The sequence below is a fragment of the Martinezella sp. CNPSo 3732 genome (assembly GCF_057784515.1).
The window spans coordinates 57,672-150,909 of record NZ_JBXSOO010000015.1; the positions used below are offsets into that span (position 1 = coordinate 57,672).

Here is a 93,238-nt window from a genome sequence, read left to right on the forward strand (position 1 = left end):
GATCATGCCAATAATCATCCGGCGCCAGATTGAGAAAAGCAGGATCGAAGCCGGAGAATGCCGCTTCGAAACCAGCCCATTTCGAATCGATGACGTTGCGCACGAAACCCGCATAGAAGATGTAGCGCGTCATCTCCGACAAGATCCGATCATCGGGCAGAGCACGCAGTGCCTCATGGTTCGGCGCCTTGGGCATCAGCGCCTTCAACCCGTCGACGCCGCCCTTGCGCTTCTCGGCGCGCTCCTTGATTTCGGCAAAGCTTCCCATCACCCTCTCCCGTCGGCCACGCTGTGCGAGAAGTCTTTTATGATCTCATCGCTCAGTGCAAGTAATCTCCGCACAATGATTTGCTGTGAAAAACACGACGTCCAAAGTTACGACTCGAAAGTTGATCACGCCGGCATTCGAATTGATTTTCCGACGATTGAAACAGTTCCAAACTGCTCCAGATATCGCTTGAAATTAACTTGAGATTTCGCACACCGTGACGTTAATTTCGGCGGCGTCGGATCGGAGCCTCCTGCCATGAATAAGAAAGACTGGAATTATCCCATCATGGTCATCTGCAAACGCACCGGAAAAGTCTATACGGTCGCGAACACGAAAGAAGCGCTGGACATGCTGCTGAATGCATGGCCTGTCGCAGAGGGCAAGGCTTTCATGATGGCTCTGCAGGTCTGTGCCGATGTCGAAAGGGGACAGGGACAGCCGCTGGAGGCCCGCAATAGCTTTGTCGCTGCGGCATCGGAGGCTGGCGTCCCCCTCGAGATGCCGGTGGTTCAGTAGGATTGCTGCCCTGTTTCGAGACCTGCTGCACGCCGTTTCGCAAGGCTTGATTGCCGTAAAGTCGTGCAGGCTGCCCACACTGTTTAGTGCCGCCCCGCTCTCACAGAATGGCGCGGACGGATTTTCCGGAAATTGCGAAACTTTTTGCCGTGGCAGGAGTTTCAGTCGCAATGTCGGAGCATCATCGAAATGAAAATGATATTTAGTGCCGGCGCAAGCCGGTGGCTTGAGCCTGTATATCTGCGCATCGGCCATGGCATGCCGGAAGTAATCCGAAGCCCGAAGGAAGCCCACAATCACCTCCTTTTCCGCTGGCCAACCATCAGAGGCGAAAAATACGATTCGGCCAGAAGCCTCTGCCTCGAAGCCGAGACCGACCCGTTTCTGTGCGAATACGCCAGAAAAGTGTTCATCGAGGCCTGCGTCGAAGCCAGCGTACTCGACTAGATAGCGATACTAAAATCCTTGGAATCGGAACGCTTCTTGCTGGGTTACCGAAGCATGAACGTTTCGGAGGTAATGCGTTTTGAAACGAAACACTTTACGACCATTTCCAGCTGTCACGCTTGTCATGGGAGAGAACGGCGGAACCCGCCGCGTCAATTCGGTACATCAGGTTGCAGAGCTGCTGCTGGAACATTGGCCGGTGGCAAATGGCGAAGACTATGTCGCAGCGGTACGGATCTGCCTCGAAGCGATGCTTGGCGCCGTCCCTGCCGAAGCCGTGAGAGAGGCCTTGATCAAGGCTGCCCGAGAAGCAGGCATATCCGTAATGCAATGAAATTCCCCTCCCTTCCCGCCACAGGTGGGATCTCTCTGACATTATTCACTTTTTATGAACGAGTGCCGGCGATCTTGCCAACAGAGGCAGGCGATTCGCTCCTGCCGATGACGGAGAGAATATGTCGCTTCTACCATTCCCTGCCGACAGGCGTACCAGTGATGTCAGGCGGTGTGCCACAGCCCTTCAGCAGCTACAAGGCGAGGCGGCAAACCGCTTCTGGCGTTCGGAAATGGCAATCTTTGCCAACGCCTTGCGCGAACAGGGAGTGGAAGACGACGAAATCTCGCGGCAAGCTGGCCTCTTCATGCATGCGGTCCAGATGGAACTGCAGCTTGCCTATGCCGAAGGGGAACTGAACGCCTCGGCCTGACGGCGTTAGAACCCTCCGGTTCTCCTTGAATCGCGAGAACGCTCCATCCCTTTTTTGCAGTTCCGGACGAAAAGCCGCTACGCAGTTTTCTTAGGATTGTTTATTTCGGCAATCTGCAAAATGCGATGGATTTATCGCCGCTGGTCGGTGACTTGATCTGCACGGTCCATTCTCCCCCGGGAAAATGGAGCCCCTTCGACGAAGCCACGCCCGTGATCTGTGCGCAGGCCTTTCTGGCATCGGCACTCGGCAGATCTATGGTCGCCATGACGGCGTACCTCCGGCTGGAAACCTGGCACGGCGCGGTAAACAAGCCGGTATTGTCGATCATTTTGCAGACCCGGAACGCATTGCTCACGGCATCGTCTGCAGCCATCACGGAATTGGCGATCACCAGCATGGTGGCCGCTGCCAAAAACAATCTCATTGAAAACCCCGATCCCCTATGGCAGCACGGTGCCAGAGCAGATTTCGTCTTGCAAGATATGGCGCGTGGATTTTCATGGTCATTTGAAAATACAACGCAATTGTCGGCGACTTGTTCGCCAGTGGCCACCTTCATCCGTCTCTGTTGAGATATTCCGCTTGCGATCAAGCCGGAGAGATAGTCTTTCGAAGATATGGCGGCACCGATGCTCCGGCCTCGGCCCGCCTCCGTCCAGCCGACATCTTGTCGATACCCGCCACTCCCCTTCGCTGCCTCTGACAGACGGAAAGCGTTCAATTCGCCGCTTCCCGTTAACATCTTCGATATTAGAACATGCCATATTAGTGAAAAATACAAATCAAGGAGCCAGCGCGATGACGGCAATCTCACCCGAAGGCCGGGTAGCCATCCGAAAGCGAACGCTTCTCGGCGCGAAAATCATATTTAACGACGGCCACTCGGTCTTTGATTGCCTCGTCCGAAACCTGTCCGATACCGGCGCCATGATCCAGATCGAAAACCCTCTGGCCGCGCCCAACGCCTTCAACCTGCAGCTTTCGGACGAGAGGCTGTTGGCCTGCGCAGTGCGCTGGCGAAAAATCAACAGCATGGGCGTCGAGTTTGTATGAGGGCGCCCCTCGCCGGCTAGTGCCTATGGCCGTCTCGCAAAACATGGGTACCGCAAGAGCTATGGACCAAACCTGATATGGAATTGTCGGCAATATCCCGGATCGCAGTTGCCTCCCTGCCGATCGGGTTCGCCCGGAACAAATAAGCCGCACCATGCATTCCCAGGCATATGGCACCTCTACCGAATTGGCTTGTGAAGGAGACGGCTATGAATCAGGACACCATTGATAGGCTCGATACAATCGGCCAACAGCTGCATGATCGAGCTCTTGCTTTGGCCCAGTCGCAATCCCAGGAAGGCCAGGACCATGCCCTCATGATGTCGGCACTGGCGACTTTGGCAGCGGCGGTGCGAACCTTGGACGACGACATGGCCCGACTCGACGGCCCCAAAGGGATTGGAGCAGCTGGCTCCTGAATTCGGCCCTTTCAAATGTCGAATGGGTTTAGCTTTTGCGCCCATAGCAACGAGCGCTCTTTTAAGCAATCGTGCAGAATTGCTGGGGGACGGATGGTAGCGGAGGAGGGATTTGAACCCCCGACACAAGGATTATGATTCCTCTGCTCTGACCTACTGAGCTACTCCGCCACGCCGCGCTTGATGCGAACACCAAACACAAAGGTCAAACGAACCGCCCGCTCGGAAAGCGCTGGCTCGTCGGTTGAGCGGCTTATAAGGTGCGGCTCGGCTTGGTGTCAAGCGGATGATTTGGAAAAATCAGTGGTTTCTACAAACCGACCTTATCTATCTTTCAAGCCGCAACCGGGCTTGCCAGCAGTGCCTTCAAGGAAGCTTCCGCCATCGGCTCACGCTCCGAGCGTTCGATGAAGCCGCCGCCGTAGACGCGCGCGTCGTCGCCGGGTGCTGAATAGAGCGCGCAAGCCTGGCCGGGAGCCACGCCGGCTTCGCCGACTGTGAGGTCGACATAGATGCCGCTGGCATCGGCATGCAGCACAGCCGGGGACGGTGCGCGGGTGGACCGCACCTTGGCGAAACAGGCAAAGCCCTCGCCGGAAGCGGCTTGCTCCAGCGGCTCATCGCCGAGCCAGTTGACATCGCGCAGATAGACGCGATGCGTTTCCAGCGCTTCCTTGGGGCCGACGATGACGCGGCGCGAGCGGGCGTCGAGATAGACGACGTAGAGCGGCTCGCCTGTGGCAACACCGATGCCGCGGCGTTGGCCGATCGTGTAATGCAGGATGCCCTCATGCTGGCCAAGCACGCGGCCGTCGAGGTGGACGATCTCGCCGGCAAGCGCCGCATTCGGCTTCAGCTTGGCGATGACATCGGAATATTTGCCCTGCGGCACGAAACAGATGTCTTGGCTGTCGGCCTTCTTGGCAACGACGAGGCCCATCTCTTCGGCGAGCGCGCGCGTCTCAGCCTTGGGCATGCCGCCGAGCGGAAAGCGTAGATAGTCAATCTGCTCCTGCGTGGTCGCAAAGAGGAAATAGCTCTGGTCGCGATCGGCATCGGCCGGGCGATAGAGCGCACGACGATGCGGATGTTCAGCGGAGGGATTCGGGCGCGAGCGAATGTAATGGCCGGTCGCCAGCGCATCGGCGCCGAGTTCCTTGGCAGTCAGCAGAAGATCGGCGAACTTGACCGTCTGGTTGCAGGCCACGCAGGGGATCGGCGTTTCGCCGGCGACATAACTCTCGGCGAAGGGATTGATGACAGTCTCGCGGAAGCGCTTTTCGTAGTCGAGCACATAATGCGGGATGCCGAGCGTCTCGCAGACGCGGCGCGCATCGTCGATATCCTGACCGGCGCAACAGGAGCCGGCGCGATGCACCGCGGCGCCATGATCATAGAGTTGCAGCGTGATCCCGAGCACATCATAGCCCTGCCGCTTCAAAATGCCGGCAACGACGGAACTGTCGACACCGCCCGACATGGCGACGACGACGCGGGTATCTTCCGGCCTCTTGTCAAAATCCAGTGTATTCACGGTCGTTGCCGCCAGTCTTGAACGATCTTCGATGCTGCCGAGCGGGAGACGTTTCTTCGAAACGTCGTCACGCTCTCACGATTTCATTTCGCATGATCTGATCCAAAAACCGCTGCACACTTTTCGGAATCATGCTTCCTGCCGCCGGATGCCATGCAAAAGCGGCGAATTTTCATGCGGGCAATGGGCCGCGCTCTTCGCAGTCCGCCTAACTCTGGAGGGATATAGAAAGGATCGCCATCCGGCGCAAGAGGGCGGCAAAAGTGCGGATCAGCCCTTCGCCCTCAAATGCCGGATCAGATTGCGGCTGCGCCTCAATACCGTAACCGCCGATCCGACGGCAACGACCCAAAGCGCGATGGTCAAAACCCAGCTGCCGCCGCTCCATAACGCCTCGATAATCGAAAGCAAAGCCCCTGCCGTCGCAACCGCCATGCGATGCTGCTTGGCCATCGGGCCACTGAAATCGCTCGGATTGCCCGTAGCACGTCCGAGTTCGCGAACATAGGCCGTCAGCACAGCAAGGGCGGCAGCCGCCCAGCCGAGTCCCGGTGCTGCCATGCCATAGCCGATGCCGGCAAAGATGAGGATATCGGCGATGCGGTCCGGAAACTCGTTCCAGAACGGCCCATCGGCCTCACCCTTCCCGCCCTCGACCGCCACCATGCCATCAAGCAGATTGCAGAGCAGGCGCAACTGGCAGAACAAGGCGGCAAGGATCAGCAAGAACACCCGCATTCCGATACCGCTGGCAACGCCAGAGAGCCAAAACGAAGCCCCGGCCAGTGCTGCCATGACCATGCTTGCCTGCGATATCTGGTTCGGCGTCACTGAAAGCGCAGTCATGCGCCGCGCCAGTGCCTGTGCCCACCGTGTGTTGCGGCTCGCCAGCGGCCGCCTCTCGCCTGTTCCCTCGCCGGTCATACGCCCTCACCCCTCATGATTTCGCAGCCTTCCGCCCGATATCGAATAATTGTAGATCGCCGCATAGCTGGAGGAGACCAGCAGCGGCACGGCGATGGTCTTCAGGATCTCCGGTGTGCCGCTCAGCGCGTGGATGGCGACCAGGATCGTTGCCGAACCGAGGCAGGCGATCAGCGGCGGCGCCCAAAGCCGGGTAGAGCCGGCGAACCGCCGCGATAAAGCTTCGACCACTGATTTCAGGAACAGCGTCAGGCAGCCCGAAAGCACGCCCTGCACGCAGCCCGCGATCAGCGGCCGCGGCATCGGGTGCACGCGGTTGGCGAAGAAAGCCCAGCCGCCCATGGCGAGGAAGGCGAAAAGCACATGCACGATGCTGCTGCCGGCAAGCGCTTTCAGCTTTCCTGTCATGACAGCGACCACCAGTAGCGCACGAGATGGAAGAAGATCGGCGCGGAAAAGACGACCGAGTCCAGACGGTCGATCAGCCCGCCATGGCCCTCGATGAGATGGCCCCAATCCTTGACGCCGCGATCCCGCTTGATCGCTGACATCACGAGCCCGCCGAAGAAACCCATGATCGTGATGACGAAGGCGAGAAGCCCGGCCTGCAGCGGCGTGAACGGCGTCACCCACCAGAGCGCCGCGCCGATCAGAGAAGCGCTGATGACGCCGCCGACGAAACCCTCCACCGTCTTCGATGGCGACAGCCGTGGTGCGATCTTCGTTTTCCCGAAAAGCTTGCCCCAGACATATTGCAGGACGTCGCTGAGCTGAACGACGATCACCAGGAAGGCGATCAGCAGCACGTTGCGGCCCTCATAACCGGGAATATGCAGCGTCAGCAGCGCCGGCACGTGCGAGGCGCAGAAGACGCAGATCATCAGCGCCCATTGCACCTCGGCGATGCGCACGAGAAACCGCTCGGTATCGCCGCGCAGCACCGCGATGATCGGCATGAAAAGGAAGGCGTAGACGGGGATGAAGATCGAATAGATGCCGTATTGCTCGGCCCAGAGCAGATAATATTGCACCGGCAAGGCCACGAAGAAGGCGGCGGCCAGCGCCCAGTGGTCCGCCCGCTTCGTGTTGATCAGTGTCATGAATTCGCGCAGCGCCGCAAAGGAGCAGAAGGCGAAGAGCAGGATGACGCCGGCACGCCCGGCAATGAAGGCGATGCCGATCAGCACCACCATCACCCACCAGGCCTTGATGCGCGCATTCAGGTTTTCGATCGCGGCATTCGATCCGTCGGGCGAAAGGCGCTGTTCCAGCACGTAGCCGATGACCGAGGCGACGATCAGGACGCCGAAAATACCAAGAACGAGGTGGATCAGATCGGCACTTGCCGCGCCCATGCTCAGTCTCCCGCCCGCTTGGGCGCCAGCGCCAGCAGCGCCGCTTCGGCTCGCGCCAGGAACTCCGCCTTCTCCTCGGTCTCGCCGATATGCAACGCCTCGCCGAAAGTGACGGTGCAGATCAGCGGAATGGGTACGAACTCGCCCTTGGGCATGACGCGATTGAGGTTGTCGATCCAGACGGGGACGAGATCGATATCGGGGCGAGCCTGCGCAAGATGGAAAAGCCCGCTCTTGAAGGGCTGCAGCGGCTGCTCGGTGAGATTACGGGTGCCCTCTGGAAACAGGATCAGCGAGGAGCCCGCATCGAGCGCCTGCGTCATCTGCGTGACCGGATCTTCCTTGCGTGCCTCGCGATCCCGCTCGATCAGCACGGCGTTGAAGACGTCCCGGCCGATGAAGCTGTTCAGCGGCGATTTCAGCCAATAATCCGCGCCCGCGACCGGCCGCACGCGTCGGCGCAATCGTGGCGGCAGGACAGTCCAGATCAGGATAAAATCGCCATGGCTGGAATGATTGGCGAAATAGACGCATCGGCGGGTTTGCATGCCGCTGTCCGGCCAGATCGCCCGAACGGCGGTAATGGCCCGTGCAAAGAGCACGATCGCCACCGAGACCGGCTTTGCCAGCCACTCGATCGGCGTGCCCATTCCTTCCCCGAAAATGTTCTTCCGTAAAGCCTCCATGACATAGAGATAGGCGCCTTTCGCGGCTCCCGATAGTCTGCGGGCCGAGCTTATCCACAACCCTCACAACCAATCCGAAAGCCCGGCGCAACTCACGTCGCGCCGGGCTTTCGGATTGGCTCTTGGGAGCGAACTCTGTGGCTGCCACCCTTCTTCAGGGCGGACAGGCTCAATCGACGTTGAACACCAGCGGCTTTGCCTGACGGATCGCCTGATGCGCCGTCAGCTTGCCGAGCACCTCATCACTGATCGGACCGTCGACATAGAGAAGCGCGATGGCATCCCCGCCCTGCTTGTCACGGCCGAGCTGGAAATTGGCGATATTGACGCCGGCAGAGCCGAGCGTCGTGCCGATGAAGCCGATCATGCCGGGGACGTCGGTATTGGCGATATAGACCATATGGTTGCCGACATCCGCATCGAGGTTGATGCCCTTGATCTGGATGAAGCGCGGCTTGCCATCCGAAAAGACGGTGCCGGCAACGGAGCGCGTCATGCTGTCAGTCGTGACGGTCAGCTTGATATAGCCGTCATAGACACCGGTCTTGTCGCGCTTGACCTCGGCGAGCACGATGCCCTTTTCCTTGATCATGATCGGCGCCGAAACCATGTTGACGTCGGCAACCTGATTGCGGATCAGGCCAGCGAGCAATGCGCTCGTCAGGGCCTTGGTGTTCATGTTGGCGGTGACGCCGTCATAGAGGATCTCGATTTCCTTGATCGGATCGTCCGTGACCTGACCGACGAAAGCACCGAGAACATCGGCAAGCTTGATGAACGGCTTCAGGATCGGCGCTTCTTCAGCCGTGATCGACGGCATGTTGATGGCGTTCGAAACGGCGCCCTTGACGAGGTAGTCGGCCATCTGCTCGGCGACCTGAAGAGCGACGTTTTCCTGGGCTTCCGTCGTGGACGCGCCGAGATGCGGCGTGCAGACGACGTTCGGCAGGCCGAAGAGCGGGCTTTCCTTGGCCGGCTCGACCTCGAAGACGTCGAAGGCAGCGCCGGCGACATGGCCTGATTTGATGGCCGCGGCAAGGGCCGCCTCATCGACAAGACCGCCGCGGGCGCAGTTGATGATGCGCACGCCCTGCTTCATCTTTGCGATCGCAGAGGCGTCGATGATATTGCGGGTCTTGTCGGTCAGCGGCACATGCAGCGTGATGAAGTCGGCGCCAGCGAAGAGCTCGTCGAGCTCGACCTTGGTGACGCCCATTTCCTCGGCGCGTTCCTTGGACAGGAAGGGGTCATAGGCAAGGACGTGCATCTTCAGGCCGAGGGCGCGGGCAATGACGATGGAGCCGATATTGCCGGCGCCGATGATGCCGAGCGTCTTGCCGGTGATTTCGACGCCCATGAATTTCGACTTTTCCCACTTGCCGGCCTGGGTGGAGCTGTCGGCAGCCGGAAGCTGACGGGCGACGGCAAACATCAGCGCAATCGCGTGTTCGGCTGTCGTAATCGAGTTGCCGAACGGTGTGTTCATGACGATGATACCGCGGCGCGAGGCGGCCGGAATATCGACATTGTCGACGCCGATGCCGGCGCGGCCGACGACCTTGAGATTCTTGGCCGCTTCGATGATCTTCTCCGTCACCTTGGTCGCGGAACGGATGGCAAGACCATCGTAATTGCCGATGATTTCGAACAGCCTGTCCTTGTCCTTGCCAAGCTGCGGCTGGAAATCGACTTCGACGCCGCGGTCGCGGAAGATCTGGACGGCGGTTTCCGACAGTTCGTCGGATACGAGAACGCGAGGTGCCATGGAGGCCTCCTGAAAAGGGTCAGCTAAGACGCGCAATCCGGGAAAGATACGAAAACGGCTTTCCGTGTGGAATTGCATGAAAACAACGAGAATTTCGGGATGCTGGGCTCCGCCTGTCGTGGCGGAGCCGTAAACGCTTCAAACCTCAAGCAGCAGCCTGGGAGAGCGTCGCCTTCTGCGTTTCGAAAGCCCAGGCGAGCCAGGGCATCAGCTTCTGCATGTCGGAAGCTTCGATCGTCGCGCCAGCCCAGATACGCAGGCCCGATGGTGCGTCGCGGTAATGGCCGACGTCATAGGCGACGCCTTCCTTTTCGAGCAGCGCAACCAGGCCCTTGGCGAAATTCGCCTGGCCATCGGCATCGAGAGCGACGACATCCTTATCGACGATCTTCAGGCAGACTGAGGTGTTGGATTCCGTCTCCGCCTTGACGGCGAGATTGGCAATCCAGTCGTTGGCGGCAACGAAATCGTGGATGACCTTGGCGTTGGCATCGGCGCGGCCGATCAGCGCCTTCAGGCCACCGAGTTCCTTCGCCCAGAGGAGAGCGTCGATATAGTCTTCGACGCAGAGCATCGAAGGCGTGTTGATCGTCTCACCGGTGAAGATGCCTTCGATCAGCTTGCCGCCGCTGGTCATGCGGAAGATCTTCGGTAGCGGCCAGGCCGGCTGATAGGTCGTCAGACGCTCGACAGCGCGCGGCGACAGGATGATAACGCCGTGTGCGCCCTCGCCGCCCAGAACCTTCTGCCAGGAGAAGGTGACGACATCGAGCTTGGCAAAATCGAGGTTCTGAGCGAATGCGGCCGAGGTGGCATCGCAGATCGTCAGGCCCTTGCGGTCGGCCGGGATGAAATCGCCGTTCGGAACGCGAACACCCGAGGTGGTGCCGTTCCAGGTGAAGACCACGTCGCGGTCGAAATCGACAGCGGAAAGATCGGGCAGCTCGCCATAGGCGGCTTCGAGCTTGCGGACGTCCTTGAGCTTCAGCTGCTTGAGGACGTCGGTGACCCAGCCGGCACCAAAGCTTTCCCAGGCGAGCATGTCGACACCGCGTTCGCCGAGCAGCGACCAGAGCGCCATTTCGACGGCGCCGGTGTCGGAAGCCGGAACGATACCGATTCGGTAATCCGCTGGCACTTCCAGAATTTCGCGAGTGAGATCAATGGCCTGCTTCAGCTTGGCCTTACCGACCTTCGCGCGGTGCGAACGGCCTAGAGCCGCGTCGGAAAGGGCGTTAAGCGTCCAACCGGGACGCTTCGAGCATGGACCAGAAGAGAAATGGGTATTATTCGGACGGATGTCCGGCTTGGCGAGCTTAGTCATGATGCTATCCTCTCAGATAGAAAGCTCCTCGTTGGGGAGGAGTGTCCCGCCGCCGGATATATTGGAAGCCGCCCGCAAGCGCAATAGCAAAAATTGCGGATGGCGCTCCCTCACGAAGTCGTGCAGAAAGTGTGATGACGTGCAAGTTACGCGCAATGGAAATAAGCCAAATTTGGCTCCATAAAAGCTGGATTCCGTGCAGACGCGCAATCATATAAGACAGTGCGCGCGCCAATTATGCGCCGATAGAAATAACAAGTGTGCCCGATGTCGCTAACTGCACTCGCCGAAAACCCTTTGATGCCCGTACAGGCCATGCCGGTCTATTTGATCAATATCGATCGCGCGGCAGAGCGGCTGGCGGAGATCCAGCGGCAAAGCGATGAATTCGGCTTCCGATTCGAACGCATCGATGGCATCGATGGCGCGCTCGTCCCGCGCGACGAATGGATCGATGTCGACCATGTTCGTTTCCAGCGCCGACATGGCCGGACCATTCTGCCCGGCGAATACGGCTGCTACCGCAGCCACTTGATGGCGCTGCGCCAGTTTCTGGCAAATGACGGCGAAATGGCGATCATCATCGAAGACGATGTCGCCTTGGATGCCGAGTTTCTGGCACGTGCCGCGGCAGCCAGGGAAGCCGCGCCGGCCGCCGATCTCATCAAGCTTGTCAATCACCGTTGGAACGGCTTTCGCGCCATGGCGCGCAGCCTCAAGGGAGATATCGTCGGGCGTTGCCTGTTCGGCCCACAGGGTTCCACCGCCTGCTATCTCGTCACGCGCCGCGGCGCCGAGAAGATCGTGAAATCGCTGTCGGTGATGTCGCTGCCCTGGGATGTGGCCGTCGAGCGCGGCTGGGACATGCATATATCCATCGTCAGCACGCGCGCGAATATTGCCGGTTTCAGCCGGCTGCAGAGAACGACCATGATCGGTTGGCGCCGCGATTATCGAGCAGCCAAATCTTCTGCCCTGCGGCGTTTTCCAGCGCACATTTTTCGAACCTTGGATTTCTTTCGGCGCATCGCCTATGTGCTGACGACGCCATAGACGACGAGCCTCACCAAGTGGTGATCCGCAGGCCGACGCGAATTTCGTGGCGCGACAATGCCCCGTCGCGGCCTGCGGTGGCGCTGGCCGCAGAATCGCCAAACATGTCGCCGCCGGCGATATGGGAGAAGCGATAGCCGAGATCGACCTTGACGTTCGGGGCGACCTCATAGGCAACACCCGCCATCAGGGCATAGGTGAGGCGCCAGTCGCTGTCGCCGGGGTAGCGCGCACTGATCGAAGCAGCACCGCCACAGCTGGACGTGCCATCGACACAGGAACCAGTGGTATTGACGCCGCTCCAGGAGACCCGAGTCGCCCCGAGCCCTGCACCGACGTAAGGCGTGAAGCCAGCCAGCGTGCCGAGATCGACGTAGCCGTTGACCATCAGGCTGCCGGCCCTGAAGGAGGAACGGGCCTTCGTGGAGCATCCCGTGCCGCCGGCCCCGCCGGAACAAGGCGAATCGCTTGAAATGCGGCCATTGAAGTCGCCGGTGAAGAAATCGCCCGTCACATCCGCGCGGAAGAGATCGTTGAACTGATAGCCTACCCCGAGGCCACCGGAAAAATCGCCGCCGAAGCGGGTCGAATCAAAACTATTCGAACTGTAGTCGCCGCGGGCCGGATCATAGGCTCGAAACCTCGTGTCGGTGCGGCTGGCGTTGACCGCATAACCAACATCGCCACGAACATACCAACCCTTGGCATCCTGGACGCTGACTTCGGGCATTTTGATCTCCGGCGGCGTCGCATCTGCTGCAAAGGCAATGCCTGCCGATGCGCTCGCCATCGCCGCGGCCAGCGCCAAAGCCTCAAAACGGATCATTACCCCTCGCCTTCCATCCTCGGGCAGATGCCCGCGCGCCGAACCGGCTGGCCTACCTTCTTTACGCCCCTCAAAGCAGAGCTTCGGCGGGAGCGCCGTATTCTCGTTTCATTAACCATAGGGAATTTATGGTTAATGAAGCTTTAAGACCGAGCTAAATTGCTTAACGTGACGAGGGAAAAGAAAAAGCCGCCCGGATGAAACCGGACGGCTTTTCAATAGGTTGGGTTAAGATCGCTTACTTGTAGACCGACGGCTGGACCGGGATATCGGCCGGCGGCATGTAGCTTGCGGTCTGGCAGCCGCCGAAGGTGTAGCGGGCACCGATGCGGGCTTCGTGCAGGTTCAGACCCTTGTCGTAGCCAGGGCCGCCATTCTCGTTGTAACCGAACATGTCGCCGCCCTGAACGTGCCGGTAGCGATAGCCAACATCGGCCTTGAGATTGCAGCTCAGGTCGATGGATGTACCGGCCATCAGCGCATAGGTGAAGCGCCAGCTGCCGCGGCCGTTATGCGTGACCGACCCGTCGCAGGAATCCGGGTTGGCGTCCGAGCAGGAGGTGTTCTTCAGATTGCTCCACTTGACATAGGTGCCGCCGAGACCACCGCCGACGTAGGGAGTGAAGATGCCGTAAGTGCCGAGATCGACATAAGCGTTGGCAAGCAAGCTATAGGCTGTCAGCGAAGCGAGATCGCGAGAGGTCGCCGCAGTCGGAGTAAAGCCCGGGCCGCAGGCACCGCAATCGCCCTTCGTGGAGCCCTTGAAGTCGGACTTGAAAAGATAGTCGAGCGTCAAGTCCGTGCGCAGGTAGTTGTTGATCTGGTAACCGACACCGCCGCCGAGCGTGACATTGCCGTCCAGCTTCGCGCGATCGAAATCGACCAGGCTGGAATTGGAGCCTTGGAAGTAGTTCGCGCCACGCAGGTTCGTGAAGGCATAACCGACATCGCCGCGCAGATACCAGCCGCTGGATTGGGCGACGGTCACTTCCGGCGCCGGTTGAACCGGTTCCGGTGTATAGAGATCAGCAGAAAAGGCCGACGTGCCAACAAGCAAAGTGGCAAGCGCTCCCATCAGGGTTTTCATCATGACTTTGGCTCCAAATTTCTTGCCCTTGGCACAGCAAATGCTTGCCAATTGAAAAGACATGACAGGGATAATGATGAAAAGGAGTTAAAACCTGATTAACTACGAATATTTACCCTGTTTATTCAGAATTATACTTTATTTTATATATTAGAGAACGTTGATTTTCAAATAAAGAGAATGGGATACGACTACCCACTTCCTCTATTTCCTCACAGGAGCGCTGTGCCTGGGCACAAACCGAGGCCCGACCCTCTAAACCAATTGGCAAGAAACAAACCATTACAGTGCTTCGGCCGGGAGATAACTCAGGAGGAAGTCGCTGACTTACCGTCGAACAATATGGGCCAGCCTGGGCCTTGCTCTTTTCTTCCTGAGCCCCGTCACACCGGCAGGCGCGATGCCGGCCAAGCCAGCAGCAGCCATGGCCACTGCCACTGCTTGGAACAAGGGGCGCGAGACGGGCTTGCCGATCCCCCGCTACGTTTCGCTCCGAGCCCATAAGGCACGCATGCGCGTCGGGCCCTCGACGATCTATGCCACGAAATGGATCTATATGAAGCCGGGTCTTCCCTTGGAAATCATCGACGAATACGGCCATTGGCGACAGGTCCGCGATGATACCGGGGTGACCGGCTGGATGCACAGTGCCCTGCTCTCCGGAACACGGACGGCCGTAATCGCCCCGTGGCTGACGAAGAATGCCATGCTGCGCGCCGATCCCAATTCCGCCGCTAGTGCAATCGCGGAGCTGCAGCCGCGCGTACTGGTCTCGCTGCAATCCTGCACCGGAACATGGTGCCGTGTTTCGGTCCGAGAGCACTCCGCCAGAGGCTATGTCAGGCAGGACAAGCTTTGGGGCGCCTATCCCGGAGAAATGTTCCAGTAGGCTACCATCATGCCGAAACTGAAAATACTATGGCGGCCTCGACAAGGCGGCCATAGTATTATTCTGGAATTACTTCTTTCGTTTGCTCAGGCGGCCGAACGCACGCTTGAGATCACGTCGATCAGTCCGCCGACGATGCGCTCGATCTGGCCGCGATCGTCGCCTTCCGCCATGACGCGGATCAAGGGCTCGGTGCCGGATGGGCGGATCACCAGCCGGCCGTTGCGGGACAGCTCGCTTTCCGCATCGGCGATCGCCTGGCGCACATGAATATCCTCCAGCGGCTTACCGCCGGAAATGCGGACATTGCGCAGCAATTGCGGCACCGGTTCGAAACGGCGACAGACTTCGCTGACCGGCTTGCCCGTGCGCTTCACCGCAGCAAGAATCTGCAGCGCAGCCACCAGACCGTCGCCTGTCGTGCCATAGTCGGACAAGACGATGTGGCCGGACTGCTCGCCGCCGACATTGTAATTGTGCTGGCGCATATGCTCGACGACATAGCGGTCGCCGACGGCTGTGCGGGCAAGCGACATGCCACGATCGTCCAGGAAGCGCTCGAGGCCGAGATTGGACATCACGGTTGCGACGATACCATTGCCGCGCAGCGTTTGGCTCTCGGCCCAGCTTTCGGCAATGACGGCCATCAGCTGGTCACCATCGATGATCGTGCCGGTCTCATCGACGATGATGACACGGTCTGCATCCCCATCCAGCGCGATACCGATATCCGCACGGACTTCGTCCACCTTCTTCTGCAGGGCGACGGGGCTGGTGGAACCGCAATTCAAGTTGATGTTCATGCCGTTCGGCTCGTTGCCGATGGTCACGACCTCGGCGCCGAGTTCCCAAAGGGCTGCCGGAGCGACCTTGTAGGCGGCGCCATTGGCGCAGTCGATGGCGATACGCAGCCCCTGCAGCGTCACATCGCGCGGCAGCGTGCGCTTGGCATGTTCTATATAGCGGTCATGCACACCGTCGATACGCTTGGCGCGGCCGATATTCTCCGACTTGGCAAGATGCTCCGACATGTCCTTGTCGAGCATGTCCTCGATTCTCATTTCCAGATCGTCGGAGAGCTTGTAGCCATCCGGGCCGAAAAGCTTGATGCCGTTATCCTCATAGGGATTGTGCGAGGCAGAGATCATCACGCCGATATCGGCGCGCAGCGAGCGCGTCAGCATGGCGACAGCCGGCGTCGGAATAGGGCCGAGAACGAAGGCATCGACACCGGCCGCGGTAAATCCCGCCACCATGGCATTTTCCAGCATATAGCCGGAAAGGCGCGTGTCCTTGCCGATAACGACGCGATGACGATGGGTGCCTCGATGGAAAATCGTGCCGGCAGCGATACCTACGCGCATGGCAAGATCCGGCGTCATCGGATAGATATTGGATTGACCGCGAATTCCGTCAGTTCCGAAATAACGACGTTTCATATGCACTCCTGTCGTTGCCGCATCCTCAGCCGGGACTGCAGCGGCATCGATATCGCCGCTCCAATGCAAGCGACACTGCGAACATCGATGCTTGTGGCTCATGCCACAGATTGTAAAAATCGGCACTTAAATTACCGAGAACGCCTATTACAACGCGTTACCATTAATAAGCACTAAAAAACTGCACCAGGTCGAGACCGACAATAGTCCAATTCACAGCCTACTGCGTCCGCATTACTTTGCCCCACCCGCTGGTTGCCACAGGCGCCGATCAACATCAGAAGCATTATCTCCTTCTGTCATTTCCTAAACAAAAGGCCAGTCACCTGAAACAGGTGGCTGGCCTCTCAACCGAGATTTGAACGCCTCGCGCCCTTAGCGCGGCTGCGGCTCGAAACCGCCTTCGGGTTCATCGCCCTTGGCGCCGAGTGAACCGTCCTTCTTGGCGCCGGTCTTCGGCACGGCCGAACCACGGCTCGGCGGCGTATCGTCACCGAGGTCGCGTGCTGGCTTCTCGCCACGGATCAGCGCCTTGATTTCCTCGCCGGTCAACGTCTCGTATTCGAGCAGGCCTTCCGCCAGCGCAACGAACTCGTCGTGCTTGGAGGTAAGGATGTCCTTGGCCTGACGATAGGCTTCGTCGATCAGACGGCGAACCTCATTATCGATCTTCTGAGCTGTCGCCTCGGAGACATTCTTCGATTGCGATACAGAGTGGCCCAGGAAAACCTCCTGCTGGTTCTCACCATAGGCGACCTGGCCGAGTTCGTCGGAGAAGCCCCATTGCGTGACCATCGCACGGGCAAGCTTGGTGGCCTGCTCGATATCGGAGGATGCGCCTGACGTGATGTTCTCCTTGCCGAAGGTCAGTTCCTCGGCAACACGGCCGCCCATCATGATGCAGAGGCGCGAGACCATCCACTTGTAGCTCATCGAGTAGCGGTCACCCTCGGGGAGCTGCATGACCATGCCGAGAGCACGGCCGCGCGGAATGATGGTCGCCTTGTGCAGTGGATCGGCAACGGCGACGTTGAGCGCCGTAATGGCGTGACCGGCTTCGTGATATGCGGTGAGCTTCTTTTCCGCTTCCGTCATGGCCGAAGAGCGGCGCTCGGCGCCCATCATGATCTTGTCCTTGGCGTCTTCGAATTCCTGCATGGTCACCAGACGCTTGTTGCGGCGGGCGGCCATGAGGGCGGCTTCGTTGACGAGGTTCATGAGGTCCGCACCGGAGAAACCGGGCGTACCGCGTGCAAGCGTCTTCAGATCGACATTGGGAGCCAGCGGCACGTTGCGGGCGTGAACCTTGAGGATGCGTTCGCGGCCGACGATATCCGGGTTCGGCACCACGACCTGACGGTCGAAACGGCCCGGACGCAGCAGAGCGGGGTCGAGAACATCGGGACGGTTGGTCGCCGCGATCAGGATGATGCCTTCATTGGCCTCGAAGCCGTCCATCTCGACCAGCAGCTGGTTGAGCGTCTGTTCGCGCTCATCGTTACCGCCGCCAAGACCGGCACCACGATGGCGGCCGACGGCGTCGATTTCGTCGATGAAGATAATGCAAGGTGCATTCTTCTTCGCCTGCTCGAACATGTCACGGACACGGCTTGCACCGACACCGACGAACATTTCGACGAAGTCGGAACCGGAAATGGTGAAGAACGGCACATTGGCTTCGCCGGCGATGGCGCGCGCCAGAAGCGTCTTACCGGTGCCGGGAGGTCCGACGAGCAGAACGCCACGCGGGATACGGCCACCAAGACGCTGGAACTTCTGCGGATCACGCAGGAATTCGACGATTTCTTCCAGATCCTGCTTGGCTTCATCGACACCGGCGACGTCATCGAAGGTAACGCGGCCATGCGCTTCCGTCAGAAGCTTGGCCTTCGACTTGCCGAAGCCCATGGCGCCGCGCGAGCCGCCCTGCATCTGACGCATGAAGAACAGCCAGACGCCGAGGATCAGGAGCATCGGCAGAAGCGTGCCGAGATAGCTCAGGAAGCTCGAGGAGCCATCCGATTCCGGACGGCCGACGATGTTGACGTTCTTGCTTTGCAGGCGTTCAAGCAGGCTGTCATCTACGACCGGTGCATAGGTCTGGAAGGGCGTGCCGTTTTCGACATAGCTGCCGACGACGCGGTTGCCCGTGACAGTCACGTCACGAACGCGGCCGGAATCAACTTCCCGAAGGAACTGCGAATACGGTATTTCCCTGGAGCCTGTTTGTGCCGGCGCGTTCTGAAACATGCTGAACAGGGCAATCAACAGTAGAGCTATGATTGCCCACAGAGCGAAATTACGAAAATTAGGGTTCATCGAACTCCCCAGCACTGAAACTCCCGCCGCTTAAGCGACGGCATTACTTGATCCCTAACATAGGGTTGCGCCAAGCCCTTGCCAAGGCAAACCGCATCGCCGCATGTTTTTTCCGTCTATAGGACCGAAAGCGGCAGCCGCATATAGGCTTCGCGGCCAAAAGCCGCGGAAAGGCGATTGGCGAATGTGAGGTCGAATCGTGTCAAAAAGCGGTCGAAGGGCGCAAGATATGGCACGACCGTCACCGCTGCCGCCTTTGCTTCCCCTTCCGTCACCGCGAGCGGCATCGCCGCCCGAGCGCGCAGCACCACGCCTTTCGGCATAGTCGCCGGAAAAATCGTCATATTTTCCGTGCCTGCAGCGATGACGCGAACCGGGGCCTTGCCCAAATTGCTGATCTCGAAACGACCGTCCCAAATGCCTTTCGCCCCCGGCAACAGCTTCAGTGGCGCGATATTGCGGCTTTCCCGCATAAGATAGAGTCCGTCGCGCCTGAGGTCGAAGACCACGCCGCCGGCCGTACGTCGACCGGGGCTGGCACCGTTCACAAATTCGAGAACGCGTTCCATTTGCACATGTCCAGGCCCATACGCCTTGCCGCCGAAGACGGCCGCAAGATAGGAAAGCGCATAAGCGACAGCAGCCCGATCTGCCGAAAGTCCGGCTCGATCGACGACACAAAACGCCTGTGCGTGAATTGTGACCCAATCATCGAGCCATGCAGCCGCTCTCTCGGAAAGAGCTGCGCGATCGGCGCCGCCATCCCCAGGCACGTTCGCCATCGGCTCTGCTTCGAGATCTCTGCGCGTACGCACACGCTCGTATTTTATGTCCTCATTGCTCGGGTCGTCGAACCAGGATACGCCATGCGCCTTGAGAAAGACCCTGATATCTGCGCGCCGGCAGGCGAGAAGCGGCCTGACGATCCAGATGCGCCGATCGAACAAGACCGCATCGGCAATGCCTGTGCCATGGCCGCCCTGCCCGCGGCGCATGCTACGCATGGCCATCGTCTCGCGCTGATCATCAAGCGTGTGGGCTGTTACGATCACATCAGCCGAAACGTCGGAGGCCAAGTCTGCGAGCAGTGCGTAGCGCGCCTCACGCGCTGCGGCCATAATGCCGGTCGGAGGCTTCTCGCCCTCCCAGCGGCGGACGAAATGGGAAATGCCGCGCGAGGCGCAGAGTGCGGCGACCTCGCGCGCTTCATCTGCTGCTGCGGCGCGCAGACCATGATCGATGGTCGCAGCACTCAGAGTAATATCTTTGCGAGGATGGGATTTCAGCCGCTCGGCAAGGGCAATCAGAAGCCCGGTGGAATCGCTGCCGCCGGAAACGGCGACCAGAATGTGAGCAGGCTTCGAAAGAGTTTGAAGAAATTCCGCCGCGGCGGCTTCGGGCATCAGGACTGTGGCGCCGCCGGTCACAGCGTCAATGGGCATGGCAATCAGCAGGCAAGCCGCTTCTCTTCGCTGGCAACCTTGCCGGTCACAGCCTTGGAGGCCTTCGGATAACGCTTGTTCACTTCGCGAAGCGTGGCGCAGGCCGTATCCTTGTTGTCGAGCGCCGCAAGCGACATCCCGAGTTTCAGCAGCATTTCGGGCGCCTTTTCTGACGTGCTATATTTCTGATGCGCATTCAGAAAGGTCTTGGCAGCCTCGTTATACTTGCCTTGCGAATAAAGCGCTTCACCGAGCCAGAAATTCGCATCCGCAGACCGAGAGCTGCTCGGGTAGCTGTTCAGATACTGGCGGAACTCCTGTTCGGCGACGCTATAGTCGCCGGACAGAACATGGCCGTAAGCAGCCTTGTATTGGTCGTTCTCGCTGCCGAGCGAAGCCGTCTGCGAGCCGGAGCCCGCACTTGGCGGCGCACCCGAACCATTGTTGGCTCCCGTCATCGAGGAACCGATCTGGTCGCCGCCCTGATCGAACTGGATGGAGCCAAGCTGGCTCGGCGGCTTGCCACCGCCGGCGCCGCGCGGAGCGGCGCTGCCGTTCTGCGAATCGGTGATAACGCCGGCAATATCGTCCTGCTGACCGCCGCCAGTCTGCGCGGGCACATCGGCTTCGCTCTTCTTCATCGTACCGCCGGCAGCGGGCGCGGCAGCACCGCCGCCACCGCGCTTTTCAAGCTGCTGGAAGCGGAATTCGTTGTCTTCCTGCGCCTTGCGGATCGTCTCCTGCATCTGCAGCAGCTGATAGCTCATTTCCTCGACACGGCCATTCAGCTGGCGCATCTGGTCCTCAAGCTGTTGCAGGCGAACTTCGGCATCGCTGTTTTGAACGTTGATGACCGGTGCCTGGCCGTATTGTGCTTGTCTTTGGGAATTGCCGGAAGCCGATTGCGCAGAAGCCTCACGGCTCCCGAGATGGATTCCGAACAACGACAAGGCAGAAGCATCGCGTTCGCTACCCATGACGGCAGCGAGACAAAGCATGCTCGCCACGACAAGTTTTTTCATATGGATCTTCCTGTCCTATTGATTCTTCGGGCCGGAGGGCTCGAACAGGAGATTTTTACAATTACTCTCAAAAAGCAACGGAGTTCGGCCAAAGTGTGGTCAAAAAAGTAAAGGCGGCCAAGAAGCCGCCTTTTGCATTTCGATCGGTCTTTGTTCGCTTATCAGGAGCCGGCGCCGTTGAGCACGGTGACGGCGCGACGGTTCTGCGACCAGCAGGATTCGTTGTCGCAGGTAGCGACCGGACGCTCCTTGCCGTAGGAAATCGTCTTCATGCGGTTCGCGGGAACACCGCGCGAAGCGAGGTAGCTTTTCGCAGCTGCAGCGCGGCGTGCGCCAAGAGCAAGGTTGTACTCGCGAGTACCGGTCTCGTCGGCGTGACCTTCGACCGTGATGGAGTAGTTCGGATAGCGAGCGAGCCACTGGGCCTGACGATCGAGCGTCTGGGCAGCCTCGGAGCTGATGGAAGAACTATCAACAACGAAGAAAACGCGATCGCCGACATTAACCGTGAAGTCCTGCGGCGAGCCCGGAGTAGCATTGCCGGCACCGTTCAGGCCAAGACCGTTGGCATCGTTCGGCAGACCCTTCTTGGAAGCGCAGCCGGCCAGAGAAAGGCCAACGAAAAGCGCGATCATGATCGGGTTGCGTGCGAGGTTTTGCATGTGGCCAGCGGCCTGGGTTGCGGTACGGCTCATGGCCGGTCTCTCCTATAAGTCTCTATCAGGGTTGCCAGACTGTAACCGGGGTAGGTTAATCCGATTCCAACAAGTATGGTTAATGATGTCCTAAAATTGTCGCGAAACGGTCCAGTCACAGGACTTTGCGGCGATAAAGTGGCGAGCCTTTCATTACTCGAGAAGCGGCGACCATGCAGGGTCCGAAGCAAAGCCCGGGGTCGGGATCTTCTGTTCGTTATAGCCGGTAAGGTCGATCGAATAAATTTGCGGGCCGCTTGCGCCGGACGGGGCACGGAAGAACATGATGACGCGGCCGTTCGGCGCCCAGGTCGGTCCCTCACTGTAAGAGCCCGAGGTCAGGATTCGTTCGCCGGAACCATCCGGCTTCATGACGCCGATGGAAAAGTTGCCGCCGGCCCGTTTGGTGAAGGCGATCAGATCGCCACGCGGCGACCAGACCGGCGTGGAATAGGAGCCATTACCGAAGGAGATGCGGCGCTGATTTGAACCGTCGGCATTCATGATGTAGATCTGCGGCTGGCCGCCACGGTCGCTTTCGAAGGCAACCTGCGTACCATCAGGCGAGTAAGACGGCGAGGTATCGATCGCGGCCGTAGACGTCAGGCGCGTCGTGGTGCGCGAACGCAGGTCCATCGTATAGATATTGGCGTTGCCTTCCTGCTGCAGGCTCATGATCACTCGCTGCCCGTCCGGCGAGAAGCGTGGCGAGAAGGTCATGCCGGGGAAGTTGCCGACCAGTTCGCGCTGGCCCGTCTGCAGCTGCAGCAGATAGACGCGCGGCTGCTGGTTGGCGAAGGACATGTAAGTCACTTCCTGACGGTTGGGCGAGAAGCGCGGCGTCAGTACCAGGTCGCTGCCGTCGGTCAGCATGCGCGCGTTGGCGCCGTCCTGGTCCATGATGCCGAGCTGAGTCTTGCGGGCCGTCTTCGGGCCGCTTTCGGCGACGAAAACGACGCGGGTATCGAAATAGCCCTTTTCGCCGGTGATCTTCTGATAGATCGCATCGGCGATGATGTGCGCGACACGGCGCCAGTTATCCGGCTGAGCGAAGAACTGCTGACCGATCATCTGGCTGTTGCCGAACGTATCCCAGAGGCGGAATTCGGCGCGAAGGCGGCCGCCTTCCTGCGTCACGCGGCCAGTCACGAGAGCCTGCGCGTTGATCGAGGTCCAGTCCTGGAAGCGCGGGGTCGAATCCGGATTGGTGATCTTCTCGATGAAGGCCTGCTTGTTGATCGGAGCGAACAATCCGGAGCGCTGCAGATCGGCAGCGATCACGCTCGAGATCTGCGGGCCGAGCGTATCATTCGACAGAAGATCGGTGATAGCGATCGGCATGGGCTGGACATTGCCCTTGTTGATATTGAGCTCGACCACGGCATAGGCCGGAGTGGATGCCACAGCTATCAGGCCTGCTAGCACCAGCAGGAGGCGGACGAAGGATTTTCTGATCATATGTGCCAAGCCTTTCAGCATTATTCGTCAGAGAGCCGGTTCGAAGTTGAGGGTGACTTCTTTCCAGTCGTCATATTGATCTGTTGGCAGATTCTTGAATGGAGCAGCCCGAAGTACGGCTCGCATCGCGCTTACCGCGATGGCTTGCTGCGTGGCCTTGGGACCACCGGTTACGGTAACCTTCGGCTTGCAACAGTGGTTCATTGAAAGCTGCATTTCCCGCATCATAGCCCCAAGTCTCTCGGGTCGAAGTTGAGCACCAGCTCGTTCCAGCCATCCGCGCCATCATATTTGTCCGGCGGCAACAATCCTCCGGCGTTCACTTCCTTTTGTAGATCGGCACGGCTTTTCAGCACCGCACGCTCTGCGGCGCCCCTTAGTGCTTGCTGCGTCGTAGCCGGGCCGCCGCTGACGGAAACGTCCGGTGTACCGACAATCTGGCCTGACTTGTCGAGACGAACATGAACCTTGATCGTGACATCGCTCGCCCCTTCCATGCCGGGGACAACATTCCAGTTCTTACCAATCAGATCGCGCAAACCGTCCTTCTGGCTCTGGCTGAGCTTGCCGCCGCCGAGCGATTTCATCCCACCGCGCGAAGCAACCTGCGTATCAGCACCGGCTGAAGCCTGCTGGGACGAACGTTTCGCACCGCCCTTCGACGAGGTGTTGTTCAGCATGGCAGCAATGTCATTCTCGTTGAAATCGCTCTGGGTCGATTTGGCTCCCTTTGCGGACTCGCGCTTCTTGTCGGCATCCTTCTTGCCATCATCGGCCGACGTGGTCTTGCTCGTGCTCTGCGTCGTCGTCTTGTCCGTCGGCTTGGCGTCTGCGACCTTCACGTCCGGCTTCGGCGTCGGCTTTACTTCCGGCTTCTGCTCGGCTGCCTTCGGCGGCGTCGGCTGCGGCTTTACATCCGGCACGGGGACGTTGTTTGGCAGCTGAATTTCGGCTTGTTCCGTCGGCTGCGGCGTCGGCGGGGTCGGCGTTGCATCGGCCTTCGGGGTCGGCGGCGTGGGATCCGGCTTCGGGGTCGGCGTCACGTCAGGTTTTTGCTGCGGAATGGCGGCCACTTCCTTCGGGGCGGCTTCCGTTTCCTTCTGCTCGATCGTCTTGACGTCGTTCGGCCTCGGATCGTCCTGCGGAACGGGCGCATCCACCTTCTTCGGCGCCAGGGCCGCAGTCTCGCTCTCCGGCCGTTGCGTCGGCACGACCGGGTTCTTGATATCCACCTTGTTCTCGCCGGTATTCTGGGCGTTGGCGACCTGATCCTGCTTGGTCGTCGGCTTGCGCGCGGCGTGGTCTGTGACCGGCGCCTTCTTCTCGCCCTGCTGCAGCTGATCCGCCGTCACGATATCGACATCCATCGCCGTGCTTTCCGGCGTCTCAAGCGGCGCTGGCGCACTCAGCGTCACCATGGCGCCGATCAGCACCAGGATGTGAATGACAGCAGAAGTGGCGAGACTGCGCTTCATGTCGGTTCGTCAGTGATCCGTTATCTGCTGCGTAACCAGGCCGATATTCTTGTAACCGGCTTCCTGGATACGCGACATGACGTCGGCGATCACGCCGTAAGGCGCCTTGCCGTCGCCACGCACGAAAATGCGTTCGTTGTAGCCCGTGGTCGCGATCGCCTGCAGCTTGGCGGCGATTTCGGCGACGTCGATCTGCGTTTCCTGCATGAACACCTGGCCATCGGCCTTGATCGAGATGGTGATCGGCTGGGTCTGGGCGTTCAGTGCGCCGGCCTGCGTTTGCGGCAGGTCGATCGGTACGCCCGACGTCATCATCGGCGCTGCCACCATGAAGATGATCAGCAGCACGAGCATGACGTCGACCAGCGGCGTCACGTTGATATCGGCGATCGGGCCTCCCCGGCCTCCACCGCGACGACCGCCCCGGCGGCCACCGCCACCACCCTTGCCTCCAACAGACATTGCCATGTGAATTACTCCGGTTCTGTCCGCTACTTACTGCGCTGCCTGGCGCGGCTGCAGCTTCTCATCGATCTGGCGCGAAAGGATGGCAGAGAATTCATCCGCGAAACCTTCCATGCGACCCGAGAGCTTGCCGGCATCGGCCGAGAACTTGTTGTAGGCGATAACCGCGGGAATAGCGGCGACCAGACCGATGGCGGTCGCGAGCAGCGCTTCGGCGATACCCGGCGCAACGACGGCAAGGTTGGTCGACTTCGAACCGGCGATCGCCTGGAAAGAGGTCATGATGCCGACGACGGTACCGAAGAGACCGATGAACGGGCCGGCCGAACCGATGGTGGCAAGCGAACCCAGGCGGGCGACCAGATGTTCCGATTCACGCGCCAGCGTCACGTCCATGGCGCGGTCGATGCGCATTTGCAGGCCGATCGGCGAACGGGCACCGCGCTCGAAGGACTTCTTCCATTCGCGCATGGCCGCGACGAAGATGGCGCTGAGGCCGGTATTGTTGCGCTCCGAAAGCGTGCGGTAGAGTTCTTCGAGCGACTGGCCGGACCAGAAGACCTGCTCGAAATGATCGAACTGCCGACGCGCTCGCGCATAGCTCAGATATTTGTCGATGACGATCGCCCAGGTCCATACGGACGCTGCCAGCAGGCCGATCATGACGAGCTTGACCACCAGGCCCGCCTGCATGAAGAGCGACCAGAGCGTGATGTCCGGTGTGGTGGCCGCTGCCAATGCTACTTGTTCCATTGATCCAAAATCCCCGAATCCAAACGCCCGGCGCTAGACCGGGCGGCTAAAAGTGATCTCACAAGAATTGTTTGGCAGCCGCCGCTGAACGCCCTGGTCAAGCCTTCCAAGCTTACAACTGCCTTCTTGCCGTCAAATTTGGTCAAAGGAAGGCGTGCACCGCACAAACTCCGACATAACCAGTAAGACACTATTATGGTTAAAAGAATGTTAGCGTCGAAACATGAAGGATTTAACGGCAGCGAAGGTTATTCTAGCTCCAGGGAAGAACTGACCGGACGAAACCGGCGGCAAACGCAGACAAAGCTTGCGCGGCGAATTCCTTCACATAAAACTCAAGTTATTGCAAGCTGCCTGTTGCCAGTCACCGTCGCCTCGACGAAACCGTCAGTCAAGGAGAGCGAGGGGAACTTGGCTCAACCGGCACTTTCCGATGCGGTCAGCATCTGTGCTGCGAGCTTTTCTGGCAGGCGGCGGGGGCGCCCCTTGGCATTGATCACGGCAATGATGACCTTCGCAGCGATCAGCAGCATATCGTCGCGCCGAATCTCCTGGGACAGCACCATCTTGGCGCCGCCAGCCTTTTCGGTAACTGTGCGGATCGTCAGCACGTCATCCATGCGCGCCGGCCCCTTGAAGTCGATCTCCATGCGATGGACGACGAAAACCAGCCCCTCTTCATCGGCATTCAAGAGTTCGCGCTGTTCCACTCCGAGACAACGCAGATAGTCGGTGCGTCCCCGCTCGAGGAAATGCAGATAGCGCGCGTGATAGACGAGCCCGGAAAAATCCGTATCCTCATAGTAGACTCGCTGCACCAGCCGGTGGCTTCCGGCTTCCAGTTCCCCAGCTATCAGAAAGGGGCTGTTCATCGTTGCCGCATCTCCTTGAGTGTCCGGCATCTCTTTGGCCGAAGTTCTGCCATCAAGCAAGCTTTGAACAATTGTCATAAACTCCGACTATCCGGAATGGTGCCGGATCGCGGATCGGCGCAGAAGGAAAAATCTCATGAAAATAGCGATTATGGGCGGCGACGGATTCATCGGTTGGCCAACCTCGCTTCATCTCTCCGACGCCGGACATGAGATCCACATCCTCGATAATCTTTCCCGCCGATGGATCGATACCGAACTTGGCGTGCAATCATTGACGCCGATGGATTCGATTCAGGAACGCACCCGCATCTGGCACGCCGAGACCGGCCGCCGTATCCATTTCAATCTGATCGATCTCGCCAAGGACTATGAGCTCCTGAAGAAGTGGCTGGCCGAGCATCGCCCCGACGCGATCGTGCATTTTGCAGAGCAGCGCGCCGCCCCCTATTCGATGAAAAGCGACCGCCACAAGAACTACACGGTCAACAACAACGTCAACGCCACACATAATCTCCTGAACGCGCTGGTAGACCTCAATCTCGACGCCCACCTCGTGCATCTCGGCACCATGGGCGTCTACGGCTATTCGACGATCGGCGCAGCGATTCCAGAGGGCTACCTGCCCGTTGGCATCGATACGACGGACGGCCGTACCGTCAGCCAGGAAATCCTCTACCCCGCCAATCCCGGCTCGATCTACCACATGACGAAATGCCTCGATCAGCTGCTCTTTCAATTCTACGCCAAGAACGATGGGCTGAGGATCACCGACCTACATCAGGGCATCGTCTGGGGCACGCATACCGAGCAAACGCGCCGGCATGAGCAGCTGATCAACCGTTTCGATTATGACGGCGACTATGGCACAGTGCTCAACCGCTTCCTCATCCAGGCGGCGATCGGCTATCCCCTGACCGTACACGGCACCGGCGGCCAGACCCGCGCCTTCATCCATATCCAGGATTCGGTCCGCTGCATCGAGCTGGCACTGAAGAACCCGCCGGCACGCGGCGCCCGCGTCGAAATCTTCAATCAGATGACGGAAACGCATCGCGTGCGCGATCTTGCCGAGATGATCGCCAGGATGAGTGGCGCTGAGGTGGTCCGCCTGCCGAACCCGCGCAAGGAAGCCCCGGAGAACGAGCTGATCGTCAAGAACGACAAGTTCCTCGATCTCGGCCTGGCGCCGATCACGCTCGAAGCCGGGCTCCTCGGCGAAATCGTCGATGTCGCCAGGAAATATGCCTACCGCGTCGATCGGTCGCGCGTCCCAGCCGTCTCGGCCTGGACCAAGGATCTCGCCGCGACAGTCAACCATGATCCCGAGGGCAAGAGGCTGAAGTCCGTGTCATGATGCTTGGAAGCGAAATGCTGCAGGGATTGCGTCCGCAAACCCGGCCTCGCGCCAGGCACGCATTCGTGACGCTCGTCACGAATGCCGATTACGCCATGGGCGCCCTGGCGCTGGCGCGCTCGATCGTGCGCAGCGGCACGAAAGCCGACATCGTCGTACTCCACACGGCGGGGGTCAATGAGAACGACCTTGCCCCGCTGTCAGCGCTCGATTGCCGGCTGGTCGAAGTCGAGCACCTGCCTTTGTCGGATGCCTTCAACGAGCGGCATGCCCGCAGCAACCTGCACACGGCAGCTCCCTTCACCAAGGGCCGCAAGCCCTCCTTCCACACGCCGCTCGACAATTTCTGCAAGCTCAGGCTCTGGCAGCTGATCGAATACGATACCTGCGTCTTCATCGATGCGGATGCGCTCGTGTTGAGAAACGTCGACAGGCTCTTCGACTATCCGGAATTTTCGGCAGCGCCGAATGTCTATGAAAGCCTTGCCGATTTCCATCGGCTGAATTCCGGCGTCTTCGTTGCCAAGCCTTCGCTTGCGACCTTCCGGCATATGCTGGAGAGCCTCGACCGTCCCGACGTCTTCTGGCGGCGCACGGACCAGACCTTTCTCGAGACCTTCTTTCCGGATTGGCACGGCCTACCTGTATTCATGAACATGCTGCAATATGTCTGGTTCAACATGCCAGCGCTCTGGGATTGGAACAGCATCTCGATCCTGCACTATCAATATGAAAAGCCGTGGGAGGAAAACCATCCCAAGGCGGAACAGCTGAAACCGCTGATCGACCTCTGGCACAGCTTCCATACCGGCCGAAACATGCCCGATATCGCCGTGCTCGCAAATCCGAGAGCTGCGGCATGAAGGTCCTCATCTCGGGCGGAACAGGCCTCGTCGGCCGATACATCGCCGAAGAGCTGCTATCAGCCGGATACAAGATTGCGATCGGCGGGCGCAATCCGCCTCCATCGGGCCTCTTTTCGCAGCCCGTCTCTTTTGTCCCCTTGAGCCTTGATCCAACAGGAAATCAGAGCGGCGCTTTCGACGATGCCTATTTCTTCGTGCACGCCGCGTTCAGCCATGCCGCCGGCAAATATCGCGGCGGCGAAGGGGATGATCCGGAAGGCTTTCGCCGCCTCAACCTCGACGGCACGGTGAAGCTTTTCGAGACGGCCAGAAAGGCTGGCATCCGGCGCTGCATCTTTCTTTCCTCGCGCGCCGTCTATGGCGATGGCATTGCCGGAGAGGAGCTGACCGAGGGGAGCACGCCGAAGCCGAACACGCTCTATGGCGAAATCAAACGTGATGCCGAGCACGCGCTGTTCTCTCTGTCCACGCTGGGCTTTGCCACAGCGAGCCTCAGGTCGACGGGCGTTTATGGCCATCTTCGCCCCAATAAATGGGACGATCTCTTCGACGACTATCTAAGCGGCAAGCCAGTTCGGTCGCGCGCCGGAACCGAAATTCACGGCCGGGACGTCGGTCGTGCGGTTCGTCTTCTGCTGGAAACGGAAGCCGGCCGGATAGATGGTGAAGCCTTCAATCTGTCGGATATTCTGACCGACACACACGAGGTCCTTAGTCACCTCCAGAGCGCGACAGGCTGTCCGCACGCGCTGCCGCAGCCTGCGGAGCTCGGCGCGGTCTCTGTCATGGATACGGCAAAAATCGGTGCGCTTGGCTGGCAAGCTGGCGGAAAACCCTTGCTCAAGCGAACGATAGAGACACTGGCTAAATCGGCGTACCCAAAGGCGGGTATCAGCGCATCAGCTTTGTCTCGTCCCAATCGAGCGCCATCAATTCCGCGTCCCTGAAGCGTGCATCGTCGGAAACGATGAACTCGTCGAGCTGCGGCGGCGCGACGCTGGTTCCGGCCAGCATGGCATGCACCTGCCCGCGATGATGCGTCTGATGCTGGAACAGATGGTTCAGCACATCGTCTGCCCTCTCCCGCTGGATGCGTCCATCGCGTTGGATATCGATGATCCGCATCGCGGTCTCCGGCGTCAGCGCCTCGCAGAACGCGACCAGCCGACGATCGACATTCGCCTGTTCCCGGCTCAACTCGTCCAGCCGATCATGGGGCTCCTCTATGTCGAAGGCCTTCAGACCCAGAGTCCCGCCCTCCAACGCATCGACATAGAACCAGTCCACCGTCAGGATATGATTGAGGGTTGCCTTGATCGACGGAAAGAAGCTGACGCGCTTGGCCTCGAATTCGCCGGACCGCAGCGCCGCACAGGCACGATGCAGCCGGACATTCGCCAATGCGTTGTTATAGGCAAGCTTGCGAAAGCTGCGAACCGGATCGAAAGCGGACATAAGCCTCCTCCTCAAGCCTTGTCGAGATCACCATCCCGCCAGACGAGATGACGGGACGTCGGCGGCAGGTTTTCGATTTCCTCGGCGATGAAATAGGGCGGGATGTCGAGCGCCACCAGCGCCTCGCGCGTCGCCCGCACCCATTTGAACTCCAGCTCATCATCGCCATCCTGGATACGATGCACGATCTTCGCGGGATCGAAAGGAAAGCCGGCTGGAATTTCCATCAGGTAATAGAGGCCCAGCTCATGCCAGTCCATTTCTTCGTAATGGAAGAAATTCTCGACCGACCAGAGCAGGCGCCCGACCGTAACCTCGACGCCAAGCTCCTCAACCATTTCCCGCCGTAACGTCTCCTCTGAGGTCTCGCCGATCTCCGCCCGACCGCCCGGAAAAGTCCAGAACGTCTCATGCACGGCGCGATGCACCAGGACATGGCCGTCGCGAAATCCAAGCCCCGCGACGCGCATCTGAAAGCGCTGGGAACCGGCATTCAATCTGATGAGCTTGCGTTTCGACATGATCCCCTATCCCACGTCGATCACGACGATTTCAGGCGGAACGCCGAGGCGGACCGGCGCAATGGAGCAGCCGAGGCCGCCGGATACGATGATATGGCGCTCCTCCTCGACGATATGGCCATAGACATACCGGTCGCCATAGCGCGAGGGCGAATAAGGCGACCAGCCGAAAATTCTTACCTGCCCGCCATGGGTGTGTCCCGACAGGGTGAGCGACACACGCTCGGGAACAGCGGGAAAGATATCGGGCTCATGGGCGAGAAGGATCACCGGCGCATCGTCGCTCACTTGCGTCATTGTGCCACCGAGATCGTCGAGGCCCTTCGTGAAGGGACGCTTCCAGCGCATGCTCCGGCGCAAGGCGAGTTGATCCTCGACGCCGGCAAGCCAGAAGCGTTGCCCATCCTTTTCCAGACACGTCGCGCGATTGGAATAGACTTCGATGCCGACAGCCGACAATGCCCGATGGCTGAAAGTCGGCCCCCGGCCAGTCCTCTGGGCGGTCGCGTCATGCCACCAGTCGTGATTGCCGATGATGGCATGGACTCCAAGTGGCGCCCTCAGCTTCGCCAATTCAGCCGCCCAGATGCGATGATCGACACGGTTGGTAATGAGATCGGTTCCCGATGTGTAATCGCCAAGCAGCACGATAATGTCGCCGCCGAGTTCGTTGGCATGGGCACAGATCGATGCGATGCGCTCGGCATTCATCCACGGCTCACAGGCATGGAAATCGGCAAGCGCGACGATCCTGAGCTTCAGCCCAGGCGTCCATCCTGGCGGGGTCAGCGCGTAACGGGTAACATTCAGCCGAACGACCGGCTCATATCCGAGAGCATATCCCCCGAGTGCCATCAATCCGAATATGCTGCCGCCGAAAAGCTTCAGGAAGGCACGACGGCCAAGCATTAATCGTCCTCCCGGAACAACCCGAACTGCGCGGCCTCCAGATCCTTGGGCGGCTGCAGGCCGAGATGTTTCCAGGCGATCGCGGTCAAAACACGGCCGCGCGGCGTACGCTGAATGAAGCCCTGCTGGATCATATAGGGCTCGATAATATCCTCGATCGCGTCGCGCGGCTCCGAAAGGCCGGCGGCGATGGTCTCGATACCGACAGGGCCGCCGCCGAAATTGACCGCGATCATGTTCAGATAGCGCTTGTCGAGCTGGTCGAAGCCGACATTGTCGACGAGAAGCCGCGTCAGCGCCTCGTCGGCAATCTCGCGCGTCACCGCTTCGACCTTAGCGACCTCAGCGAAATCGCGCACACGGCGCAGCAGTCGGCCAGCAATGCGCGGCGTGCCACGGGCGCGGCGCGCGATTTCCCGCGCGCCCTCGTCGGTCATGCCGAGAGCCATCAGCCTCGCACCACGCCGGACGATCAGTTCAAGTTCTTCGACCGTATAGAAACTCAGGCGCACCGGAATGCCGAAACGGTCGCGCAGCGGCGTCGTCAGCAGGCCGAGACGAGTCGTGGCAGCAACCAGTGTAAACTTGGCAAGATCGATCTTCACCGAACGCGCCGCCGGGCCTTCGCCGATGATCAAATCGAGTTGGAAATCCTCCATCGCCGGATAGAGAATTTCTTCGACAGCCGGGTTGAGACGGTGGATTTCGTCGATGAAGAGCACGTCGCGCTCCTCGAGATTGGTGAGCAGCGCCGCAAGATCCCCCGCCTTGGCGATGACCGGGCCGGAGGTCGAGCGGAAATTGACGCCGAGCTCCTTCGCCATGATCTGCGCCAGCGTTGTCTTGCCGAGGCCGGGCGGACCGACAAACAGCACATGGTCCAGCGCCTCGCCGCGCCCCTTGGCCGCCTCGATGAAGACCTTCAGATTGGCGCGCGCTTCCGCCTGGCCGGTAAATTCGTCCAGCGATTGCGGCCTGAGCGTCGCATCGATGTCTTCGCCCCGCTTTTCCGGCGATATAAGACGTGCGGCTTCACTCATGTCAGAGGTTCCATTCCCGGTATGCGTTTTGCGGCTCCTGCGCCGAAGCTCGCTCTCTCGACTTTGCGACAATAGTAAGGATTACGGAAGGTGCAAAGCCTCACCGCGAGAGTTCCTTCAGCCCGAGCCGGATCAGCTTTGCGCTATCGGCGCCCTCGCCGGCCGCCTTTATCGCCGCGGCGATGGCATTGGCAGCCTGATCACGGGAGTAGCCTAGATTGGTCAGCGCCGAAACCGCATCGGCCACGGGTGCCGATGCGACTCCTTCCCCTAACTCCTGCTTGAGCTGAATGTTTGCGGCGTCACCGGCAAAAGCCGGAGCCTTGTTCTTCAGTTCCGTCACGATGCGCATGGCAACCTTCGGGCCGACACCGGGCGCCCGCGAGACGGCGGCACGATCCTGCAAGGCGATCGCATTGGCAAGTTCGGCCGGCGTCAGCGTCGACAGCAGCGCCAGCGCCACCTTCGCGCCCACACCCTGAACCGTCTGCACGATATTGAACCATTCGCGCTCCAGCGCCGTCATGAAGCCGAAAAGCCGGATTTGGTCTTCACGGACATAGGTCTCGATGAAAAGAATGCAGGCCTCGCCGACCGAGCCGAGCTTCGACAGCGTACGGGCTGAACAATAGGCGACATAGCAGACGCCATGCACATCCACGAGCACATAGTCTTCCCCGATTTCTTCGATTGTGCCTTTCAGCTTGCCGATCATGGATGATATCCGTCAGGGATGGGTTTCGGGGGTGATGAGGTCGAGCGAAGGAAAGTAGGAGCGATAGCGCGAGGCATCGCGCGTCAGCAGCCTATGCCTTCGCCATTCGGCATGTGCACCGATCAGAAAATCCGGAAGTGTTCTTTCCCGTTGTCCTCCGGCAAGCCGATAGAGGCGATGCGCTTTTCCGGCTCGAAACGCCGCCTCGAAAGGTATGGCCTCGCGCTTCATATCGAGCCAGGATAAGGCGATCGTCAACTCCTCTTCGCTCAAAGGCGAGGCAGCGAGTTCCGACCACACCACCGGACTGATGACGAGATCGCCTTCGCCGACACATTGTTTCAAGAGTTTGGCCGACCATTGTCGCTGGACTGAAGCCGGGCCGAGGATATCGATGAAAATGTTGGTATCAATGAGGGTCGATGTCGTCACGCGGCCCTCTCAGAAACTCCATGAACTCGTCCGTTGTCATGCCGCCAAGGTCAATCGTACCTCTGACGCGCTCGAGCCAATCATCGAAATCGCGAATGGCTGAATCCGACGCCTCTCCGATCTTGACAAGCATCGCACCGCCGCCGGAAGCGATGAAATCAACCTCCGAACCTGGGGTGATGCCCAGCCTGTCTCGAATTTCCTTCGGGATGGTCACCTGACCTTTTTCCGTCACGCGCATAGTAATACCTCTTCAGTAATACCTAGCGACCCTCCGGGAACAAGTCAAGAACAAACTATCCCGCCAGCGCTGCCTGCCGCAGTCTGCTGGTGCCGCGGTTATGGGCATGGCATATGGCGATAGCCAGCGCGTCGGCGGCGTCATTGCCCTTGAACTCGACCTTGGGCATCAGGATCTTCAACATCATGTGGATCTGCTGCTTCTCGCCGTGGCCGACGCCGATGACGGCCTTTTTGACCGCATTCGGCGCATATTCCGAGACAGGCAGGCCAGCGCGCGCCGGCACGAGCATAACGACACCGCGCGCCTGGCCAAGCTTCAGCGTCGCCACGGCATCCTTGTTGACAAAGGTCTGCTCGACGGCGGCCTCATCCGGCTTGTAGCTGTGAACGATATCGGCAAGCCCGTCATGCAGCTGGCAAAGGCGGGATGCCAAATCCATGTCACCGTCCGACGTCACGGTTCCCGACGCCACGAAGCGTAGCGAATTGCCAAGGGTGTCGATGATACCCCAGCCGGTGCGACGCAGGCCCGGATCGATGCCGATGATGCGAATCGTATTCTGCATAAGCCAACCTATCTTTCAGGCCCGACATGTGCCAGCAAAATGTGAACAAAACAAAAACAAGGCACAGATTGCGATTGCCGGAGCCACGCTGAAAACATCGTGACGAAATTGCGGCGATGGGGTTTGGAATGACGAAGCGGCGCTCCTACATGTGCAAGCAACCACTCCTTTCCACCACGCAGGTTTCTTGCCATGGTCCCCTTTTCCATCCTCGATCTTTCTCCCGTTGCCGAAGGCAGCACTATCAGCCAATCCTTCGACAGTTCGAGGCGCATGGCGCAGAAGGCGGAAGAACTGGGCTACAACCGATTCTGGCTGGCGGAGCATCACGGCATGCCGGGTGTCGCCAGCGCCGCGACGTCGGTCGTCATCGGCCATGTCGGCGCGGCAACCTCGCGCATCCGCATCGGTTCGGGCGGCGTCATGCTGCCGAACCACTCGCCGCTGGTCATTGCCGAGCAGTTCGGCACGCTGGAAGCGCTGTTTCCCGGCCGCGTCGATCTCGGCCTCGGCCGCGCCCCAGGCACCGACATGCGCACGGCGCAGGCCCTGCGGCGCAATATAGATGCCGGCGCGCAGAGCTTTCCTCAGGACATCGTCGAGCTGCAGCACCTCTTCAGCCCCGCAGACGACAATCAGATCATCCTCGCCGTTCCCGGCCATGGCGCCAATATCCCTATCTGGCTGCTCGGCTCCAGCCTCTACAGCGCCCACCTCGCCGCCATGCTCGGCTTGCCCTATGCCTTCGCCTCGCATTTTGCGCCAGAAGCCTTGATGGATGCTATCGCCATTTACCGCGAGCGCTTCACGCCTTCGGCCACGCTCGACAAGCCCTATGTCATGGTCGGCGCCATGGGCGCCGTGGCCGATACGGATGAAGAAGCACAGTATCACTTCACCTCCGCACAGCAGCAATTCGTCAATCTCCGCCGCAACGTGCGCGGTCCCTTCCCGCGCCCACGCAGCGACATGGACGATTTCTGGACGCCGATGGAAAAGCTGAACGTGGAAAACACGCTGCGCTATGCCATTGTCGGCTCGCCTGAGACGGCCGAAAAGAAGATTTCGCAGTTCATCCAGGATACGGAGGCCGATGAAGTGATCATTTCGATGCCGATCCATGACATCGAGGCGCGCTTGAAATCCGTGGAGCTGTTCGCAACGCTTCCGAGCTTCCAAAAGGTATCCTAATTCTCGGAAAAACAATTCAACCGGTGAGCCTACCCCTTTGCGCGGCTCACCGGACAATCGACGGGCTCAAACTACGAGCCTCGTCTTCCAATGACGCCGGATGAGCATGTCGAGCGACAGCTTGCCGGCGCCGGCGACGATCAGGGCAAACATACCGCCCGCGATCGCCAGGTCCTTTTCGAAATGCAGCAATTCGTTGTGGCTGGCGAAGTTCGTGTGAAAGAGCATTGCCGTCAACAAGCAGAACAGGCCCAAACCGAATGCCGCCAGGCGGGTCATCAACCCGAACGCAATGGCAAAGCCGGCGCCAAGCTGCAGCACGATGGTCGCGGTCGCGATGGGGGCTGTGACGCCAAGCTTGGCCATGGCCTCCAACGCAGTATCGAAATTGCTGGCAAGTTCGATACCCTCTTCCAGAAAGAGCAGCGACAAGAGGATGCGGCCGAACAGCAGCGCCATATCGGCGAAGTTGACCAGAATGGCATTCTCCTCTTCGAATTCCATGGTCTTTCTCCTTCCCGTGATAAGTTCACCTAAGCTCCGATCATCCCCGGCGGCATCCCCACGACCTGATCAGATGGAATGCCGCCGGATCGGTTGCAGCCAGGTCTTAGTTGGTACTCTTAGCGGCAATCGCCTTGGTCAAATCTTCAAGCTCCTCGCATCCCGCCGGGCAGAGCTTGGTGAGTGCTGCCAGCTGCTCGCGGGCCTTGGGCATGTCGCCGGTTTCGACATAGAGTTCGCCGAGATATTCGTGTGCACCCTTGTGGTCCGGCTGCAGTTCCAGCGCCTTGGTGTAGTAGGTCAGCGACGTCTTGAAGTCGCCGGTCTTGCGCAGGGTGAAGCCCATCAGATTGTAGACATCGGCCTGCTGGTGCTCCTCGGCGATATCGCGAAGCTCGGTGAGCGCGCCGGCATAGTCCTTCGCATCGATCTTCGTACGCACGGAAGTCAGGTCCGGCGCATCGGTCGATTCCATATTGTCGACGGCAAAGGCAATGCCTGCCGTTGCGGCCGAAAGGATGGCGACGGCGCAAAGGCCGGCGATCCCGAAAATGGCATGTCTGAACATGGTATTTGCTCCTGTTTTTGGCCGCTCAGGCCTGGATGGTAGGGGTGAATCCGTAGGCGTTGCCGTCCTTGATGAAGGTGCCGGAGCCCGGGAACGGGAAATGCGAACCGCAGATCCTGATCTTGTCGGCAATGACGCGATCGATCAGCCTGCGGCGGGTGGCGACGGCCATCGGGCCATCCTGGTCGTAGGCGCCTTGCCATTCCGGATGGGGTGCAAGCAGCGCCGGCACATACATGATGTCGGCCGAGACCATCAGCTGCTCGCTGCCGCCATCGATGAGGAAGACGGAGTGACCGGGGGTATGACCATAGGCGGCCAGCATGTGGATGCCGGGTACCACTTCGGCATTGTCCTCGACCAGCTTCCAGTTCTTCCATGTCGGAAAGACGGAGGCGATGCGCCGGCCGGCCTCCTTGCGGCCCTCCGCCAGCTTGTCGACACGGCCGGGATCGGTCCACCAATTGTATTCGGCCGCGTTGACGATCAGCTCGGCATTCGGAAAGACCGCCGCGTTCGTCCCCTTTTCCATCAAGCCCCAGACGTGATCCGGATGGAAATGCGAGATCATGACCGTATCGATCTTCTTGTAGTCGATGCCGGCGGCCGCCATGTTGGCAGGCAGGTGCGTGGCATTGGTCTGCCATTGCCCGACACCCGAGCCGGCATCCATCATGATCTTCCGCCCGCCGATATCGAGAACGACGACGGTCAGCGGAATGGGCATGAAGTCGGTGGTCAGACCCGCCTTGGAAAGCGCTTCCTTGGTATCGTCGACGGAAGCGTTCTTGATGAAGGCCGGATCGTGCGGCTTGCGCCAGATGCCGTCATAGATGGCCGTGACTTCGATCGAACCGACCTTGTATTTATAGAAGCCGACCGTCGGCTCCAGCGGCGTTGCGGCAAAGGCTTGCGGGATGAATTCGAGCTTCGACGACAGCCCGAAGGCTGCCGCGGCTGCAGCCGTGCCGAGAGCGGCGCGGCGGGTCATATCAAACATCGCAATATCTCCTCAGGGTTATGGCTTTTCGGGCCAGGTGGAGGTCGCAAGCGATTGCGACCATCCACTGAGGAAGAAGATCGACGGTGATGAGCGCTTATTCCCAAACGCGCGAAGATTTCTCACAAATCATTGAGATATATGGCATTATTTTTGCCGACATGGATTGAAGCGGTGGAGCCCTCGGCGGCCGCATCCGGGATCTGCAATTTTTGCATCCGATCGGGAATAAAATCCGCGCGGGCGCGATCTAGTATCGCAGGCAACATTGCAAGCACCGTATCCGAAGCTTACAGTCGGTATCGGCGTTTTGCGGGGATCATGATGACAGACGCCCGATTTATGACTTCGATGACGCTCGACGACGAGCTCCCGATATGGAGCTGGCGCCCGCCGCAAGACATCGCGATTGGCAAACTGGAGTGGCTTCTAAGCCGCCTACGCACCCTCCTTGCTGGACCGAAAACGATCAAACACGCCGTCCTCGCAGCGACGGCAGAGCCATCGTCGCATGCCGCGCCTTCAAAGCGCGCGATCGCCTCACCCGACGAGAGCATGCGCCGCTTCCAGCAAACGATCATTCCGCACCTCGACGCCGCCTATAATTTCGCGCGCTTCCTGAGCCGCGATGCCGATGCCGCGCAGGATATCGTGCAGGAGGCATATCTGCGTGCCTATCGCGGTTTTGGCGGCTTTCGCGACGGCGATGCCCGCGCCTGGACTTTCACCATCGTCCGCAACTGCTATCACGCCTGGCTGCAGGAGGGGCGGCGCAAGACCCGCTATGAGCAGCCGATGACGGACGAATGGGATTCGGATGAAGGCTCGCCCTCCCCTGACCCTACCTCCGAAGAGGATACGCCCGAGGCGGCCTTCATCCGCAAATCGGAAACGCAGCGCGTGCGCGAGGTCATCAACAGGTTGCCCGATCCCATGCGCGAGGTTCTGGTTCTGCGCGAACTCGAGGATCTCTCCTACAAGGAAATCGCCGAGATCATCGATGCGCCGATCGGCACTGTCATGTCGCGCCTCGCCCGTGCCCGCCGCGATTTCGGCGAAGTCTGGCGCAGCCTCGAAGGAAAAGGGGCGGCACCATGAGCCGCGCTGAAGGGAATGATCACGGTGAATGGAACGACCTGCTGCACGGCTTCATCGACGGCGAACTGGACGCAGCCAATGCCGCCCGTTTCGAGGCGCATCTGGCGACCTGCCGGGACTGCGCCGGCGAGATGGAGAATGCTCTGATGGTCAAGCGTCTTTCTGCACGCGAGGGCGTCAAATGGCAGGCGCCGGATACCGTCCATGCCCGCGTGCAGGCGGCACTGACGCTGGAGCAATCCATGATGAGGCGCGCAACCACAGCCGCGAGCCAAACGGAGAGCCCGTGGCAGCGTGTCTGGCGGCTCGTGCGCGAATGGAGCTTCGTACCGTCGCTCGCCGTCCTTGCGGCAAGCCTCATGCTCGTGCTGAACGTGCCGCAGCAGAGCCAGACGATCGAGGATCAGCTTCTCGCAAGCCATGTGCGCTCGATGCTCGCCGACCATCTGACCGACGTGCTGACCTCAGACCAGCACACCGTCAAACCATGGTTCAACGGCAAGATCGATTTCTCACCGCCCGTGGTCGATCTGGCAGCCCAGGGCTTCCCCTTGGTCGGCGGCAGGGTGGATTATCTCGATGGTCGGGTGGTGGCGGCGCTGATCTATCGCCGGCACGGCCATGTCATCAATCTCTTCATCTGGCCGGGCGCTGCGGGAGCTAAAACCAATGCCGAGAAGGAGGGTTATAATTTCGTCGAATGGCATGCGGATGGGCTGGTCTTTTGGGCTGTCTCCGATGTCGCCGCACCAGATCTCGCCACCTTCCGCGACGATTTTATCCGCGCGACTGCGCCATAAAGCAATTCCAGGAAAAGTGCGTAGCGGTTTTCCGCCCGGAATTGCGCAAAGAAACAACGCGATAGAGTGTTTTCGCATTTCGGAGAAAAGCGGAAATGCTCTCAAGCAAAAAAAGCCGGCCGCATTGCTGCAGCCGGCTTTTCTGAATGGTCGAACGGGGTCAAGCCGAGAGCTTGGCCAGAACTTCTTCCGAAACTTCGAAATTCGAATAGACGTTCTGGACGTCGTCATCGTCTTCAAGGTTTTCGATGAGCTTCATCAGTGACTGGGCCTTTTCTTCGTCGACGGGCACGTTGTTCTGCGCGCGCCAGATCGCCTTGACGGTGTCGGCTTCGCCGAGCGTCGCTTCGAGCGCCTTGGCGACTTCGCCGAGGGATTCGAAGGCGCAGATGATCACATGGCCTTCTTCATCGCTTTCGACGTCATCGGCACCGGCTTCGATTGCCGCTTCCATGACCTTGTCTGCATCGCCGGCGGAAGGCTTGTAGGTGATTTCGCCGACGTGATCGAAGGAGAAGGACACCGACCCGGTTTCGCCAAGCGCACCGCCGGCCTTCGTGAAGATCGAGCGGACGTTGGACGCCGTGCGATTGCGGTTGTCGGTCAGCGCTTCGACGATGATCGCCGTGCCGCCCGGACCATAGCCCTCGTAACGGATCGCATCGTAATTCTCGGTATCGGCACCGGAAGCCTTCTTGATGGCGCGGTCGATATTGTCCTTCGGCATCGACTGGGCCTTGGCATTCTGGATCGCCAGACGCAGGCTCGCGTTCATGGTCGGGTCGGGCAGGCCCGATTTGGCAGCAACCGTGATTTCGCGCGCCAGCTTCGAGAACATTTTCGAGCGCACAGAGTCCTGACGACCCTTGCGGTGCATGATGTTTTTAAACTGTGAATGGCCAGCCATGGCACCCCTGTTCACGTCTTTTGTTGGGAATGGGCTGCCTTATAAGAGCGAAGCGGCCCTCATTCAAGTAAAAAGCCGGATAATGGGGATGGAGAGCGGTCGCGATCGAGAGGTCTCAAAGGTGATTGCGATGGTCACAGTCCCTTGAGCACGTAGATCAGCGGCTTGCGCGGCAAGGTCTTCACCGACACCGTGACGCTCGGGGTCGGCGCATAGGCGACGTCGAAGTCGGGACCGAACAGGGCCAGGAACTGATCGACCGGCGGACCCCAGCGATGCATGGGCAGGATGAGCGACGAGCGCAGCCTTTTGACCACGCGGCTCATGCTGTCGGCTCCCATGGTCAGGCCACCCTCGACCGGCACCATCACCACATCGAGGCGGCCGATCTCGGCATATTGCTGGTCGGTGAGCTCGAAATGCAGATGCCCCAGATGGCCGATGCAGAGGCCCGCCACCTCGAAGATGAAGATCGAATTGCCGTTGGCCTCGATGCCACCGCCCCAGGAGCGAATATCGGTGACGACATTGCGGATCAACGTGTCACCGACGGTCATGCGGATCTTTGCCGGCTCTCCGGGCGTGTCGCTCCATCCATGCAGCACATATTTGATCGCCGGGTCCGGCGTCAGCGTGTAGTGGCTCGGATGCGCCTTGTTCATCGTCACGACCTCAGGCGTGTAAGGTGGCGGATAAGCGCCGCTATAATCCGTGGCGATGGAAACGCCACCCGGCGTTTCGATGAAAAGCGTGGCATGGCCGAGGAAGGTGATCTTCACGTCGCCATTAACCAGGTCATTGGCAAGCGTCGGGCCGCGAGAAGAAAAGCTGGCGAATGTTGCCTTGGGCAGGGATTGCGCAATCGCCTGGCACTGGCTGGGCTGCGGACGAACCGGACTCTGCTGGGCGTCGGCCACACTCCAGCTAAGGACGATCACCAGGAAAAACACGGCAAAGACAGGAAATCGCTGTAACATGCCATCCCCTCAAGCCAGATAGTGGCCGAAGGATGCGGCACGACCCGAAACAGGTCCAGCAACATTCAGGCACGATTGCTCACAATCGCGTCATCATATGCCGATGATGAATTATAGAGCGTGATGCCAAAAAGTGTAGGCGGTTTCGGACGACATCACGCTCTGCTTCTTTGAGTCTAGAACGGATTCAGATTTTAGGTCGATTCGACCTAAAATCATCCGACTCTAGAGCATGTCGCGGAAAAGTGTGCAGCGGTTTTGCGACGACGACATGCACAAAATCAAAGACCTAAAGCGTGAGAAGCGAATCTGAAAGATCGCGACGCGCTTTAGTGCAGCGATCAGCGCCAGAAGTCAGGAATGGTCTCCGCAAGGCGCGGTCCAAGCCGCAGCGGTGCGATCTTTTCGGCCAGGCCCGTGACATCGGAAATCTCGACGCCGACGCCACAGATGGTAGCTGGCCCCGAAGCCGCCTCGAAACGTCCCTTCGGCATCTTCGAGATGAAGCGGTTGAGCGGCTCTTCCTTTTCCATGCCGAGCGAGGAATCGTAATCGCCGCACATGCCGGCATCCGACATATAGGCCGTGCCGCCGTTCAGAATCTGTGCGTCCGCGGTCGGCACATGCGTATGCGTGCCGACCACGAAGCTCGCACGGCCATCGACGAAATGGCCGAAGCATTGCTTTTCGCTGGTCGCCTCCGCATGGAAATCGAAGACGATGGCATCCGCCTGCTCTTTCAGCGGGCAGGCATCGAGAATGGCTTCTGCCGACTTGAAGGGATCGTCCAGCTCCGGATGCATGAAAACGCGGCCCATGATGTTGGCGACGAGGACGCGGGCGCCGTTGCGGGCGTAATAGAGGCCGGAGCCGCGGCCGGGCGTGCCGACCGGATAGTTGGCGGGGCGCAGGAACTGGTCGTGGCGCTCGCAGAAAATAACGGCTTCCTTCTGGTCCCAGACATGGTTGCCCGTCGTCACGACATCAGCGCCGGCGTTGATCGTCTCGAGGAAGATGTCCTCGGTAATGCCGAAGCCGCCGGCGGCATTCTCGCCGTTGACGATGACGAAATCGAGCTTCAGGTCGGATACGAGGCCCGGCAGGCGGTCCCACACCGCAGTCCGTCCCGTCTTGCCAACCATGTCACCCAGAAAAAGTAGCCGCATTCACTATCCAATCACTTCCGAAACGAAATTGAGTCCGCTCTCGGTCAAAATCGCGTCAAGACGGACATCATGCGGCTCAGCCGGTACTGATGGCACTTCTTGGCAATCGAATGCAATGCCGATCAGCCGCGGATTCAAGCCTTTTTGATGCAAACGCTCGATAGCGCGGTCGTAGTGGCCCGCTCCGTAGCCTATGCGATGGCCGCTTCTGTCGAAGGCCGAAAGCGGTACGAGCATGACGTCCGGGTCCAGCACCGCCGCATCAGGTCCCGGTCCGAAGGTTCCGAATCCGACCGGAACCAAGGGCGCGCCTGCGACAAGCTCACGAAAGACGATGGTGTTGCGATCAAGAATGACAGGCACGCAAAGCCGCGCGCCGCGCTCCCGCAACCGCGCCATCAACGGCCTTATATCCACTTCGGAGCGGATCGGCAGGAAACCGGAGATGATCTCCCCTGGCCCGACATCGATTGCCTGTCCGCCATGCACCGCCATGGCGAGGGCTTTTTCGATACGATCTTCCATTGGAATAGCGTCGCGCGCCGCGAGACGCTCGCTGCGATATCGGGCTTTCAGTTCTTTGAGGCTCATCGGATCTTCGCAAATATCTATGATATCACGAAAACATAATGAGCCGGCCGCCCGTTGCAAAGCGCGAAAACGACATCCAGCCCTCGCAGAAAGAGGTCCGCTCTTTCAGTCCTTGCGGATGATCGACAATTTTCCGTCGCCATCCACATGCGCACGAACATTTTCGTAATTTCGCAGCATCGTGTGATCGGTTTCGATCGGATGCGAATGCGTCGCGGTGATAACCACCACATCCGCACCGGCCGCCTCACCCGCCTTGACGCCGGCCAAGACGTCTTCGAACACCAGGCATTCCGATGGGCTGAGGCCGAGGCGCTGCGCGCCGAGGATATAGCCCTGCGGATCAGGCTTGCCCACTTTCACGTCTTCGGCGGTGACCATAAAGCGCGGAACCGGGATTCCAGCAGCATCCAGCCGCGCCAGCGCCAGCCGATAGGGCGACGAGGTAACGATCGCCCAGCGCTCCGGCGGCAACGATGCAAGGAAATCGACGGCGCCGGGCAGTGCGATCACACCCTCGACATCGGCAATTTCAGCTTCGGTGATCTTCAGCGCCTCTGCGACCGGATCTACGCCAGGCAGATTCAACTGGCCGATCGTATCCACACCGCGCTTGCCATGCATGGTCGGCATGAACTTCTCGACATCAAGACCCTGGGCGCGCGCCCAGTTGCCCCAGACACGTTCGGCGGCAGCGATCGAATTGATGATCGTGCCGTCCATGTCGAACAGGAAGCCGGAATAGGTCTTGGAGAAGGCGGAATTCGTTGCAGCGGACAAGAGCGGACCTTTCTGGATAAGACGGTGAGCGCCTGCGCGCAAACGCGGCGCTCATGATATGCCCTTCCCGACTAACGGCAGCCGTCGAAAGAAGCAAATAAATGCTGGGCAGGACGCTCGGGAAAATCAGCTGGAGACAATGAGTAGAGAAAGACGGAGAGGGCGCGCGGCAGCAAGAGATGCCGCGCGCCATGAGCATTATTCGCCGAGGCGGCTCTTCAGACCCTTGATGATGTAGTTCGCCAGTGCCTCATAGTCGTCATCGAAATGGTGACCGCCATCCATGGCGATAACTTCGGCGCCAGTGCTCTTCAGCAACGGGCATGCGACATCCTCGTCATCGTCCTTGCCGTAGACGCATTGCACCATCTTCGGATTGATCGACTTCAGGTCGTTGACGGGATCGCCTCCCTTGCCCTCGCTCGAAGCCCCGAGCCAGCCCATGACCGAAATCACATAGTCGACCTTCTGCGACAAGGACAATAGCGACATCTGGACGATCTTGTCCTTTTCGGCCTGAGGCAGGCGATTGTAGCTCGCTGGCAGCACGTCGGCGCCGAAGGAATAGCCGACCAGCACCACATGCTTGACCTTGAAGCGCTTGGTGTAGAAATCGATGATCCGGCCGAGGTCGTTCGCAGTCTGCTGCGGATCCTTCTCGGTCCAGAAATAATGCAGGGTATCGACGCCCACGACCGGAATACCCTGATCCTGCAGATAGCTGCCGACTTCCTTGTCGATGTCGCGCCAGCCGCCGTCGCCGGAATAGACGATCGCGAGCGTATCCTCGGTCGGCGTCGTTTCCATGACATCGAGGGGCAGGCCGAGAGGCGACTTGGAGCTGTCGATCGTCTTCATCAGATCGGCGAGCGATGCCTCAAGCGTCGCATAGGTGTCTGCATTGTCCGAATCCGTGGTTTGGACTTCGGGATGGTCCTTCTGGATGTCCTCGACGTGGTCGCGCCCGTCCTTCGGCGCATTGGCTGTGAACGTCACGAGGATCGGGTTCGGCAAGGCACCTTCCTGCAGGCCGAAGGACACCATGTCGCCATCGGTCTTCTTCTCGGCCGGCGTGCAAAGTTCCTGCTTCAGGCCGATGCCCGCGGTCGGATCGACAGCCAGCGTACCGGCAACCGTCGCATCCGGGGTCTGCGCGGCGATCGTCAGCGCCATGGCGCCCCCGGCGCCGACGCCGGCGATGATGGGCAGCTGATAGGTGCTGTCGGCAAAGGAACGCTGCACCTGCTGGCTGAGCGACTCCAGATCCGAGACGATGTAGATGCAGCCATCATTCTGGCTGACATCGTATTTGTTGAGCGAAGCCAGGAAGGAGGGATAATCGATACCGATCACGAGCGAACCGTTGGCGACCAGCTTGTCGGCAACCGCCTTTTCCTTGTCGCCCCAGCCGGCGAGATCGGAAATCAGCACGACTTCGTTCGAAACCTTGCCCTGTGGGCGCATGATGTGCGGCGCCGGGATCATGCCCAGATCGTATTTGGCATCGTCGGCTTCCGCCCGTGCCGGACCCGACACCAGCAGGCCCATCGACACCATACATGCGAAAGCCAATGACATTGCGTATTTCAAGATCATTTCCTCACGACCCCCTTAAGTCCGCCCCCGATGAGGAATGTGGCATCCATCAACGCGATCATTGGACTTACACCTCCCGAAACAGCCAGGTAGCGTGGCTGCCATTCGGGATGGAACTTGGATTTGAAGGCACGAAGCCCTTTGAAGTTATAGAAGCGCTCGCCATGCTCGAAGACAGTCCCACCGACCCTGTCCCAAACCGGCGCCGATTCCCGTCTCGACATGCCCGATAGCGGTGCCATGCCGAGGTTGAAACGCTGAAAGCCCTGGCCTTTGAGGTATTCGAGGATCTGCACGAACAGGAAATCCATCGAACCCTTCGGGGCATCGGGCGAAAAACGCATCAGGTCGACGGACCCCTCCTCCTTGGTCTCCGTCATCAGGATATTCGCAAAAGCGACGATATTACCATCCTTTTTCAACACGCCGATCGGCTGCGAGCACACGTAGTCCGGATCGAACGCGCCCAGCGAGAAGCTCTTTTCCTTGGCATTGTGATCGGCCAGCCATGTATCGGACACATGGGCAAGCTGATCCATGACTTCAGGTATATCTTGAGGTTCGATAACGGCAAATTCTAGTCCATCGCGCACCGCGCGGCTGGCCGTCTGCCTGAGATTGGCCCATTTACCACCCTTGAGCTCGAAATTGGCAAGATTGACCACGGCCAATTCACCGAGCTTATAGGCACGCAGGCCCGCATCGGCGCAATAGGACAGAAGTGCGGGCGAGATCTGGTAGAACACCGAGCGGCAACCCGCCGCGCGCGCAGTCTCGACGAAACGCCAGATCAGATCGGGCAGCGCCTGACGCGGACCGACCGGATCGAAAAGCGCGATCCACGAGCGGCCCTGCTTGCCGTACATGATGAAGGCATCGCCCTTTTCCGAGAACATGATGTTCTTGTCGCCCATACGCACCAGATTGGCATCGGCCACGCCTTGCTTGCGGACGATTTCGACGGCACGCGTCACCGCATCGTCGGTCACGGGCTCCAGGCGCTTCGTCGCCGGGCGCAGAAGGCTGAAGATCGCGATCGCCGAGGACAGGATGGAAATGCCGAGGGCCGCGCGAAGCCCGCGCGGCGCCTCGTCGGCGAATTCGAATTGCCACCAGAGCTGATTGCTGTACCCGACATCGCGATAGACGAAGAACAGCACCACGATCGCGCCGATGCAGATGACGGCAATGGCCGTCAGCCATCCGGCCGTCAGCGTCTGGTTGAGCAGCGAGGCCGGCCGCTTGAATAGGCGGCGGCTGACGACGAGGCTGAAGACGAAGAAGGCCAGCAATCCGGCTTCGACGATGGCGATGGCCTTCAGCAGCGACAGGAACAGGGCAAGCAGCGCCGAAAAGCTCGATACCCACCAGGCGCCGTCCAGGCGCTGGCTGAGGCCGCGCGCAGCCACGATGATTGCCAGCCCAAGAAGGCTCGAAAGAAAATGCGCACTTTCGACCAGCGATAGCGGCAGATAGTCGGACAGCACGATCAGGTTCTGATCCGGCGTCGGCGTGACGCTCGAGAAGACCAGCATCATGCCGAGCAATAGCGCAAAGGCAGACAAGAGCTGCGGCATGACGCGGGCGCCGATGCGGCGCATGCTGGAAGCCACCGGATGATCGACGAAACGGCGCAGCTCCGCCACCGAGATCGCGGCGATCGCGATGACAAGCGGGATGACGTTGTAGATGACGCGATAAAGAACCAGCGAGCTCAGAACGGCGTCTTCATTCACGGAACTGCCGAGCCAAGCGATAATAATCGTCTCGAAAACACCGAAGCCGGCCGGAACATGGCTGAGCACGCCGAGACCGACAGCAATGGCGTAGATGGCGAAGAAGCCCGGCCAACCGATGGAGGTTTCCGGCAGCAGCACATAAAGCACGGTGGCCGAGGCTGCGATATCGAATGCGGTGACCAGGAACTGCCGCGACCATGTGCGCGAATCCGGCAGCCGGACCTCGACCGGCCCGATGCGCACCTCGCGGCCGTTGCGGCCGGCATAGACCACGAAGGCAAGCGCCGCAAGAATGGCGATGGCGATCAGCCGCAGCCACAAGCCATCGACGCCGATCAGCGGGCCGATCTCATCGGCGATGACCAGAAGCGCGATAGCACCGACGGCGGCCAGGCCGAGACCGAAGGCGAGCGTTACGAAAGCGATGACGCGGGTGATGTCGTCGGGCGACAGCCCGAGCCGGGTATAGGCACGATAGCGGATCGCGCCGGCGCTGAGCGCGCCGAAACCCGCCGTGTTGCCGACCGCATAGGCGCTGAAGGAGGTCAGCGCCACATGCGGAAACGGCAACCGCTTGCCGATATATTCGAGCGCATTCTGGTCATAGAAGATCAGGGAGGCGAAGCTCAGGCCGGTAAACAACAGCGCCAGCAGCACCGAGGAGATCTTCGTCGTCGTCAGGGCGTGGACGACGTCGTCATAGCGCACCTCGGTCGTCAGGTCGTAGATCGCATAGGCGGCGATGCAGAAGACGGCGACGGTGAGGAAAGCGACGATCAGCGCCCGGAAGCGGTTCAACAAACCGACGATACCGCCACGTTCTTCCAATTCCTCATCGGCATTTTCCAGATCGATTGGGCTCGACATGCTCTACCTGTTTATAGTGATCTTCGCCGGTTCCGACTGTTCGGGTATTTATTCAGTAGTATCGACGATCCGTCTTGGAGTTGCCGTATACACTTCTTTCGACAAGCCCGTTATGACGCGCGCTCCCATCATTCTAAATTTAGGCAATTTTGGCGCAGGCCCCGTCCCGCCAGCAATGAATCCGTTATTATTTAAAGGATTTTGTCATTCACCCGGCTTTTGAGCTTATCCACACACAAAAGTGATCTTCCCATCCCATCCTGAGCGCCCTCACCATCAACGCCGCTCTTCTTCCGATTATCCGAAGCCTACTACAACGGGAGATGGATATCCATCGCACGGTATCAACCGCACTTCCGAGTGGCTGAATCCGGAAAGAGATAGGCCCGGCGCCGCAATCGGCACCGGGCCACTGACTGATAGCCAGGAAAGGGATCGGGGCGGTAGCGACCGTCGATACGGGTTTGCCGGAACTCAGCGATCCGGTGCCTCCGCCGGCTCGCCGCGCATTTCGCTCAGGAAGAAGCCTTCGCGCAGATTGATACCGTATTCGACGAAGGCTTTCATGCAGCAGAGCATCTGGGTCCAGCCCTCGCAGTTCAGATAGGTGCTACGGCGGCCGGCCTCGTCCTCGCGCCAGCCCGATTCCTCGATGATGACAAGCGTGCCGCCATCCTCCAGCGCATCGAAAGTCATTTCCACTTTGGTTCTGTAACGGACGCCGTCCTCGCCGGTGCCGCCTTCCCAGTGAAGGACGATGCGCTTGTTGATCTCCACTTCATCGACCTCGACGGGGGCGTTCTTCCACCAGATGACGGTCGTTCCCGCCACTAGGGGCGCGCTCGCCCCGCCGACAGTGGTGAAGTAGCTCGAAAGCTTCTTCGGGTTGACGACAGCATCGAAGACTTCATCCACCTTGCGGCCGATCCGTCCTGAAATCCGAACATTCAATGTCATGGCATCTCCTCCATCATTTGTCTGTCGTTATCGCTCCATTGCGAATGACCTCATTATGTTATAAAAATATAACATGTCAAACGAATCGGATAGCGATCTCATTTTCAAGGCCCTTGCGCATCGTCGGCGGCGCGAAATCCTGGACATGCTCAAGGATGCACCGCGCACGACGGGCTCGCTCTGCGAGGCTTTCACGGATATGGACCGCTGCACCGTGATGCAGCACCTGAAAGTGCTTGAAGATGCAGACCTAGTGATCGCCAGGAAAGAAGGACGCGAGCGCTGGAACCATCTGAACAGCTTGCCGATCAAGCAGATCCATGATCGCTGGATCAGCGCCTATGCCGGCCATGCCCTCTCCATCCTCGATCAGCTGAAGAACGATCTGGAGGGCTAAAAAAGATGGTTGGGTTCGGAGAAAGCCGGATTTAGGCTGCGCCGGCGCCGCCCAACAACCGTTTCAGCCTGTCGCTCGTCCCGTCCTCTTCGAGCGGCGTATAGACGACCAGCTTCATGTCGGCACGGTCCATGACGGCAAGCGCGGTATATTCGAATGTCATCAAGCCGCCCTCCGGATGGCGCAGACGCTTGTGACCTGTCAGCGGTCGCAGCACATCCTGTCTCGGCCACCAGGCGCGAAATTCGGGGCTCGCCTGCGTCAACGTGGCGATCAGCCGCTCGAAGTCGGGATCGCCGGCATAACGGGCACTATCGGCACGGAACATCGCCAGCGAATTCGCGGCCACGATCTCCCAATCGACAAGAAGCTGCCGATGCGCAGGATCGGTGAACACCCGATGGACGCTGTTGCGCGCGTCCCCCTGCAGCAGGGCGTAATCGCCGAAAAGTGCGACTGCGGCGGCATTCCAGGCCAGCACATCCCAACGCCGGCCGAGAACATAGGCCGGTTGGCCCCTAAGGCTCGCAAGCATGCGCCGCAGAGCGTCTGGTACATCCTCAGGACCGCGCGAAGGAGCTTCCGCAGACGGCCGATCACTCAGCGTAAAGAGATGCCGCCGCTCGGCCGGATCGAGGCGTAGCGCGTCGGCCAGCGCCGACAGAACCTCCGTGGAGGGGCGGACATCCCGGCCCTGTTCCAGCCATGTGTACCAAGTGGTGCCGACACCGGCGAGAAGCGCCACTTCCTCGCGCCTGAGCCCCGGCGTGCGCCGCCGAAACCCTTCCGGAAGCCCGACGCCTGCGGGCGTCAGTTTTTCCCGGCGGGAGCGCAGAAAGGCGCCGAACTCGCGACGCCTGGCTTCAAGAATGGTCTGGCTCTGGTTGATGGTCATGCTTTATCATAGCAGGATCAATACTAGGATAAAGTCAGAACTGTTTGCCGCGTTCACAAGCTGCCAAATATCCATCATGCAGATAACGAGAAGGCGGTTGCTATGGATATGAGCGGCAAGACGGTCCTGATTACAGGCTCGACGGATGGTGTCGGGCGCCGAGTTGCGGAACGACTGGCAGCAGCAGGTGCGACGGGGATCGTTCATGGTCGCGACAAGACCCGCGCGGAAGAACTGATCTCCCGCATCCAGGATACGGGCGGCAAAGCGGCCTATTATCTCGCCGACCTTTCCTCGCTGGAAGAGGTCCGCACTCTGGCCGACGCCATCGAGCGCGACTACGGTCGCCTTGATGTCCTGATCAACAATGCCGGCATCGGCACCAGTGGCAGCGACGCCGGGCGCCAGGTAAGCCGAGACGGATACGAGCTGCGCTTTGCGGTGAATTATCTCGCCGGCTTCCTGCTGACGCGCCGGCTCCTGCCTCTGTTGAAGGCAAGCACTCCCGCCCGCATCGTCAATGTGTCTTCCGTCGGCCAGCAAGCCATCGACTTCTCCGATGTCATGCTGACGCGCGGCTATAGCGGCGTGCGCGCCTACTGCCAGAGCAAGCTGGCGCAGATCATGTTCACCTTCGATCTCGCCGAGGAGCTTGCCGGCTCCGGCATCACCGCCAACTGCCTGCATCCGGCGACCTATATGGATACGACCATGGTGCGTCAGGCAGGCGTTGCACCGCTAAGCTCTGTCGAGCAAGGGGCCGATGCCATCCTCAATCTGGCCGCCGACACCGCTCTGGAAGGACACACCGGCCTCTATTACGACGGACTGCGCCCATCCCGCGCCTCTGCTCAAGCCTATGACGCGACGGCGCGACAGCGCCTGCGGACACTCAGCCAGAGCCTTGCCGGCCTCGCCTGAACCACATCTCCCAACACTCCCCTACCCCAGAAAGGAGACACCTATGTCGTCTCAACACGTCGCCATTATCGGCGGCTCCTCCGGCATCGGTCTTGCGACCGCCGGCCATCTTCTCGAAAAAGGCTATCGCGTTACCATCACGGGTCGCGATGCCGCCAAGCTCCAGGCAGCTGAGCAGAGCCTCGACGGCGATATTGCCGCCGTGACCATGGATGCTGCCGACTTTGCCGGCCTTGCCGAGGCCTTCCAGGCACTCGGACCGGTCGATCATCTCGTCCTGGCATTGGGCGGCGGCAATGGCGCCGGCCCTTTCGCCACGATCGACCTCGCCGATCTCAGGAAAGGCTTCGAGCAGAAAACGATGGCGCATTTCGCCTGCGCCCAGGCTTGCCTTCCGCATCTTTCGAAGCAAGGCAGCATCACCTTCGTCTCTGCCGTCTCGGCACAGGCGGCGATGCCCGGAACCGCAGGGCTCGGAGCCATCAATGCCGCCATAGCCGTCCTGGCGCCGATCCTCGCCGTCGAACTCAAGCCGGTCCGGGTAAATTGCGTGTCGCCCGGCGTCGTCGATACTCCCTGGTGGGATTTCACCGCAGAGCAGAGGGAGCAAACCTTTGCCGGCTTTGCGGCACGCACGCCGGTTGGCCGCGTCGGCAACCCACGGGAAATCGCCGAAGCCATCGCCTTCCTGATCGGCAACGGCTTCACTAGCGGCCACACGCTGATCTGCGACGGCGGCATCCGCCTCGGCTAGTAATCACCGCGCCGTTGCCGACATCATCGGACAATAGCGCCCTCAGTCGTTGCGAACGCGGGCCTGAAGCTGGGTCAGGATCTCGATCAGCCGCGGCGCCATCTCACGGATTTCGACCAGATGAATTGAACTGAGCATTTGGAGAACCTTTTCGGACTTTTCCGTCAATTGCAGCGTCTGCCGGCGCTTGTCCGTTGGATCGGGATGACGGGTGACATAGCCGCCGTCGATCAGGCGCCCCACAAGTTCTGTCGCGGTATGCGGTGCGATCAGCAGCTTTTCCGCGAGCATGCCGATCGTCATCGCCTCGGCGGCGCCATTCCCTTTGATCGCCAGCAACGCCTGATGCTGCTGTGGAGGCAGGCCCGCCTCCTGCGCCGCGGACGTGCTGAAATCCATGAACTTGCGCAGGGTATAGCGCAGCGTCGCCAGCGCCTCATAGTCAGCCTGCGAAAGAGCTTCATCCAAACGTCGCACCATCAAAATCGTCCTCATTGCCGCTATTCGCGGTCCTCAAGCATATCGCGCAAAATCTTCAGCGGTTTTGCGGCAACCCTATGCTCTGGATCAAGAACCAAAAGTGCCGAAACCGAATCTTGCAGATCGCAATGCACATCGGTTGATTTATATCGCATTACGATATATTTGCCGTCTCCAAGCGGGGAACGGCTGAAAGGCGGTCCCGCGCGCTTGGAGCATTCCAGGAAAAGTGCGCAGCGGTTTTCCGTCCGGAATGCGTAAGAATACGAAAATAGAGCGCTTTCGCTATTCGAAGAAAAGCGGAAATGCTCTGGCACAGAAGGCCTCCCATGCAGGACATACCCACCTCACAAAGTCACAGCCACGATTTCTCCGGCGGGGCCTCCCGCAAGGACAATGGCGATTTCACCACGGACAAGCGCGTCCTGATGCTGATTGCCATGGCGCTCGTCGTCGGCACCGGCGGCGCCTTCGCTGCCTGGGTACTCATCAACCTCATCGCGCTCGTCAGCAATGCGGTCTGGCTGTTCAGGATCAGCACCGAGCCGCTCTCCTTTGCCACGGTGGCACGCTCGCCTTGGATGGTCGCCGCTCCCATCCTGGGCGGCCTCGTCATCGGCCTGATGGCACGTTACGGCTCTGAGAAAATTCGCGGCCACGGCATTCCCGAAGCCATCGAGGCGATCCTGATCGGCGGCAGCCGCATGTCGCCGAAGGTGGCGGTGCTGAAGCCGCTTTCATCGGCGATCTCGATCGGTTCCGGCGGTCCATTCGGCGCGGAAGGTCCGATCATCATGACGGGCGGCGCCATCGGTTCGCTCTTTGCGCAGTTCTTTCATATGAGTGCCGCCGAGAGAAAGACCCTGCTTGTTGCCGGCGCTGCGGCCGGCATGACGGCGGTGTTCGGCACGCCGATCGCGGCCGTCATGCTTGCCGTCGAACTGCTGCTCTTCGAATGGAAGCCGCGCAGCTTCATCCCGGTCGCGGTCGCAGCCTGCGTCTCGGTCGTCTGGCGGCCGCTCCTGATCGGCAGCGGCGCGCTCTTCCCCGTGCATTTCGACATGTCGCTCTCCTGGTGGGGCATCGTGCTCGCCGCTGGCCTCGGCATCGTCTCCGGCCTGCAATCCGGCCTGCTGACGACTTTGCTCTATAAGATCGAGGATGCCTTCGAGAAGCTGCCGATCCACTGGATGTGGTGGCCCGCACTCGGCGGCCTCGTCGTCGGGCTCGGTGGGCTGATCGAGCCACGCGCGCTGGGCGTCGGCTACGACATCATCGCCGATCTCCTGCATAGCCGCATCGCCGTCGGGGCCGTTCTGGCAATCCTGTTGGTCAAGGCGGGCATCTGGCTGGTGGCACTGTCCTCTGGCACATCGGGCGGCGTCCTGGCGCCGCTGCTCATCCTCGGCGGAGCCCTCGGCTGGCTGGTCGGCCTCGCCCTGCCCGGCGATCCCGGTTTCTGGGCGATGCTCGGCATGGCGGCGATGATGGGAGGCACGATGCGCGCTCCGCTGACGGGCACATTCTTCGCCGTCGAGCTGACCGGTGATACGAGTGCGCTGGTGCCCCTGCTTGCGGCAACAGTCGCGGCCTATGCCGTCACTGTCCTTCTGCTGAAACGATCGATTCTGACGGAAAAGATCGCCAGGCGTGGCCAGCACATTACCCGCGAATACGGCATCGATCCGTTTGAGCTGACCCGTGCTCGCGACATCATGATCGCCAAGGTGGACACCTTGCCAGCCTCCATGCGCCTGTCGGAAGCGCTAGCGCAGATGACGGAGCAGCCGGATGCGCATCGCTTCTATCCAGTCGTCGGAGAGAATGACCGCCTCGTCGGCATGATCTCGCGCGCCGATGCTTTGCGCTGGCAGGGCGAACCGGAGCTCTTGGATCAGTCGCTCTATGACGTGATCTCGGATACGTCTCTTCCCGTTGCCTATGCCGAAGATACCGTGGGACGCGTTGCCGATATCATGATCCATGCCGATACGGGACGTGTTCCCGTCGTCGAACCGCAGACCGGCCGCCTCGTGGGCCTCATCGCCCGTAAGGATCTGCTGCGGCTGCGCACCGCGACCAATCGCGCGGAGCTGGAACGCGGCGCTTACCTGCGATCCAAAGGCTAAGGGGGAGGAGTGGCGTCAGCGCGGCAAAAGAACTGCGCGGCGCCTTCCTTGGCCATCTGCCGGAAAATTTAAGAGCGATCCACGACGACCGATGGATGTTTACGATCCTGGGTGCCTACAAACGTAGGTGGGCACCGTGTGTCCAGGCCCACGGGCCTGGTCAGGGACAGCTCCCTTTGGATCGAGTATGGCCCCAGGGATTGTGGTTCCTGTCGGGAAGCGCAGACCGCCTGAACTATATAAAGAGCTTTGAAGCTTTCTACCAGAGGGCACCGATGGGCAGCCCCAGAAATAACTCAAGCCTGCTCGACGCCCGGCCGCTCTAAAAGCTTCTCGGTGATGCCGTGAATGCGCGTCGTCACCTCATCGATGACGCTTGCCAGCGTCTCCTCGGCCCGCGCATTGGCTGCCACGGTCGTATCGCGGGTGCTGGTCAGGGCTTCCAGCTCCGTTTCCAGCGAAGACACGCGCCGGGTCAATTCGCTCACCTCGTCCATGATCATGATGCCGGCCATGACGGTCACCCGGAGATCGCCGATCTCACCGAACTGGCTCTTCAAATGCATGACATAACGGTCGAAGCGATTGGCAAGATCCGTCAGATGGCCTTCCTGGCCTTCTTCACAGGCCATCCGGTAGGCTTTGCCGTCGATCGTTACCGTTACTTGTGCCATTCGACTTTCCGATCATTGCCGCGCTGCGACGGCTGCCTCCCGAGGGATCAGCGGTCCAGCACGGCTCTTATGGTTTCCATCGCCGTGACGAGCCGGCGCGACACTTCGCGATTGACCTCTTCCAGCCGGTTCGCACGGAACTCGGCCTGGTCCAATTCCTGAGCAAGGCGGGACCGATCGGCGTGAACCCTGCGGACCTCGCCTTCTATATCGCTCTGCGCCCGTTCCCGCTCGAACCGTCCGTCAACCGCGCTCTCCAAAGTCGAAAGCGCCTGGCGCAATTGGGCGAGCGCCGCGTCCACCGTTTTGCCTGAAGGTGTCATACCCTTCGCATCTCCGCGCAAGGCCCGAATCAAAACATCCGGCCACTTGTCTGATTTCGCAACAATATTCAACTCGGCAACAGCACGTCAATAAAGGCTGTCATGTGGCAGCCCCCCTATTCTGTGGATGAATGCCGCCTTTGCCGCCTGCACAGGCCTTGTCGCATGATTGTCGTCTTTTGTAAAAGTGAACGGGCAAATGTCAAAAAATTGCCCCGAGAGGCTTGTATTGGGTCCTCGATTTATTGACTTGCTCGCCCTAACTGCTATGTCTCGACCGCCTGAGGCGACGTTGAAAATGGCGTTCGGAAGAGCGTCTCCCCTTCACCCGCCTTTCAACCGATGACCCTCCTCCCCAAGCGTGTGGCCATCCCCCGAACCCGGAACACTGCGGAAAAACCCATGAACTCTCGCGAACAACACGACCGGATGGCGAATGCGATCCGTTTCCTTGCCATGGATGCTGTCGAGAAGGCCAATTCCGGTCACCCCGGTTTGCCGATGGGGATGGCTGATGTCGCCACCGTTCTCTTTAGCAAATATCTGCGCTTCGATCCGAAGAACCCGCTTTGGCCGGACCGCGACCGCTTCGTCCTGTCGGCTGGCCACGGCTCGATGCTGCTTTATTCGGTCCTCTATCTGACCGGCTATCCCGACATGACGGTCGAAGAGCTCACACGCTTCCGCCAGCTCGGCTCCAAGACCGCCGGCCATCCGGAATACGGTCACGCCACCGGCATCGAAACCACCACCGGCCCGCTCGGCCAGGGCATTGCCAATGCCGTCGGCATGGCGATCGCCGAACGCAAACTGCGCGAGGAATTCGGCTCGGAACTTCAGGATCACTACACCTACGCCATGTGCGGCGACGGCTGCCTGATGGAAGGCATCAGCCATGAAGCGATCGCGCTGGCCGGCCACCTCAAGCTCAACAAGCTGATCCTGTTCTGGGACAACAACTCCATCACCATCGACGGCGCGGTCTCATTGTCGGATTCGACCGACCAGATCATGCGCTTCAAGGCCGTTCACTGGAACACGATCGAAATCGACGGTCACGACCAGGCCGCCATCGCTGCGGCCATCGAAGCCGCACACAAGTCCGACCGCCCGACGTTGATCGCCTGCAAGACGATCATCGGCTTCGGCGCTCCGAACAAGCAGGGTACGCACAAGGTCCATGGCTCGCCGCTCGGCGCCGAGGAAATTGCCGCGACCCGCGTCGCGCTCAACTGGCCCTACGAGCCCTTCGTCATCCCGAACGACGTCCTCGGTGAATGGCGCGCTGCCGGCGAGCGCTCCGTCGGCACTCGCGAGGCCTGGGAAGGCCGCCTTGCTGCCGCCGACCCGGCCAAGAAGGCCGAGTTCACCCGCCGCTTCGATCACAAGCTGCCGGCCGGATTCGACGCCGCCATCAGCGACTACAAGAAGAAGCTCGCGGAAACCAAGCCGACGGTCGCGACCCGCAAGGCATCGGAAGATGCGCTCGAAGTCATCAACGGCTTCATTCCGGAGACGCTCGGCGGCTCGGCCGACCTGACGCCGTCGAACAACACCAAGACCAGCCAGATGAAGTCGATCACCCCGACTGATTTCTCCGGCCGTTACATGCACTGGGGTATCCGCGAACACGGCATGGCTGCCGCGATGAACGGCATCGCGCTCCACGGCGGTCTCATTCCCTATAGTGGCGGCTTCCTGATCTTCTCGGATTATTGCCGTCCGCCGCTGCGCCTCGCTGCCCTGATGGGCATCCGCGCCATCCATGTCCTGACGCATGATTCCATCGGCGTCGGCGAAGACGGCCCGACCCACCAGCCGGTCGAGCAGGTCGCAAGCCTGCGCGCCATCCCGAACTTCCAGCTCTTCCGCCCGGCGGATGCAACAGAAACGGCGGAATGCTGGCAGATCGCCATCAAGACGACCAACCGTCCGTCCGGTCTCGCCCTGACCCGTCAGAACCTGCTGGCCGCTCGTACCGAGTACAGCGAGAAGAATCTCTGCGAACTCGGCGCCTACACGCTGGCCGGCAATGCCGATGCCAAGGTGACGATCTTCGCTTCAGGCTCCGAAGTCGAACTCGCCGTCGCCGCCCGCACCGTTCTCGAAGGCAAGGGCGTCTCCACGCGGGTCGTTTCGGTTCCCTGCACCGAACTCTTCTTCGAGCAGCCGGACGCCTACCGCAAGGAAGTCATCGGTAACTCGCCGGTCAAGGTTGCCGTCGAAGCTGGCGTTCGCGAAGGCTGGGATGCCTTCATCGGACCGGAAGGCGCCTTTATCGGCATGAAGAGCTTCGGCGCTTCGGCTCCGTACAAGGACGTCTACAAGCATTTCGGCATCACCACCGAAGCCGTTGTTGCCGCTGCTGAGGCAAAGCTTTCCTGAGGGCGCTGACAAGCGCTCTCAAATCCCATAGATAAACACCCTGAATGAAAGGGAGTGACATTCATGACTGTAAAAGTAGCCATCAACGGTTTTGGCCGTATCGGCCGTAACGTCCTGCGCGCAATCGTCGAATCCGGCCGCACCGACATCGAAGTCGTTGCCATCAACGATCTCGGCCCGGTCGAAACCAATGCTCATCTGCTGCGTTACGATTCCATCCATGGCAAATTCCCCGCCGAAGTGAAGGTCGAAGGCGACACGATCATCGTTGGCGGCGGCAAGCCGATCAAGGTCACGGCGATCAAGGATCCGGCAACCCTGCCGCACCGCGATCTCGGTGTTGACATCGCCATGGAATGCACGGGCATCTTCACCGCCCGGGACAAGGCCGCCGCTCACCTGACGGCCGGCGCCAAGCGCGTCATCGTTTCGGCTCCTGCCGACGGCGCCGACCTGACCGTCGTTTTCGGCGTCAACCACGACCAGCTCACCAAGGAGCATTTGGTCATCTCCAACGCGTCCTGCACCACGAACTGCCTGGTGCCGGTGGTCAAGGTTCTCGACGACGCGGTCGGCATCGACCACGGCTTCATGACGACAATCCACTCCTACACCGGCGACCAGCCGACGCTGGACACCATGCACAAGGATCTGTACCGCGCCCGCGCCGCAGCCCTGTCCATGATCCCGACGTCGACGGGCGCAGCAAAGGCTGTCGGTCTCGTTCTGCCGCACCTCAAGGGCAAGCTCGACGGCACGTCGATCCGCGTTCCCACGCCGAACGTCTCGGTTGTCGACTTCAAGTTCGTGTCCAAGAAGGCAACGACGGTCGGCGAAATCAACGAAGCCATCAAGGCTGCATCGAACGGCAAGCTGAAGGGCATCCTCGGCTACACCGACGAGCCGCTGGTTTCGCGCGACTTCAACCATGACAGCCACTCGTCGATCTTCGCGACCGACCAGACCAAGGTCATGGAAGGCAACTTTGTGCGTGTCCTGTCCTGGTACGACAACGAGTGGGGCTTCTCCAGCCGCATGTCGGACACGGCCGTTGCCTTCGCCAAGCTGATCTGATCATGGCCTTCCGCCCGCTCCTTCCGACGACAGTCCGCTGGCGTCCCTTGGAAGGAGACGGGCTGGAGCACCTGACGATCACCCCTCTCGATAATGCCGGCAGCGCGGCCATCCGTGCTGCCGGCATTATCATTGGTGCCCGCGGCGGCACGCCCTATGGCATCTCCTACCATATCGACTGCGCCACCGATTGGGCCGTTCTTTCCTTCTCCGTCGAAACCACCGATGGCCGCCGCCTGGCGCTGATCTCGGACGGCAAGGGACATTGGCGCACCGAGCATGGCGTGACGTTGCCGCAATTCGACGGCTGCATCGATATCGATCTCTACGGCTCGCCCTTCACCAACAGCCTGCCGATCCGCCGGTTGGAGATGACGCCCGAAAGCGGAACCGCCAAGCTCTCCATGCTCTATATCCCGTTCGACACCTTCGAGCCGGTGCGCGACGGTCAGCACTACACCTGCATCGCGCCGGAGAAGCTTTACCGCTATGCGGCCGAAGACCGGGATTTCACCGCCGAACTTCCGGTGGATGAGGATGGGCTCGTGATCGACTATCCCAGCCATTTCAGGCGCGTGCATGTCTGAGCGAAGGCCTCGGTATAGAGCTCGACATCGGTATGGTCGCCTTTGAAGGCTCCGTCGCTGTCTGGCATGAAATCAACGAGCAGCGAGCTTGTGCATGGATCCTCGGGTCAAGCTCGAGGATCCATGCACAAGCCTTTCGGTATGGCCCAAGGCATCATGAGCACTTCATTCGCTATCCATCGATTTAAACGTTTCGGGCGGTAAGGTGATCTATTGTAGATTTCGAAGTGCATTCTTGGGTTTCAGAGGCCTAATCGCAATTGCTCTTCAAAAAGGCCCAATCTTTGCTCTCCCTGCCCTGCTATGGTCCAGATTCACCAATAAATTTTGGATAGGAAGTCTCCCAGGGTATTCCAAGCCGCTTCGCCGTTCTGGCAAAAGCGCATCACACCATGACGTCGCAATCTTCAGAGCGGGCTTCAATTATAAAGCTCCTCTGAATGAGGCCATATTTGCCAATATGGCCGGCAAGACTGCATGATGGGGTGACGAAGGGACTCCGGTATTCCGGGCTTTTAGCCCCAGCAGAGCAGCGGCGCACGGAAAAGGGGAAGAAAAGGTGGAGGCATTTTACGTCATCGTGCTGATCAGCACGGTTCTCATTCTCATTGCTGCCTTCTCCAGCCTCCTTGCCTTCCGCTTCGGCGCACCCCTGCTGCTGCTCTTCCTCATGATCGGCCTTGCCGCCGGCACGGACGGCCTCGGCATCGAATTCTCCAATAATTATCTCGCTTATATTCTCGGCTCCCTGGCGCTTGCCATCATTCTCTTCGATTCCGGCTATGGTACGCCGATCCAGGCCTTCAAGCTTGCTGCGGCACCCGCGCTGACCATCGCTTCCGTCGGCGTCATCGTAACGGCCGCATTGTTCGGCCTCGCGGCCACCTGGCTGCTCGGCTTCACCTGGCTGCAAGGCCTGCTGCTCGGCTCCATCGTTGCCTCGACGGATGCAGCCGCCGTCTTCTTCCTGCTGCGCATCGGCGGCATCAATATCCGTGACAAGGTGCGCTCGACGCTGGAAGTCGAATCCGGCACCAACGATCCGATGGCGATCTTTCTAACGCTCGCCTTGGTCGAGCTGCTCGCAAGCGGCGAAGGCTATGCCGGCATCAACCTCGCCATGCTCGCCACCTTCGTCCAGCAGATGGGGCTAGGCGTCATACTCGGCCTGCTCGGCGGCATGATGATCGTCCTCATCGTCGGCCGCTTGGAAACCGACCGCGGCCTGACCCCCATCTTCGTGCTGGCGCTGGCACTCCTCGTCTTCTCGTTTACCGGCGCCGTCGGCGGCAGCGGCTTCCTGGCCGTCTATGTCGCAGGCATCTATGCCGGCAATCGCAAGCTGCCCGCATCCGCCTCGATCAAGCGTTTCCAGGACGGCATGACCTGGCTGGCGCAGATCATCATGTTCCTCGTTCTCGGCCTGCTCGCGACCCCATCGGAATTTCCGGCGATCGCCGTCCCTGCCGTCGCGCTGGCATTGTTCCTGATCTTCGTTGCCCGACCGATCGCCGTCTGGCTCTGCGTGCTGCCTTTCGACTACACGCAGCGGGAGACCGGCTTCGTCGCCTGGGTCGGTCTGCGCGGCGCCGTCTCCATTCTTCTGGCGATCATGCCGATCCTCGGCGGCCTGCAGGCCGGCCAGACCTATTTCAACGTCGCCTTCATCGTCGTGTTGGTGTCGCTGCTCGTCCAGGGCTGGACCATCAAACCGATGGCGCGCCGCCTCGGCCTCATCGTTCCACCGCGCATGGGGGCGATCGACAAGGTCGAAGTCGACCTGCCGGGCACGGTCAACCACGAACTCCTCTCCTATCGTGTCGTGAAGGACAGCCCGGTCCTGCGCGGCGAACGCATTCCGCGCTGGGCGACGCCGTCGCTCATCGTTCGCGACGGCAAGTCCATGCGCTATCAATATGCCGGCCGCCTGCGCGAAAACGATATCGTCTATCTTTTCGTCTCTCCCAATTATTCGCGCCTTCTCGACCGCATCTTCGCCAGCCGCGCGCCGGTCGATCCCGAGGATGCCGAATTCTTCGGTGCCTTCTCGATCTCGCCGCTGCGCCCCGCCGCCGATCTTGATGCCGCCTATGGGCCGGGACTACTAAGCGAACAGGAGAAGGGGCTCACCATAGCGGAGCTCATGCGCCATCGCCTCGGTGGCAAGGCCGACTATGCGGATCGCGTTCGTCTGGGCGAGATTATCCTCATCGTCCGCGATCTCGACGAGAACGATCATATCCAATCCGTCGGCATGTCGCTCGAAGCGGTGGAACCGCCCGTCATCATGCCGATCTTCATCAATCTCCACGATATTTTGAAGAGCATCCGCGCCTATCTGCAGAAGCGCCGCGAACGCGCGCATGAAGCTGTTTCGGACGAATCAACGCCGGGTAAAAACGACGCCTGAATGCCTTGAGCGATCCCTGGAAAAATGCGCGGCGGCTTTCCGTCCGGAATTGCCAAAAATCAGAAAAATAGAACCGCTCAGTGATCCCATGAAACGCCGAACGGTTCTTGCGTCTCCGATCATCCGTAGTATGGTCGGCGCGCTTTTCGCCACCAACAATATCGGATCCTTCCCATGGCAGCCTTCAAAACTCTCGACGATCTCACCGACATCTCCGGCAAGCGCGTGCTCGTGCGCGTCGACCTCAACGTGCCGGTCAAGGATGGCAAGGTCACCGATGCGACCCGCATCGAGCGGGTCGCCCCGACGATTCTCGAGCTGTCCGAAAAGGGCGCCAAGGTCATCCTGCTCGCCCATTTCGGCCGCCCGAAGGACGGCCCTTCCCCGGATCTTTCCCTCGGCCTCATCGTGCCGGCGGTTGAAGAGGTCCTGGACCATGCCGTTCTCTTCGCCTCCGACTGCATCGGCGCCCCCGCTGCCGACGCCGTTGCCAAGATGAACAACGGCGACATCCTGCTGCTGGAAAACACCCGCTTCCACAAGGAAGAGGAAAAGAACGATGCAGCCTTCACCAAGGCGCTCGCCGTCAATGGCGATATCTACGTCAACGACGCTTTCTCGGCCGCGCACCGCGCCCATTCCTCGACGGAGGGCCTCGCCCACCTGCTGCCGGCCTATGCAGGCCGCACGATGCAGGCAGAGCTTGAAGCCCTGGAAAAGGGCCTCGGCAATCCGGTCCGCCCGGTCGTCGCCATCGTCGGCGGCGCCAAAGTTTCCACCAAGATCGACCTTCTGACGAACCTAGTGAAGAAGGTCGATGCGCTCGTCATCGGCGGCGGCATGGCCAACACCTTCCTCGCCGCCCGCGGCACCAATGTCGGCAAATCGCTCTGCGAACATGACCTTGCAGACACAGCCAAGCAGATCATGATCGAGGCGGCCACAGCCGGCTGCGCGATCGTGCTGCCTGAGGACGGCGTCGTCGCTCGCGAATTCAAGGCCGGTGCCGACAACGAAATCGTCGCAATCGAAGCGATCCCCGCCGATGCCATGGTACTCGATGTCGGTCCGAAGTCCGTCGAAGCCGTCAAGAACTGGATCGGCCGTGCCACGACGCTGGTCTGGAACGGCCCGCTCGGCGCCTTCGAAATCACGCCTTTCGATGCCGCAACCGTCGCAGTTGCCAAATATGCCGCCGAATGCACCAAGTCCGGCAAGTTGACCTCGGTCGCCGGCGGCGGCGACACGGTTTCGGCGCTCAACCATGCCGGCGTTGCCGACGATTTCACCTATGTCTCGACGGCGGGCGGCGCGTTCCTCGAATGGATGGAAGGCAAGGTCCTGCCGGGTGTCGCAGTTCTGCGGGCCAGCAAATAAACAAGCCTTATCGCGGTGAACGATGCGCGCCGCGAAAGCTAAAGCTTTCGCGGCTTTTCCATGAGTGCTAGGATTACATGAAAGACTTTCAAACGGTTGAAATCATTTCAATCGTTTCAATTAGTTAGCCTGCCATTTCCCTCCTTCTACACTTCTGTTATCGCCGATCTATATTGTTCTTGTCGCCGAATGAAATCGCCTTGGAGAAACAAAATGAGCGAACGAATTGAAGACATTGCCGTAAAGATGGTTGCTGGTGGCAAGGGCCTCCTGGCGGCGGACGAATCCACCGCCACGATCAAGAAGCGCTTCGACGCCATCTCTCTCGTATCAACGGAAGAGAGCCGCCGCGACTATCGCGAAATGCTCTTCCGCTCCGACGACGCAATGAAGAAGTACATCTCCGGCGTCATCCTCTATGAGGAAACCCTCTTCCAGAAGGCCGCGGACGGCACCCCCTTCGTCGATATCATCAAGGCTGCAGACAGCATTCCCGGCATCAAGGTCGATGTCGGCGCCAAGCCGCTCGCCGGTTTCCCTGGCGAAACCGTCACCGAAGGCCTCGACGGCCTCGCCGATCGCCTGGCGAAATATTATGATGCCGGCGCCCGCTTTGCCAAATGGCGCGGCGTGATCGCCATTTCTGATACGCTGCCGACCTATGGCGCCATCAAGGCCAACGCCCATGCGCTTGCCCGCTACGCCGCCCTCTGCCAGCAGGCCAAGATCGTTCCGATCGTCGAGCCGGAAGTGCTGATGGATGGCGAGCCCGGCACGCAGAGCCTCGACCGCAGTGAGGAAGTTACCCGCTGGACGCTGCAGATCGTCTTCCAGGAGCTCGCAGAAGCCCGCATCAAGCTCGAAGGCATGATCCTGAAGCCGAGCATGGTCATCGACGGCAAGAAGGTCCGCAAAGCCTCAGTCGAGCAGGTCGCCGAACGCACCGTCAAGGTTCTAAAGGAAACGGTTCCGTCAGCCGTTCCCGGTATCGCCTTCCTCTCCGGCGGCCAGTCCACCGAAGAGGCAACCGCCCATCTCTCCGCCATCAATTCCGGCTATGAACTGCCCTGGAAGGTGACCTTCTCCTATGGTCGCGCCCTGCAGGACAGCGCGCTGAAGGCATGGGGCGGCAAGCCGGAAAACGTCGCCGCCGGCCAGCGCGCCTTCACCCATCGCGCCGAGATGAACTATCTCGCCGCCAAGGGCAGCTGGACGAAGGATCGCGAACAGGCTGCCTGATGCCAGCTGGAGCAATTCCAGGAAAAGTGCACTGGAATTTTCCGTCGGGAATTGCGCGGAAACAAACGGATAGAGCGGTCCAATAACTCGGTGAAAGCTGAACCGCTTGAGTATTCGAATGAACGAAAAGCCTCGGTCGCGATCGGGGCTTTTTGCTTTCGGACAATGGCCAACCGAGCGTTCAGAACAGAGCAAGTTACATCTGACACAATGGTAAGAATAGCTTTGCTGTGATATCGGAAAACAAACCATGTCAAATGGATGTTACGAAAACGCGGCACTAGCTTGTCCCACTTATAATAAAAGGGGTCAAATAGAGGGGTTGCCATATGCTTGCTTGGCGCAGTTTTGTTGCTGTTCTTTCTGTAGTCCTAGTTGCACAAATAGACATTGCTCGCGCCCAACAATTGCAGACGGCTGTTCCCGTTTTCTCCGCGACCGGACCGGACGCAGAGGCTTACGGTGAGAAACTCGGCTACCCCGTAGGCCTGCCGCTGAGCGAACAACGGAACATGATCGGCAACTTCAGTCACGCCGATAAGCTCGCGCCAACGCATACGATCGCCGCCGCCGAGCATCCGTTACAGCTTTTACGCGCCCCGTCCGAAATTTCGGTCAAGTTCACGTTCGGCACCGAAACGGCCTCCTTGTCGAAATATCTCGACACCAATCCCACCACGGGCCTGCTGATTGCCCACAACGACACGATCCTGTTCGAACATTACCAATATGGCCGCACCGACCGCGACCGCCTTGTCTCGCAATCCATGGCGAAAACCTTGACCGCTATGATGATCGGGATCGCGATTTCCGAGGGCGCCATCCATTCGATCGACGATACGGTTGAGACCTATGTGCCGGAGCTGAAAGGCACAGAAATGGGCGTCACACCGATCCGCGCCTTGCTGCATATGGCCTCCGGCATTGCCTTCACGGAGAACTTCGGCAATCCCGACGATAATGTTCGCCTCAGCAATTCACTGCTCGGCCCGGAAAAGCTCGACCCCATTACGGCCGTATCGCGCTTCAACAAGCGAGTGGCGCCTCCCGATACTGTCTGGCACTACAGCAATCTCGATACGGAGGGGCTGAGCCTGGTCCTGACACACGCCACGCATATGAGCATGGCGGACTATCTCCAGTCCCGGATATGGCAGCCGATGGGCGCGGAAGCCAACGCGAACTGGCAGATCGACAGCACCGGCCAGGAGGTGGGCTACTGCTGCTTCAGCGCGACACTGCGCGATTATGCCCGCTTTGGTCTGCTGCTCGCGCATGACGGCGCCTTGAATGGCCGGCAGATCATCCCGCGCCAATGGCTGCTCGATGCGACACAGCCGGTCAAGCAAGGCTCGTTTCTTGCGGTCAATCACGAAACGAACCCCTGGGGCTACGGCTATCAAACCTGGCTGATGCCCGGTCCGCGCCGAACGTTTTTCCTGGACGGCAAAGCAGGCCAGCGCATCCTGGTCGATCCTGCGACACACCTGGTTCTCGTGCACACAGCGGTACGTGCAAAGCCCGGCGATGTCGGCAGTGCCGAGCTCGTCGAACTCTGGTCCAGCGTGCTCAAACAGTTTCAGAGCAATTAACGCGATCGCCATTGCGTGATGCAGCCTTCAAGCTGACACGTAAGGCGGGCTGCCAGAGGGCACTGCTGGTGAAGTTGTCACCGGCACAAGTTCCCGCTTCCAGCATCAGCCGGGCAACGGCTAAATCCTCGCAGATCTATGAAGCTGTGGGGCCGCCATGAACACTGTCGCTTATGTCACCGTCGATGTCTTCACATCCGAACGCTTCGTTGGCAATCCGCTGGCGGTCATCCCCGATGCCCGCGGTCTCGACAGCGACGCCATGCAGAAGATCGCAAGCGAATTCTGCTATTCCGAAACGACTTTCGTGCTGCCGCCGGAAAACCCGGAGCATACAGCCCGCGTCCGCATCTTCACGCCCACGGCCGAAATCCCCTTTGCCGGCCATCCCAATGTCGGCACCGCCTTCGTCCTCGGCCAGCAACAAGCGATCTTCGGAAAACCCATAAGTGACAGGCTGATCTTCGAAGAGGATGCCGGGCTTGTCGAGGTAACGTTGCTGCGCAACGGCGGTGGCGTCTCCGGCGCAAGCATCCGCGCACCGGGCAGACTTACGATCGGCGAGACCATAACCGACGAACTGATTGCCGCTTGCGTGCAGATCGATCCGCAATCGATCCGCCACGCAACCCATGCGCCGACCTTCGCATCCGTCGGCCTGCCTTTCGCCTTTGCAGAGCTGGATAGCCTCGAAACGCTCGCCAAGGCACGGCCGAATTCCGCCGTTTTTGCCGAGGCGGCCGCGCGGCACAAGGAAGACAAGACCGGCTTCTCGCTCTTTCTCTATGTGCGCTCTCCCGAAAACCCGTGGGCTATCCGCGCCCGCATGTTTGCCCCGCTCGACAATGTGACGGAAGACCCGGCGACCGGCAGCGCCTCCGCCGCGATCAGCGCCTATCTGACGTCCCTGCTTCCCGCGCAGGACGCGGAGGTAAAGATCACCATCGAGCAGGGCGTGGAAATGGGAAGACGCAGCCTTATCGGCGTCGATGTCAGGAAATCTGCCGGCACGGTAAACGAAGTCTTGCTGTCGGGCAGCAGCATCTCCGTCATGCGCGGAGAGATCCAACTTTAGGCAGCCGCGTGTTGCGGCGCTGAAGCCCTGAAACCAGCCCGAAATGCGCTAAAACACCTCGTTGATAACGAGCGCCACCGTCCAGACGGCAAAGGCGAAGATGGCGATCTTCCAGAAATCCGCCCTGCGTCTCAAGCCTGGCAATCCCAAGGGCTTGATGACATGCACCGCCATGGCGAGCAGGAGCAGCACCGCTATGGCTTTTGTCACGCTATTTTTCCCCGTTTATGCAAGAGTGAGGGCAGCCGCGACCAAAAACCGCTGCACGCCTTTCGCGATCATGCTCTAATTGTCATAGGACGGACATTTTTCCGCGCCAACAGACTGTTTCTACAGGCCGATAGCGGCAATCCGGGACACAATCAATAGCGAATGCAGGCAGGGCACGATCCTGTCTTATCGGCTCCTAAAAACGAGCCGCATGAAGGTGGGGAGCATGAAAAGAAACATATTGCCGGTACTCGCTCTGCTGTTCGGCACGCTGTTCCTGTTTACGGGCAATGGCCTGCACAGCCTCTTGCTGCCCGTGCGCGGCACGGCCGAAGGCTATGCGACGACGACGCTCGGCCTACTCGGCACCACCTGGGCGACCGGCTTTGTGCTAGGCTGCCTGACCGCGCCGAAACTGGTTCGGCGCATAGGTCATGTGCGCGCCTTTTCGGGCTTCATCTCCGTCATCGCCATCATCGCGCTTCTGACCGGCATCATCGTCGACCCCATCTGGTGGGTGGCGTTGCGTGCCGTGACCGGCTTCTGCACGGCCGGCACCTCGATGATCATCGAGAGCTGGCTCAACGAACGCGCCACCAATGAAAGCCGTGGCGCGATCTTCTCGCTCTATATCGGCATTACGCTGATCGGCGCCGTCGCCGGTCAGATGATGGTGCCCTTCGCCGATATCCACACGCCCATCCTCTTCATGGTGTGCGGCATCTGCTATTGTATCGCCATGCTGCCGACCACGCTGTCGACAGCCGCCTCGCCGCAGCCGCTGAAGGCCGTCAGCCTCGACCTGAAGGCGCTGTACCGCAATTCGCCCGTCGCCTCGATCGGCATCCTGCTCGTCGGCATCGCCAATGGCGCATACGGCACGCTCGGCGCCGTCTTTGGTGCCAAGGCCGGCCTTTCCGAAGGCGATATCGCGCTGATGATGAGCTCGACCATCTTCGCCGGCGCCGTAATGCAGCTGCCAGCCGGCCGTTTATCCGATCGCATCGATCGTCGCTACGTGCTCGCGGGCATGGCGGCGATTGCAGCCCTCGACGGACTGCTGCTCTTCCTGTTGAAGCCCGGCAGCCCGGCTTTCCTCATCAGCATGGTCGTCATCTATGGCGCCGTCGCCAACACGCTCTATCCGATCGCCGTCGCCCATGCCAACGACTTCGCCGCGCCGGAGGATTTCGTCAAGGTGTCGGGCGGTCTGCTGCTGCTCTACGGCATCGGCACGATCATCGGCCCGACGCTGAGCGGCCCGGTCATGTCCTCCATCGGCCCCTACTCGCTATTCTTCGTCACCGCTATCGCCCACGTGCTGATTACCTCCTATTCGATCTTCCGCAGCCGCATGCGCGCCGCAAAGCCGGCGGGCGATCGCGACGCCTATACGACCATGCCATCGGCCAACGCGCAGATGATCACACCGGAGAGCATGGCGCTGGCGCGCAGCGAGACTTCAAAAAAGGACGATATAACTGTAAATTACGGCACCTGATCCCTCGTGAAGGGAAAGGAGGAGCCGAAATGAGCCTATTCGATGATGATCGTCCCAAGCAGCCATCCGCCCACGAGATCGGCAGCGACCTTTCGTTACTATCGGTCGACGAGCTGAAAAGCCGCGTCGCATTGCTTCAGGGCGAGATCGCCCGGCTGGAAGAGGAAATCGCCACCAAGGCCTCCGGCCGCAAGGCGGCGGATAGCCTTTTCCGCTTCTAAAGCTCAGCGCCAGGGAGGTATCGCCGCAGCACAAAATCTGGGCAGCGCAGTTCAGGATTAAGGCATGGTCAACTGAATATTAAGCTTTACGACATATTACTATGACCATCCAGATTCGCTCTGGACTCAGACAGTTCCTCCACTTGGCGAATTGGTCTGATTTTTCTCCCTGTTTTACCTTGAGAGCCGCTTTTGCGGCTCTTCTTTTTTGTCCTGTATCGCGGACCTCGCCGAAACTGTGGAGATTAACCCTTTCTTAAGAATCGCCTTGCGAATTTCAGTTAAAACAACCATCTTAAAGTCATAAAAGCGGATGCCGAAAGCTCTTAGGGACTTGACCGGCTTTTCCTGAACAAAAGTGTTGCGTGAAGCAGGGATTTATTCGATGTCGGAACTTGGGTTGAACACGATCAGCTTTGCTGGCCACGCCGCATCGTCGGCGCAGTTCAGGGCGCTTTATTCTGAAGGCATGTCGCTAGTCGAAGAAACCGCCGGCTATCTCGACGGGCAGGGCCGCGCCGCTTCCAAGGTTCTGCCGCGCATGGCCTCCGTACTCTACGCCGCCGAATCCATGCGGCTGACCACCCGCCTCATGCAGATGGCATCCTGGCTGCTGCTGCAGCGCGCCGTCAACAACGGCGAAATGTCGCGCGATCAGGTATTGACCGAAAAGAACAAGGTTCGCCTCGACGGCTTCAACGTCGACCGCACCGCACCCGGCTGGAATGACCTGCCGGAATCCTTCCGCGATCTGGTGGAGCGTTCGCTGCGCCTGCAAAACCGCGTCGCCATCCTCGATCGCGAGATCTACCGTCCGACGGAACCTGCCATCGTTCCGGACAACCAGAACAGCGTCAAGGCACAGCTGACCCTGCTGCAGACCGCTTTCGGCGGCAACTGAGCTTGAGACAATCCCCAATGAATTTGGACCGGTCGCGCCTGACGTGGCCGGTTTTGTTTTGGGCAGTCATTCATCCCTCGGAAAAGCCGCGCGCGAAGCTAAGCCCCAAGTAGCAAGCGGGCAAAGCTTGACGGTCTCAGCGAGACCTCTGTAAAAAAGAGTGCCTGCCTCTCTCAAGGGACGGGCAAGCCGATATCGAATCCGCGTGGAGGACCCAATGCGCCGACTCACTTCTCACGAAAATCAAATCCGAAATTCTGAGAAGATGATGAACCATGCGCACATTGAATCTGGGCATCCTCGCCCATGTAGACGCGGGCAAGACTAGCCTCACGGAGCGACTCCTTTTCGACACCGGCATAATCGACAAGCTCGGCAGCGTCGACACCGGCAGCACACAGACAGATAGCCTCGAACTCGAAAAACAACGCGGCATCACCATCGCCGCCGCGGTGGTTTCGTTTGCCGTCGGTGACGTGACGGTGAATCTCATCGACACACCTGGCCATCCGGACTTCATTGCCGAGATCGAACGAGTGCTGCAGCTGCTTGATGCGGCCGTGGTCGTCGTGTCGGCGGTCGAGGGCGTGCAATCGCAGACCCGGGTGCTCGTCAGGGCTTTGCGCCGTCTCAGCATCCCTTTCATCTTTTTCATCAACAAGGTCGACCGCCTCGGCGCGCGCTATGATGAGGTGCTTGAGGACATTGCAACCCAACTAGCGGTCCGCCCCATTGCAATGTCGATCGTCCATGATGCCGGCAGCAGGCTCGCCACGGTGGAGACCGCCGATCTTGGAAGCGATCCGCATTTCTCGCGCCTCTGCGAAGCCCTTTCAGTCAACTACGAGGCTTTGCTGGAAGATTACATTCTGGCTCCCGAGCGCCTGACGCGGCAGAGGTTGGAGCAGGGCCTTGTCGATCAGGTGGCGAAGTCTCTGATTCATCCGGCATTCGCCGGCACGGCGACGCGGGGCCTCGGCATCCCTACCTTGATTTCGGCGGTCCAGACTTTGCTGCCCAGCCGTCAGCCGAACCATGACGGCCCGGTTATCGGGACGATCTTCAAGATCGAACGCGGATGGGGTGGCGAGAAGCTCGCCTATCTCTATCTGGCGTCTGGCACGGTCGGCCTTCGCGACGATATCGAGACCGCGAACGGCCCGGCAAAGATCAGCAGCCTTCAGCTCTTCCGGGATGGCAGGGCGGACAAGGTCTCACAGATCAGCGCCGGACAAATCGCCAAAGTCGGTGGACTCCCGAACGCCCGTATCGGCGACTGGATCGGCACCGAAAGCCGGCCAGGCACGCTTCGCCACTTCGCGCCGCCCACTTTGGAAACCCGCATCCGCCCGATGCGCCCCTCCGAAAACGCGGCGCTCTGGCTGGCCCTTGGTCAGCTCGCTGAACAGGATCCGCTCATCAACCTGCGCTCCAACGAGGAAACCGGCGAGATATACGTCTCACTCTATGGCGAAGTGCAGAAGGAGGTCATCCAGGCAATCCTCTCGAGCGAATTCGGCCTCGACATCGCCTTCGAAGAAAGCACCGTCATCTATGTCGAGAGGCTGGCTGGAACGGGAAGCGCGGTTGAGCACATATTCAAGGAGCCGAATCCGTTTCTTGCTACCGTCGGCTTGCGCGTCGAGCCGCGGCCGGAAGGCAGCGGAAACAGCTTTGCCCTGGAAGTGGATGTCGGCCAGATGCCCGCAAGCTTCTACCGGGCGGTCGAGGAAGCCACGTTCGAAACGCTGAAGGAAGGTCTTTTCGGCTGGCAGATCATCGACTGCCATGTCGCCATGACGGCGGCGCGGCAAAGTTCGCCGGCGAGCACGGCGGTGGATTTCCGCAAGCTGACACCATTGGTGCTTGCATCGGCGCTTTCATCGGCACAAACGATCCTCTGCGAACCTATCGAGCATTTTCACGTCGAGATACCGGCAACGGCTTTGGCCGGTGTGCACAGCCTGCTCGCGAGATCCGGCGCATCGATGAGAAAATCGCTAATCGACGAGGGACTGGCCCGACTGGAAGGCACGGTGGCATCATCGATGATCCAGACGCTCCAAAGGCAATTGCCGGGATTGTCGGGCGGAGCCGGCGTCCTGGAGCACGCCTTCGATCACTATGCACCCCTATCGGGTCCGCACCGTGCACGGGAACGCGCAGCAGTAAATCCGTTCGATCGCGCCGATTACCTGCGGCGTATGCGATGAGGGTGCAAGGCTCCGTATCAACGCAAAAAAGCCCGGCAAAACCGGGCTCTTTTCAAGCAACAAATCGCAGAGCGATTAGATGCCGAGACCGCCGAAGCGCTTGTTGAACTTCGAAACACGGCCGGCACGGTCCATCAGCTGCTGGTTGCCGCCGGTCCAAGCCGGATGGGACTTGGAGTCGATTTCGAGGTTCATGACAGCGCCTTCAGAACCCCAGGTCGAGCGGGTTTCATATTCGGTACCGTCGGTCATGACTACCTTGATGGTGTGATAGTCGGGATGAATGTTGGCCTTCATAACAATCTTCCTGTCATGCCAGGGTCCATTTGTCGCAAGGCATTGCGGCAACCGAACCGATTGAATAAATGAAGCCGCAGTCCGTTAAAGGCCACGGCTTCCAATTAAGATGGCGTGCCTATACATGAAGGCAGCGGCGATAACAAGGGGCGAAACGCCGAGTCCCTTGCTGATATGGGGATTGGAGACGACTTGTCAGAAACTGGCCAGGCTGAGGAAAAGAAAAACCGTTCAATCCGTCCTCTCGGACGACTGGCGCCATACCTCAGGCGATATCGAGGCATGGTGGCCGGGGCAATCATATCGCTCGTCATCGCTGCCGTTACCTCGCTTGCTTTGCCAGTCGCCGTCCGCCGCATGATCGATCACGGTTTCGATCAAGCCGACCGCGGCCTGATCGACAGCTATTTCGTGGCGATCATGATCATGGCCCTGCTGCTCGCCGCTGCGAGCGCGCTGCGCTATTACTTCGTCATCTCCATCGGCGAGCGTATCGTCTCGGACATGCGCCGCGAAGTCTTCGACCACGTCACGCGGCTGTCGCCCTCTTTCTTCGACGTCAATCAATCCGGCGAGATCGTCTCGCGGCTGACGGCCGATACGACACAGATCAAGTCCGCGGTCGGCGCCACCGCGTCTGTCGCGCTGCGCAACCTGATCCTCTGTCTCGGCGCCGTGATCATGATGATCGTTACCAGCCCGAAGCTCTCGAGTATCGTGCTGATCGCGATCCCGATCATCGTCCTGCCGCTGGTCAGTTTCGGCCGTTCCGTGCGCAAGCGCTCGCGGGCCGCGCAGGAGACGCTGGCGCAGGCATCGGCCTATGCCAACGAGACCATCGCGGCCAACCGCACCATTCAGGCCTATAACGGCGAGGACGCAGCGGCGCAGCGCTATGGCAGCGCCGTCGAGGATGCCTATCAGGCGGCACGCGCCGCGATCAAATCCCGCTCGCTGCTGACGGGCTTCGCCATTGCCATGGTCTTCGGCAGCATCGTCGCGGTTCTCTGGGTCGGTGCGCAGAATGTCCTCGCCGGCACGATGTCTGCCGGCACGCTCGGCCAGTTCCTGCTCTATTCGGTCATCGCAGGCTCTTCGCTGGGCTCGCTATCGGAAGTCTGGGGCGAGCTGTCGCAAGCTGCAGGCGCTGCCGACCGCCTGGGCGAGCTGCTTGCCGAAGTGTCCCCCATCACCACCCCCGCCAATCCGCTGCCCTTGCCGCAGCCGCCGCAGGGCCGCGTGGAATTTTCCGACGTCCACTTTTCCTACCCGTCACGACCGAATAGATCGGCGCTGCATGGGCTCTCCTTCTCCGTGAAGCCGGGAGAGACCGTCGCGATCGTCGGCGCGTCCGGTGCCGGCAAGAGCACTATCTTTTCGCTGCTGCTGCGCTTCTACGATCCGCAGAAGGGCCGAGTTGCCCTGGATGGTGTCGATGCGCGCGATGTGCTGCCGGATGCTCTGCGTGAGCGCATCGCCATCGTCCCTCAGGACACCACGATCTTTGCCGCCTCCATCCATGACAATATCGCCTTCGGCCGCCCGGGCGCCTCACGCGACGAAGTGCGCGCCGCCGCGATCGCCGCGCAGGCGGACGAGTTCATTTCGCGCCTCGAAATGGGCTATGATACGCAGGTCGGCGAGCGCGGCGTCACCCTTTCCGGCGGCCAGCGCCAGCGCGTCGCCATTGCCCGCGCCATCCTGAAGAATGCGCCAATCCTGCTGCTCGATGAAGCGACCTCCGCGCTCGATGCCGAAAGCGAGACGCTCGTTCAGAAGGCGCTGGAGGGCTTGATGGAAGCACGCACGACCCTGGTCATCGCCCATCGCCTGGCGACCGTGCTCAAGGCCGACCGCATTCTGGTGCTGGATCAGGGCCACATCGTCGAGGAAGGCACGCATCAGAGCCTGATCCGCCATGGCGGTATTTATGCGAAGCTCGCCCGCCTGCAATTCGATGCCGGCATCGAAGAACATATGCTCATCGCAAAATAGCGATAACCGGGCAAGTCGTGCCAAATACAACCTTGTGGAAATAGTTTCAAAGTTGAGCTAGATTTTCGGCGTTATCCCGCGCTGACGCGATTCTAGGAGACGAGAACCATGTATAAATTTGAAGTCTACAAGGACAAGGCTGGCGAGTTTCGCTTCCGCTTCAAGGCCTCGAACGGCGAAACCATGTTCGGTTCGGAAGGCTATAAGGCGAAAGCCTCGGCCCTGCATGCCATCGAATCGATCAAGGCTCACGTCGGTGCCGCCGTCATCGACGACCAGACCACCGCCACCGCATAATTCTCGCGTCACGCACTCGCTGCAAAGCCATTAACGGCCGGCTGCCTTTCGGGCATGTCGGCCGTTTTGATTTTTCGGCCACGAATTTCAAGAAATCTTTTCGCGAGTGTCGAATTCACTCGTGCCCGCGGCTCATTCTATCGAAGCGGCAGGAAGCCGTTTTGCCAACGGTGTTGTATATTCCGGCATCAGCTTTGCAGGCTACGCCGTCCGGCTGTCGTCAAAACTGCAAATGGGAGATCTATCTCATGCAATATGCTTTGATCATTCGTGAATCAGCCGAGGATTTTCGGCGTCGTGCCGATCCGACCTATAAGAACGGCTGGATCGCCTACACACAGGCGCTGATCCAGGCCGGCATCATGACGGGAGGCGCGGGATTGACGGGACCGGAGACGGCAACGGTTGTCCGTCGTCAGGGCGAGGACCACGAGGTAAAGGACGGTCCGTTCCCTGACGGTAAGGAGCAGCTTGGCGGCTTCTACCTGATCGAAGTGCCGGATCTCGATGCCGCGCTGGAATGGGCGCTGCGCGTACCGATCTCCCAGCAAGGTTCGGTCGAGATACGGCCGCGATTGCAGATGTAGCCATCATGGAGTTGGATGCTGGACGCGCCGCCGAGCAAACGGCGCGTCAATCCTACGGCAAGCTGATTGCCTTTCTCGCCGCGCGCTTCCGCGACGTGCCGGCGGCCGAGGACGCTTTGTCCGATGCGATCGCGGCAGCGTTGAGCACCTGGCCGGAACGCGGCATCCCCGACAATCCGGAAGCCTGGCTGCTGGTTGCAGCCAAGCGTAATCTCCTTCGCCGGATCAGGCACGAGAACGTCAGGGCCGGAGCGCGCGACAGGATCATGATGGCCTTCGAAGAGGCGGAGGAACGCATGAATGCCGACAATTCCACCTTTCCGGATGAGCGCCTGAAGCTCCTCTTCGTCTGCGCCCATCCGGCTTTGGATCGCTCAGCTCACACTCCGCTGATGCTGCAAGCCGTGCTGGCCGTCGATGCCGCGACCATAGCCAAAGCCTTCCTCGTTTCGCCGCAAGCCATGAGCCAGCGGCTGGTGCGAGCGAAAATCAAGATCCGCGACGCACATATTCCCTTTATCGTTCCGGACCGGTCCGTGTTGCCGGATCGATTGGAAAGCGTGCTCTCAGCGATATATGCCGCCTACGGCCTCGGCTGGGACGGCGTCGACGGAGAGATCGGCAAGCAACGATCCCTGGCGGATGAGGCCATTTGGCTCGGACGCACGTTGCTTGCGACCCTGCCCGAGGAACCGGAGGCGGCAGGCTTGTTGTCGCTGATGCTCTACAGCCAATCCCGTCATGGAGCCCGCCGCGATGCGAATGGACGATATGTTCCTCTCGACCAGCAGGACATGGCCCTGTGGGATGCCGAAATGATTCTGGAAGCCGATAATCTATTACGAAAGGCTGGCACATTCGGACGCTTCGGCCCGTTCCAGTGTCAGGCTGCGATCCAGTCCGTGCATGCCGACCGGCGACGCTCGGGCATCACTGACTGGGCAGCTCTGGCCAAACTCTATGAAGCGCTTGTGATCATGAAGCCGACGGCCGGCGCGCGCGTCAGCCACGCGGCCGTAGTTGGCAAAGTGGAAGGTCCGGCTGCTGGGTTGGCTCTCCTTGACCGGATAGCCGAGCGCGAGATCGTCAACTATCAACCCTATTGGGCCGTGCGGGCTCACCTGCTGACCGAAGCGGGAGATGCGGAAAGGGCCTCCAATGCCTATCGGACCGCGATTGGCCTCAGCGACAGCGAAGCCGTACGGCAATTCCTGCAAGCACGCCTCGATAGTATCGCATCGCCGGAGCGATGACGGATTATTTCTCCGTCAGCTTCAGCTCGATGCGGCGGTTGGTGGCGCGAGCATCCGGCGCATCGCCCGGTGCGATCGGTTGGAATTCGCCGAAGCCAGCGGCGACGAGCCTGTCGGCGGGCACACCCTGTGAGATCAGGAACTTGACGACGGCGATGGCGCGCGCCGACGACAGAGCCCAGTTGTCCGGGTAACGCCCATTGCCCGAAAGCGGCACATTGTCCGTATGCCCGTCGACGCGTAGCACCCAGTTGATCTCGGGCGGAATTTCCTTGGAAAGGTCGATGAGAGCCGTGGCAAGCTTCGTCATCTCCGCCTGGCCCGCCGGGTTGAGATCGGCAGCGCCGGACGGGAAAAGCACCTCGGACTGGAACACGAAGCGGTCGCCGACGATGCGGATATTATCTCGGTCCGAAAGAATTTCGCGCAGGCGGCCGAAGAAGTCGGAACGATAGCGGTTCAGCTCCTGCACGCGCTGCGCCAGCGCCACATTCAGCCGCCGGCCGAGATCGGCGATCTTCACCTGCGATGACTGATCCTTGGCCTCGGAAGCCTGAAGGGCAGCTTCGATAGCGGCGATCTGGCTGCGCAGGGCGGCAATCTGCTGATTGAGGAGATCGACCTGGCTCATTGCGCGCGCGCTCACCTGCTTCTGCTCATCAAGCTCCTGCGAAAGCGATCCGGCCCGCTTTTCCGCAGCCTGGCTGCTGCCGGAGCCTGCTGCGAGCAGGGCCTGCAGCCGCGAGCGCTCTGTCTCCGCCGAGGACAGCGATGCCTGCAGATTGGCGACGGCATCCTCCAGATCCTGCTTGCCGCTTTTTTCCAGCGCCAGTTGCTGCACCAGATCGTTGATGCGGCTGTTGAGACGATTGAGCACTTCGTCGCGCCCGGAAATCTCACGGCTGAGGATGAACTGGCCAACGACGAATACCGTCAGCAGGAACATGATCGCCATGAGCAGCGTCGACAGCGCATCGACGAAACCGGGCCAATAGTCGACGCTTCTCTGGTGGCGTCGGTTGCGAGCGAGCGCCATGGCTTACTTGCTCCCGGTCTTCTCGGTATGGCTGATCCTGTCGGCGAGGCGGTCGAGCGTGCGACGCATCGATTTGGCCTCTTCCTGCTGCGCCTCGATCCAGTCGCGCAACATCTGCTGCTCGTTGCGCATGTTCTTGACCAGGCCCTGAATGCCTTCGGCAAGGTTTGCCATCGCCGTCACAGAACGCTGGCCGCCGCCCTCCTCGGCAATCTTGCGCAGATAATCCGACAGCGCCCGCACATCCTCCGAAGAGGCGCCGGTCGCGCCTTCGATGACCGGGGCGATGTCGGAGCCGACGTCGGTGACGGAAGAAAGCCAATTTTCAAGTTCGGTATAGAAGCGGTTCTGCGCACGGCCGGCCTGCAGGTCGAGGAAGCCGAGGATCAGCGAGCCGGAAAGGCCGAGCAGCGAGGAGGAGAAGGCCGTGCCCATACCCACGAGCGGGCCGGAAAGACCTGATTTCAGGGCGCTCAGAATATCGCCGGTGTCGCCGGCGCCGGCATCGAGGCCTTGGATGACGTCGTTGATAGAGCCGATCGTGCCGATCAGACCCCAGAAAGTGCCGAGCAGACCGAGAAAGACGAGAAGGCCGATAAGATAGCGCGAGGTATCGCGCGATTCGTCGAGGCGGGTGGCAATCGAATCGAGGATCGAGCGCAGGGTCGCCGTGGAAAGCTGCATGGCACGGCGGTTGCCGAGCAGCGCCCGCATCGGTGCCAGCAGCCGCGGATTGCGGCCAACCTTGTCCGCATTGCCGACGGCACGGAAATGATTGAACCAGCGAACCTCCGGCCTCAGCATCAGCACATGATTGAAGACCAGGAGGATGCCGACGACCAAAACGCCGACGATCAGGCCATTGAGGCCGGGATTGTGCAGAAAGGCGACCTGCGCCTGGCGGAAAAGGATTGCCACGATGAAGCCGACAATGACCAGGAAAAGAACCATGGTCCAGAAGAAAGCCATCGGGCTTGAAAGCTTATAGGCGTAATTTCCCGATACGTTGTCGGTCGATCCGAGATCCGACAGATTCACATTTTCCATCACACGCTCCGACACCGCATCTTCCGCAGGCGGAGACTAGAGCAACATTGTGCCGAATTGAAGAGACGGAAAGCACAAAACAGTCCGTTGGCAACAGGCTGTTTTGTCATTCGAAAAAGCGAATGGGGGAATGGCTTACTTCGTCGGGATCGGTCGCTTAACTACTTCGGCGAGTGCTTTCTGGATATGCTCGTTGCCGCAGATGATCGAACTGGTGCCGAGCATGTCGGTGCCGCCCTGGAAATCCGAGACGAAACCGCCGGCTTCGCGGATCAGCAGAATGCCGGCTGCGATATCCCAGGGAGACAGCCCGGTTTCCCAGAAACCGTCGAAGCGGCCGGCAGCGACATAGGCAAGATCGAGCGATGCGGAACCGAGACGGCGCACACCGGCAACCTCGCCCATGACATGACGCAGCTCAACCAGGAACTTGCCGTGATTGCCGCGGCCGAGATGCGGAACGCCGCAGCCGATGACGCTATCCGACAGCACGCGGCGCGAGGCGACGCGCAGGCGGCGATCGTTGAGGAAAGCGCCGCCGCCGCGTTCGGTCGTATAGAGTTCGTCCGTCGCCGGATTGAAGATGACTCCGGCGACGATCTCGTCGTTGCGCTCGAGCGCGATCGAAACGGCGAACATCGGAATGCCGTGCAGGAAGTTGGTGGTGCCGTCGAGCGGATCGACGATCCAGCGATGGGCGCCATCCGTGCCCTTGACCTCTTCGCTTTCCTCGCCGAGAAAACCATACGTGGGACGAGCCTTCATCAGCTCGTCGCGGATGATCTTCTGCGCCTTCAGATCCGCCTGGCTGACGAAATCGCCCGGTCCCTTCACCGAAACCTGCAGGTTCTGCACTTCGCCGAAATCGCGGCTGAGCGACTTGCCTGCCTTGAGGGCAGCCTGAACCATGACATTGAGAAGAGCAGAACGGGCCATCGGGTTTCCTTGGATAATGCAGAAAGCGCTGACCGGGCCCGAAAGCAGGCCCCGACGGAGCGGGAGCGTCAGCGGAAATAAAAGATTGGCGGCCTCAAGACCATAAAATTGCGGGAATTTCAAGTGGTGAGGCCACGGCAGACGCAAACTGACCTCAGATCAGCTCCGCCAGGGCTCGATCCGGCACCTTTATTATCGCGCGCGCCGATACTTGTTGGCTGCATCGATGGCCGCCTTCTGCTGATAGTCCTCGATCCCTTGATAGAAATCCTCGAGCTCGGGGTCTTTCAGGCCGGCACGGCGGGAAATGACATACCAGGTGGCGGCAGCCACCGGATCCTGCTTCGTGCCGATGGCGTTGATATAGAGATGTGCCAGCTTGTTTTGCGCAACGACGTTGCCGCGATAGGCTGCAACCCGCATCCAGTTGAAGCCGTTCTCGAGATCCTGTGCGCCGCCGGTGCCGTTGATCAGCCAGATGCCCATATCGAGCTGGGCGGTATCGAAGCCTGCATTGGCGGCACGCGACAGCCACTCCCGTGCACGCGCTTTCTTTTCCGGCGGCAGATCGGGAAGGTTGAGATAGAGCTGCGACACGGCATATTGCGCGTCGGCGATGCCCTGCTCGGCGGATTTCTCATAATAGGGAAGCGCCATCTGCAGGCCCTTGGGGCCTGGATTTTCGGCCGTCAGCATCTGGGCTACGTTGAATTCCGCCGAAGGTTGACCTGCATCGGCCGCCTTCTTCATCCAGTCGTCGGCCTTCTTCTGATCGCGGGGCACATCGCGCCCTTCCATCAGGATCAGCGCGTATTTGAACATCGCCGTGGGATCGCCGCCCTCGGCCGCCTTGCTGTACCAGAAGGCGGCGTCCTTTGTGTCGCGTTTAACGCCCAGGCCCTGTGCCATCAGCTCAGCGATCAAGGTCTGTGCGGCCGGATCGCCAAGCTGCGCCCGCGGCAATGCTTTTTGGAAGGCGGTCAGGTAATAGCCGCGCTGGAAGGCACCATAAGCATCGTCCACCTTGCCGGTGAAAGGCTTTTCCGGCGGCAGGTCGGGCAAGTTTGCCCCCATGCGCTCGAAAACCCCGACACCCTGGGATGGCTTGATGTCGCTGTCAGCTTTCGGCTCCGCGCCCGGCTGGATCTTTTCGGTCTTGAAGGTGCCAGCATCGGCGCCCAGAGGCCGCGTCATGACATTGTCGTTGTGCTGCGGTGCAGCCGGCACGGTTGTGTCGTCGTCGGATTGTGCATTGTCATCGGGACGTGCGCCCTTCTCCGCCGGCTGCGAAACACCGGGCAGCGACGTGTCACTGTTGCCTGATTGCGCTGCGGCCAGCAACGGAAATGCGGCGAGTCCGGCTGTAAGCACGGCAAGGAAGGATCGATGGCGGAATCGAGGCGCTGACGACATGAATCGCTATCAATCCTCAAACCGTGGCGCTTTTTCGTCCAGAAGCGCATTCACTTCCGCAACGATGGACGAGGCAGCGGCAGGGTCGGCAAAAACCGCCTGATGCAGCGCGACGAACTCGGCACCCGTCAGGGCTACCTCCAGCGCCGACTTCGGATCGGTACCGCCCATGACGATGCAGGGGATTTCGATCATCGAGGCCCACCATTCGCCAAGCGCCAGATTTTTCGGATGCGCGTCCGGCTTGATGTCGCCGTCAAGCTTGCCGAAGAAGATGTAGTCCGGCCTGAGCTCGCCGACCTCCAGCGCGCTATGCCTGTCGGCCGCGCTGCCGCCGCCGACGATCAGCTTCGGCACGAATTTTTCCACGGCTTCGGTAAGCTCGGTGATATTGCCGGCGATATGCAGCCCATCGGCCTTGGCACGGCCCGCCACGCGGCTGTCGCCGGCAATGAGCGCCGCCGCACCTGCGGCCTGAATGACCGGCACCAGCTTTTCCGCATGTCTCTGAAAGGTGCTGTCATCGAGACCGTACTGGGGAATGATCACCGAGGCGACGTCTCCGCCCCTCAAGGCATCGGCCACCGCCGTCGCCCGCTGCTCTATATCGGCAATGTCGGGAACGATGAGAACGAGACGGCAACGATCTTCGGGCACGGTCATGCGAGCTTCCATGGTTTCGGCTTCCATCGTCAGCGATGGCGCACCGGTTCGATAATCGTGAGTAAATCCGTTAGCTCTCTCTGACAAGGGGCAGCGACCGAAACCGGCAATTCGCAACAGAGGACACTCACGGCGCGAACCTCCGCAGGCAACCATCCTTACAATATATCATGCAGCGCACAATTAACTTGCCGCCCTTTGGTGTTTGACGTAGCTTTCCGCCATGTCGACCATGGACCCTTTCGCAGCCATCGCGGATCCGAACCGGCGTCATCTGCTGGAGGAATTGCGCCGCGCACCCAAGACGGTCAACGAACTGGCGCAGGGCCTGCCAATCAGCCGCCCGGCTGTCTCGCAGCATCTCAAGGCGCTGCTCGACAGCAACCTCGTTTCCGTCACCAATGAAGGCACGAAACGCATATACGCGGTCAACAGCCGCGGCTTCGACAAGCTGAACCTATGGCTGGATCAGTTCTGGTCCTGAAAAGGCCCTTCGCTTTCGCGGCATTTGGCATTTGGCAGCCGGCGGCGGCGACAATGACAGCGCGAACCGCGGTTTTGGCCTGCCGCCCCTGGAGCTAAGCCAGAGATAGAAACGACATGACTTCCGGATGGGCCAGCGGCGTGACGAAACTGGCATCGTCGCGACGTGCCATCAAAACCCGGCCACCCTCGATGAATGAGGACTACAACGAGCCGAGAGTCGTCAGCGACGACATTTGTTGTATAAGATGGGGAAAAATTGCGCCAACCCCTACTTTCGACGCTATGACGCTGGCGCATCCGTTTTGACGGAAATGCTCATCGATCCTGGCTGGAAAATTGCCTCAAGACCTTTCGATCTGCCTCTCTTGCCCCAAGATCGATGGCTTTTTTGAACTTTGGAACGTTACCTCAGTGAACAGAGGAACGCAGACGCTGGATTTCGTCCTTGACGCGCAGTTTCCTGCGTTTGATGTCGGCTATTTCCGTATCATTGCTAGAGGGAGATGACATTGCCGCATGCAGCGCCTCCTCGAGCGCGACATGTTTCTTTTCGAGCGATTCAAGATGAGCTTGAACAGTCATATGACCCTTCCTTCCTCTTTAAGGGCCCTGACCATCCATTCGCCAAGGCCCTAGGTGTCAACCCTCCCACTGTGCCATAATATCCAGCCGTTGTCGAAGGCGAAAACGTGGCCTATAGGCGGCAAATTCGTGATGAAGGATAACTTCCCGTTATCGCCATTTGGTGATAGGAGCTTGCGGAATTCAGGAGGCGGAACGAATGCGATTCCGCGATATGCTGGGGAAATGAACATGGCCGATCAGGAACAGGCGGAAATCAGGCTGATCGTGGCGCGTTTGCGCCAGGAACACGAGGATTATGATGCCGCAATCAATGCCATGATCGAGACGGGCTGCGATGCCCTTCGTATCCAGCGCATGAAGAAGAAGAAGCTCGTCATCAAGGACAAGCTGACCAAGCTGGAAGACCAGATCATCCCCGATATCATAGCCTGAGGAGCACAAAGCAACGATGATGACCGAAAGACCGCCTGTCGCCATCATCATGGGAAGCCAGTCCGACTGGGAGACCATGAAGAATGCCGCGGACACCTTGGAAGCGCTCGAAATCACCTATGATGCGCGCATTATTTCGGCTCATCGCACGCCGGACAGGCTGGTGAACTTCGCCAAGGGCGCAAAGGACGAGGGCTTCAAGGTCATCATCGCCGGCGCCGGCGGCGCGGCACACCTGCCGGGGATGGCGGCGTCCATGACGCCGCTGCCGGTCTTCGGCGTGCCGGTTCAGTCGCGCGCGCTCTCCGGGCAGGACAGCCTTCTTTCGATCGTGCAGATGCCCGCCGGCATTCCCGTCGGCACGCTGGCCATCGGCAAGGCCGGCGCCGTCAACGCCGCCCTTCTTGCCGCCGCCGTCCTGGCACTTGGCGACGAAGAGATCGCCGACCGGCTCGACGAATGGCGGGCGCGCCAGAGCGCGGCAGTCGCCGAATATCCGATGGACGACCTATGAACGTGAAGACGATCGGCATCATCGGCGGCGGCCAGCTCGGCCGCATGCTGGCCATGGCGGCCGCCCGCCTGAATTTCCGCACCATCATCCTCGAGCCGCAGGCGGATTGCCCGGCCGCCCATGTCGCCAACGCGCAGATTGCCGCTGCCTATGACGATGCGGCCGCGCTTGCCGAGCTGGCGAAGCGCTGCGATGTCGTGACCTATGAATTCGAGAATGTGCCCGTGACCGCCGCTGAGGATCTTGCCTTGCAGGTAACGGTCTATCCGCCGCCCAAGGCGCTGGAAATGGCGCAGGACCGGCTGACCGAAAAGAGCTTCATCAATGGCTGCGGCATTCCGACGGCCCGCTTCCATGCCGTCGACAGCCAGACCGATCTCGAAAAGGCGCTCGCCGATTTCGGCGGCCAAGGCGTGCTGAAGACCCGTCGTCTCGGCTATGACGGCAAAGGGCAGCGCGTCTATCGCTCCGCCGCCGACAGCACCGAGGGTGGCTATGCAGCCTTGGGCAGCGTACCTCTCATTCTGGAAAGCTTCGTATCTTTCGAGCGCGAAATCTCGATCATCGCCGCCCGCGGCAGCGACGGGAAGGTTGCCTGCTACGATCCGGCCGAGAACGTCCATCGCAACGGCATTCTCCACACCTCGACGCTGCCGGCGAGCATTTCCGCGCAGACGGCCGCGACCGCGCGTGAAGCTGCGGAGAAGATATTGACGGCGCTTGGTTATGTTGGCGTCATCGGCATCGAGTTCTTCGTGCTTGCCGATGGCAGCCTGATCGCCAATGAAATGGCGCCGCGCGTCCACAATTCCGGCCATTGGACGGAAGCCGCCTGCGTCATCTCGCAATTCGAGCAGCATATCCGTGCCGTCGCCGGCCTGCCGCTCGGAAATCCTCAGCGCCATTCGGATTGTGTCATGACGAATCTGATCGGCGACGACATTCTGGCATTGCCGGAATGGCTGCGCCTTGACGACACACTCGTGCATCTCTACGGCAAGACCGAAGCCCGGCCGGGCCGCAAGATGGGCCATGTCACACAGCTTCTGCGCTGAGATCAGCGGGAAAAAGCCCCTGACATGGTTGACAGGCCCAGTATGACAGGGTATTTGCTCCCCACCCTAAAGAGCGCGCCCTGAGCGCGCTTTTGATTGTTAAAAGACCCGGGCGAATGTGACATTCCCCCTCAGAGATCGCGGATCAGAAAAATGAAGATCAAGAATTCGCTCAAGTCGCTCAAGGCGCGCCATCGTGACAACCGTCTCGTCCGCCGCAAGGGCCGCATTTACATCATCAACAAGCTGAACCCGCGCTACAAGGCTCGTCAGGGCTGATACAGCGCGCGGCTCCGGTCCCATGGATCGGCCTCAGTTTTAGTTGATCGCATCAAATTTGTTTTGATCTTCGACATTGGCGGGCTACTATGCCCGCCATGCGCATTTTTGCTTTGTCATATCTAGCCCTGCCGATTCTGTTTGCTCTGACTGCCTCTGCGCCCCATGCGGCTCTGGCTGACGAGCAGAACCCTGTGGAAAAGCAGAATTCGGGCAATTCCTCCGGCACCCTGTCACCCAAGCAGCAGCTCGACAATCTGTTCACAGCGCTGAAGCGCCAACGCGACCCCGACCAGGCAAGCTTGATTGCGGATCGGATCAGTGCCGAACTCAGCGATTCCGGCAGCGCCACCATCAATCTCCTGATGCAATGGGCCGACAAGGCCATTCAGGAAAAGCGCAATGCCGCCGCGATGGATTATCTCGATCAGGTGATCTCGCTGAAGCCCGACTATGTCGAAGGCTGGAACCGCCGCGCCACGCTCAATTTTGCGATCGGCGACTATCGCAAGTCGATGGAAGACATCAATCAGGTCCTGCGCATCGAGCCGCGCCATTTCGGCGCGCTGGCCGGCATGGCGGCGATGCTGACCGAGCGCGGCAACGACGCACAGGCTCTCAGGGTATGGGATCGTTTTCTGGAAGTCTACCCGGCGAATCGATCGGCCCAGGAAGAAGCCGGCAAGCTCTCGGAAAAACTTGCCGGCAGCCGCACCTGATTATATGCGGCGGTCTCACGGCCGAAATCGCATTTGGAGGGATGAAAAGCCGCAATATCGCGCTAGATTAGCGTCTTAAGATATTTGATCCGTGCCGCAATGATCGATTCTCTGTTCGCCGTCATCATTCTTCTTGTCGTCTCCGCCGCAGGCTTTTCCGCCTACAAGACCCGCGCCATCGAGCAGGCCTATCCCAATATTGGCGAGCTTACCGATATCGGCGGTTATCGCCTCAACGCCGTACATCTGCCGCGCCCCACAACCGCGGATCTACCCGCCTTGATCTTTATCCACGGCGCCAGCGGCAATCTGCGCGATCAGCTGGCAGCCTTCGCAGCGCCCTTAAGTGGCCGCGCTGAAATGCTATTCGTCGATCGCCCCGGTCACGGCTATTCCGAACGCGGGACCGCCGAAAACGCCCTTCCCTCCGGTCAGGCCGATGCCATCGCCCAACTGATGGATAAGCGCGGCATCAAGAGCGCCATCATCGTCGGCCACTCCTTCGGCGGCGCAATCGCAGCTGCCTTTGGCATGCGCCATCCTGAAAGAACCGAGGGCCTGCTCTTTCTCGCGCCGGCAACACACCCCTGGTCCGGCGGCGTCGACTGGTACTATACGCTTGCCGCCACGCCCGTCTTCGGCTGGCTCTTTACGCAGATCTTCGTTATCCCGCTCGGCTTGCGCCGGGTCGAGACCGGCACGCTCAGCATCTTCCGCCCGAATGCGCGGCCGGCCGACTATATAATGAAGACGGCACCGGAACTGGTGCTGCGGCCGCGGACCTTCCGCAACAACGCGATCGATGTGGTCAATCTCTTTGCTTATGTCTCGGCCCATGCGCCTCGCTACAGCGAGATCAAGGCACCCGTGATCATCATTACCGGCGACAGCGACGATGTCGTGCTGGAGGAGTTACATTCGCGCGGGCTTGCCCGGGATATACCAGGTGCTGAACTCATCACCATCCGCAATCTCGGCCATAAGCCCGATTATGTAACGACGGATGTCGCGATCGCCGCCATGGAACGGCTGGCAGGCCAGCCGCGCGATCTGCAAGTGCTCGCCGCACAGGCGGAAATCCGCATCAGCAGCCTCGGCAGCGACGTTTCCGGGCGACAGCCTTCCTCTCAGGCCGTGACGACATCCTGACCAGGCACATCCTCGAATATGCGGCTCTACGGCACGGTCTCGATGGTCTGCCGCACTGCCTGCAGCATGATGGATGCCAGCCGTTCCGTTGCCGGACTTCCCTCCGCCTCGGCACGATGCAGCACGAGATCGAGCGTCGGCAAAGCCGGTAGGCCGGCCTCATCAGGCGTCAATTGCCGCACCTTTGGCGGCAGGCCGAGCGGTGTGCGCAGTGTTAGACCGAGCCCAGCCGCCGTCGCAGCCCAAAGGCCGCCGAGGCTCGGGCTGACGAAGGATATCCGCCAGCCGATACCGGCGCGATCGAGCGTCTTCGTGGCGATGTTGCGCAGCAGGCATGGCGCCTCGAGCGAGGCCAGAGGCATGGTCTCGCCGCTATCGGCCCGCCAATGCGTCGCGCCATTGGCCGGACCGACCCAGCAGAGCGGCACTTCGGCGATGCGGTCTGTGTAAGCGGTGCGGAAACCGTCGCTCCAGGCAAGCGCCAGATCGAGCTTGCCTGACGTCACCCGCTCCACAAGCTCCAAGTTGCGCACCACGCGCGCCTCGATGCGTACCTTCGGATGCGCGCGGGCGAAGCGCCCCAATACGTCCGGCAGCAGCGTCTCGCCAAAATCCTCCTGCAGACCGAGGCGTACCCAGCCTTCAAGCTCGGTCCCATGCAGCGCCGTGGCCGCCTCGTCATTCAGGTCCAGCAGCCGCCGTGCATAGCCAAGCATCGTCTCTCCGGCCTCCGTCAACGCCAGCCCTCTGCCCACCTTGCGGAAGATCGGCGTACCCGCCTGCTCCTCAAGCTTCTTGAGCTGGGCGCTGATCGCAGACGTCGAGCGTCCGAGCCTGTCGGCCGCCTTGGCATAGCTGCCAAGATCCATACCGGTAACGAAGCTGCGCAGCACATCGAGATCGAAGATGACTTTTCGCATGGATAACCATCCATATTTTTGGGACTATATATCCAGAATTATCTGATTTTCAGGATGATTATCCACTGGCATTCTATGATCGTCAAGTGACACGGAAACAGGAGCAATCCCATGCCATTCACCCGCATCACCCTTCTGCGTGGCAAGTCGCCGGAATATCTCAAGGCACTTTCGGATAATTTTCACCGCGCCCTGGTCGAAGCCTTCGAGGTGCCGCCGACCGATCGCTTCCAGTCCATTCATCAGCTGGAGCCGCATGAGCTCATCTTCGATCGCACCTATTTCGCCAGCAAACCGCGTTCGGACGATTACGTTTTTTTCGACGTCACGATCGGTAAGCCGCGCAGTACCGAAGTCAAGAAGGCTTTCTATCGCCGGGTCGCCGAACTTCTTGCCGATTCGCCCGGTATCCGTCCCGAGGACATCATGATCACCATCACGACGGCGACACGCGAGGATTGGTCCTTTTCGGACGGCATCGCGCAAATGATCGAACAGGCTTGAGAGCCATGCCTCAGACCACATCTACCCCATCGCCCACCATCCATCGCGCCGGCACGAATATGCGGCCATCACCCGAGGGCATCGCCACGGCCTCCTTCCTGGTGGAGTCGCTTGTGGAGAACACTGAAAACGGTGGTCTCACAGCCATGCGTTGTGAGCTCGAACCCGGCGTGATGACCCGCTGGCATACGCATCCGCATGGACAGATCCTCTATGTTCTGTCCGGCGTCGGACTTGCCGAACGCTTTGGCGGCCCGGCCGAGGAACTGCGCACCGGCGACTGCATCAGCTTCGCGCCGAACGAACGCCATCGGCACGGTGCAGCGCCGGAAAATGCCTTTTCCTATATCAGCATCCAGGCGGCGCAGGATGGAAGCGCCGTAACCTGGCTAGAGGAATGATCATGATCGCCATGCAATATAACTTCCCTCTCCCCGCGGATTACGACATGGCGATTATCGATCGCCGTATTCGCGAAAAAGGTCCCTTGCTCGACAATCTCCCGGGCCTGAAGTTCAAGGCCTATCTGACGGCAAGAAAGGGCGATGCCGTCACGGGGAGCCGCCAGAATTTCTACTCGCCCTTCTACGTCTGGCAGCAAGAGGAGGGCCTGAGCGACTTCGTCTGCGGTCCTGGTTTCATGGCCCTGACCGAGAATTTCGGTCGCCCTCAGGTCAATACCTGGATCGCATGGCACACCGAGACATCTGCGGATATTCGCGGCGCCAAGTTCGCCACACGCGAGGTGGTCGTAATCGACGCCGAAACATCGCTTGCCGACCTCCGCGCGAAGGAGGCCGAGGCAGCGGCGCAGGCCATATCGGACAGCGAAGCGCTTGCCTCGGTCGCCGCCTTCGAACCGGCCCACTGGACGTTGGTGCGCTTCCGCCTCTTGGCAGAGTCGCCGAAAGATCCGGCGCGGCCAGGAGTCCAGACCTACGATGTGGGGCATCTTTCGCTGCCTGGCATCGCCTGAAGTGTCACGGAGACAATCTCGTTGTTTTAAAGGAAGGACGGGCGCTTTATGGAGGGAAAGTCTTTCTGAATCCGAAGAGTGAACCATTCATGGTCGATATCGCAATGATCGAAGCCGCCCGCACTCGCCTCGCCGGTCGGGCGCGCCGCACGCCGCTGCTCTCTTCGCCCTTTCTCGATGAGATCGCCGGGCGCCGCCTGTTCGTGAAAGCCGAATGCTTGCAGCACTCGGGCTCCTTCAAGTTTCGCGGCGGCTGGTCGGCGGTCTCCGCGCTGGAACCGACCGTACGCGCCAGGGGCGTCATCGCCTTCTCCTCCGGCAATCACGCGCAGGGCGTGGCGCTGGCAGCCAAGCTGCACGGCATCCCCGCCGTCATCATCATGCCCACCGATGCGCCGAAGCTGAAGATCGCCAATACCCGTGCCTTCGGCGCCGAAGTCGTGCTCTATGATCGTATCCAGGAAGATCGCGACGAGATCGGCGCGCGCATTTCCAAGGAGCGCGGCCTGACGCTGATCAAGCCCTTCGACGAACCGCAGGTGATCGCCGGCCAGGGAACGACCGGGCTGGAAATCGCCCAACAGGCGGCGGAGGAAGGCATCGAGGCTGCTAGCGTGCTCGTGCCCTGCGGCGGTGGCGGCCTGACTTCAGGGATCGCTCTGGCACTCGAATCCCGCGCACCGGGATTAAAGGTGCACCCATGCGAGCCGGAAAACTTCGATGACACCACCCGCTCGCTGGCCTCGGGCAAGATCGAGCGCAATACCGCGCTGCAGGGCTCGATCTGCGACGCCATCATCACGCCGCAGCCAGGCAACATCACCTTCCCGATCCTCAAGCGCCTCTGCGGTCCCGGCCTCGTCGTGACAGATGAGGAAGCGCAGAAAGCCATGGCGCTCGCCTTCACTCGGCTGAAGATCGTGGTTGAACCGGGCGGCGCCGTCGCGCTTGCTGCGGCACTCTTCCACGGCAGGCACATCGACGGCGATACTGTGATCGCCGTCACCTCAGGTGGCAATGTCGACAGGGAAGTCTTCGAGGCGGCGTTAAGCCGCCACTAGGTCTTTAATTCACGGCGCGACGATAGAGCGCCAGCGACCCGGCGAGAGCCAGCAGCGCGCCGCCACAGGCACGCTCGAGCCATTTCGCCCCTTCCGATTTCAGGACGCGGACGGCCTGCGAACCGAAGACCGCATAGCCGAACATGATCATGAAATCGAGTGCTGCGAAGATCGCACCCAAAACGATATACTGCTGCATCTGCGGCGCCGAGGGATCAATGAACTGCGGCAGGAACGCCGAGAAGAAAAGATAGCCCTTCGGGTTGGTGACCGCGACCATGAAGCTCTTCAGCCCAATGGAGAAAGCGGTCCCCTTCGATTGGCTCGCACTCGCCTGCAACGCGCCGTCGATGCTTCCCTTCGAACGCAGCATTATGATGCCGAGAAAGGCGAGATAGGCCGCACCCACCCATTTCAGAGCCGAAAACCAGAATTCGGAAGCCGCCAGCAGGGCGCCAAGCCCGATGGCAACGGCGCTGATCAACACCGCATCGGAAAGAACGGCACCGATCATGCCCGGCAAGGCGCGCCGGACGCCAAAACGAGAGCCATTGGTCAGCGCCAGAAGCACAGTCGGCCCCGGCGTCGCGATACCGATGAAGGAAACGGCGGCGAAGGCGAGCAGCGTGGTCAGATGCATGAGGGTCCCTCCTCTGGAAGGGAGGAAGGTTGCATGTGGGAAGGTGGTTAGCAAGGGGCTTGGTGGAGGCATTCAGTCTGCCGCACCTATGATACCCCCTCTGTCACTTCGTGACATCTCCCCCTTGCGGGCAGGGGTATCGCATATGAACTGAAATCGCAGCTGACCCCTTCTCCCCAGCAGGGAGAAGGTGCCGCCAGGCGGATGAGGGGGTGCCCGCCAAGACTACGAAAATCCATGAATTCAAATCGATAGCCCCCTCATCCGACCCTTCGGGCCACCTTCTCCCCGCGGGGGAGAAGGAATTTCCGGTGCCGAGCCACCCCATATGCGATACCCCTGCCATTGTGGGGGAGATGTCAGCAAAGCTGACAGAGGGGGGTATGCACCCTCCACAAACTCGATCAGCTATGGATAAATCTCCCAGCTCCCGAACTACCTCGCTAACCCCGAATCCTGGGCTGCCAACACGCCAATCGCCGACCAATCCAGCTCCTCGCCGCCATGCGCCAACAAGGTCAGGAACCGGTCGCGCAACAGGCTTGCCAGCGGCAGCGGCACGTTCAGCGCCTCGCCGGCAGCCAATGCCAGCCGAATGTCCTTCTGGCCGAGCGGCGCGGTAAAGCCCGCCGGCTGGAACTTGCGATCCGCGATCAGCCCGCCATAGGTCTTGTAGACAGGCGCGTTGAAAAGCGTCGAGGTCAAGAGATCGAGATAGGCATGTCGGTCGACGCCGCCCTTCTCGACCAGCGCCATGGCCTCGCCAAGCGACTCGATAACCGAAGCGATGAGGAAATTGCCGCTGAGCTTGACGAGATTGGCCGCCTTCGGCTCCTCGCCGAGAACGAAGGTGCGCTGACCGATGGCGTCGAAGAGCGGCGTGACCGACTGGATGGCGTCTGGCGTACCCGCAGCGGCAATAAAAAGCTTTGCCGCAGCCGCCGCTTCCGGACGGCCGAAGACGGGCGCTGCCACGAAGTGCTGACCTGCCGCGGCATGTTCCCTCGTCAGCCTTTCCGACATGGCGACGCTGATCGTGCTGGCGGAAATATGAACTGCACCCTTGCCAAGGCTTGCCAGAACGCCGCCATCGCCATGGACGACGGCCGATAGCGCATCGTCATGAGCGAGCATGGTGAAGACAGCCTCGCCGCCGCACGCGTCCGCCACCGTCGCAGCAACCTTGGCGCCCTCGCCTGCCAGAGCCTCGGCCTTGCCGCGCGAGCGATTGTAGACGGTCACCTCATGCCCGGCCTTGATGAGATTGACGGCCATGGCGCTGCCCATCTGGCCCAATCCGATAAATCCGACTTTCATTGGCATATCTCCTTCTCAATCCGCCTGCTTGCGGATTGCAGGCGCTTCGGCTTCAAGAAAAAACCCGCCGTCTTT

101 protein-coding genes, 1 tRNA gene, 1 other RNA gene and 1 pseudogene (1 of these 104 running past the window's edge) are annotated in these 93,238 nt (G+C 60.2%); 46 read left to right on the top strand and 58 right to left on the bottom strand.

From position 1 onward, the window contains the following. Positions 1-268 carry the beginning of a DNA-3-methyladenine glycosylase I gene (locus AC13RM_RS22000; RefSeq protein WP_113231722.1) on the bottom strand. Its footprint begins 428 nt before the window's first position, so only the first 268 of its 696 coding nucleotides appear in the window; it begins with the start codon at positions 266-268; its stop codon lies off the left edge, out of view. A 258-nt stretch (positions 269-526) separates the two neighbouring features. Here AC13RM_RS22000 and AC13RM_RS22005 point away from each other — a divergent pair, with 258 nt between their 5' ends. From AC13RM_RS22005 to AC13RM_RS22035, 7 genes are all read left to right on the top strand, one after another. Further along, positions 527-787 (top strand): DUF982 domain-containing protein, encoded by a 261-nt coding sequence (locus AC13RM_RS22005; RefSeq protein WP_113231721.1) that lies wholly within the window; start codon positions 527-529, stop codon positions 785-787. Between the two features lie 132 nt (positions 788-919). Then, positions 920-1,234 carry a DUF982 domain-containing protein gene (locus AC13RM_RS22010; RefSeq protein WP_374816346.1) on the top strand — a complete coding sequence of 105 codons (315 nt, stop codon included), beginning with the start codon at positions 920-922 and terminating at the stop codon, positions 1,232-1,234. 124 nt (positions 1,235-1,358) lie between these two features. Next, entirely contained in the window at positions 1,359-1,568 is a 210-nt protein-coding gene (locus AC13RM_RS22015) for a DUF982 domain-containing protein (RefSeq protein WP_174718628.1), read from the top strand. 121 nt (positions 1,569-1,689) lie between these two features. After that, entirely contained in the window at positions 1,690-1,941 is a 252-nt protein-coding gene (locus AC13RM_RS22020; RefSeq protein ID WP_488555554.1) for a DUF6074 family protein, read from the top strand. Between the two features lie 125 nt (positions 1,942-2,066). Further along, complete coding sequence (locus tag AC13RM_RS22025; protein ID WP_488555555.1) at positions 2,067-2,516, top strand: hypothetical protein; 450 nt, start codon at positions 2,067-2,069, stop codon at positions 2,514-2,516. 226 nt (positions 2,517-2,742) lie between these two features. Further along, positions 2,743-2,997 carry a PilZ domain-containing protein gene (locus AC13RM_RS22030; protein ID WP_488555556.1) on the top strand — a complete coding sequence of 85 codons (255 nt, stop codon included), beginning with the start codon at positions 2,743-2,745 and terminating at the stop codon, positions 2,995-2,997. A 209-nt stretch (positions 2,998-3,206) separates the two neighbouring features. Further along, the gene (locus tag AC13RM_RS22035; protein ID WP_488555557.1) at positions 3,207-3,416 is read left to right on the top strand and encodes a hypothetical protein; all 210 of its coding nucleotides are present in this window, start codon (positions 3,207-3,209) and stop codon (positions 3,414-3,416) included. A gap of 94 nt (positions 3,417-3,510) precedes the next feature. On the opposite strand, the gene AC13RM_RS22040 is transcribed toward AC13RM_RS22035, so the two are convergent. From AC13RM_RS22040 to AC13RM_RS22075, 8 genes are all read right to left on the bottom strand, one after another. Next, positions 3,511-3,587, bottom strand: a tRNA-Met gene (locus AC13RM_RS22040). Between the two features lie 163 nt (positions 3,588-3,750). Further along, positions 3,751-4,950, bottom strand: a complete 1,200-nt coding sequence (gene mnmA, locus AC13RM_RS22045) for a tRNA 2-thiouridine(34) synthase MnmA (protein ID WP_285172885.1) — start codon at positions 4,948-4,950, stop codon at positions 3,751-3,753. Between the two features lie 270 nt (positions 4,951-5,220). After that, entirely contained in the window at positions 5,221-5,874 is a 654-nt protein-coding gene (locus AC13RM_RS22050) for a CDP-alcohol phosphatidyltransferase family protein (protein WP_488555558.1), read from the bottom strand. A gap of 6 nt (positions 5,875-5,880) precedes the next feature. Further along, positions 5,881-6,282, bottom strand: a complete 402-nt coding sequence (locus tag AC13RM_RS22055; RefSeq protein ID WP_488555559.1) for a hypothetical protein — start codon at positions 6,280-6,282, stop codon at positions 5,881-5,883. Then, positions 6,279-7,229, bottom strand: a complete 951-nt coding sequence (locus tag AC13RM_RS22060) for a phosphatidate cytidylyltransferase (RefSeq protein ID WP_113231713.1) — start codon at positions 7,227-7,229, stop codon at positions 6,279-6,281. Before AC13RM_RS22060 ends, AC13RM_RS22055 begins: the two co-directional genes overlap by 4 nt. Before the next feature lie 2 nt (positions 7,230-7,231). Further along, positions 7,232-7,879, bottom strand: a complete 648-nt coding sequence (locus tag AC13RM_RS22065; RefSeq protein WP_440479294.1) for a lysophospholipid acyltransferase family protein — start codon at positions 7,877-7,879, stop codon at positions 7,232-7,234. A 205-nt stretch (positions 7,880-8,084) separates the two neighbouring features. Continuing rightward, entirely contained in the window at positions 8,085-9,680 is a 1,596-nt protein-coding gene (gene serA / locus AC13RM_RS22070; RefSeq protein ID WP_374816354.1) for a phosphoglycerate dehydrogenase, read from the bottom strand. Positions 9,681-9,825: 145 nt separating this feature from the next. Beyond that, positions 9,826-11,004, bottom strand: coding sequence for a phosphoserine transaminase (locus AC13RM_RS22075; protein WP_374816356.1), 1,179 nt, complete (start codon positions 11,002-11,004; stop codon positions 9,826-9,828). A gap of 267 nt (positions 11,005-11,271) precedes the next feature. Here AC13RM_RS22075 and AC13RM_RS22080 point away from each other — a divergent pair, with 267 nt between their 5' ends. Then, entirely contained in the window at positions 11,272-12,057 is a 786-nt protein-coding gene (locus AC13RM_RS22080; protein WP_374816358.1) for a glycosyltransferase family 25 protein, read from the top strand. Positions 12,058-12,067: 10 nt separating this feature from the next. On the opposite strand, the gene AC13RM_RS22085 is transcribed toward AC13RM_RS22080, so the two are convergent. Continuing rightward, entirely contained in the window at positions 12,068-12,883 is an 816-nt protein-coding gene (locus tag AC13RM_RS22085; protein ID WP_374816359.1) for an outer membrane protein, read from the bottom strand. 238 nt (positions 12,884-13,121) lie between these two features. Beyond that, positions 13,122-13,973 (bottom strand): outer membrane protein, encoded by an 852-nt coding sequence (locus AC13RM_RS22090; RefSeq protein ID WP_095435705.1) that lies wholly within the window; start codon positions 13,971-13,973, stop codon positions 13,122-13,124. A gap of 421 nt (positions 13,974-14,394) precedes the next feature. Between AC13RM_RS22090 and AC13RM_RS22095 the strand changes: the two genes are divergently transcribed. Further along, positions 14,395-14,859, top strand: coding sequence for an SH3 domain-containing protein (locus AC13RM_RS22095; RefSeq protein ID WP_374816362.1), 465 nt, complete (start codon positions 14,395-14,397; stop codon positions 14,857-14,859). Between the two features lie 86 nt (positions 14,860-14,945). Here AC13RM_RS22095 and glmM read toward each other — a convergent pair whose 3' ends face one another. The 10 genes from glmM to ybgC form a co-directional block, all read right to left on the bottom strand. Then, the gene (glmM, locus tag AC13RM_RS22100; protein ID WP_285172895.1) at positions 14,946-16,298 is read right to left on the bottom strand and encodes a phosphoglucosamine mutase; all 1,353 of its coding nucleotides are present in this window, start codon (positions 16,296-16,298) and stop codon (positions 14,946-14,948) included. Between the two features lie 375 nt (positions 16,299-16,673). Next, a complete protein-coding gene (ftsH, locus tag AC13RM_RS22105) occupies positions 16,674-18,617 on the bottom strand; it encodes an ATP-dependent zinc metalloprotease FtsH (protein WP_113231704.1) in 1,944 nt (647 codons plus the stop codon). A gap of 116 nt (positions 18,618-18,733) precedes the next feature. Next, positions 18,734-20,059: a tRNA lysidine(34) synthetase TilS gene (gene tilS / locus AC13RM_RS22110; protein ID WP_488555560.1), complete on the bottom strand. Its 1,326-nt coding sequence runs from the start codon at positions 20,057-20,059 to the stop codon at positions 18,734-18,736. Positions 20,060-20,064: 5 nt separating this feature from the next. Then, on the bottom strand, positions 20,065-21,081 hold the full coding sequence (ybgF, locus tag AC13RM_RS22115; protein WP_488555561.1) for a tol-pal system protein YbgF: 1,017 nt from the start codon (positions 21,079-21,081) through the stop codon (positions 20,065-20,067). 161 nt (positions 21,082-21,242) lie between these two features. Further along, positions 21,243-21,776 carry a peptidoglycan-associated lipoprotein Pal gene (gene pal / locus AC13RM_RS22120; protein WP_113231701.1) on the bottom strand — a complete coding sequence of 178 codons (534 nt, stop codon included), beginning with the start codon at positions 21,774-21,776 and terminating at the stop codon, positions 21,243-21,245. Between the two features lie 153 nt (positions 21,777-21,929). Then, complete coding sequence (gene tolB, locus AC13RM_RS22125; RefSeq protein WP_374816365.1) at positions 21,930-23,255, bottom strand: Tol-Pal system beta propeller repeat protein TolB; 1,326 nt, start codon at positions 23,253-23,255, stop codon at positions 21,930-21,932. 203 nt (positions 23,256-23,458) lie between these two features. Next, a complete protein-coding gene (locus tag AC13RM_RS22130; RefSeq protein ID WP_488555562.1) occupies positions 23,459-24,709 on the bottom strand; it encodes a hypothetical protein in 1,251 nt (416 codons plus the stop codon). A gap of 9 nt (positions 24,710-24,718) precedes the next feature. Further along, entirely contained in the window at positions 24,719-25,177 is a 459-nt protein-coding gene (gene tolR, locus AC13RM_RS22135; protein ID WP_174171965.1) for a protein TolR, read from the bottom strand. Positions 25,178-25,204: 27 nt separating this feature from the next. After that, positions 25,205-25,927, bottom strand: coding sequence for a protein TolQ (gene tolQ / locus AC13RM_RS22140; protein ID WP_047629119.1), 723 nt, complete (start codon positions 25,925-25,927; stop codon positions 25,205-25,207). 416 nt (positions 25,928-26,343) lie between these two features. Beyond that, positions 26,344-26,799 (bottom strand): tol-pal system-associated acyl-CoA thioesterase, encoded by a 456-nt coding sequence (gene ybgC, locus AC13RM_RS22145; RefSeq protein WP_069611881.1) that lies wholly within the window; start codon positions 26,797-26,799, stop codon positions 26,344-26,346. Positions 26,800-26,935: 136 nt separating this feature from the next. Between ybgC and AC13RM_RS22150 the strand changes: the two genes are divergently transcribed. The 3 genes from AC13RM_RS22150 to AC13RM_RS22160 are packed head-to-tail and all read left to right on the top strand — an operon-like array spanning position 26,936 to position 29,969. Then, positions 26,936-28,156, top strand: coding sequence for an NAD-dependent epimerase/dehydratase family protein (locus AC13RM_RS22150; RefSeq protein WP_488555563.1), 1,221 nt, complete (start codon positions 26,936-26,938; stop codon positions 28,154-28,156). Then, positions 28,156-29,019 carry a glycosyltransferase gene (locus AC13RM_RS22155; RefSeq protein ID WP_440479363.1) on the top strand — a complete coding sequence of 288 codons (864 nt, stop codon included), beginning with the start codon at positions 28,156-28,158 and terminating at the stop codon, positions 29,017-29,019. The genes AC13RM_RS22150 and AC13RM_RS22155 overlap by 1 nt, the downstream gene beginning before the upstream one ends. Next, a complete protein-coding gene (locus tag AC13RM_RS22160) occupies positions 29,016-29,969 on the top strand; it encodes an NAD-dependent epimerase/dehydratase family protein (RefSeq protein ID WP_440479289.1) in 954 nt (317 codons plus the stop codon). The genes AC13RM_RS22155 and AC13RM_RS22160 overlap by 4 nt, the downstream gene beginning before the upstream one ends. Here AC13RM_RS22160 and AC13RM_RS22165 read toward each other — a convergent pair. From AC13RM_RS22165 to ruvC, 8 genes are all read right to left on the bottom strand, one after another. Next, complete coding sequence (locus tag AC13RM_RS22165; protein ID WP_285172901.1) at positions 29,914-30,477, bottom strand: DinB family protein; 564 nt, start codon at positions 30,475-30,477, stop codon at positions 29,914-29,916. The genes AC13RM_RS22160 and AC13RM_RS22165 overlap by 56 nt on opposite strands. 11 nt (positions 30,478-30,488) lie before the next feature. Further along, positions 30,489-30,998 (bottom strand): NUDIX hydrolase, encoded by a 510-nt coding sequence (locus AC13RM_RS22170; RefSeq protein ID WP_440479288.1) that lies wholly within the window; start codon positions 30,996-30,998, stop codon positions 30,489-30,491. A gap of 6 nt (positions 30,999-31,004) precedes the next feature. Next, a complete protein-coding gene (locus AC13RM_RS22175; RefSeq protein WP_488555564.1) occupies positions 31,005-31,907 on the bottom strand; it encodes a metallophosphoesterase in 903 nt (300 codons plus the stop codon). After that, positions 31,907-32,947 (bottom strand): Holliday junction branch migration DNA helicase RuvB, encoded by a 1,041-nt coding sequence (ruvB, locus tag AC13RM_RS22180; RefSeq protein ID WP_440479286.1) that lies wholly within the window; start codon positions 32,945-32,947, stop codon positions 31,907-31,909. Before ruvB ends, AC13RM_RS22175 begins: the two co-directional genes overlap by 1 nt. A 100-nt stretch (positions 32,948-33,047) precedes the next feature. After that, positions 33,048-33,662 (bottom strand): Holliday junction branch migration protein RuvA, encoded by a 615-nt coding sequence (gene ruvA, locus AC13RM_RS22185; RefSeq protein ID WP_095435717.1) that lies wholly within the window; start codon positions 33,660-33,662, stop codon positions 33,048-33,050. A gap of 12 nt (positions 33,663-33,674) precedes the next feature. Further along, positions 33,675-34,094 (bottom strand): type II toxin-antitoxin system VapC family toxin, encoded by a 420-nt coding sequence (locus AC13RM_RS22190; RefSeq protein WP_113231692.1) that lies wholly within the window; start codon positions 34,092-34,094, stop codon positions 33,675-33,677. Then, positions 34,072-34,335 (bottom strand): AbrB/MazE/SpoVT family DNA-binding domain-containing protein, encoded by a 264-nt coding sequence (locus AC13RM_RS22195; protein WP_488555565.1) that lies wholly within the window; start codon positions 34,333-34,335, stop codon positions 34,072-34,074. Before AC13RM_RS22195 ends, AC13RM_RS22190 begins: the two co-directional genes overlap by 23 nt. 55 nt (positions 34,336-34,390) lie before the next feature. Next, positions 34,391-34,903, bottom strand: coding sequence for a crossover junction endodeoxyribonuclease RuvC (ruvC, locus tag AC13RM_RS22200; protein ID WP_095435719.1), 513 nt, complete (start codon positions 34,901-34,903; stop codon positions 34,391-34,393). 192 nt (positions 34,904-35,095) lie between these two features. Here ruvC and AC13RM_RS22205 point away from each other — a divergent pair, with 192 nt between their 5' ends. Beyond that, positions 35,096-36,094: an LLM class flavin-dependent oxidoreductase gene (locus AC13RM_RS22205; RefSeq protein WP_488555566.1), complete on the top strand. Its 999-nt coding sequence runs from the start codon at positions 35,096-35,098 to the stop codon at positions 36,092-36,094. Between the two features lie 66 nt (positions 36,095-36,160). Here AC13RM_RS22205 and AC13RM_RS22210 read toward each other — a convergent pair whose 3' ends face one another. From AC13RM_RS22210 to AC13RM_RS22225, 4 genes are all read right to left on the bottom strand, one after another. Next, complete coding sequence (locus AC13RM_RS22210) at positions 36,161-36,598, bottom strand: DoxX family protein (protein ID WP_488555567.1); 438 nt, start codon at positions 36,596-36,598, stop codon at positions 36,161-36,163. A 106-nt stretch (positions 36,599-36,704) separates the two neighbouring features. Continuing rightward, on the bottom strand, positions 36,705-37,166 hold the full coding sequence (locus AC13RM_RS22215; RefSeq protein WP_374816377.1) for a tetratricopeptide repeat protein: 462 nt from the start codon (positions 37,164-37,166) through the stop codon (positions 36,705-36,707). Between the two features lie 25 nt (positions 37,167-37,191). Next, positions 37,192-38,166 carry an MBL fold metallo-hydrolase gene (locus AC13RM_RS22220; RefSeq protein ID WP_374816378.1) on the bottom strand — a complete coding sequence of 325 codons (975 nt, stop codon included), beginning with the start codon at positions 38,164-38,166 and terminating at the stop codon, positions 37,192-37,194. Positions 38,167-38,288: 122 nt separating this feature from the next. Then, positions 38,289-38,435 (bottom strand): hypothetical protein, encoded by a 147-nt coding sequence (locus AC13RM_RS22225; protein ID WP_374816379.1) that lies wholly within the window; start codon positions 38,433-38,435, stop codon positions 38,289-38,291. Positions 38,436-38,508: 73 nt separating this feature from the next. Here AC13RM_RS22225 and AC13RM_RS22230 point away from each other — a divergent pair, with 73 nt between their 5' ends. Both AC13RM_RS22230 and AC13RM_RS22235 read left to right on the top strand, forming a co-directional pair. After that, the gene (locus tag AC13RM_RS22230) at positions 38,509-39,264 is read left to right on the top strand and encodes a sigma-70 family RNA polymerase sigma factor (RefSeq protein WP_374816563.1); all 756 of its coding nucleotides are present in this window, start codon (positions 38,509-38,511) and stop codon (positions 39,262-39,264) included. Then, entirely contained in the window at positions 39,261-40,064 is an 804-nt protein-coding gene (locus tag AC13RM_RS22235) for an anti-sigma factor family protein (protein WP_374816380.1), read from the top strand. The genes AC13RM_RS22230 and AC13RM_RS22235 overlap by 4 nt, the downstream gene beginning before the upstream one ends. 160 nt (positions 40,065-40,224) lie before the next feature. On the opposite strand, the gene AC13RM_RS22240 is transcribed toward AC13RM_RS22235, so the two are convergent. From AC13RM_RS22240 to AC13RM_RS22275, 8 genes are all read right to left on the bottom strand, one after another. Then, entirely contained in the window at positions 40,225-40,971 is a 747-nt protein-coding gene (locus AC13RM_RS22240; protein WP_374816381.1) for a YebC/PmpR family DNA-binding transcriptional regulator, read from the bottom strand. 134 nt (positions 40,972-41,105) lie between these two features. Next, entirely contained in the window at positions 41,106-41,948 is an 843-nt protein-coding gene (locus AC13RM_RS22245; RefSeq protein ID WP_374816382.1) for an MBL fold metallo-hydrolase, read from the bottom strand. Between the two features lie 341 nt (positions 41,949-42,289). After that, on the bottom strand, positions 42,290-43,114 hold the full coding sequence (locus tag AC13RM_RS22250; protein WP_113231682.1) for a TIGR00282 family metallophosphoesterase: 825 nt from the start codon (positions 43,112-43,114) through the stop codon (positions 42,290-42,292). A 3-nt stretch (positions 43,115-43,117) separates the two neighbouring features. Then, positions 43,118-43,705: a 5-formyltetrahydrofolate cyclo-ligase gene (locus tag AC13RM_RS22255; protein ID WP_488555568.1), complete on the bottom strand. Its 588-nt coding sequence runs from the start codon at positions 43,703-43,705 to the stop codon at positions 43,118-43,120. A 105-nt stretch (positions 43,706-43,810) separates the two neighbouring features. Continuing rightward, complete coding sequence (locus AC13RM_RS22260) at positions 43,811-44,485, bottom strand: HAD family hydrolase (protein WP_374816383.1); 675 nt, start codon at positions 44,483-44,485, stop codon at positions 43,811-43,813. Between the two features lie 198 nt (positions 44,486-44,683). Next, entirely contained in the window at positions 44,684-46,081 is a 1,398-nt protein-coding gene (locus AC13RM_RS22265; RefSeq protein ID WP_113231680.1) for a virulence factor, read from the bottom strand. Next, positions 46,078-48,687: a bifunctional lysylphosphatidylglycerol flippase/synthetase MprF gene (mprF, locus tag AC13RM_RS22270; protein ID WP_285172915.1), complete on the bottom strand. Its 2,610-nt coding sequence runs from the start codon at positions 48,685-48,687 to the stop codon at positions 46,078-46,080. Before mprF ends, AC13RM_RS22265 begins: the two co-directional genes overlap by 4 nt. Positions 48,688-49,161: 474 nt before the next feature. Continuing rightward, entirely contained in the window at positions 49,162-49,644 is a 483-nt protein-coding gene (locus tag AC13RM_RS22275) for an SRPBCC domain-containing protein (protein ID WP_440478318.1), read from the bottom strand. A 73-nt stretch (positions 49,645-49,717) separates the two neighbouring features. On the opposite strand from AC13RM_RS22275, the gene AC13RM_RS22280 reads away from it, so the two are divergent. Beyond that, the gene (locus AC13RM_RS22280; protein ID WP_285172917.1) at positions 49,718-50,041 is read left to right on the top strand and encodes an ArsR/SmtB family transcription factor; all 324 of its coding nucleotides are present in this window, start codon (positions 49,718-49,720) and stop codon (positions 50,039-50,041) included. A 31-nt stretch (positions 50,042-50,072) separates the two neighbouring features. Here the strand turns inward: AC13RM_RS22280 and AC13RM_RS22285 are convergent, their stop codons facing one another. Next, positions 50,073-50,936, bottom strand: coding sequence for a helix-turn-helix transcriptional regulator (locus tag AC13RM_RS22285; RefSeq protein ID WP_488555569.1), 864 nt, complete (start codon positions 50,934-50,936; stop codon positions 50,073-50,075). 102 nt (positions 50,937-51,038) lie between these two features. On the opposite strand from AC13RM_RS22285, the gene AC13RM_RS22290 reads away from it, so the two are divergent. Together AC13RM_RS22290 and AC13RM_RS22295 are read left to right on the top strand one after the other, a co-directional pair. Beyond that, positions 51,039-51,857 (top strand): SDR family NAD(P)-dependent oxidoreductase, encoded by an 819-nt coding sequence (locus AC13RM_RS22290; protein WP_285172919.1) that lies wholly within the window; start codon positions 51,039-51,041, stop codon positions 51,855-51,857. A gap of 43 nt (positions 51,858-51,900) precedes the next feature. Further along, a complete protein-coding gene (locus AC13RM_RS22295; RefSeq protein ID WP_285172920.1) occupies positions 51,901-52,611 on the top strand; it encodes an SDR family oxidoreductase in 711 nt (236 codons plus the stop codon). Between the two features lie 42 nt (positions 52,612-52,653). Here the strand turns inward: AC13RM_RS22295 and AC13RM_RS22300 are convergent, their stop codons facing one another. Together AC13RM_RS22300 and AC13RM_RS22305 are read right to left on the bottom strand one after the other, a co-directional pair. Continuing rightward, positions 52,654-53,091, bottom strand: a complete 438-nt coding sequence (locus AC13RM_RS22300; protein ID WP_113230702.1) for a MarR family winged helix-turn-helix transcriptional regulator — start codon at positions 53,089-53,091, stop codon at positions 52,654-52,656. Positions 53,092-53,111: 20 nt separating this feature from the next. Then, positions 53,112-53,408, bottom strand: coding sequence for a hypothetical protein (locus AC13RM_RS22305; protein WP_488555570.1), 297 nt, complete (start codon positions 53,406-53,408; stop codon positions 53,112-53,114). A gap of 12 nt (positions 53,409-53,420) precedes the next feature. On the opposite strand from AC13RM_RS22305, the gene AC13RM_RS22310 reads away from it, so the two are divergent. Then, positions 53,421-55,220, top strand: a complete 1,800-nt coding sequence (locus AC13RM_RS22310) for a chloride channel protein (protein WP_285172921.1) — start codon at positions 53,421-53,423, stop codon at positions 55,218-55,220. A 72-nt stretch (positions 55,221-55,292) separates the two neighbouring features. Here AC13RM_RS22310 and ssrS read toward each other — a convergent pair. From ssrS to AC13RM_RS22325, 3 genes are all read right to left on the bottom strand, one after another. Then, positions 55,293-55,451, bottom strand: a non-coding RNA gene (gene ssrS / locus AC13RM_RS22315) — 6S RNA. Between the two features lie 65 nt (positions 55,452-55,516). After that, a complete protein-coding gene (locus tag AC13RM_RS22320; protein ID WP_285172922.1) occupies positions 55,517-55,894 on the bottom strand; it encodes a cell division protein ZapA in 378 nt (125 codons plus the stop codon). Between the two features lie 47 nt (positions 55,895-55,941). Beyond that, the gene (locus AC13RM_RS22325; protein ID WP_015341018.1) at positions 55,942-56,217 is read right to left on the bottom strand and encodes a DUF4164 domain-containing protein; all 276 of its coding nucleotides are present in this window, start codon (positions 56,215-56,217) and stop codon (positions 55,942-55,944) included. A 402-nt stretch (positions 56,218-56,619) separates the two neighbouring features. Here AC13RM_RS22325 and tkt point away from each other — a divergent pair, with 402 nt between their 5' ends. From tkt to AC13RM_RS22365, 8 genes and pseudogenes are all read left to right on the top strand, one after another. Further along, positions 56,620-58,602, top strand: a complete 1,983-nt coding sequence (gene tkt, locus AC13RM_RS22330; RefSeq protein WP_285172923.1) for a transketolase — start codon at positions 56,620-56,622, stop codon at positions 58,600-58,602. A 63-nt stretch (positions 58,603-58,665) separates the two neighbouring features. Continuing rightward, the gene (gene gap / locus AC13RM_RS22335; RefSeq protein ID WP_092850606.1) at positions 58,666-59,676 is read left to right on the top strand and encodes a type I glyceraldehyde-3-phosphate dehydrogenase; all 1,011 of its coding nucleotides are present in this window, start codon (positions 58,666-58,668) and stop codon (positions 59,674-59,676) included. Positions 59,677-59,678: 2 nt separating this feature from the next. Beyond that, entirely contained in the window at positions 59,679-60,263 is a 585-nt protein-coding gene (locus AC13RM_RS22340) for a putative glycolipid-binding domain-containing protein (protein WP_488555571.1), read from the top strand. A gap of 559 nt (positions 60,264-60,822) precedes the next feature. After that, complete coding sequence (locus tag AC13RM_RS22345) at positions 60,823-62,673, top strand: potassium/proton antiporter (RefSeq protein ID WP_374816396.1); 1,851 nt, start codon at positions 60,823-60,825, stop codon at positions 62,671-62,673. A gap of 118 nt (positions 62,674-62,791) precedes the next feature. Continuing rightward, positions 62,792-64,050: pseudogene (locus AC13RM_RS22350) on the top strand (phosphoglycerate kinase). A 213-nt stretch (positions 64,051-64,263) separates the two neighbouring features. Continuing rightward, a complete protein-coding gene (locus AC13RM_RS22355; protein WP_113408244.1) occupies positions 64,264-65,289 on the top strand; it encodes a class I fructose-bisphosphate aldolase in 1,026 nt (341 codons plus the stop codon). A 407-nt stretch (positions 65,290-65,696) separates the two neighbouring features. Continuing rightward, a complete protein-coding gene (locus AC13RM_RS22360) occupies positions 65,697-66,881 on the top strand; it encodes a serine hydrolase domain-containing protein (protein ID WP_374816397.1) in 1,185 nt (394 codons plus the stop codon). A gap of 157 nt (positions 66,882-67,038) precedes the next feature. Beyond that, the gene (locus tag AC13RM_RS22365; RefSeq protein ID WP_374816398.1) at positions 67,039-67,956 is read left to right on the top strand and encodes a PhzF family phenazine biosynthesis protein; all 918 of its coding nucleotides are present in this window, start codon (positions 67,039-67,041) and stop codon (positions 67,954-67,956) included. Between the two features lie 48 nt (positions 67,957-68,004). Here the strand turns inward: AC13RM_RS22365 and AC13RM_RS22370 are convergent, their stop codons facing one another. Further along, positions 68,005-68,166, bottom strand: coding sequence for a hypothetical protein (locus AC13RM_RS22370; RefSeq protein ID WP_285172929.1), 162 nt, complete (start codon positions 68,164-68,166; stop codon positions 68,005-68,007). Positions 68,167-68,392: 226 nt separating this feature from the next. On the opposite strand from AC13RM_RS22370, the gene AC13RM_RS22375 reads away from it, so the two are divergent. The 4 genes from AC13RM_RS22375 (at position 68,393) to AC13RM_RS22390 (ending at position 73,002) form a co-directional block, all read left to right on the top strand. After that, positions 68,393-69,667, top strand: coding sequence for an MFS transporter (locus AC13RM_RS22375; protein WP_113230712.1), 1,275 nt, complete (start codon positions 68,393-68,395; stop codon positions 69,665-69,667). A gap of 29 nt (positions 69,668-69,696) precedes the next feature. Continuing rightward, on the top strand, positions 69,697-69,888 hold the full coding sequence (locus AC13RM_RS22380; RefSeq protein WP_374816399.1) for a DUF1192 domain-containing protein: 192 nt from the start codon (positions 69,697-69,699) through the stop codon (positions 69,886-69,888). A 385-nt stretch (positions 69,889-70,273) separates the two neighbouring features. Next, complete coding sequence (rcdA, locus tag AC13RM_RS22385) at positions 70,274-70,789, top strand: protease adaptor protein RcdA (protein ID WP_374816400.1); 516 nt, start codon at positions 70,274-70,276, stop codon at positions 70,787-70,789. A 275-nt stretch (positions 70,790-71,064) separates the two neighbouring features. After that, positions 71,065-73,002: a GTP-binding protein gene (locus AC13RM_RS22390; RefSeq protein ID WP_374816401.1), complete on the top strand. Its 1,938-nt coding sequence runs from the start codon at positions 71,065-71,067 to the stop codon at positions 73,000-73,002. 75 nt (positions 73,003-73,077) lie between these two features. On the opposite strand, the gene rpmE is transcribed toward AC13RM_RS22390, so the two are convergent. After that, positions 73,078-73,299, bottom strand: coding sequence for a 50S ribosomal protein L31 (gene rpmE, locus AC13RM_RS22395; RefSeq protein WP_015341030.1), 222 nt, complete (start codon positions 73,297-73,299; stop codon positions 73,078-73,080). Positions 73,300-73,473: 174 nt separating this feature from the next. On the opposite strand from rpmE, the gene AC13RM_RS22400 reads away from it, so the two are divergent. The 4 genes from AC13RM_RS22400 to AC13RM_RS22415 all read left to right on the top strand — a co-directional run bounded on the left by AC13RM_RS22400 (position 73,474) and on the right by AC13RM_RS22415 (position 77,431). Then, positions 73,474-75,294 carry an ABC transporter transmembrane domain-containing protein gene (locus tag AC13RM_RS22400; protein ID WP_374816564.1) on the top strand — a complete coding sequence of 607 codons (1,821 nt, stop codon included), beginning with the start codon at positions 73,474-73,476 and terminating at the stop codon, positions 75,292-75,294. 108 nt (positions 75,295-75,402) lie between these two features. Further along, the gene (locus AC13RM_RS22405; protein ID WP_007701263.1) at positions 75,403-75,591 is read left to right on the top strand and encodes a YegP family protein; all 189 of its coding nucleotides are present in this window, start codon (positions 75,403-75,405) and stop codon (positions 75,589-75,591) included. A 248-nt stretch (positions 75,592-75,839) separates the two neighbouring features. Next, entirely contained in the window at positions 75,840-76,178 is a 339-nt protein-coding gene (locus tag AC13RM_RS22410) for a YciI family protein (protein WP_113230715.1), read from the top strand. 5 nt (positions 76,179-76,183) lie between these two features. After that, complete coding sequence (locus AC13RM_RS22415; protein WP_113230716.1) at positions 76,184-77,431, top strand: RNA polymerase sigma factor; 1,248 nt, start codon at positions 76,184-76,186, stop codon at positions 77,429-77,431. A 4-nt stretch (positions 77,432-77,435) separates the two neighbouring features. On the opposite strand, the gene AC13RM_RS22420 is transcribed toward AC13RM_RS22415, so the two are convergent. From AC13RM_RS22420 to AC13RM_RS22440, 5 genes are all read right to left on the bottom strand, one after another. After that, the gene (locus AC13RM_RS22420) at positions 77,436-78,467 is read right to left on the bottom strand and encodes a peptidoglycan -binding protein (protein WP_374816402.1); all 1,032 of its coding nucleotides are present in this window, start codon (positions 78,465-78,467) and stop codon (positions 77,436-77,438) included. A gap of 3 nt (positions 78,468-78,470) precedes the next feature. Continuing rightward, the gene (locus tag AC13RM_RS22425; RefSeq protein ID WP_095435754.1) at positions 78,471-79,514 is read right to left on the bottom strand and encodes a flagellar motor protein MotA; all 1,044 of its coding nucleotides are present in this window, start codon (positions 79,512-79,514) and stop codon (positions 78,471-78,473) included. 135 nt (positions 79,515-79,649) lie between these two features. Beyond that, positions 79,650-80,450: an inositol monophosphatase family protein gene (locus AC13RM_RS22430; RefSeq protein ID WP_113408253.1), complete on the bottom strand. Its 801-nt coding sequence runs from the start codon at positions 80,448-80,450 to the stop codon at positions 79,650-79,652. 192 nt (positions 80,451-80,642) lie between these two features. After that, positions 80,643-81,863, bottom strand: a complete 1,221-nt coding sequence (locus AC13RM_RS22435) for a tetratricopeptide repeat protein (RefSeq protein WP_374816403.1) — start codon at positions 81,861-81,863, stop codon at positions 80,643-80,645. A gap of 9 nt (positions 81,864-81,872) precedes the next feature. Then, positions 81,873-82,526: a thiamine phosphate synthase gene (locus AC13RM_RS22440; protein WP_374816404.1), complete on the bottom strand. Its 654-nt coding sequence runs from the start codon at positions 82,524-82,526 to the stop codon at positions 81,873-81,875. Positions 82,527-82,749: 223 nt separating this feature from the next. On the opposite strand from AC13RM_RS22440, the gene AC13RM_RS22445 reads away from it, so the two are divergent. Then, positions 82,750-83,010: an ArsR/SmtB family transcription factor gene (locus tag AC13RM_RS22445; protein ID WP_015341040.1), complete on the top strand. Its 261-nt coding sequence runs from the start codon at positions 82,750-82,752 to the stop codon at positions 83,008-83,010. Between the two features lie 410 nt (positions 83,011-83,420). Here AC13RM_RS22445 and AC13RM_RS22450 read toward each other — a convergent pair whose 3' ends face one another. Next, a complete protein-coding gene (locus AC13RM_RS22450; protein ID WP_069613224.1) occupies positions 83,421-83,594 on the bottom strand; it encodes a YdcH family protein in 174 nt (57 codons plus the stop codon). Between the two features lie 231 nt (positions 83,595-83,825). On the opposite strand from AC13RM_RS22450, the gene AC13RM_RS22455 reads away from it, so the two are divergent. From AC13RM_RS22455 to AC13RM_RS22480, 6 genes are all read left to right on the top strand, one after another. Continuing rightward, positions 83,826-84,029, top strand: coding sequence for a YdcH family protein (locus AC13RM_RS22455; protein ID WP_015341042.1), 204 nt, complete (start codon positions 83,826-83,828; stop codon positions 84,027-84,029). Positions 84,030-84,048: 19 nt separating this feature from the next. Continuing rightward, on the top strand, positions 84,049-84,543 hold the full coding sequence (gene purE / locus AC13RM_RS22460) for a 5-(carboxyamino)imidazole ribonucleotide mutase (protein WP_069613329.1): 495 nt from the start codon (positions 84,049-84,051) through the stop codon (positions 84,541-84,543). After that, positions 84,540-85,598, top strand: a complete 1,059-nt coding sequence (locus AC13RM_RS22465) for a 5-(carboxyamino)imidazole ribonucleotide synthase (RefSeq protein WP_374816405.1) — start codon at positions 84,540-84,542, stop codon at positions 85,596-85,598. Before purE ends, AC13RM_RS22465 begins: the two co-directional genes overlap by 4 nt. A 153-nt stretch (positions 85,599-85,751) precedes the next feature. Continuing rightward, a complete protein-coding gene (gene ykgO, locus AC13RM_RS22470) occupies positions 85,752-85,877 on the top strand; it encodes a type B 50S ribosomal protein L36 (RefSeq protein WP_003582204.1) in 126 nt (41 codons plus the stop codon). An 89-nt stretch (positions 85,878-85,966) separates the two neighbouring features. Beyond that, positions 85,967-86,596, top strand: coding sequence for a hypothetical protein (locus tag AC13RM_RS22475; RefSeq protein ID WP_488555572.1), 630 nt, complete (start codon positions 85,967-85,969; stop codon positions 86,594-86,596). Positions 86,597-86,695: 99 nt separating this feature from the next. Beyond that, positions 86,696-87,745 (top strand): alpha/beta fold hydrolase, encoded by a 1,050-nt coding sequence (locus AC13RM_RS22480; RefSeq protein ID WP_374816407.1) that lies wholly within the window; start codon positions 86,696-86,698, stop codon positions 87,743-87,745. 26 nt (positions 87,746-87,771) lie between these two features. Here the strand turns inward: AC13RM_RS22480 and AC13RM_RS22485 are convergent, their stop codons facing one another. After that, positions 87,772-88,665 (bottom strand): LysR substrate-binding domain-containing protein, encoded by an 894-nt coding sequence (locus AC13RM_RS22485; RefSeq protein ID WP_488555573.1) that lies wholly within the window; start codon positions 88,663-88,665, stop codon positions 87,772-87,774. Positions 88,666-88,776: 111 nt separating this feature from the next. On the opposite strand from AC13RM_RS22485, the gene AC13RM_RS22490 reads away from it, so the two are divergent. From AC13RM_RS22490 to AC13RM_RS22505, 4 genes are all read left to right on the top strand, one after another. Beyond that, entirely contained in the window at positions 88,777-89,169 is a 393-nt protein-coding gene (locus AC13RM_RS22490; RefSeq protein ID WP_374816409.1) for a tautomerase family protein, read from the top strand. 5 nt (positions 89,170-89,174) lie between these two features. Then, positions 89,175-89,570, top strand: coding sequence for a cupin domain-containing protein (locus tag AC13RM_RS22495; RefSeq protein WP_374816410.1), 396 nt, complete (start codon positions 89,175-89,177; stop codon positions 89,568-89,570). Between the two features lie 2 nt (positions 89,571-89,572). Further along, positions 89,573-90,145, top strand: a complete 573-nt coding sequence (locus AC13RM_RS22500) for a DUF4865 family protein (RefSeq protein ID WP_113230922.1) — start codon at positions 89,573-89,575, stop codon at positions 90,143-90,145. Between the two features lie 89 nt (positions 90,146-90,234). Further along, positions 90,235-91,206, top strand: a complete 972-nt coding sequence (locus AC13RM_RS22505; RefSeq protein ID WP_374816411.1) for a threonine ammonia-lyase — start codon at positions 90,235-90,237, stop codon at positions 91,204-91,206. Positions 91,207-91,210: 4 nt separating this feature from the next. On the opposite strand, the gene AC13RM_RS22510 is transcribed toward AC13RM_RS22505, so the two are convergent. After that, positions 91,211-91,846 carry a LysE family translocator gene (locus tag AC13RM_RS22510; protein WP_488555574.1) on the bottom strand — a complete coding sequence of 212 codons (636 nt, stop codon included), beginning with the start codon at positions 91,844-91,846 and terminating at the stop codon, positions 91,211-91,213. Between the two features lie 435 nt (positions 91,847-92,281). Further along, positions 92,282-93,163, bottom strand: a complete 882-nt coding sequence (locus tag AC13RM_RS22515) for an NAD(P)-dependent oxidoreductase (protein ID WP_488555575.1) — start codon at positions 93,161-93,163, stop codon at positions 92,282-92,284. Between the last annotated feature and the right edge of the window lie 75 nt (positions 93,164-93,238).

Bases quoted from the DNA above. Each gene is read 5' to 3' on its own strand.
- AC13RM_RS22005 (WP_113231721.1), top strand. From the start codon at position 527: ATGAATAAGAAAGACTGGAATTATCCCATCATGGTCATCTGCAAACGC.
- AC13RM_RS22015 (WP_174718628.1), top strand. From the start codon at position 1,359: ATGGGAGAGAACGGCGGAACCCGCCGCGTCAATTCGGTACATCAGGTT.
- AC13RM_RS22020 (WP_488555554.1), top strand. From the start codon at position 1,690: ATGTCGCTTCTACCATTCCCTGCCGACAGGCGTACCAGTGATGTCAGG.
- AC13RM_RS22025 (WP_488555555.1), top strand. From the start codon at position 2,067: ATGGATTTATCGCCGCTGGTCGGTGACTTGATCTGCACGGTCCATTCT.
- AC13RM_RS22030 (WP_488555556.1), top strand. From the start codon at position 2,743: ATGACGGCAATCTCACCCGAAGGCCGGGTAGCCATCCGAAAGCGAACG.
- AC13RM_RS22035 (WP_488555557.1), top strand. From the start codon at position 3,207: ATGAATCAGGACACCATTGATAGGCTCGATACAATCGGCCAACAGCTG.
- AC13RM_RS22050 (WP_488555558.1), bottom strand. From the start codon at position 5,874: ATGACCGGCGAGGGAACAGGCGAGAGGCGGCCGCTGGCGAGCCGCAAC.
- AC13RM_RS22055 (WP_488555559.1), bottom strand. From the start codon at position 6,282: ATGACAGGAAAGCTGAAAGCGCTTGCCGGCAGCAGCATCGTGCATGTG.
- AC13RM_RS22060 (WP_113231713.1), bottom strand. From the start codon at position 7,229: ATGGGCGCGGCAAGTGCCGATCTGATCCACCTCGTTCTTGGTATTTTC.
- AC13RM_RS22065 (WP_440479294.1), bottom strand. From the start codon at position 7,879: ATGGGCACGCCGATCGAGTGGCTGGCAAAGCCGGTCTCGGTGGCGATC.
- serA (WP_374816354.1), bottom strand. From the start codon at position 9,680: ATGGCACCTCGCGTTCTCGTATCCGACGAACTGTCGGAAACCGCCGTC.
- AC13RM_RS22075 (WP_374816356.1), bottom strand. From the start codon at position 11,004: ATGACTAAGCTCGCCAAGCCGGACATCCGTCCGAATAATACCCATTTC.
- AC13RM_RS22080 (WP_374816358.1), top strand. From the start codon at position 11,272: ATGTCGCTAACTGCACTCGCCGAAAACCCTTTGATGCCCGTACAGGCC.
- AC13RM_RS22085 (WP_374816359.1), bottom strand. From the start codon at position 12,883: ATGATCCGTTTTGAGGCTTTGGCGCTGGCCGCGGCGATGGCGAGCGCA.
- AC13RM_RS22090 (WP_095435705.1), bottom strand. From the start codon at position 13,973: ATGATGAAAACCCTGATGGGAGCGCTTGCCACTTTGCTTGTTGGCACG.
- AC13RM_RS22095 (WP_374816362.1), top strand. From the start codon at position 14,395: ATGGCCACTGCCACTGCTTGGAACAAGGGGCGCGAGACGGGCTTGCCG.
- glmM (WP_285172895.1), bottom strand. From the start codon at position 16,298: ATGAAACGTCGTTATTTCGGAACTGACGGAATTCGCGGTCAATCCAAT.
- ftsH (WP_113231704.1), bottom strand. From the start codon at position 18,617: ATGAACCCTAATTTTCGTAATTTCGCTCTGTGGGCAATCATAGCTCTA.
- tilS (WP_488555560.1), bottom strand. From the start codon at position 20,059: ATGCCCATTGACGCTGTGACCGGCGGCGCCACAGTCCTGATGCCCGAA.
- ybgF (WP_488555561.1), bottom strand. From the start codon at position 21,081: ATGAAAAAACTTGTCGTGGCGAGCATGCTTTGTCTCGCTGCCGTCATG.
- pal (WP_113231701.1), bottom strand. From the start codon at position 21,776: ATGAGCCGTACCGCAACCCAGGCCGCTGGCCACATGCAAAACCTCGCA.
- tolB (WP_374816365.1), bottom strand. From the start codon at position 23,255: ATGCTGAAAGGCTTGGCACATATGATCAGAAAATCCTTCGTCCGCCTC.
- AC13RM_RS22130 (WP_488555562.1), bottom strand. From the start codon at position 24,709: ATGAAGCGCAGTCTCGCCACTTCTGCTGTCATTCACATCCTGGTGCTG.
- tolR (WP_174171965.1), bottom strand. From the start codon at position 25,177: ATGGCAATGTCTGTTGGAGGCAAGGGTGGTGGCGGTGGCCGCCGGGGC.
- tolQ (WP_047629119.1), bottom strand. From the start codon at position 25,927: ATGGAACAAGTAGCATTGGCAGCGGCCACCACACCGGACATCACGCTC.
- ybgC (WP_069611881.1), bottom strand. From the start codon at position 26,799: ATGAACAGCCCCTTTCTGATAGCTGGGGAACTGGAAGCCGGAAGCCAC.
- AC13RM_RS22150 (WP_488555563.1), top strand. From the start codon at position 26,936: ATGAAAATAGCGATTATGGGCGGCGACGGATTCATCGGTTGGCCAACC.
- AC13RM_RS22155 (WP_440479363.1), top strand. From the start codon at position 28,156: ATGCTTGGAAGCGAAATGCTGCAGGGATTGCGTCCGCAAACCCGGCCT.
- AC13RM_RS22160 (WP_440479289.1), top strand. From the start codon at position 29,016: ATGAAGGTCCTCATCTCGGGCGGAACAGGCCTCGTCGGCCGATACATC.
- AC13RM_RS22165 (WP_285172901.1), bottom strand. From the start codon at position 30,477: ATGTCCGCTTTCGATCCGGTTCGCAGCTTTCGCAAGCTTGCCTATAAC.
- AC13RM_RS22170 (WP_440479288.1), bottom strand. From the start codon at position 30,998: ATGTCGAAACGCAAGCTCATCAGATTGAATGCCGGTTCCCAGCGCTTT.
- AC13RM_RS22175 (WP_488555564.1), bottom strand. From the start codon at position 31,907: ATGCTTGGCCGTCGTGCCTTCCTGAAGCTTTTCGGCGGCAGCATATTC.
- ruvB (WP_440479286.1), bottom strand. From the start codon at position 32,947: ATGAGTGAAGCCGCACGTCTTATATCGCCGGAAAAGCGGGGCGAAGAC.
- ruvA (WP_095435717.1), bottom strand. From the start codon at position 33,662: ATGATCGGCAAGCTGAAAGGCACAATCGAAGAAATCGGGGAAGACTAT.
- AC13RM_RS22195 (WP_488555565.1), bottom strand. From the start codon at position 34,335: ATGCGCGTGACGGAAAAAGGTCAGGTGACCATCCCGAAGGAAATTCGA.
- ruvC (WP_095435719.1), bottom strand. From the start codon at position 34,903: ATGCAGAATACGATTCGCATCATCGGCATCGATCCGGGCCTGCGTCGC.
- AC13RM_RS22205 (WP_488555566.1), top strand. From the start codon at position 35,096: ATGGTCCCCTTTTCCATCCTCGATCTTTCTCCCGTTGCCGAAGGCAGC.
- AC13RM_RS22210 (WP_488555567.1), bottom strand. From the start codon at position 36,598: ATGGAATTCGAAGAGGAGAATGCCATTCTGGTCAACTTCGCCGATATG.
- AC13RM_RS22215 (WP_374816377.1), bottom strand. From the start codon at position 37,166: ATGTTCAGACATGCCATTTTCGGGATCGCCGGCCTTTGCGCCGTCGCC.
- AC13RM_RS22220 (WP_374816378.1), bottom strand. From the start codon at position 38,166: ATGTTTGATATGACCCGCCGCGCCGCTCTCGGCACGGCTGCAGCCGCG.
- AC13RM_RS22225 (WP_374816379.1), bottom strand. From the start codon at position 38,435: ATGTTGCCTGCGATACTAGATCGCGCCCGCGCGGATTTTATTCCCGAT.
- AC13RM_RS22230 (WP_374816563.1), top strand. From the start codon at position 38,509: ATGACTTCGATGACGCTCGACGACGAGCTCCCGATATGGAGCTGGCGC.
- AC13RM_RS22235 (WP_374816380.1), top strand. From the start codon at position 39,261: ATGAGCCGCGCTGAAGGGAATGATCACGGTGAATGGAACGACCTGCTG.
- AC13RM_RS22240 (WP_374816381.1), bottom strand. From the start codon at position 40,971: ATGGCTGGCCATTCACAGTTTAAAAACATCATGCACCGCAAGGGTCGT.
- AC13RM_RS22245 (WP_374816382.1), bottom strand. From the start codon at position 41,948: ATGTTACAGCGATTTCCTGTCTTTGCCGTGTTTTTCCTGGTGATCGTC.
- AC13RM_RS22250 (WP_113231682.1), bottom strand. From the start codon at position 43,114: ATGCGGCTACTTTTTCTGGGTGACATGGTTGGCAAGACGGGACGGACT.
- AC13RM_RS22255 (WP_488555568.1), bottom strand. From the start codon at position 43,705: ATGAGCCTCAAAGAACTGAAAGCCCGATATCGCAGCGAGCGTCTCGCG.
- AC13RM_RS22265 (WP_113231680.1), bottom strand. From the start codon at position 46,081: ATGATCTTGAAATACGCAATGTCATTGGCTTTCGCATGTATGGTGTCG.
- mprF (WP_285172915.1), bottom strand. From the start codon at position 48,687: ATGTCGAGCCCAATCGATCTGGAAAATGCCGATGAGGAATTGGAAGAA.
- AC13RM_RS22275 (WP_440478318.1), bottom strand. From the start codon at position 49,644: ATGACATTGAATGTTCGGATTTCAGGACGGATCGGCCGCAAGGTGGAT.
- AC13RM_RS22280 (WP_285172917.1), top strand. From the start codon at position 49,718: ATGTCAAACGAATCGGATAGCGATCTCATTTTCAAGGCCCTTGCGCAT.
- AC13RM_RS22285 (WP_488555569.1), bottom strand. From the start codon at position 50,936: ATGACCATCAACCAGAGCCAGACCATTCTTGAAGCCAGGCGTCGCGAG.
- AC13RM_RS22290 (WP_285172919.1), top strand. From the start codon at position 51,039: ATGGATATGAGCGGCAAGACGGTCCTGATTACAGGCTCGACGGATGGT.
- AC13RM_RS22295 (WP_285172920.1), top strand. From the start codon at position 51,901: ATGTCGTCTCAACACGTCGCCATTATCGGCGGCTCCTCCGGCATCGGT.
- AC13RM_RS22300 (WP_113230702.1), bottom strand. From the start codon at position 53,091: ATGGTGCGACGTTTGGATGAAGCTCTTTCGCAGGCTGACTATGAGGCG.
- AC13RM_RS22310 (WP_285172921.1), top strand. From the start codon at position 53,421: ATGCAGGACATACCCACCTCACAAAGTCACAGCCACGATTTCTCCGGC.
- AC13RM_RS22320 (WP_285172922.1), bottom strand. From the start codon at position 55,894: ATGGCACAAGTAACGGTAACGATCGACGGCAAAGCCTACCGGATGGCC.
- AC13RM_RS22325 (WP_015341018.1), bottom strand. From the start codon at position 56,217: ATGACACCTTCAGGCAAAACGGTGGACGCGGCGCTCGCCCAATTGCGC.
- tkt (WP_285172923.1), top strand. From the start codon at position 56,620: ATGAACTCTCGCGAACAACACGACCGGATGGCGAATGCGATCCGTTTC.
- gap (WP_092850606.1), top strand. From the start codon at position 58,666: ATGACTGTAAAAGTAGCCATCAACGGTTTTGGCCGTATCGGCCGTAAC.
- AC13RM_RS22340 (WP_488555571.1), top strand. From the start codon at position 59,679: ATGGCCTTCCGCCCGCTCCTTCCGACGACAGTCCGCTGGCGTCCCTTG.
- AC13RM_RS22355 (WP_113408244.1), top strand. From the start codon at position 64,264: ATGAGCGAACGAATTGAAGACATTGCCGTAAAGATGGTTGCTGGTGGC.
- AC13RM_RS22365 (WP_374816398.1), top strand. From the start codon at position 67,039: ATGAACACTGTCGCTTATGTCACCGTCGATGTCTTCACATCCGAACGC.
- AC13RM_RS22375 (WP_113230712.1), top strand. From the start codon at position 68,393: ATGAAAAGAAACATATTGCCGGTACTCGCTCTGCTGTTCGGCACGCTG.
- AC13RM_RS22380 (WP_374816399.1), top strand. From the start codon at position 69,697: ATGAGCCTATTCGATGATGATCGTCCCAAGCAGCCATCCGCCCACGAG.
- rcdA (WP_374816400.1), top strand. From the start codon at position 70,274: ATGTCGGAACTTGGGTTGAACACGATCAGCTTTGCTGGCCACGCCGCA.
- AC13RM_RS22390 (WP_374816401.1), top strand. From the start codon at position 71,065: ATGCGCACATTGAATCTGGGCATCCTCGCCCATGTAGACGCGGGCAAG.
- rpmE (WP_015341030.1), bottom strand. From the start codon at position 73,299: ATGAAGGCCAACATTCATCCCGACTATCACACCATCAAGGTAGTCATG.
- AC13RM_RS22400 (WP_374816564.1), top strand. From the start codon at position 73,474: ATGGGGATTGGAGACGACTTGTCAGAAACTGGCCAGGCTGAGGAAAAG.
- AC13RM_RS22405 (WP_007701263.1), top strand. From the start codon at position 75,403: ATGTATAAATTTGAAGTCTACAAGGACAAGGCTGGCGAGTTTCGCTTC.
- AC13RM_RS22410 (WP_113230715.1), top strand. From the start codon at position 75,840: ATGCAATATGCTTTGATCATTCGTGAATCAGCCGAGGATTTTCGGCGT.
- AC13RM_RS22415 (WP_113230716.1), top strand. From the start codon at position 76,184: ATGGAGTTGGATGCTGGACGCGCCGCCGAGCAAACGGCGCGTCAATCC.
- AC13RM_RS22420 (WP_374816402.1), bottom strand. From the start codon at position 78,467: ATGGCGCTCGCTCGCAACCGACGCCACCAGAGAAGCGTCGACTATTGG.
- AC13RM_RS22425 (WP_095435754.1), bottom strand. From the start codon at position 79,514: ATGGAAAATGTGAATCTGTCGGATCTCGGATCGACCGACAACGTATCG.
- AC13RM_RS22430 (WP_113408253.1), bottom strand. From the start codon at position 80,450: ATGGCCCGTTCTGCTCTTCTCAATGTCATGGTTCAGGCTGCCCTCAAG.
- AC13RM_RS22435 (WP_374816403.1), bottom strand. From the start codon at position 81,863: ATGTCGTCAGCGCCTCGATTCCGCCATCGATCCTTCCTTGCCGTGCTT.
- AC13RM_RS22440 (WP_374816404.1), bottom strand. From the start codon at position 82,526: ATGACCGTGCCCGAAGATCGTTGCCGTCTCGTTCTCATCGTTCCCGAC.
- AC13RM_RS22445 (WP_015341040.1), top strand. From the start codon at position 82,750: ATGTCGACCATGGACCCTTTCGCAGCCATCGCGGATCCGAACCGGCGT.
- AC13RM_RS22450 (WP_069613224.1), bottom strand. From the start codon at position 83,594: ATGACTGTTCAAGCTCATCTTGAATCGCTCGAAAAGAAACATGTCGCG.
- AC13RM_RS22455 (WP_015341042.1), top strand. From the start codon at position 83,826: ATGGCCGATCAGGAACAGGCGGAAATCAGGCTGATCGTGGCGCGTTTG.
- purE (WP_069613329.1), top strand. From the start codon at position 84,049: ATGACCGAAAGACCGCCTGTCGCCATCATCATGGGAAGCCAGTCCGAC.
- AC13RM_RS22465 (WP_374816405.1), top strand. From the start codon at position 84,540: ATGAACGTGAAGACGATCGGCATCATCGGCGGCGGCCAGCTCGGCCGC.
- ykgO (WP_003582204.1), top strand. From the start codon at position 85,752: ATGAAGATCAAGAATTCGCTCAAGTCGCTCAAGGCGCGCCATCGTGAC.
- AC13RM_RS22475 (WP_488555572.1), top strand. From the start codon at position 85,967: ATGCCCGCCATGCGCATTTTTGCTTTGTCATATCTAGCCCTGCCGATT.
- AC13RM_RS22480 (WP_374816407.1), top strand. From the start codon at position 86,696: ATGATCGATTCTCTGTTCGCCGTCATCATTCTTCTTGTCGTCTCCGCC.
- AC13RM_RS22485 (WP_488555573.1), bottom strand. From the start codon at position 88,665: ATGCGAAAAGTCATCTTCGATCTCGATGTGCTGCGCAGCTTCGTTACC.
- AC13RM_RS22490 (WP_374816409.1), top strand. From the start codon at position 88,777: ATGCCATTCACCCGCATCACCCTTCTGCGTGGCAAGTCGCCGGAATAT.
- AC13RM_RS22495 (WP_374816410.1), top strand. From the start codon at position 89,175: ATGCCTCAGACCACATCTACCCCATCGCCCACCATCCATCGCGCCGGC.
- AC13RM_RS22500 (WP_113230922.1), top strand. From the start codon at position 89,573: ATGATCGCCATGCAATATAACTTCCCTCTCCCCGCGGATTACGACATG.
- AC13RM_RS22505 (WP_374816411.1), top strand. From the start codon at position 90,235: ATGGTCGATATCGCAATGATCGAAGCCGCCCGCACTCGCCTCGCCGGT.
- AC13RM_RS22510 (WP_488555574.1), bottom strand. From the start codon at position 91,846: ATGCATCTGACCACGCTGCTCGCCTTCGCCGCCGTTTCCTTCATCGGT.
- AC13RM_RS22515 (WP_488555575.1), bottom strand. From the start codon at position 93,163: ATGAAAGTCGGATTTATCGGATTGGGCCAGATGGGCAGCGCCATGGCC.